We start from the raw sequence: 97,059 nt of genomic DNA, 5'->3' as shown, positions 1-97,059 counted from the left end.
ATGATCGGGCGCTTGGTCGCGGCGTCAATATAAGGTGCGGTCGCGATGGGTCCCTGCGCGGCAATCGCCGCTACATACCACGGTCGCCCGGTCGGATCGTAGCCGGGGGGAACCGGCGGCGTCTTGCTGGACTGGGTCATGGTCTTGTCGGGCTGGCCGACGTAGGCATCGTCGAAATGGCCGGCTTCCAGCGTCTGGTCGAGCACCGGATGCAGGTCGCCCTGGCCGAAGCGCGCCAGCGTCGCCGCCATCACCTGCTGGCGGGAATTGACCCACTCGGTGACAAAACTGACCTTGTTGCTGGCGGCCTGGTCGATCTCGCCATGCACGCTGGACAGCAGCGCGCTGCTCATCTTGCTGTAGACGACCACGCAAAAGAGGATGGACAGCAGCGTTATGATCAGAATGACAAACGCCACCATTTTGCTGCGTAGAGATTTCATCGGATTTCCCTCTTTATCTTGTGCGGAGCACCGCTCCCGGTTTCCCGATATCGCCGGCATGTGGCAAAGAGCGGGGGCGGGGGGGCTGTTGATTGAATTTGTTATTGATGTTGCAATCAATTTCCGCTGTTTTATTCATTCTGAATCAATCAAATGGCGAGCAATGGCAATGCAGAAATGGAAAAATGTTTTCAGCGTTATGTCATCGCCTGCATGACGCACGTGCTTGAGTAAACCCTCTGTACCTGTCAAGCCTGCCAGGGCAGTTTACGTCTTTTGCGTGTTGTATGGCATAGAATGCGATGCAAATCTTAGGACAAACACAGCGCATGAAATCCTTTCCATAAAATAACGTTAAAAAATTTTCATTCAACAGATTGCCAAATGAAAGATCAGTTATTTTTGATAAAAACCGTATTGGATTATTCCGTTGTCAGCGGAACGGTCAATATGAATGACATGTTTTTTCTGCGGACGGGAAGCAGGGCGGGGTGAGGCCCTGCTGATGGCGCGGAGCACGCAGTGGGATGTGATCAATGATCCGGCCGGCAGCACCCGCTATGTGGCCTGGGTGCTGGTCTTCGACGATGAACTGGTACGCGGGCTGACCGCAGCTGGTCGCAAAAGCCGTCTGTGTCGAGCCAGCCTATGGTCGGTTTCATGGTTCATGCCAGCGAGCTGGGGCAGGCGAGCCTGGAGTTTGCCTGCGGCCGTTGAGGCGTGACGGGTGGGGCCTTGCCCGGTGAGTGTGAACGGCTGTGGTTCTGCCGGAATGACGTTGCGGTTGCCTGTGCGTTTCCTATTTGACCTTTGTGAATTCGGTCACGACTTGCGCACTGGGCTCGTTCTTTGTCGGCACGTCGGGGACATTCAATGTGTCCTTGCAGAATGTCGGTGTGGTCAATGGTCTGCTGATCGTCAAGGGGATGTTCAGCCCGAATGCGGCGGCTTCACCCGTCAACAGCCTGGACGACATCATCGCCGGGACGCAATCGTCCACCCTCCCTCGCCTGACCGGTGTCAGTCTTGTTGCCGGGCAGCAATACCGCTATCTGGTGCTGCGCGAAGCTGATGCCGACACTGTCGCGTGCGCTGCAGGTGGCCAGCATCGGCAGCCTGACCGGTGCCATGGATCGGGTCGGAACCCGTCTGGAAGGTCTCCGGCTGGCGGACAACGCGGCAGGCGGTACGGCGCGCGGCATGGCCGCCGGGGATGAAACGGCACGCAATGGCGTCTGGGCCAGGACATACAGTCTGCGCGGAAGCCAGAACGAGCGGGACGGTTTCGCCGGCTACGACAGCAAGGGCTGGGGCATTATCGCCGGTGCCGACCACGAGTTCGCACCGGGGCTGGTCGGTGGCGTCGCGCTCAGCTATTCCGACACCTCCGTCGACTACAACGACCAGCTCAGCGGCAACAGCTGCCGGGTCAAGAGCACGCAGCTGTCCGTTTACGGCAGCGTTCCGCAACTGAAGCTGGAATGGAACAAGGTGTCGCAGGACGGCTATACGGAAAGCGGCGGCGGCCCGCTGGCACTGAGTGTGGACTCGAATTCGGCCGAGCGCATGCGCTCCATCCTGGGGGCCCAGCTCAATCACGACACGTCAATCGGCGGGGTCAGGGTCCAGCCGTACGTGAACCTGTTCTGGAATCACGACTTCAAGAATGCCGGTATCGATTCTGGCGCCAGCTTTGTCGGCGGCGGATCGGCATTACCAAGGGCAGCGGCTACACGGCACAGGTCGCCCATGCGACAGCCCGCTGGGCGTTCTGATCCCTGTCGGTGTGTGTGAACAGCCAGACAGAATGACCGGCCCCGGGGCCGGTCATTTTCATTTGCGCTCGCCACCATGAAAAGCGGAGCCATCCCCGGGGCGTTTTCCGCTACGGGTGCGCGGCGCCAAACCCCAGCATATCCAGCGCTGCCAGCAAGGCGTCATTTTCCGCCGGAGTGCCGATGGTGATGCGCAGTTTGTCCCGCAGGCGGTCCTCGTCGAAATAGCGGACGAAAATGCCCTGGGTCCGCAGGCCCTCGAACACGCCCCTGGCACCGCCCCGGCTGTCTTCCGGCACGCTGACCAGCAGGAAATTGGTCTGGCTCGGCGCGGACGGCAGCGCGCGTGCCGCCAGCGACTGCGCTATCCGTTGCCGTTCGCTGCGCACCCGCTGTGCCGAGGCCCGCGCCGCGTCGCCGGCTTCGAGTGCGGCGACGGCCAGGCGCTGGGCGATGGCGTCGACGTTGTAGCTGTCCTTGGTCTTGAACATCGGCTCCAGCAGCGAGGCGGCGCCCAGCCCGTAGGCAAAGCGCAGCCCGGCCAGTGAATAGCCCTTGCTCAGGGTCCGCAGCATCAGCAGGTTCTCGTGGCGGGACAGCAGCGGCAGGGTGCTGTGCGCCAGCGCCGGGTCGACGAAGTCGACATAGGCTTCATCGATCAGCAGGACGCCGTTGAACCCGCTGGCCAGCCGGTCGAGTTCCGGCACACTGATCAGCGTGCCGGACGGTGCATGCGGATTGCAGATCAGCAGCAGTGCCACCCCCGCTTCATTCATCTTCCTGCCCAGGTCCGGCGGCAGCGACCAGTCGTCCTGCAGCGGAAGGGCGAAAGTGGGGGAGTCGTGTATTTCCGCCAGCACGCCGTACAGGCCATAACTCGGCCGCACAATCCCGATCGGCTGCCCGGGCTCGACAAACGTACTGATCGCCAGCCGCAGCAGCTCGTCCCCGCCGTTGGTGGCGATGACATTCTGCGGCGACAGGCCATGCACGCTGGCCGCCAGCTCCCGGAAGGCGCGGGCGCTCGGGTGCGGGTAGCGGCGCAATTCATCCGGCTGGACCGATTGCAGCGCCTCGATCACCTGCCGGGCCGGGGGATACGGGTTTTCGTTGGTATTCAGCTTGGCGACGACCCGGCATTCCGGTTGATCTCCCGGGGTGTACCCGGCCGCCCGCCGCACATTCTGTCTTTCATGAGTCATGCGTCTACATCCACTGTCTGTTCAGTCTGGTCGCGAATCCCGGCTATTAATACGCCCCTGAATGTGAATTGCAACCGCCCCCGCTCGTTGCCGAACGGGGGCGGTTGCCCTGCGCCGGCTTACTGGTAGACCGGATGGCGGCGGCACAGCGCCGTGACCTGCTCCCGCACCTGGCGTGCCACCAGATCGCTGTTGCCGGTTTCCAGCGCATCCAGCACGTCGCACAGCCAGCCTGCCAGCTGCTCGCACTCTTCCACGCCGAAACCGCGGGTGGTGACGGCCGGCGTGCCGATGCGCAGGCCCGACGTGACGAACGGCGAGCGCGGATCATTGGGCACCGAGTTCTTGTTCGCCGTGATATAGGCGTTGCTCAGTGCCGCATCGGCGTCCTTGCCGGTGTACGGCTTGTCGGACAGGTCGATCAGCATCATGTGGTTGTCCGTGCCGCCGGACACAATCTTGTAGCCGCGCTTCTGCAGCAGGGCGGCCATGGCACGGGCATTGGTCACGACCTGCTTCTGGTAGGTCTTGAATTCGGGCGCCAGGGCTTCCTTGAACGCGATGGCCTTGGCGGCGATCAGGTGCATCAGCGGCCCGCCCTGGACCCCGGGGAAGACAGCCGAGTTGAGCTTCTTGTAGAAGTCCTCGTCCTGGCCCCGGGACAGGATCAGGCCGCCGCGCGGGCCGCGCAGGGTCTTGTGGGTGGTGCTGGTCACCACATGGGCATGCGGCAGCGGATTCGGGTATTCGCCGGCCGCGACCAGGCCGGCCACGTGGGCCATGTCCACCCAGAACAGGGCGCCGACCTTGTCGGCAATGGCGCGCATGCGCGCCCAGTCCTTGTAGCGTGAGTAGGCGGAGAAACCGCCGATCAGCATCTTCGGCCGGGTTTCCAGCGCGATGCGTTCCATCTCGTCGTAGTCGATCAGCCCGGTCGCCGGATCGAGGCCGTAGGGGACAATCCTGTAGTGACGGCCGGAGAAGTTGGACGGGTTGCCGTGGGTCAGGTGTCCGCCCTGGGCCAGGTTCATCCCCATCACGGTGTCGCCGGGGCTGACCAGCGCCAGGAACACGGCGGCATTGGCCTGGGCGCCGGCATGCGGCTGGACGTTGACATAATCGCAATCGAACAGTGCCCGGGCCCGCTCGATGGCCAGGCGCTCGGCCACATCGACATACTCGCAGCCGCTGTAATAGCGCTTGCCCGGATAACCCTCGGCATACTTGTTGGTCAGGACTGTGTTCTGGATGGACATCACCAGCGGGCTGGCATAGTTCTCGGACGCGATCAGTTCGACGTGGTTTTCCTGACGGCGTTCTTCGTTGCGCACGGCCTCGGCCAGTTCGGCGTCGAAATCGTCGAGGGTCACGGATTGCTGGTAATACATGTTGGCGGGGTCCTGTGGTCGGGATGAAGGAATGGGCTGAAGGGGAGCGGTCGGCGCGGGCAGGTCCATCTGCCGGCGGACATCGCGTATCAGGGTGCTGGCTGCCGCCAGCGTGTCTGTCACCGGTTTGCCCGGCAGGGCCTCGATCAGCCAGGAGCCGATCACGACGGCGTCTGCCGTGTGGGCGACTGCGCGCGCGGTCTGCGCATCGCGGATGCCGAAACCGACGCCGACCGGAAGCCGCACGTGGCGGCGGATGCGCGCCAGCGTGTCCTGAACCTGGGCCATGTCCAGCGTCCGGGTGCCGGTCACGCCATTGACGGACACGCAATAGACATAGCCGCTGGCACATTCGGCAATCTGCCGGATGCGTTGCTCGGTCGACGTCGGGGCAATCAGGAAGATCAGATCCATGCCGTGCCGGCGCAACTGGGTGGCCAGCGCGCCGGACACTTCCGGCGGGTAGTCGACCACCAGCACGCCATCCACGCCGGCCGCCGCCGCGGCCTCGGCAAAGGCGCCCGGACGGCGCAACTGGTCGTAGCGTTCGAGCGGATTGGCGTAGCCCATCAGCACCACTGGCGTGCTGTTGTCGGTGCTGCGGAACTGGCGGACGTGGTTGAGCACCTGCGGCAGGCCAATGCCGGCGAGCAGTGCCTGCTCACTGGACTGCTGGATGGTCGGACCGTCGGCGGACGGATCGGAAAACGGTACGCCCAGCTCGATAATGTCGGCGCCGGCGCTGACCAGCGCATGCATCAGGGTCGGGGTGATGCCGGCCTGCGGATAGCCTGCCGTCACATACGGGATCAGCGCCTGCCGACCCTGCTGCGCCAGACGGTGGAAGGTGTGCTCGATCCGGCTCATGCGACACCTCCCGCCCTGCTGCAGTCATGGGCCAGTACCGTGTCCATGTCCTTGTCGCCCCGGCCGGACAGATTGACCAGAATGGCCTGCTCGCGGGACATCTCCCTTGCCAGCTTGATGGCATGGGCAACGGCATGACTGGCTTCCAGCGCCGGAATGATGCCTTCGACGCGGCTGAGGCGATGGAAGGCGTCGACCGCTTCGGCATCGGTGACACCGACATACTCGGCACGGCCGATCTCGTGCAGCCACGCGTGTTCCGGTCCGACGCCCGGATAGTCCAGGCCGGCACTGATGCTGTGGGTCTCCAGCACCTGGCCGTTGTCGTCCTGCAGGATCAGGGTGCGGTTGCCATGCAGCACGCCGGCGCTGCCGCGCTGGATCGAGGCGGCGTGTTTGCCGCTGTCCAGCCCGAAACCGGCGGCTTCCACGCCGATCAGGCGCACTCCCTCGTGGCCGATATACGGGTGGAAGATGCCGATGGCGTTGCTGCCGCCGCCGACACAGGCGACTATCGCATCCGGATGCTGCTTCAGCATCTGCCGGCGCCGGAACAGGGCCGGCATCTGCTCCAGGCACTCCTTGCCGATCACGGTCTGGAAGTCGCGCACCATCATCGGATACGGATGCATGCCGGCCACGGTGCCGATCAGGTAGAACGTGTTGTCGACATGTGCAACCCAGTCGCGCATGGCCTCGTTCATGGCGTCCTTCAGCGTCCGGCTGCCGGATTCCACCGGCACCACGGTCGCACCCAGCAACTGCATGCGCTGGACATTCGGGTGCTGCCGCCGGATGTCTTCGCTGCCCATGTAGATCACGCACTCCAGCCCGTAGCGGGCGCAGATGGTGGCGGTGGCCACGCCGTGCTGACCGGCACCGGTCTCGGCAATGATGCGCCGCTTGCCCATGCGTCGCGCCAGCATGGCCTGGCCGATCACATTGTTGATCTTGTGGGCGCCGGTATGGTTGAGGTCTTCGCGCTTGAGGAAGATCTGCGCGCCTCCCGTCTCGTCACTGAGCCGTCTGGCGTGGTACACCGGCGATGGCCGGCCGACATAGTCCGCCAGCTCGTCGCGGAACTCGGCGACGAAGTCCGCATCGTCCCGGTAGCGCAGATAGGCCCGGTGCAGTTCGTTGACGGCGCCGGCCAGGGTCTCGCTGATGAAGCTGCCGCCGAAGCGGCCGAAGAAGCCGGCGGCATCCGGTTGGGCGCAGGGTGGCATGCGGGTCATGCTTGCAGCTCCTCATGGGTTTTCTGTCGGGCGGCGGGCGTTGCCAGCAGGCGCGCCACGCGCACCACGATCTCGTCGATCTGCGCTTCGTCGCAGATCAGGGCCGGGAGCAGGCGCAGGGTGGTGTCGCGGGTCACGGTAATCAGCAGGCGCTGTTCGTCCAGCGCGCGCCCGACCAGCTCTCCGCAGCGCCGGTTCAGTTCGATGCCGGCCATCAGCCCCAGGCCGCGAATCGAGACGACGTCGGGGTGATCACCCAGTGTCGCCTGCAGGCCGGCCAGCAGCCGGCGGCCCAGCACGGCGGCCCGCGCCGGCAACTGTTCGCGCTCCATGATGTCGAGCACGGTGCAGCCGACACGGCAGACCAGCGGATTGCCGCCGAAGGTGGAGGCGTGATGACCGGGCGAGAACAGACTGGCGGCCGCGCCGCGCGCCAGACAGGCGCCGATCGGCACGCCATTGCCCAGCCCCTTGGCCAGGGTGATGACGTCGGGCACGATGCCGGCATGCTGGAAGCCGAACCAGGCGCCGGTACGACCCATGCCGGTCTGCACCTCGTCCATCATCATCAGCCAGCCGCGCTCGTCGCACAGCTGGCGCAATGCGCGAAGGTAGGAAGCGGAGGCCGCATGCACGCCGCCTTCTCCCTGTACCGGCTCGATCAGTACCGCAACGATGTCGGCGGTCTGCGCCGCCAGTTCGCGGACGGCCTCGATATCGTCGTAGGGCACGCGCACAAAGCCCGGCACCAGCGGCTCGAAGCCGCGCTGCACCGCCGGGTTGCCGGTCGCGGCCAGCGTCGCCAGTGTGCGGCCATGAAAACTGTTCTCCATGACCAGCACCAGCGGTTGCACGACCTGTCTGGCGTTGGCATGGAGCCGGGCCAGCTTGAGCGCCGCCTCGTTGGCCTCGGCCCCCGAATTGCAGAAAAAGGCGCGTTCCATGCCCGACAGCGCGCACAGCCGCTGACCGAGCTGTTCCTGCCATTCGATGCGAAACAGATTGGAGGTATGCAGCAGCTTGCCGGCCTGGTCGGCGATGGCGGCGGCGATCTCGGGATGGGCGTGGCCGAGGTTGGTGACGGCGACACCGGCGATGGCATCCAGGTATTCCACGCCCTGCGCATCCCACAGCCGCGCACCATGGCCCCGGGTGAAGGAAACTGGCCGGCGCGAATACGTCTGCATGAGATACGAGGGTGAAGTGTTCATGGCTTTTCTTCCTGCTTGGTCGTGATGCAAAAGAATTCCGCCGGCGGCCGGCGGCTTACGCGCTGGCGGCAGTTTCCGCCGTGGGCCAGTAATACGAGTCGGGCAGGGCGCGGGCGCCGAAAATGGCCTGCCCGACCCGGACCACGGTCGCACCTTCCTCGATGGCGATCTCGAAGTCGCCGGACATGCCCATCGACAGCTCGTTCAGGCCGATGCCGGGCGGGGCGTCCTGGCGCAGGCGGTCGCGCAGCTCCCGCAGCAGCACAAAGCAGGCGCGGACCCGCGCCGCCTCGGCCGAGAACAGGGCCAGCGTCATCAGGCCGCGCACGCGCAGGGCCGGGAAGGCGGGCAGGGCGTGCAGGAAGGCCGCAACGTCCTCGGGCTGCAGGCCGTACTTGCTGGCCTCGCCGGAGGTATTGACCTGAACGAACACATCCAGCTCGCGGCCTTCGGCCTGCAGGCGCCGGTTCAGCTCCTCGGCCACCCGCAGGCTGTCGAGCGCCTGGAACTCGTCGGCAAAGCGGGCGACCTGCCTGGCCTTGTTGGTCTGCAGATGGCCAATGACCGACCAGTGCAGGTCCGGCAGATCGGCCGTGGCTTCCCACTTGCGATGGGCTTCCTGCACCTTGTTCTCGCCGAGCAGCCGGCAGCCCGCCGCATACGCGAGGCGCACATGCGCTTCGTCAAAGGTCTTGCTGACCGGCAGCAGGCGCACGCTGGCCGGTTCGCGACCGACCCGCAGGCAGGCGCTGGCGATGCGTTCGCGAACCACGGCCAGGTTGCGGCGGAAGTCGTCGACGGTATCGGCCTGCGGATAGCGGCCGTGCCGGTCGTGCCGGGTCTGGGTGCCGGATGGCGAGGCCGGAAGATCGGTGTGGCTGGATGTCGCGGGCATCAGTTGGCTCCCCCTTTGTTGATGGCGGGTTCGGCGGCAGGACGCACCGTGTCGGTGGCTGCGGCGCGGCGCGGCAGCGCGCCATTGAGCACGGCGTAGGCCACCAGCCCGATCAGCAGGCCCCAGAACGCGCCGCCGATGCCGAACAGCTTGATATTGGCCGCCGCCGCCAGGAAGGTGATCAGCGCGGCTTCGCGGGATTTCGCATCGGCCATGGCATTGGCGAGGCTGCCGCCGATGGTGCCCAGCAGGGCGAGCCCGGCCAGAGTGGTGATGAAGGTGGCCGGAAAGGCCATGAAGACGGCGGCGAGCGTGACGCCGAACACGCCGACCAGGATGTAGAAAATCCCTGCCGCCACCCCGGCGATCCAGCGCCTGGACGGGTCCTCGTGCGCTTCCTTGCCGGTGCAGATGGCGGCCGTGATCGCGGCGACGTTGAAGGCATGCGAGCCGAACGGCGCCATCAGCAGGGAACCGAGGCCGGTGACGGTCACGATCGGGTTGGCGCTGGTCTTGAAGCCGTCATTGCGCAGCACCAGCATGCCGGGCATGTACTGCCCGGTCAGGGTGATCAGGAACAGCGGCAGCGCGACACTCAGCAGCGAGTTCAGCGTGAACACCGGCAGGGTGAAGACCGGCGCGGCCAGTTTCAGTTCCAGCCCGGACAGGTCGACGCGCCCCTGCAGCAGCAGGAAGGCCAGCCCCAGCACCAGGATGCCGACCACGGCGTAGCGTGCGGTGAAGCGCTTGAGCACGACATAGGCAACGATCAGCAGGCCGGCCAGCAGCGGGTCGATGCTCATGCCGCCAAAGGCGCCGATGCCGAACTGCAGCAAAATGCCGGCCAGCAGGCCTGCGGCCACGCCCGGCGGAATCAGCCGGATGACGCGTTCGAAATAGCCCGACAGGCCGAGCAGCACAAAGGCCGCTGCCGAGACCAGATAGGCGCCGACCGCCTCGGCATACGGCGTCGTGGCCAGGGCGACGACCAGAAAGGCCGCGGCCGGCGTCGACCAGGCGGTGATGATCGGCTCGCGGGAGATCCAGCTGAGGAAGAGCCCGGTGACCCCCACACCGATCGACACCGACCACACCCAGGAGGCGGTCAGTTCCGGACTGAGGCCGGCCACTTTCGCGGCCTGGAACACCAGGATGAATGTGCCGCCATAGTTGACGATGACCGAGATCAGCCCGGCCACGACCGGGTGAGTGAGATCACTGAGGCGAAGGGATGAAGACGAAGCTGAAGAGGACATGATTTTCTGATCTCCGCTGCCTGACAATGTGCCCGGCATAGACTGGTGGTGAATTTATATCGCGTGACTGGACGGTGTGGCCCCTACACTTTGGACGGCTCGGGCAGACCACTTTGTGCAGCGCACCCCGGCAGTGCCTCAGCCATGGATGCGCTGGAAGTCGTGCATGAAGTCGGTCAGCGCCTCGACGGCGGGCAGACCGATCGCGTTGTAGATGCTGGCCCGGATCCCGCCGACCGACGCATGGCCCTTGAGCCCGTTGAGCCCGGCCCGGTCGGCCAGTTGCAGGAAGGTCTTTTCCAGGGCAGGGTCGGCCAGCACGAACGGCACGTTGTTGATGGAGCGGCTGGCCGCTTGCACCGGGTTGACGTAGAAGCCGTCGCTGCTGTCGATCGTGCGGTACAGCAGCTCGGCCTTGGCCTGATTGGCGCGGTGGATCTGCTCGATGCCGCCGGAGCGGCTGATCCACTTGAGGGTCAGCCCGGTCAGGTACCAGGAGAAGGTGGCCGGGGTGTTGAGCATCGAGTCCGCCCGTGCCTGATGGGCATAATTCAGCACGTCCGGCGTCACGTTCAGCGGCGCATCAAGCAGCGCTTCGTCCACGATGACGACGGTGACGCCCGCCGGCCCGATATTCTTCTGCGCGGCGGCGTAGATCAGCCCGTGCTTTGCCACATCGATCGGTTTGGACAGCAGGCTCGAGCACGCATCGCAGACCAGCGGGACGGCGGCATCCGGCGTGGTGGAGAACTGCACGCCATGCACCGTTTCGTTCTCGGTGTAGTGCAGATAGGCGGCATCCGGATTGAGCTGCCAGTCCGCGGCGTCGGGGATGTGGTCGAAGCCGGACGATTCGCTGCTGCCCGCGACGCGGACGTCGCAGTAGCGGCTGGCGGCCTGGATGGCCTTGCCGGACCAGAGCCCGGTGTGCAGATAGTCCGCCGTGCGCTTGCCGCGCAGCAGATTCATCGGCACCTGCGAGAACTGCAGCGAGGCGCCGCCCTGCAGGAACAGCACCCGGTAGTGGTCTGGTACCTTCAGGAGGGTGCGCAGATCCTGTTCGGCCTGGCGGGCAAGCTCGATGAATGTCCCCGAGCGATGGCTGATTTCCATCACCGACATGCCGGTGCCGGCGAAGTCGAAAAATTCCCGGTGCGCTTCCCGCAGCACTTCCATCGGCAGCGCGGACGGGCCCGCGCTGAAGTTGTGAGACCTTGCCATACGTTTTTCTGAGCCTGTTCGGATGAGTTCGCGATGCGTGGCATCGCCAGTCACAAAGGCAGTGACGACCCGCACAGTCTATGGATAAGATGGCCTGATTTAGTGGGCCATTTCCACCCTGTCAGGCAGACCACATGGCAAAGACATTCGAGCTTGAAACCCTGAAAATGCGGCTGAACGATGCCGAGTTCGAGCTGCTGAACCTGCACCAGCGCATCCAGCGCGCACTGCGTGCGCTGATCCTCGACGGCGCCCTGGGGCCGGGCGTGAAACTGCCGGCGACGCGGGCACTTGCCACTTCGCTCGGCGTGGCCCGCGATACGGTCGAGAACGCCTATGTGCAATTGCATCGCGACGGCTTCATCGCCCGGCAGAAGGGCTCGGGCAGCTATGTGTCCGAAACCGTCGGCACCGAACTGCGCGGCGCGGCGCGCAAGCGCATGAAGCTTCAGGACCACAAGCGCAGCACGATGGAACCGGGGGCGGGGCTGAGCCGGCGCGGGCGGATGATTCTCGACAGCGGCGGCACCATCGACCAGCAGGTGATCAAGGCGTTCGCCACCGGCCTGCCGGAAACCCGCACCTTTCCGACCGATGTCTGGGAACGGCTGCAGCGCCAGGCGCTGAAGGACTACCGCGCCCAGGTGCTGCTGCACGGCGATCCGCAGGGGGCGATGCCGCTGCGCAAGGCCATTGCCGCCTACCTGAACCTCGAACGCGGCGCCAAGGCTGCGCCGGAGCAGATTCTGGTGCTGAGCAGCACCCGGCAGGCCCTGTTCCTGTGTGCCCAGTTGCTGGTGGATGCCGGCCGGCCGATCCTGATGGAGAACCCGGGTTACTACGGTGCCAAGAAGGCGTTCGAGTCGACCGAGGCCAGGGTCGTGCCGATCGACGTCGACGCGCAGGGCATCCGCACCGATCTGTTGCGGGCCGATCGCAGCGGTGCCGACTGCGTCTACGTGACGCCATCCCACCAGTACCCGACCGGAGCGACCCTGTCGCTTGAACGGCGGCTGGAGCTGATCAGCTGGGCGGCGGAGAACGGCAAGTGGATCATCGAGGACGACTACGACAGCGAGTTCCACTACGACGGCCTGCCGACGGCCTGTGTCCAGGGTCTGGACAAGTACCAGCGCACGATCTACATCGGCACCTTCAGCAAGACGCTGTATCCGGGCCTGCGCATGGGCTATATGGTCATTCCGCCGGAGCTGGTCAGCGCCTTCGCCCGTGCGCGCAGCATCATGGACGGGCACACGCCGCAGATTCTGCAGCTGACCCTGGCGCGCTTCATGGAAGAAGGACACTACAACGCCCATGTGCGGGCGATGCGCAAGCTGTATGCCGGGCGCCGGGAAATCCTGCTTGAAGCCATCGACCGGCACCTGGCCGGCATTGTGACCGCGCTGCAGCCGGAGGGCGGCATGCAGGTCCTGTGCCTGCTGGAGGACGGCTGGTCGGAGGAAAAGACCATCCGCCAGGCGGCCAGCGCCGGCGTGCTGCTTCCGGGCCTCAGCCGGCTGTACGCCGGCGAGGAAAAGCGGCAGGGCTGGCTGCTCGGTTATGCGTCGCTGACCGCCTATGAAATCGAGGCGGCCATGCTGCGTCTGGCCAATGCGCTGAAGAAGTAGCCGGCGGGCTGCGTGCTCAGTAGGGCAGCGGGAAGCGCCGGGTCAGCTCCGCCACCCCTTCGCGGATCGAGCTTTCCGTGCGGCTGTCGATGGCGCCGGCACGCACGCCGCCGAGCAGGGCAAGGATCATGTCGCCGATTTCCCGGAACTCGTCCGGCCCCATGCCGCGCGAGGTGCAGGCCGCGCTGCCCACCCGGATGCCGGAGGTGACCGTCGGCCCGGTTTCGTCGTTGGGCACGGTATTCTTGTTCAGGGTCAGACCGACCTGTTCCAGCGCATGCTCCGCCACATTGCCGGCCAGCCCCCAGGGGCGCAGATCGATCACGCCGAGATGGCAGTCCGTACCGCCGGACACGATGGACAGGCCGCCTTCCGCCAGCCGGCCGCACAGGGCCTGCGCGTTCTCGACCACGGTCCGGGCGTAGGCGTGAAATGTCGGGTGCAGCGCCTCGCCCAGCGCTACGGCCTTGGCGGCAATGATGTGCATCAGCGGGCCGCTCTGCAGGCCGGGAAATACGGCCGAATTGATTTTCTTCATGATCTCGCCGTCATTGCCCAGGATCATGCCGCCACGCGGCCCGCGCAGTGTCTTGTGGGTCGTGGTGGTGGTGACATGGGCGAACGGGACCGGCGACGGGAAGACGCCGCCGGCGACCAGCCCGGCAACGTGCGCCATATCCGCCATGAACAGGGCGCCCACATCGTCGGCAATGGTGCGGAAGCGCGCAAAGTCGAGGGTGCGCGAGTAAGCCGATCCGCCGGCGATGATCAGCCGGGGCCGTTCACGCCGGGCAATCCGTTCGACCTCGTCCATGTCGACCCGGTGCGACACCGGGTCGACCCCGTAGCTGATGGCCTGGAACCACCGCCCCGAGATATTGGCCCTGGCGCCATGGGTCAGGTGCCCGCCGGCCTTCAGGTCGAGACCGAGAACCTTGTCGCCCGGCGCCAGAAAGGCAAGAAACACCGCCTGGTTGGCCTGGCTGCCCGAGTGCGGCTGCACATTCGCGTATTCGCAACCGAACAGGCGCGTGGCCCGCTCGATCGCCATGTTCTCGGCGGTGTCGGCATGCAGGCAGCCACCGTAGTAGCGGCGGCCCGGATAGCCTTCTGCATACTTGTTGGTCAGCACCGAGCCCAGGGTTTCAAGCACGGCGCGGCTGACGAAGTTCTCCGATGCGATCAGTTCGATCGAGTGCTGCTGCCGCTGCCGTTCGGCGTCGATGACGCCCCAGAGGTCCCGGTCGGCCTGTTGCAGGGTGAGGGAGCCCACGGCGGGCAGGGCAAGACCGTCTGTGTTCGCCATTCTCGGCATGTAGTTTCCTGTGTCGATTGAAGCAGACCGGCGAATCCGGGCGTCTTGCGGCCTGCCGGCCACGCGGATTGCTGTCTGTGCTGATAAGGACGATCGGGCTGTCCATGGGCTCAAATGCAGAACCCCATCCTAATCTGGCCGCGAACGGGCGGGATATACCGTGTTTCCGGACCCGTACAGACCACTTTTCTGTCGTTGCAGCGCAGCAGATTTCGGCAGGTGGTCTGGTCCTGTTGTTGAAAATGGACTGTTACGAAAGACCATATTGGGAATAGTATTTTTACGGGGATGATCCTGGCATACCCTCATTGCCGCGCCGACACTTGAATCCGTGCCTCTGCGCTGCAGGAAAATGGCCCGGCCGACCACCCCGCCTGTTCACTGCAACTTTCTCGTACTCGCTACTGTTTCCCCTGCCACCGTCGGTGCAGGGGCATCGGGCGATGTGCCATTCACTGTTGAAACGATTGTCGCCCGAATAACGGGCGAGCCTGAGTCGTGAGCGATCAGCCCCGTCATGGTGCTGCAATCGTGATGTACCGAAATAAAAGATTCATCCATTTACCCGCCGGTTATTCCCGGTTCGGGAAACGTTAAATAATAAAAATATAACGCAACTTTCATACTTGAAAAACGCAGCCAGTCTGCAAGCCGGAGATTGAAAATGAAACATTTGAATGCAGGTACCGATGATGCCGTCCACGTCATGCTGAACAAGCTGTCCACACTGTGGAAAAGCCGTGCAGCAGTCAATCGGGAACAGCCTGACTACTGGAGTCTGGCCTTTGATCCGGCCAAGAAGGATTTCAGTACGTCCCTGCTGCCGTTCCGCGACCATCAGGCCTGGCTGGAAGCGCCGGAAGAACTGCAGTCCAAATGCCTCTCGTACGCCTGGGGAATTTATAATCTGAAAACCATTTATATTGAGTGCAATGTGGTGGCCCCGGTGTGCGAAGACATTATCAAGACGCCGCCGCCGAGCGCCAATCGCGCGCTGCTGCAGGACGTGATGTCGGAAACCCTGCTGGACGAAGCCCTGCATACGCGCATGTCGATCATGGCCTGCAACTATATCTACGATATGCGCGGCCTTCCGCCGCTCGACTTCTCGGACTTCAATCTGGTTCGCTGGCGCGACGGTCTGTTGGCGGATTGCGGTGCCGAGTGGGAACGCCGCCTGACGCGTTTCGCCATTGCCTGCGCCAGTGAAACCCTGATTACCGACTACCTGAAGACCATGGCCGAGGATGACTCGATCCAGGCCGTCTGCCATGAAGTCACCCGGACCCACGCCATGGACGAATGGAGCCACTCCAGCGTATTCAGCTTTGTGGCGACCGACATCGTTCACGGCCTGAGCCGCAAGGAACGCGAATACCTGCGCGCGGTCATCGTCAAGACCGTGCAGATGTTCGCCAACAACGAACTCGGGGCCTGGTCCACCGTGTTCTCGATGCTCGACTTCCCGCACGCTCGCGACATTCTGCATGATGTCGGCGACACCAACGAGATCGGCGTCTACACCGAATCGGTCGAAAGCCTTCTTGACCGGATTGGCCTGGCCGGCAAGATCCATTCGAATCCCGTTTCCGCCTCGCGCCAGGAGGTCCGTGCATGAACACCGTGGTCCAGGCGCGTTGCGAACGCGCCGTCCCGGAGGTGGGAGGGGTCAAGGTCTTCACGCTGCGGGCACAGGATGCGCATGCCGGCTTTCTGAGTACGCTGCAGCCCGGCCGGCATGTCGCGATCCACTATCCGGACACCTCGGGCACCCTGCAGGAGCGGTTGTATTCGATCACCCGTCGGCAGGATGACGATTTGTTCGAGATCGCGGTCAAGCGTTCGGGCCGCAGCGGGGTCTCGGACCAGCTGCATTCGACCCTGCAGGAAGGGTCGATGGTGCCGCTGAACTATGTGGCCGGTGACATCTCGCTGGCGTCGATTGTCGACCTTGAGCATGTCGGCATGGTCGCGGGCGGCATCGGCATCACGCTGCCGATCGCGCTGCTCCGGGAACTGGCGACCCGGTCGCGCAGCGGGCTGCGCGTGCCGGAGGTGGTGCTGATGCTGTGCGTGCCCCGGGTGGTTGACATCCCGTTCCTGCACGAGCTGCTGGAGCTGGACCTGACCATGGCGTGGTTCTCCCTGCGCGTCTTCGTCACCCGCGAGTGCATTCAGGACAGCGGTCACTTCATGTCCGGTCGCCCGCCGGCGGATGCCCTGCATATCCTGAAGCAGCCGCAGGCGGTGGTGATCTGCGGCAGTCATGCCTTTGCCCAGACCTTCCGCGAGCGGACGGCCACGATCTTCCCCGCCGCCCGGCTGCTGATCGAGTCGTTCACCCCGCCGGACGCGCCGACGGCGGCAGAGATCCGGCAGGGCGAAGCGGCAGCGCCGCTGCGCCTGCGCCTTGCCGACAGTGATGCCGTCATCGAGACCACGCCGGGCAAGAGTCTGCTGGACATGCTGGAATCCAGCGGCGTGCCGGTCCGCAGTCAGTGCCGGGCCGGCATCTGCGGCAGTTGCCGGGTCCGGGTGTCCGCCGGCGATTGCCGGTTCGAGCCCGACTTCTGCCTCAGCGATGACGACAAGGAAGACGGCTATGCCCTTGCTTGTTGTACCTTTCCCCTGTCCGGCGAATTGACGGTCGATCTGAAATCCGCCGCCTAGTCCCCGCTTCCCGTTCTCTTATTCCAATGAGGATTTGTATGAAAACAGCGATTGCACTGCGCCACATTCACTTCGAGGACGTCGGCACGCTCGATGCCGTACTGCTCGAACAGGGTTACCAGGTGCAGTACCTCAATCCGGCACTGGACGCGCTGGACGGACCAGCGGTCCGGAATGCCGACCTGCTGATCGTGCTGGGCGGCCCCATCGGCGCCTACGACGAACAGATCTATCCTTTCCTCGAAGGCGAACTGGCCGTCGTGCGCCAGCGGCTGGCGGCCGGCAAGCCGATGCTGGGCATTTGCCTGGGCGCCCAGCTGATTGCACGCGCGCTGGGGGCCAAAGTCTATCCGCTCGGCGTCAAGGAAATCGGCTTCTCTCCGCTGACGCTGACGCCGGAAGGCCGCGAGTCGGTGCTGGCCACGCTGGGGGACACCCCGGTCCTGCACTGGCATGGCGACCAGTTCGACATTCCCGCCGGTGGTGTCCGGCTGGCCAGCACGGCAGTCGGAGCCAACCAGGCGTTCGCCATCGGCGCCAATGTGCTCGGGCTGCAGTGCCACCTCGAAGCCGACGTGCACAAGCTGGAAAGCTGGCTGGTTGGCCATGCCAGCGAGCTGGGGCAGGCCGGCATCGACCCGCGCACGCTGCGGGAAGACGCCGCCCGTCTGGGGGACCACCTGACGACGGCCGCACGCAGCGTGATGGCGGACTGGCTGCGCCAGCTGGACCACCAGACGCCGGCATGAGGGGAGACGCCACCCTGCCCGGGACGGCGCGGGAACCGCATCCGTATCTGCTGGATGTGGTTTCCGTGCAGTCCCAGGTCATCTACGGGCGGGTCGGCAACAATGTGGCCGTCCCCGTGCTGCAGGGCGGCGGCCTCAGTGTGGCCGCCGTGCCCACGGTACTGCTCAGCAACACCCCGCACTATTCCAGCGTCCATGGCGGCGCCGTGCCGGCCGAATGGCTGGAAGGCTATCTGTACGACCTCGGGCGACGCGGGGCGCTGCAACGCCTGCGCGCCGTTCTGGTCGGCTATCTCGGGCATCCCGATCATGCCGCCGTCCTCGCGCGCTGGATCAGCCGCCTGCAGCAGGAAATGCCCGGGCTGCTGGTGGTCGTGGACCCGGTCATCGGTGATGTCGACGTCGGCACCTATGTCGCCCCCGGTCTGGTCGACGCCTATTGCCGGTACCTGCTGCCGCTGGCGACCGGCCTGACGCCGAACGGCTACGAACTGGCGCAGCTGACCGGCATGCCGACCGGGCGCCAGGAAGAAGCGATGGCAGCCGCACGGCAACTGCTGGGCGCGCGCACCCGCTGGGTGGCCGTGACCAGCGCGGCGCCGGCGGCCTGGCCGGACGGGCAGATGGGGACGGCACTGGTCACGGCGACGGAGAGCGTGACCCTCCGCCACGCCCGGGTCGACTGCGCGTGCAAGGGCACCGGCGACCTGTTCGCCGCCAGCCTGACGGCCAGCCTGCTGGACGGTATTGCGCTGCCTGATGCCGTCTCGCTGGCCGGTTCGCGGGTGGTCGAGGTGCTCGAACAGACCCGCGCCGCGTGCTGCAACGAGCTGGTGCTGACACCGGGGCGCTGGCTGGCTGGCATCCATGACATCAGGGCAATGACACCCTGATACCGGAAAGTGGTCTGTTTATTCAGTTGCAATTGGACCGGTTTGTCAGTCCATTCGCACGGTATAAACAGAGCGGGAAACAGGACCACGGGAAATCGCGAATACGGGCATGCCTGCAACGGGCATGCCATTTTCTGCCGCTTTTCCAGCACTGTTTTCCGGAACCTGCCGCCGCTTATAAAAAACGGATCGTGCCTGCTTGCCGGATAACCGGGCAATGACCGATGAGGCGCGGGTTTCTTTCTTGAAGTCAGCCAAGGAGTCAAAAATGATTGTTGTGCTGTTTGAATTGCAGGCTGCCCCCGGGCAACAGCAGACGTATGTGGATCTGGTGAACAAATTGCAGCCGCTTCTGGCACCGATCGAGGGGTTTATTTCGGTTGAATGTTTTCAAAGCACGCTGAATCCCGAAAAGGTCATGTCGGTCACGACCTGGCGCGATGAGGAGGCGGTGAAGCAGTGGCGGAACGTGCCGGCGCACCTGTCCGCGCAGAAAGCCGGCCGTGACAAGATCTTCCTTGATTACCGGGTGCGCGTGACGTCCGTCATGCGCGACTATGGCCTGCATCAGCGCGAGCAGGCGCCGGAAGACAGCCTGATCGGTCGCCACTAGACCCGGGCAGCAGGGCGAGGCTTGAGTGTGCGGGCGGCGGTTTCCCCACGGCTCAAGCCTCTGTGCATGATGCGTCCAGACACCAGAAACTACATGAGCCCATGAATGGCGGGTTCACCTGACTGTGCATCAGACTGATGGTGATAGCGCAGCGCTTCGACGACAAGCGACAGGGCCGGCGACGATGGATGCCGGCTGGCAAAGTAAAGGTGAAGGCCCGGAAAGGTCGGACACCAGTCCTTGAGCACAGGCCGGAGGCGACCGCTCTGGACATGTGGACGAGCCAGCATTTCCGGCATATAGGCCAGGCCGGATCCGGCAAGTGCCGCTTCAATCACCGGGTAGATGCAATTGAATGTCCATGGGCCCTCAACCCGCACCTTCAGGTTCTGATTTCCCTTCCGGAGCGCCCAGGCGTACACATCGCCACGCATCGAGAAACGCATGTTGATGCAGTCGTGCGCAGTCAGGTCTGACGGCATTCGGGGCGGCGGGCACCGTTCCAGGTAGGAAGGCGCACCGACGATCGTCATGCGGATATCCGGTGAAATCCGGACGGCCGTCATGCCCCTGGCGATCTGGTCGCCAAAACGAACGCCTGCATCAAAGTGCTCTGCCACAATATCGATCAGACCCGGCTCGATCGCTACCTCGAGCTTGATGTCGGGACAGGTCTGCCTGAGGCGGGAGAGCCTGGGCCAGAGAATCGTGTTTGCCGCGAAGTCAGGGGCGCTGATGCGTACAGTCCCGGCGGGCTTGCCGCGAAGCGCCTCGAAGTCGGCCAGTTCACTGCTGATGGCCTCGAATCGGGGACCCACGCTTTCGATCAGGCGTTCTCCAGCTTCCGTCGGCGATACGCTGCGGGTTGTGCGGGTCAGCAAACGCAGTCCGAGCCGCGCCTCCAGCGCGCGGATGGTGTGGCTGAGTGCGGACTGGGAAACGCCCAGTCTGGCTGCCGCGCGGGTAAAGCTCCGTTCGCGCGCAACAGCGAGAAAGGCCTGGATGTCACGAAAATTTTCACCTGGCATGCAGGGGACTCCGCGGCTATGGCCTGTAACGCAGGGCGTCGACCAGCAGGGTCATCGCGCGCGAAGGCTGCCGCCGGTTCGGGTAATAGAGATGGAGCCCGGGCCACACCGGGCACCAGTCCTCCAGGACGGAGAGGAGTTGCCCCTCCGAGAGATGGGGACGAACCATGTCCTCCGGCAGGTAGGCCAGCCCGAAGCCTGCTCTGGCCGCTTCGAGAATGTCATAGGCGTTGTTGAAAATGACCGTCCCGTCCACCCGGGCATTCATTGCGCGCTTCCCCTTGATGAACTCCCATTCGTAGAGGCCGCCATGGGTGGACGTGCGCAGATTGATGCAGGTGTGCCCGGCGAGATCGCGGGGGGTATCGGGCCGCCGCCGCCCGGCAAAGTAGGACTTCGACCCCACCACCCTGTTGCGCACGTCAGGGCCGATTCGCACTGAAATCATGTCCTGTGCCAGTTCCTGGCCAAACCGCACGCCTGCATCGTAGCCGCGTGCGGCGATATCGACACTTTCATACTCATTGCTCAGCTCGACCCTGATTCCGGGGTAGGCCGGAAGGAAGCTGGCCAGCTTTGGCCAGAGGGTGCTCCTGATGGCGTAGTCGATGGCGGTGATCCGGATCGTCCCCATGGGGGCGTCACGCAGCTCGCCGAGTGACCGGATCCCGGCCTCGATGCCGTCAAACTCAGGGGCCAGGCGATCGAGCAGCCGCTGGCCGGCCTCGGTAGGCGACACACCGCGCGTGCTGCGGGTGAGAAGACGAACGCCCAGTTTTTCTTCCAGCGCCCGGACGGTGTAGCTCAAGGCTGGCTGTGTGACACGAAGCCGGGCCGCCGCACGCGTGAAACTGCGGGCGCGAGCCACGGTGATGAAGGCAAGCAGATCACTGAAACTGTCCCGCGACATTGATGAATCCTCGTTATGGGACTTCACCGATATTACCGCCTTCATCCGGATCCCGCCTGAAATCGCCCTTGTCCCGGGGGATGTGAAATTCATGAGCCTTGCTTATCTTGATATGCAGATTCTGCTGCCTACTCAATGTCTGGAACGGGATTTAAAGTGCGTTGTCAGCAAAAGACCGCCTGTGTGGCCGGCGGGAGCGCCCGCATGAGCCGCCGTGGCGCGCACGACACTTTTTATCCTCTGGGCAGTAAAGGAACAGAACAGATGAACGAACAGATTTCCTCCCGCCGGCGCGAGTTGCTGAAGGCAGGCGCAACGGTCGGCGCAGCCGTATGCACGGCGCCGCTGATGGCGGGAGCGGTTGCTGCACAGCCGGCGACAGCAACATTGTCGGGGTGCGACGCGATGGACCTGCCCGTTCTCTCCGGCGGCCGGATCCTCGGGTCGGGCGATTTCCGCATGGAGGTGTCTGCCCTCGGGTTCGGTGTCATGGGGATGAACTACAACCGGGGTCCCCATCCTGACCGCAAGGCGATGATCTCGCTGCTGCATCAGGCCGTGGATCGCGGCGTTACCCTGTTTGACACCGCCCAGGTTTATGGACCGCTGATCAACGAAGCGCTCGCCGGCGAGGCCCTGCACCTGTTCCGGAACCGGGTGAGCGTGACGACCAAGTTCGGGCATCGCATCGTCAATGGCAAGTATTTCGAAGGCCAGCTGGACAGCACGCCCGCGAACATCCGGCGTGTCGCGGAAGAATCGCTCAAGCGGCTGCGCCTGGAAACCATCGAGCTGTTCTACCAGCACCGGCTCGATCCGGCCGTGCCCATCGAGGACGTGGCGGGCACCGTCAGGGATCTGATCCGCGAAGGCAAGGTCAGGCGTTTCGGTCTTTGCGAGGTCAATTCGCAGACCATCCGGCGCGCCCACGCTGTGCAGCCGGTGACTGCCGTGCAGAGTGAATACCATCTGATGTGGCGCGAACAGGAGAAAGAAGTGTTCCCGGTCATTCAGGAACTGGGGATCGGTTTTGTGCCTTACAGCCCGCTGAACCGCGGTTTTCTGGGGGGCGGTATCACCGAGTACACGCGCTTTGACACCGGCAATGACAACCGGAACACGCTCCCGCGCTTCACGCCGGAAGCCATCCGGGCAAATCTGGCGGTCGTGGAAGTGCTGAGCGCGTTCGGCCGGACCAGAGGCGCGACATCCGCGCAGGTGGCGCTGGCATGGATGATGGCAAAAGCGCCCTGGATCGTCCCGATCCCGGGCACCACCAAACTGGCGCATCTGGACGAAAACCTGCGTGCGGCCAGGCTGATGCTGAATCCGGCTGAGGTGCTGGAACTGGAATCTGCCGTTTCCCGGATCCGGATCGTGGGAGGCCGCTATCCGGCTGTGCAGCAAATGCAGGTCCAGCACTGAGCGTCAGTACTGCTCCCCGGAATTTCTATCAGACACAGAAAATGACATCATGAAAATCTCCTTCGGGAATCAGGTGGCGCTGGTCACCGGCGCCGCGTCGGGCATTGGCCTGGCAACCGCAAGGGCCTTTGCCCGGGCGGGGGCATCCGTGGCGCTGGCGGATGTGAACGGCGACGGTGCATGTGCTGCTGCCGATGAACTGGTGGCGGCCGGATACGGGGCCGTCGGCATTCGCTGCAACGTGGCGGATCCGGGCGAAGTCGAAGCGATGGTCAGGACAACTGTCGCTACATTCGGCCGTCTGGATCTGGCATTCAACAATGCCGGCATCCAGAACGCCCTCGCCGAGACGGCCGATGCCACCTTCGAGGACTTCGACCGGGTGAACGCGGTCAATCTGCGCGGGGTGTGGGCCTGCATGAAGTTTGAACTGCAGCACATGCGGCAGCAGGGAAGCGGCGCCATCGTCAACTGCTCCTCCCTGGGGGGGCTGGTCGGGGGGGCCGAACGCAGCACCTATCACGCTGCCAAGCACGGCGTGCTCGGTCTGACCAAGAGCGCGGCTCTGGAATATGCCGCGCGGAACATCCGGATCAATGCCGTATGCCCCGGCCTGATCTGGACCCCGATGGCAGACCAGATGGTCGCTGCCGGACAGAAGGAGGCGCTCGATGCCATGCTTCCCGGCATTCCCATGCGGCGGCACGGCCGCGCCGACGAGGTTGCGGATGCCGTGCTGTGGCTGTGCAGCCCGGCTTCCAGTTATGTGACCGGGCAATCCCTCTCGGTGGATGGCGGACTCATCATGCGCTGAGCATGCTGCTGCACCGGCGGGCTTGCACCGCCGGTGCCTTCCCTGATGAGCTGTCAGCCTGTCAGGATGAATACTGCTGCTGCTCGACCTGCTGCGCCCTTTTCCAGCTGTCGAGTTCCCTCAGCCCGGACACATAGCGTTGCAGGTTCGGGTAGTTTTCCGGCTGCTCCAGGCGCAGGGCGAGCTCGGCCACGAACACCATCATGAAATCCGCGCCACTCAGGCGTTCGCCAAGCAGGTACGTCCTGCCCGCCAGCGACGATTCCAGATAACCCAGAACCTTGTCGCACTCCTGCTGGGCATAGCCGGGCAGGAAGGTCAGCGCGGCCGATTCCCGGCTGGTGAAAATCTTCAGCAGCAGCGGCAGCATGGCCGAGCTTTCGGCAAAGTGAATCCACTGCAGGTAGGCGGCATGGTCGGCCGAGGACCGGTCTGGCGCCAGATGCGGGGCAAACCGCTCGATCAGCACTTCGGTCATGGCGCCGGACTCGGCAATCAGCTGTCCGTCCAGTTCAATGACCGGGGACTTGCCCAGCGGGTGGATGGCCGCCAGTGCGGGCGGCGCAAAATGGGACTGCGGATCACGACGATAGGCGACCAGCTCGTAAGGCAGGCCGATTTCTTCCAGCAGCCAGAGTGTGCGAATGGAGCGGGAGTGGTTCAGGTGGTGCAGCTTGATCATGGTGACCGGGGCCTTGTGCGGGATGGAGTCCTGCCGGCCGGCTGGCCGGGCAGGGGGGCGATCGTCAGGCCAGTTGTTCGAGCATGGCCTTGGCCACGGCTTCGGAACTGGCCGGGTTCTGGCCGGTGATCAGGCGGGCATCGACCACGACATGCGGCTGCCAGTCCGCGCCCTTTTCATACTGTCCGCCCAGACGCGTGAATTCATCCTCGATCAGGAACGGCACCACCTCGCTCAGTTGCACCGCTGCTTCTTCACTGTTGGAAAAGCCGGTCACGCGCCGACCCTTGACCAGTGGCAGGCCATCGGACGTACGCACCCGGCGCAGCGCCCCCGGCGCGTGGCAGACCAGCCCCAGCGGCTTGCCGGCGCGCTCGAAGGCTTCGATCAGCGCGATCGAGGCCGGATCTTCGGCCAGATCCCACAGCGGGCCGTGGCCGCCGGGGTAGAACACGGCATCGAAGTCGTCGGCACGGACATCGGCCAGCTTGCCGGTATGGGCCAGCGCATGCCGGGCCTGGGCATCCTGGCGGAAGCGTTCGGTCGCCGGTGTCTGTGCGTCGGGCTCGTCACTCTTCGGGTCCAGCGGCGGCTGGCCGCCCAGGGGCGAAACCAGCGTCAGCTGCGCGCCGGCATCCCTGAACACGTAGTACGGGGCGGCAAATTCTTCCAGCCAGAAACCGGTTTTCTTGCCGGTGTCGCCGAGGCGGTCATGCGAGGTGAGGACGATCAGGATGTTCATGGCGGGGATTCCTTGTGCAGCAAAACGGTGCCGGCGGGGAGGCGGAACGCCTGCTGTGCCGGCCAGGTGACGGGCGAAGTATAGTCCGAATAGACCGGTCGTCTAGTAAATGTTTGCTGCTCGCAGTCCGGTGCCATGAAAAAACCCCGGCGCTGGCCGGGGACGAAGGTGGTGCGGAACTGCTCGGCGCTCGCTACACGGAGATTCAGACCCGGAATTGCGCCAGCGTGCTCATTTGCTGCTTGACCAGGGTATCCAGCCGTTCGGCGCTTTCTGCGGTATTCCTGGCCGCAGTGCTCGATTCTTCCGACATCTGCGCGGTCTGTTCGACCTGGGCGGCGATATTGTTGCTGGCCACGCCCTGTTCCTGGATTGCGGCGGAGATTTCGGTAATGCTGACGGCGGCCTTTTCCGCATTCGCACCGATTTCCTCGATGGCGCGGCTGGCGCCATCGGCGCGGGAGACGCCGGTTTCGACCAGATTGTCGGCCGACTCCATCTGGATGACGGTCTGTTTGGCCATGTTCAGCATTGACTCGATCATGGCGGCAATCTCCTGGGTCGATTTCGCCGTCCGTTCGGCCAGCTTGCGCACTTCATCGGCCACGACGGCAAAGCCGCGCCCCTGTTCACCGGCCCGGGCGGCCTCGATGGCCGCGTTCAGTGCCAGCAGATTGGTCTGGTCGGCAATGTCCCGGATGACATTGACCACCGTGCCCACTTCCGCGCTCCTGGACTCCAGTTGCTGGATATGCGCGACGGAGTGTTTGACCACCTGGGAAATCTCGTGAATGTCGCTGATCGTGCTGCGGATGATCTCCGAGCCCGACGTCACCAGGGCGCGGGCCTCGTGGGCACCCTGCCGGGTCTCGTGGGCCTGTTCGGCCACATGGTTGATGCTGACGGTCATCTGCTCCACGGTCGACGCCATGTTCGAGGCGGATTCACTCTGTGCCGCCGATGCCGCCGAGACCTGGCGGGCAGTATCACTCAGGGCCTGCGAGGCAACATCGACTTCCTGCGCCACGCTGTGCAGCGCCAGGAAACTGGCCTGCAGTTTCTCCAGCAGCTGATTGAGCGCTTCGCAGGCTTCGCCCACTTCATCCCGCTTTGTCACCGGCGTGCGCCCGGTGAAATCCAGGGTCTCGCTGACGGTTTTCAGTGCATTGCGGATTTGCGCCAGCCCATTGTTGATGGTGCGGAACAACTGGAGCGACAGGCAGCCGGTCAGCACGAATACGAGACCGATAAACAGCACGGACAGATTGCGCGTGCTTTCATAATGGGCCCGGCTGTCGGCCGCATCTTTTATGGTCAGCGTCTGATTGAGCTGATACTGGTCATCCAGCGCTTTTTCGGCGGCATGCGACAGTGGCACGGCCTGGCGTATCAGGGCAACCTCGTGTGCATGATCAAGGGAGTTCACCCGGGAAATCAGTGGCTGGATCGCGTCCCAGTAGCGTGCGCCGGTATCCCGGACATCATTCAGCTTTTTCTGGTCTTCATCATTGTAGATATTGTTGGCCTGATAATTGGCGATGGCAGTGTCAAAAGCCTTTTTGCCTTTGGCAATCTTGGCCCGGGCCGCACTGTGCTCGTCTTCCCCCTCCGCCAGCAGCAGGTCGCGCAGCCCGACCCGTACATTGGCCAGGCCATGCTGGGCGCTGGTGATATCGTTCAGGCTGGGGAAAATACTGCTCATCATGGCTTCATGCTGATCCTGTGCCCGGCCCTGTTGCCAGATGCCGTAGCCGCCGACCAGCAACAATGAAAGTAATGCGACACTCAATGTCAGAAAAAGCTTTTTTGATATTGTCATTTTCGATTTATTTGATATTTATTTGGAATTGCAATGGTCATTCTGGCTGCCGGAATTATTCCGGCGCCGATATATTACGCTTGTTGCTGCATGGCCGGATCCCGCCCGCTCCATTGCGGAGGGGCCGGAAAGTTTCCGGTTTTCGGTGTTTGCTATTTATTCAGCGTGGCGTTGGGGGCGTAAATCAACCGGAGAATGGGACCGATAAAGAAATGATTGCCTGATCCGGAATGGAAGGTGTCTGTCATATGGCATGGCGCCGATCCGACGAAGCATGTCGCCATTGGCACTGCCGCATGGCGTCAATCCTGTCGCTGCGGACAGTCGTGCTGGCGGCAGGCGCGGCAGGCCGGCGCGTCGCGGCGGGGGCCCGGGCGGCAGCGAAGCTGCCAGCACGCATCGATCATGACCCAGACCCCCAGCAGCACGGCCACCAGGCAGCCTGCGCCCAGCATCCTGAGACCGATCATGGCCTACGCCCCCAGTCCGCCAAAGCCCATGAAGGCCAGCGCCAGCATGCCGGCCAGCATCAGGCTGAGCGCCGCACCGCGGCTGACATCGGGCACATCGGCCAGACTCAGCCGCTCGCGCAGTCCGGCCATCAGCACCAGGGCCAGGGTGAAGCCGGCGCCGGCGCCGAAGGCGAAGACCAGTGCCTGCAGCAGCGAGTAATGGCGTGCGGTCTGGAACAGGGCCAGACCGAGGACCGCGCAGTTGGTCGTAATCAGCGGCAGGAAAATACCCAGACTCTCGAACAGCGCCGGGCTGAAGCGGCGGATCAGCATCTCCACCAGCTGGACGGCGGAGGCGATGACGGTAATGAAGGCGATCAGCCGCAGGCTTTCCAGTCCGAGCCAGGCCAGCGCCAGATTGATTGCCCACGCGCACAGGGCGCAGATCAGCATCACGAACAGGGTGGCCGCGCCCATGGACGAGGCGGTACGGAGTTTGCCGGAGACGCCGAGAAACGGGCAGATGCCCATGAACAGCGCCAGCACGAAGTTGTTGATGATGGCCGCGTTCAGAAAGATCGACCCCAGCGATTCAGTGGACATGGCATGCCTCCGTGGACGATTGCCGGGCCTGCCGGCGGGACTTGAGGCTGTTGAACAGCAACAGCCAGCCGCCAAGCACGAAGAAGCCGCCGGGCGGCAGCACCATGATGACCCATGGCGCGAACTGCTCGCCGAACAGCTGCACGCCGAACAGGCTGCCGCTGCCGAGGATTTCGCGCACCACGCCCATCGCCAGCAGGGCCAGGGTATAGCCGAGCCCCATGCCCAGCGCATTGACGACGGCCGGCCAGACCCGGTGCTTCGACGCATGCGCCTCTGCCCGCCCAAGAATCAGGCAGTTGACCACGATCAGCTGGATAAAGGCGCCCAGCGCGTTGTACAGCGCCAGACTGATGACCTGGATCGCGTAGTCGATCAGGGTGACGAAGGTGGCGATGATCACCACATAGGTGGCGATGCGCACCGGACGCGGAATGATCCGGCTCAGCGCGGACACCATCGCCGCCGACGCCACCAGGGCGAAGGTGGTCGACAGGCCCATGGCCAGCGCATTGATGGCCGAATTGGTGACGGCCAGCACCGAGCACATGCCGAGCAGCATCACGAACACCGGGTTGTTGCGCCACAGTCCTTCGCTGAAGGTGCCGGGGGGAAGGGATGGGGGGATGCTCATGGCCTGTCCTTCGCCAGGGTTGCAAGATGGGGGCGCAATGACGGCAGCAGGCTGCCGGCCCCCTGGTTCAGTGCCGTGCCGACCGCGCGCGAGGTGACGGTGGCGCCGCAGATGGCATCGATCTGCCAGGGCGCGGTCTTCTTGCCGTGGCCGACGGTGACAATCGGGTGGGCCAGGGCGCGGCCATCGGCGGACAGCCGGGCATCGAGCCCCGGGAAATTCGCCAGAAACCCCTTGTCGCTCAGGATCTTGTCGCCCAGCCCCGGCGTTTCCGCCATTCTGACCACCGCAAAACCGGTAATGGTTTCGCGTGCCGGGTCGTAGCCGTAGACGAGCTGCACCTGGCCGGCATAGCCGCGCGCGGCGGCCTCGGCGGCGATGCCGACCAGTTTCCCCTGCGCGTCATAGGCGGCCAGCAGCCGCTGGCCCTGGCGGTCGGGCGCGGTGTCGGCCAGCAACTGTCCGCCGGCCAGCACATAGGGCCGGATGGTGGCGGCACTGGCCGGCACCACCCGTCGCGCCAGGGTTTCGGTCGCCTGCCGCCGGTTGGCGGCCGCATACGGGCGGCTCAACTCGTCCGCCATCACGATCAGCATCCCGCACAGCAGGGCGATGCCGCCCAGTACCAGAATCATGCGCTGGCTGCTTTCCCGGTTTGCGGTACTCATGCGCGTCTCCCGAATTTTCCGTGGCCGTAGCGGCGTGGCCGGGTCAGGGCATCGATATGCGGTACCAGCGCATTGGCCAGCAAAATGGCATACATCACCCCTTCCGACGCGCCGCCCCAGAAGCGAAGGGTGACGGCCAGCATGCCGATCAGCAGGCCGTAAAGCCACAGGCCGTGCCGGCTGATCGGGGCCGTCACCATATCGGTGGCCATGAACCAGGCACCGAACATCAGCCCGCCCGAGGTCAGAACGAACAGCAGCCCATCCGGCAACCGGGGGAAGGGGCCGGCGAGGGCGGTGAGCAGGGCGGCGCCGCTCAGCACCGCCAGCGGAATGCGCCAGTTCAGCATGCCGCGGACGGCCAGATACAGACCGCAGACCACGATCAGCAGGGCCGACGTCTCGCCCAGCGAGCCGCTGGCGCCGGGCGAGAACAGAAAGTGCCCGTGGGCCGGCAACTCGCCGGCAAACTTCCATGACGCCAGCGGCGTGGCGCCGGAAAAACCGTCCAGCCGGGCCGTGGCCCAGGCCGCCACCGGTGGCGGCATCACGAACGGCGGCGTCAGTGTCGACGGGATCAGCCCGGTAAAGCGGTCGGTCGCGCCGGCGGGGGTCCAGGTGGTCATGGCGGCGGGAAAGCTGGCCTGGACAAAGGCGCGGCCGATCAGGGCCGGATTGAACACATTGCTGCCCAGGCCGCCAAACAGCAGCTTGCCCAGCGCAATGGCGACCATGCCGGCCACGGCACCCATCCACAGCGGCAGGGCCGGGGGCAGACTCATGGCCAGCGTCAGGCCGGTAATGACCGCGCTGAGGTCGCGCGGACGGGACGGATCGCGAATGATCAGGCGTTCGGTCAGCACGCAACTGGCAACCACCGCCAGCACCAGCAGCAGCGCGCTGAGGCCGAACTGCCAGATCGCCCACAGCGTGACCGGCAGCAGTGCATACACCACGTGGCGCATGATCTTCGGCGTGTCATGACCGGCGAGCCGGTGTGGCGAGGCACGCAGGGTCAGCCGGACCGGTTGCCGGTTCATGATGGCCTCCGCTGGCGGAGAACGGATTTGCTGATCCGGTTGTACTGCAGCAGCGGGATGCCGGACGGGCAGCCCTGCGTGCAGGCGCCGCACTCGATGCAGTCGAGCACGCCATGGCGTGCGCTCTGCTCGTATTCCTGCTTTGCCGCCAGCTGGCCAAGCAGGGACGGGTTCAGGCCCATCGGGCAGGCGTCGAGGCACTGGCCGCAACGGATGCAGGACCGGCGCTCGCGCACCGGCAGCGAGCCGGCCGGGAACACCAGAATGCCGGACAGGCCCTTGGTGACCGGGACGTCCAGCGAGGGGGCGCTGATGCCCATCATCGGCCCGCCGAGAATCACTTCCATGTCGCCCGGTGCCATACCGGCGTGCCGGAGTACGTCGCCGATGCGGGTGCCGAGCGGAATCAGGTAATTGCCCGCCTGTTGCACCCCGGGCCCGGATACGGTCACCACGCGCTCGATCAGTCCGGCACGCCGGGGCAGCAGTTCGCCCAGCATGGTCAGCGTGCCGACGTTATTGACCACCACGCCGATGTCCGCAGGCAATTTGCCGGACGGCACCTCACGCTGCAGCACGGAGCGGATCAGCATTTTTTCCGCGCCCTGCGGATAGCGGGTCGGCAGCACCCGGCACTGGATGCTGCGATCGGCCGGCAGTTGCGCGGCCATCGCGGCGAGGGCGGCGGGCTTGTCATCCTCCACGCCGATCAGTGCGCGATGCACACCCAGCGCATGCATGGCATAGCGGATGCCCGCCATCAGCGAGGTGGTGTGCTCGACCATGACCCGGTGGTCGGCGGTCAGAAACGGCTCGCACTCGCAACCGTTGACCAGCAGGGTGTCGAGTCTGGCCTCCCGGGGCGGACTCATCTTGACGTGCGTGGGGAACGCCGCGCCACCCAGTCCGACCAGGCCGGTGGCCTGCACTGCCGCTGCCAGTGCGTCCGGCGTCAGGGTCAGCGGATCGACCGCCGGCGGCAAGGGCAGGCGGCACTGCAGACTGGACGGGTCGGTGCGGATGGCAATGGCCGGTGTGCGGCGGCCATCGGCCATTGTCAGCAGCGGCAGGGCTTCGACCGTGCCGCTGACCGGCGCATGGTGCGGAATCGACACAAAGCCGTCGGCTTCGGCGATCAGCTCACCGCGCGCCACCGGCTGACCGATCCGCACGCAGGTGCGGGCCGGCTTGCCGATATGCTGGGCCAGCGGCACCGTCACCCGCTCGGGAAACGGCAGGCGGCGGATCGGCAGGCCCGCGGTGCGGGCCTTGCCATGGTCGTCGTGCCGGGGGGCGAACATCGCCTCGAACAGTGTCATGGTCTGTCCTTATGCGAAGTGACTGGCGCGTTCGCGCAGCGCAGGCAGGCCCGGCTCGTCCGGATTGGCCGGCGTACCCGGGTGGATGCAGGCTGCCGGACAGTGCTCGGCCGCCCGCACCAGCTCGGCATAGGTCGCCGCCGCCGGGTCGGCCACGGTTGCCCTGCCGTCCGGACCATAGGCAAACGCCTTGCCGTTCAGACGGGTGCAGTCGTCGCAGGCGGTGCAGTCGGCCGGATCGATCCATGCCGGCTCGAATGTCGTTGCCGCCGTTGCTGCCGGAGCGGCAGCCGGCTGCCCGCCGGGCGGTGGTGCGCTGCCGGCGAGTGCGAACAGCGTGTCCGACAGCTGGCGCGCCATGTCCTGGCGTGCACGGGCGACGGCATCCTGCACCTGGCTGCCTTGCGCCTGTCCCGACAGGGCGCGCAACTGGTGCCAGAAGCGCAGACGGTCGTCGGCCGAGCGCACAATGCTGTCGCTGACCGCCAGCCGTCCGATGCGGCCATCGCCCTGCAGTACCTCGATATACGGCACATGGCCGGCGCGTTCGGCCTCCGGCAAGGCGAGCAGCGCGGCGAACGGCAGCATCCGTCCGTTGTCATCGGCCGCTCCGATCTTGCGGAAGTGCTTGCCGAAGCGCGCTTCGGTACAGGCGAAGTCGGCAAAGGTAAAGGGCTTTTGCCGGCGCAGCGGCTGGCCGCTGTCGTCGTGGCCGACCAGTTCGGTCATCGGCCAATCGGCATCCGGCGCCGGATTGCCGCTCAGGTCCAGCCCGTCGCTGATCAGCGGCCCGGCATCCGGATCGAAGCGGAACAGCGGGTAGGCGCGCGATTCGACCGCCAGCCGCGACTGGCGATCCATGCCGTCGTCCGCCACGCCGTGCTCGGCCGGACAGACGGCATAGATGTTGAACAGGGCCGGTCGCTGGCTGTTCAGACCGTCGATAAAGCCGCCCAGCAGGTGCGGGAGATGGCTGACGGCCGACTGCAGCACGAAGCTCGTGCGGTGGGCCATGGCTATCAGGCCGATTTCCTTGCGGATTTCCTGCTTGCCGCGCCCGACCTTGCCATATGGCGACATGTCGGACACCTGGCCGACAAAGCCCGAGGTGCAGGCCTGGCCACCGGTATTCGAGTACACCTGCGTATCCAGCACCAGTATCTTGACCGGCGTGCCGGAGGCCAGCGCACGCGACAGGTTCTGGAAACCGATGTCATACATGGCGCCATCGCCGCCGATGGCCACCACTGGCGGGCAGAGCTGCCATTCGTCGTGGCTGAAGTCGCGCCAGTTGAAGCGCTGGTAGAAACCGGCCTTTTCCGTGGTAAGGGGGGCGCCGGACAGCACGTCCTCCACCCGGCGGATGGCCCGGAAACCTTCGGCCATGCGCGACATATGGCCCTCGAACAGGCCCATGGCCATCGACGGACTGTCCTGAAACAGATGCGAGGACCACGGGAACGGATACGGGTTGTACGGCCAGGACGAAGCCCACACCGAAGTACAGCCGGTCGAGTTGACTGCCCCCATGGCGGCCCGCCCGCTGCCGGACGGACCGGATTCGTAGCGCCAGACCAGATCGCGCAGCCGGGCCAGCAACTGTCCCATGTCCTTGAGCCAGGCGCGGTCGACCACGGTGTTCTCATGGCCACTGTCGAGCAGGTCGGCGAGGCGGGACAGGGTCAGGTCGCCGTCCGGAACGGCAAGGCTGGCATCGGCCAGTGCCTCGGCATCGGACAGGTCGATGCCCGCCACCAGCTGCTGGCGCATATGGGCTTCCAGCCGGACGATCAGGTCCTTCAGCCGTGTCAGCTGGCGTTCCACCCGCGGCTGCATCAGCGCGCTGACCGTCGAGGTGAACAGGTGGATGGCGGTCTTTTCTCCGCAACCGAGACAGGCACCGTCGCCACAGGCCATCGACCCGTAGTGGCGCTTGTCGAGCAGCAGGGTTTCCAGCGCGCCGATCCCGTTGTCGAGATCGCGGATGCGGGCGAATTCCGGCGGCGTATTGGGCAGGTCGCGCCACAGATCCCAGCGCTGCCGCAGCCCGGCAATGGCGGCCTCGTCCTGCGGGCGGGCGCTCAGCGCGCCGTCCTTGCACACGCTGATACAGGCCATGCAGCCCTTGCAGGTGGACGGATTGACCGTCAGTGCAAACAGCCCGCCACTGCCGGCGCACTGCTTTTCGCGCACGGTCCAGTACGGTGCGGTGAGGGCAAAATCGGTGTCCCCCAGTTCGCTGCGCAGCCGCCCCAGCTCCCGCTCCAGACTGTCGTGCGTCTCTCCGGGCTGCTGCTCGGCCAGTACCTGATAGATGGCGCTGTCGAGTGCGGTACCGACCTGGCCGCCGTGGCCCTGCGGGTGACAGCCGGCATGCAGCAGGGTGGCCAGCCTGTGGCTGACCCGGCGCAGATGCACGGTCGGCGTGCCGCCGGTTTCGATGCGGCGGATCAGCGTCGCCAGCAAGTCGGCCGGCCGGACCACCAGGCCCGGCAGGGCCGAATCGGGACACACGGCATAGCACTTGCCGCAGGCCGTGCACTTGTCCGGCTGCCAGTGCGGGTAGTCGAAGCGGATCTGTGTCATGTCGCGCATCAGCCCGGTGACCGGTGGCAGCAGCGACAGGGCCTGGAACGGGTCGGCCGGCCGGTCCGAGCCGCGGCCCGCCACGTAATGCACGCCGGTGCGCTGCCAGAAGCGGTGGATGTCACCCAGCGGCGACTGGCTGCGCGGCCGTGCCGCCAGGGCTGCCGGGGCGACGGGCAGCAGGGCGGGGGCGTCGGCTGCCTGCGGCGGCATGTGGCGGATCTCGCGGGTCTGGTCGAAGCCGCGCCGCACCACGCGCAGATTGTCGGTCACCACCTGCTCGCCCTTGGCGCCGAACTTGCGGCGCAACTGCGCCTCGATGGCGGTGAACAGGCGCGCCTCGTCAAGGCTGGCGCGCGCCATCAGCGGCGAGGCGGCAAAGAAGGCGCCCTGGAAGGCATTGCCCTGCATGCGCAGTTGCAGCTCCGGATGGCTGGCCTCGTCGCGGGCGATCGAGAAACCGTCGACAAAGAACAGGCGAATCCCGCGCTCGGTGATTTCCTGCTGACGGGCCGTCGGAATGCCGGCCCAGACCGTGTCCGGGTCCGGGCTGTCCGCCTGCAGAATGAACACGCCGCCGGGTTTCAGGCCATCCAGCGGATTGGAGTGGCTGAACACATTGGGGTCGGGCGACATCACCACGTCCACGTAGCGATACTCGCAGTTGAGGCGGATCGGCGTCGGGGCGGCGGCAAGGTAGTAGGTGGTCGGCTGGCCCTTCTTTTCCGAGCCGTACTTCGGATTGGCGCGGATTTCCCAGTCCAGCAGCTCGAACAGCGTCATGGCCAGGTTCTTGCCGGTGGTGATGGCGCCCCAGCCGCCGATGGAGTGGATGCGAACGGTCAGGGCGTCCGGCGGCATCAGGTCCGGATTGACCGAGCCCTTGACCGCCAGTTCGCGCACCTGCGGATAGGCAGCCAGCAGACTGTCGTTGCATTCCGCCTCGACCGGCGACAGCGGTTCGCTGATGAAGTCGATACCCAGATAGAAGAAACGGCGCTGGCTGCTGTCGGGCAGCATGTTTTCCACCGCGCCGATCAGGCATTCCGGCTGCAGGTCGCGTGAACCGAGGCCGTACACCCCCGAGTACAGATCGGGCGCCTCGGCCGCGGTCATGGCGGCATGGCCGGGGTAGGGCAGCGGCTTGCCGCGCGGGGTGCGGCCGTTTTCCAGACACTTGCCGAGAGTGGCGCGGACTTCGCGCATCAGCGGCAGATCTTCGGCCAGCGGCTGGTCGGTCCGTTCCAGCACCGCCACGCCCTTGCAGCCCTTGATGACCTCGCCCAGCAGATCACCGGCAAACGGCCGGTACAGGGTGATGCCGACCACACCGACCCTGAGCTGGCGTTCGCGGCGCAGCCAGTCGGCCACGGCCTGCGCCTCGACAATCATCGAACCCATGCCGACGATCAGATAGTCGGCGTCGTCGCAGCGGTAGCGTGACAGACGCTGGTAGTGGCGGCCGGTCAGCGCGCCGTATTCGTGCATGGCCTGATCGGCCAGCCCGGCGACGTGGGCATGGAAGTACGGACGCTGCGCCGCCATGGTCTGCATGAAGGCGTCCTGGTTCTGCACCCCGCCCGACATCAGCGGCAGGTCGACGTCCCACAGTGCCGGCACCCGGCGGCGGGTCGGGCCGAACAGCAGGCGCTGTGCCGGCGTCGGGCTGTCGATCAGGTCTTCCGGCGAACCGAGGTATTCGGCAATCAGTTCGCGCTCGGGCTTGCGGATCGGCTCCAGCAGGTGAGTGGTCAGAAAGCCGTCCTGGGCCACCACCGCCGGGGTCAGTGCCAGTTCGGCGGTGCGGCGGCCGATCAGGTTGAGGTCGGCGGCTTCCTGCGCGCTGTTGGCGAACAACTGGAAAAAACCGGTGTCATCGATGCAGTGAAAATCATCGTGGGCACAGTGCACATTGAGCGAGGCATGGGTGATGGCGCGGCAACCCATATTCAGCACATAGGGCAGGCGCTTGCCGGCGGCGGCGTACAGCGACTCGTGCATGAAGGCGATGCCCTGCGACGACGAGAAATTGGTCGCCCGCAGACCGGTCATCGACAGACCGGCGGTGACTGCCGCTGCCGCGTGTTCGGATTCCGGCTCGACAAAGATCAGCGGTCTGCCGGAGACATTGATATGGCCGTTCGCCGCCTGCTCGGCCCAGTACTCCCCCATCTGCGTCGATGGCGTGATCGGGTAGGCGCCGGCGGCGTCGGATGCCTCGCGCTCGCACAGGATCACCGCGGTATTGCCATCCACGGCCATGCGTTCGCCCGGATATCGGTAGCGGACTTCTTCTGCCGCCTTTTTTCCCTTGATGCCAAACATGATTAAGCCTCTGAGTCGTAGATCAGGAATTCGGAGTCACTGTGGTCGGGCTGTCGCGGCCGCATCGGGCCGGACGCGCTCACGGGGTATGGGCAGGGGAGACCGGCAGCGCTTCCCGGCGGCGGACTGGGCCGGCGGCAGGGCCACGCTCCGCCGTGGCCGGCGTGGACAGCCAGACAATGGCGCCGGTCGGGCAGCGGGCCGTGGCCTGGCGCGACGCCTGGCGCGCGTCGCCGGCAATGACTGCCAGCCCGTCCTCCAGCCGGATCAGTCCCGGCGCGGCGTCGGCCACGCAGCGGCCACAGGCGGTACAGGTGACGGCACAGGCATCACGGGCATCAGGGCCGGGCTGGCGGTTGCGACAGGCCACCCACAAGCGGTTTTCCAGCGGTTCCAGGGAGATCAGGGCGCGCGGGCAGGCATCGACGCAGTCGCCGCAGGCCGTGCAGCGGTCCGGGTCGATCACCGGCAGGCCGTGGGTATCGAGATGGATGGCATCGAAGCGGCAGCGCAGCGTGCAGTCGCCCAGTCCCAGACAGCCCCAGCTGCAGGCCTTGGCGCCGCCGGACACCATCTGGGCGGCGCGACAGCCCGGCAAGCCCTGGTAATGGGCGCGCTGGCGGGCCACATGCTGGCCGCCGGCACAGGCCAGCCGCGCCACCCGGCGCACCCGGGTGCCGACAGGGGTGCCGAGCAGGGCGGCGATGCGGGCCAGTGCATCGGCCGGGGCGGTATTGCACGCGGCGGGGGCAATCTGTCCGGCCAGCAGGGCGTGGGCGAACTGCTGGCAGCCCGGTACGCCGCAGCCCCCGCAGTTGGCCTGCGGCAACAGTTCGCAGATGGCTTCCAGCCGCGGATCTTCTTCCACCTGCAGCCAGCGGTATGCGAGCGCCAGCAGGGCGGCCAGCGTGCCGCACAACACCGCCATTGCCATTGCGGCGGTACTGATGTGGGAAAGGATTTCCATGGTCTCTGTCGTGTTTGATCCGGTGATCCGGGCCGGTATTGGCTCCGGTCCGGATATCAATGACTACGACACAAGACTGAGAGGCGAGGGGCTTGTCGGTCAAGCGGTTGCTTGGTTGAATCGCGGCAATATCCTGATATGGTCAGAATTATTAATATTCATGACGCAATTTCGATAAGTCATTCATTTTGCTGATTCATTTCTGAAGTCTGCGAAATGGATTTTCAATAAGTTATCGAATCGGCAAGTTCACAAAGCGACATGTCAGATATATCGGGTTAATCCCTTTGGTATTTTTCTGGACTCGGGAATCATTATGGCCGGAGAAAAAAGCAACCTGTTTTTTCGCCCTGTCCGGCCGATCGGGTATTTCGCCGCGAGTCCTGAAAAACGCATGCCGGGCAGAATCCGGTATGCTTGCCGCCGCACCCGAACTTCATTCCCGGTCCATGTACAAACTTGAACGCCACAAGGCCGAGGTGCGGGACGAGGTCAACCGCCTCGGCCTGTGCCCGCTGATGAACGACACGCGCTGGCGGCGGCTGCAGGCCGCCATCGACAGTCTGCCGTTTCCGCCGCCCTACCAGCGCAAGGACGTCCTGCGCGCCGAGCCGGACTCGCCGGACCTCGATGCCGATGTCAGCTACCAGGGCAATTACACGGACGAGTGCCTGGGGCCGTTTTTCGCCACGGAATGGATCCGCATCCGGCCGCGCTATCTCAAGCAGGTCGGGCGCCTGCTGCCGCCGGTCCTGGTCGATTGCGAGGCGGAGCTGCTGCAGGCGTTACGGGCGTACGGGCTGCGGCATGAACGGGACGGGGACACGATCGTGATCCACGGCTACAAGCCGACTGCCAGCGCTGGCTGACGGCCTGCCCGAACCTTATTTCAGCCACAGGCACATATCGTCCAGGTGCCTGAAGTGCCAGCGGTTCTCGTCTTCCGGTCCGATGATGCTGTCCTCGCAGCAGGGGGCGCCCAGATCGAGAAGGTGCATGGGGATCGGCTCGTTGTCGAGCAGCGAGAAGAACACCCGCACGGTGGGGCGCAGCAGCGAATCCTGTCCCGGCTCGGTGACCACGGCCAGTCGCTGGGACGCCAGCCGCACCAGCGAGCCGACCGGGTAGATGCCGACCGACTTGACGAAGGCATTGAACAGCACCTTGTCGAAGTGCCCGTCCCAGCTGGCCATCTGCCGCATGGCGCCGGCAGGATTCCAGGGTTCCTTGTACGCGCGTTGCGAAGTCACCGCGTCATAGACATCGCAGATCGCGCCCATGCGTGCCAGCAGCGGAATCTCGTTGCCGGCCAGACCATGCGGGTAGCCCTGACCATTCATTTTCTCGTGGTGGTAAAGCGCAATCTCCTGTACCTCGGGCGCGGCGCCGCCGGCACGCAACAGCTCGGCCCCGGCGGCCGGGTGGCCTTTCATGATCTCGAACTCGGCATCGGTCAGCTTGCCCGGCTTGTTCAGTACATCCAGCGGCATGGCTGCCTTGCCCAGGTCATGCATCAGACCGCCGATGCCGGCAAGGCGGGTGTGCTCTTCACTCAGTCTGAGTTGACGAGCCAGGGACAGCATCAGCGCACAGACAGCGACCGAGTGCAGGTAGGTGTAGTCGTCGTGGGTCTTGAGGCGGGCCACGCTCAGCAGCGCGATCGGGTGGCGCTCGATGGAACTGGCGATCTCGTCCACCAGCGGCAGGGTGGCATTCGGATCAATGGCCTTGCCGAGCCGGGCCTCATTGAACATCTCCACGATCTGTCCCTTGGCAGACAGGCAGATGTCCTTGGCGCGGGCCACTTCGGAAGCCATGGGGCTGGTGCTGTCACAGGTCTCGACCGGCGGGCTCATCCCGGTCAGCGCAGGGGCCTCCGGCGCGTCCGGCGGCGCCTCGCTGCGGCCTTCCGGCCGGGGGCATCCAGCCGTGGACTTGATCCATACCTCGCGAATACCCGCTTCCATGATGGCGCGGATGTCGGCCGGGTCGGTCAGCAGAAAACTGCCCCGCAGGAACGGGTGCTTCAGCCAGGAGCCGCCAAGCTTGTGAATGTACATGCCGGGGCGCAGGTCTTGGACGGGAATGCGTTTTGCCAACATGGTGTCTCTTTGGTGAAGAAGGGGGGGTTACTGCACGGATACCCGCTGACGACCCGCAGGCTGCACTGCCTGGTGCCGGCCATGCCCTGCGGAGTATTCAGCTCCTTGTCTTGCTGCCAATGATATTGGCATTCTAGAGGGCTGAAAAAATCATTTCAATCATGACTCCGGTGAAAATGCCTGCGAAGTGTTGTCGGTTTTACCGTAGTGCTGCATCAGGCGCAGCGCCTGTCTCGTCCCACACCTTAGTGATGCAGACACAGGGCGGACATAGGAAACCATGATGACAGCAGGGATGTCGCATTCCTGAAGTATCCCTTTCCCCGCGCCGGCAAGGCTTGACGCGGCGTAAAGGGCCATGGCGACAATCAGGTGGCCGGTTGACGAAGATCAACGTCGTGGCCGTTGCCGGGGCCGTGTTTCTCCTGCGGCATTCGACCAGGCGCCCGGACGGGCAGTGACATCGCCATTGAGAGCGTCAAAGGCGTGATGAATGGAAAAGAAGGCATCGCCAATTTCATTCACTGTACGTCCACAACCGGCACGGACCGGGCAGATGAATGCTGCTGCATGGTCCGGGGCCGTGGCACAGGTGATTTGAGCGGTGTACCGGGACCGGGAGCCTGGCCGGCCCCCGGTCCCGTACCGTCATGCGTGCCGGCCCGTGTTCCGGCTTACTGGTGGGCGTCGTGGCTCATGCCGCCGCCGTTCAGCGCCCGGGCCGGGGCGCTGACGGCGACCGATTCACGCTTGCCGTCAGCGGTCTCGAATACCAGCGTCAGCGGCACCTTGTCGCCTGGCCGGATCTGCTGTTTCAGCTCGATCAGCATGATGTGGTAACCGCCCGGGCGGAGTTCCACCGCCTTGCCGGCCGGCAGCACGACACTGGCGACCTGGCGCATCTTCATCACATTGTCCTGCATGGCCATCTCGTGGACTTCCACCGCCCGGGCCACCGGCGACGCCGCGCTGACCAGCTTGCTGTCGCGGTCGGCGGTCAGGCGCATGAAGGCACCGGTGGCCTGCTGCTGCGGCACGGTGGCGCGGACCCAGGCATCACTGATCGTGACCTGTGCCTGGGCGGCGGAGGCGATGATGGCGCCGGTACAGAAAACCAGTGCGGTTCTGATCGGGGAGAAGGTCATGGTGGGGCTCTTTTCCTGGCTGGGTGAAAGGGTCAGGCGAGGGCGAAGACCTGGCGCAGGTCATCGACGCATTCATCGACACTCTGGCTGTGCTGCAGCGCCAGCCGCAGCTTCCCGTGCCGGTCAAAGACAAAACTCAGCGCGGTGTGATCCATGGTGTACGACGATCCGGTCGGGACTTTCTGGTAGAACACATTGAAGTTGCGGGCCGTGGCAGCCGTCTGTTCCGGGGTGCCGTACAGGGCGACAAAACCGGGGTCGAAGGCAGCGACATACTTGTCCAGCACCTCTGGCGTATCGCGCTCCGGATCGACGGTAATGAAAATGACCTGCAGCTGTTCGCCATCCTTGCCGAGCGCCTTGCGGATCTGCGTGGCCCGGTACAGCGCGGTCGGACAGACATCCGGGCACTGGGTAAAGCCGAAGAACACCATGACCACCTTGCCGCGATAGTCGGTCAGCGTGCGGGTGCGTCCCTGCGGGTCGGTCAGTGCGAAATCGCGCCGGACATCCTGATCGCTGAAATCCATGCCGTGCAGGTTCTTGAAACGGCTGGCGGCAGGTTCTGCCTTTGGTCCGCAGCCGGCCAGCGCCAGCATGAGCCCCGCTGTCTGCAGGAGAAAAAGGCGTCGCGGGGTGTCGTAAGGCATCGGCATGGCATCGGGGTCGAGGTACGACCCGGCTGTAGGAAAAGGGCTGGCCGGCCAGCCGGGCGGGGCGCCGCGGACAAGGGCCATGACAGGCGAAAGCACTATAACCCTTACCCGGCTGACCGCTGCTGTGACAGATTGCCGCAGCAGCGACCACGCCGGGCCGATGCGGAAAAGGCGCGGACGGCTATTGCCGCAAACCGATGGCCAGGCGATTGAATGCGCTCATCAGCGCAATGGCAAAGCACAGGTCCGAGATCTCGACCTCGCTGAAATGGGCCTTCAGCGGTTCGAATGCCTGATCCGGCGCATGAGTGCGGGCCACGTCCACCAGTGACTCGGTCCAGGCCAGCGCCGCGCGTTCGCGTTCGCTGAAATGCGGACTCACCCGCCAGCCGGCCAGACTGTCCAGTCTGGCATCCGGCATGCCGCCTGCGCGCAGCAGCGCCGCGTGCATTTCCAGACAATAGGCGCAGCCATTGATCTGCGAAATCCGCAGATTGACCAGTTCGATCAGCGTCTTGCCGAGCGGGCTGTGCGCCAGGGCTTTCTTGACGGCACCGAGACCCTGATAGGCGTCCGGCGAGAGGGTCTGGTACGGCAGGCGAAGGGCAGTCATGCAGGGATTCCAGTAGCGGGGAAAAAGAAAAGCCGGGCTCCCGGATGGCAGTCATCAGGATTCCCCGGCGGTCTGTCGCTACTTTAGGCAACCAATGGCATAGTAAACAGGTGCAAGAATGAACAATTGGACTGGGCCATGGACATGGACTTCCGCCTCCCGGCGCTGCAAAAGCTGCAGGGCGAACCGATCTACCTGCAGCTGTACCGGCGCTTTCGCGACGCGATTGCCGAGGGCAAGCTGCGTCCGGGCGACCGGGTGCCGTCGGTGCGGAGTCTGGCCAGCGAGCTGAACCTGGCGCGCGGTACGGTGGAAACGGCTTACCAGATGCTGGGCAGCGAAGGCTATCTGCTGGCCCGGGGGCCTGCCGGCACCGTGGTGTCGCCCCGGCTGGCAGACCGCACTGGCCGTGGCGCACCCCCGGTCCGGCCGTGTTCCCCGTCGGCCCCGCGGACAACGGTGACCGAGCCGCCACCGTTTCAACTGGGCCTGCCCGCCCTGGACATGTTTCCGCGCAAGACCTGGGCACGACTGGCCGGACGTCATGCGCGCACCCTGGATGTCGCCGCCATGGCCTATCCCGACCCGTGTGGGCATGAAGCGTTGCGTCATGCGATCGCCTCCTATCTGGGCATCTCGCGCGGCATTGCCTGCACGCCTGAACAGGTCTTTGTCACGGCCGGCTATCGTTGCGCGCTGGATCTGGTCTGTCGTGCCGCGCTGCAGCCGGGCGATACCGGCTGGTTCGAGGACCCGGGATACCGCTTCGCCAGGCAGTTTCTGGAACAGGCCGGCATGCGCTTGTCGCCGGTGGCAGTGGACGACGACGGGCTGGATGTCGAGGCCGGGCTGCGGCAGGCCGGCGCGGCGCACTTTGCCCTGGTCACCCCCTCGCACCAGAGCCCGCTGGGCGTTGCCCTGTCCCTGCCGCGCAGACTGGCCCTGCTGGAATGGGCCACGGCTACCGGTGGCTGGATCATCGAGGATGATTACGACAGCGAATTCCGCTACCACGGCCGTCCGCTGCCAGCCCTGAAAAGCCTGGATCGCGCCGGACGCGTGCTCTACACCGGGACGTTCAGCAAGGTGCTGTTTCCCGGGCTGCGTCTCGCCTATCTGGTCGTTCCCGAGTCGCAGATCGCCAGATTCAGGGAGACGGCAAGCGTGCTGCATGGCCACGGCGCCATCCTGCATCAGGCCACCGTGGCCGATTTCATGGCGCAGGGACACTTTGCCCGCCACCTGAAGACCATGCGCAGCCTGTATGCCGAGCGTCGCGGCTATTTGCTCGATGCCCTGACGCAGGTGTTCGGCGATGCGCTGTACGTGCCGCCGCGCCGGGGCGGCATTCATCTGCTCGCCCATCCACGGGCCGGCTGCAGCGACCGGACGCTGGCCACGCTGGCGAATGCCGAAGGGCTGGCGGTGGAGGCCCTGTCCGCCTGGGGCCGGCTGGACACGTCTCCTGAAGGGCTGTTGCTGGGCTTCACCAATCTGGCGACGGCCGGGCAGGCACTGGGCCTGTGCCGGCGGCTGGAGAAAGCCTGGGGGCGCTTGCCGGGCCCGTCCGTGACTTGACGCCGGCAGGCCGCCGCCTGTCAGCTGCAGCCCGGTGTGCAACAGGATTTTTCATCAGCATCGTCTACAGTAAATGATATTTGCATTGCCGCGTGGCAGGTCGGGGCGCAGCTGAACAGACTTACTCAAGAGATGACTGGAAGAAGGCGGTTTCAATGAAATGTCCTGCGATACAGGCCAATGAAAAGGAACGGTTGATCGCACTGGGCGCCTACGGGCTGGAGGACGGGCAGCCATTGCCCAGCCTGGACCCGGTCGTTCATATCGCCGCGCGGATGTCCGGCATGCCGGTGGCAGCGGTCAACATGATCGGCACTGACCATGTGTTCTTTGCGGCCAGCACCGGTGTCGGTGAAGTCGACATGCGTCGCGACGTGTCGTTCTGTGCCCATGCCATCAATTATCCGGACGGGATGGTGATACCGGACACGATGCTGGACGAGCGCTTTCACGACAACCCGCTGGTGACCGGTGCCGCCGGCGTGCGCTTCTATGCCGGCGTGCCGCTGCTGTCGCCGGACGGTCTGGCGCTGGGGGCATTGTGCATCCTCGACCGCCAGCCACACCCCGAGTTCTCTGAGGAGGAATGGCAGCGTCTGCGCGAGCTGGCCAGGATGGCGTCCGACCGGCTGGAACTGCGCCGGATCGCGGTCAGCGCCGAGCGGACCCGGCCGAAGTTCGACGAATACGCCAGCGGCTCGCTGACGCCGGTCATCTGGTTCGACGAAGACGGCGGCATTGTGGCCTGGAATGATGCCGCTGCCGCCGTGTATGGCTACACGCAGGCCGAAGGTATCGGATGCGCGGTCGACAGCCTGCTGGCCGAGGACGAGCGCCCGGCGTTCCGGGCACTGATTGTGCAGGCGGTGGAAGCGGGATCGCTGGACCGGCTCGACGTGCCTGCCGAACTGAATGGCCTGTGCCGCAACGGTCAGGTGCTCCGGCTCGGTTTTTCGCTGTTCTGCTGGCGGGATGCTGGCCGGCTGATGTTCGAGGCCGTGCTGCGCGACCAGACGGCGCAGCGGCGCGAGCGGGACGAATTGCGCCAGCAGGCCTGTTTTGACGCCCTGACCGGGCTGGCCAACCGGAGCCGGTTCTATCGCTGCGTCGAAGCCGTGCTGACCCGTGCCGAACCGGCCGTGGTACTGATGATCGATCTGGACGGATTCAAGGACATCAACGACACGCTCGGCCATGCGCTGGGAGACAGCATCCTGCGGGAGGTGGCGGTCCGGTTGAGCCATATGGCCGGCCCGGCCGATACCGTCGCCCGCATCGGCGGGGACGAATTTGCCGTGCTGCTGACCGGTATCAGCGATCCGGATGCAGCATCGCAGGCGGCGGATACGGTGATCGGGATCATTGGCCGGACGATGGTCATTGACGGCCACGAGATCCGGGTCTCGGCCAGCTGTGGCGTGGCCCTGGCCCCGCTGCATGCGATGGAAGCGCTGGAACTGGTCGGCAATGCCGACCTGGCGCTGTTCAAGGCGAAGAGCATCGACCGCGGCCGGCGCTCGCTGTTCGAGCCTGCTCTGCGGATGGAGGCGGTGGCGCGCCGGCGCCATGGGCTGGAGCTGCACCGCGCGGTCGACAATGGCGAATTCCTGCTGTTCTACCAGCCGCAGGTCAGCCTGATCGACGGGGCCATTACCGGTGCCGAAGCCCTGATCCGCTGGCTGCATCCCGAGCGCGGGCTGCTGACGCCGGCGGCCTTCCTGCCCTCGCTCGAAAGCGGGCCGCTGGCCGCCACGGTCGGCGCCTGGGTGCTCGACGCGGCCTGCGCGCAGGCCGCGTTCTGGCGCCGGCACGGCGCGCCGTCCCTGCGGATGGGGGTCAATCTGTTCGGCGCCCAGTTCCGCGTCGGCGGGCTGGCTGCCGATGTCATCGGCGCGCTTGAGCGGCATGGACTGCCGCCGGATGCGCTGGAACTGGAGGTGACCGAAAATATCGCACTGGCCCACGACGATGTTGCGCTGGCGACGCTCGAGCGGCTGCGCGCGCAGGGCGTCGGCATTGCCTTCGACGACTTCGGCACCGGCTATGCCTCGCTGAGCCTGCTGAAAACCTATCCGCTGACCCGGATCAAGATCGACCGCAGCTTTGTCCAGGGCATGCTGGAATCGCGACGCGATGCGTCCGTGGTTCGCGCCATCCTCGACATGGCCCGCAGTTTCGAGCTGCAGACCATTGCCGAGGGGATCGAAACCGATGCCCAGCGCCAGCGGCTGCGGCTGGAGCGGTGCGACGAGGGGCAGGGCTATCTGTTCGGCAAGCCGCTGCCGGCCGCACAGTTCGAGCTGTTGCTGGGCATCGGCCGCGGCGCGAAGGTCGCCGCCTAGGCCGCCGACCGGATTTTGGGCTTTTAATAAGAATGATTGTTATTTACTATGCGGGGTGTGCCGTTTCAGGAACCGGATTTCCGCCATGACCAAACCGCTTGCTTCACCGGCATCGACCGGCCGCTTCACCGCTGCGGGGGTGACACCATGACCGTCTCCACCCAGGATTTCGAACGTCTGGTCGATGAACACCGGGTGCTGATCCGCCAGTACGCCCAGGTGCAGGCCCGCAGCCACCAGTACATGAGGACGCAGGAGGCAGAGATCGAACGCCTGCAGGCCGAAGCCGTGCAGTTGCGTGCGGCGCTGATTGCACGGGATACGGCACTGGCCTGGGCGGCGGAAGACCAGGCCCGGATGGCGGCGGCCCTGCCGGGGCTGCCGAGGCGCTTTGCACTGGCCCGGCGGGTGGAGTCGCTGCTGGACCGGATGCAGACCCTGCTGCGCGAGCGGACGGCGTGGCAGTGGCGCGGGGCAGGGGGGCGGCTGACCGCGGGGCAGGAAAAGGCGGTGCTCTGCATCGGCCAGGACCCGATGACCGCCAGCGCCACGCGCGAACTGGTCGAGCAGGTGGGCGGGCGTTTCCTGCACCATGATGGCGGCGATGAAGTCGATGCGTCGATGCTCGAGGCCAGCCTGATTGCGGCCGACCTGGTGATCTGCCAGACCGGTTGCGTCAGCCATGGCGCCTACTGGCGGGTCCAGGACCACTGCAAGCGTACCGGCAAGCGCTGCGTGCTGGTCGACCGCCCCGATGCGCTCGACGTGGTACGGGTATACCGGTCGGCAACCACGCGCTAGCGGCCCGGGCTCCCGGGCCGGACGGCGTCCCCGCAGCCTGCCGGCACGGGACCAGGCGGAGAAAATCAGCGCTTGTCCGATAGTTGATAGTTAATGTCCTGCTTCCGGTAATCCGTGCCGGCCGCCATGACTACACTCGTTCCTCTGTTGCCAACACGGCATGCATCGCCCACGGCGATCGCTGGTGATAAAGAGGAAAAGGGTGGAAATGACGCTGGAAGCCATAATTGACCCGCGCGGTCAGGTCGGAATAAACACAATCGGATTGTCGCCCCGTCCGGACATGGCCGCGTTGAAAGCCGGCCCCATCCTTTTCTACGACAATACCAAACTGGATTTCTGCCATTACGCGGAAATCTTTACCGCAATCAAAAGAAACTTCCGCGAGCGCGGCATCTGTCATTTTTCCGACTTCCGGCAATCCGTGCGCGGCAGCATGTCTTCCGATCTGCGGGAACGGGCCCGCCATCTGGCGCGGGACGGCTATGTTGCCGCCGTGGTCGCGCTGGCCGACATGGGCACTTCGCCGATGACCACGGTGCTGGCCATCGAACTGGAAAAGGCGGGCATTCCGACCCTGCTGATTTCCGCACCGCCGGGAGATGGCCTGGCCAGACATGTGGCTTATTTCCGTGCCGGCCATCTGTGCATCTGCAATCTCGACATTTATCAGGCCAGCACGGTCGACGAGATTACCCGGCAGGTCGAAGAGAATATCGGCTACATGATCGATGCCCTGACCCTGCCCGGCCATGAAATCGACCAGTGCGCGGCAATTGACTCACTTCTGGATACACAGCCGCAGTGGGACCTGAATGATGCGCTGAAACTGGTGGAAGGGCTGGAGAAAAATGGCGACGCGGCGCCAGGGCGCTATCTGGAAGTCCTGATGAACCAGTGTGAGGCGCTGTCCATCGGCGATGGGCTGCCGTTCATTCCGCCGACGGAAGCGCGAGTGGCCAGAATGGCCACCTTCTGCCCGTATCCGCCGACAGAGGTCCTGATTCCGGAAGCCGGGCCATCCGGCAAGGACATCACGGTCCGGGACGTCATGGTCAATGCGGTCATGGCCGGGTGCGAACCCGAATACCTGCCGGTGGTCATTGCCACCTTTCAGGCCATGCGCAACCCGGCATTCAATTTCCAGCAGTCGATTACCACTTCCTACAATGGTGGCAATCTGGTGCTGGTCAGCGGTCCGATCGCCCGCGAACTGCGCATCCACTCCGGCCAGGGCTGCCTCGGCCCGGGATTCCGGGCCAATGCGACCATTGGCCGGGCGGTCAACCTGACCCTGCTCAATGTCTGCCGCGCCTATCCCGGCAAGGCGGATCTGGGCTGTCTGGGCTCGCCGGTCGAGTTCACGTACTGCTTTGCCGAAAGCGTGGAACACAGTCCGTGGCCCGGCATCAATGCCGAGCATTTCGATGAGCAGACGTCCACCGTCTATCTGCTGAAAGCCGAACCACCGACTGATGTCGTGGACTTTCTCAGCAGGACGGCCGCTGGCCTGCTGGAAACCCTGATCGACAGCGCGACCCACCTCGGGCGGATGAACGCCTATATCCCCGGCCGCATCCTGATTGTCCTGACCCCCGATCACGCGCAGATGCTGACCCGGGACGGCTGGGACAAGCCGCGACTGCGCCAGTACCTGTTCGAGCGGATCCACAACCCGCGCGCCAGCGTCGAGGGCCGGGGACTGGTGCCGGTGCGGCCGGCGTCGTTCGGGGCCCTGGACCCGGTACCGGCCACCCGCAGCCCCGGCGATATCGACCTTGTCGTTGCCGGCGGACGCGGCGGGCATTCGGCCATCATCGCCAGCTGGGGCCTGTACAGCGATGCCGTGGTGCAGCCGGTCCGGTTGCCGGACGGTCGCAATGCCAGAAGCATTCTCGATTTTCAATAAGAAACGCTATCCGCTTCCCCGACCCGGGGAAGCGCCCGCCGCTTGCGGCAAGGAGAGTCGTCATGTTTGCCATCAAAGAAATCGTGGCCAGGGAAGTACTCGATTCCAGAGCCGATCTGACCCTGGAAGTGGACGTGCTGCTGGAAAATGGTGTCATGGGCCGCGCGATGATTCCCACAGGCTGCTCGGTGGGAAAACATGAAGCCGTCGAGCTGCGCGATCATCAGTCGACCCGGTTCAATGGCAAGGGCCTGTTGAAGGCCATCGACATGATCCGCACCGAGATCCGGCCGGCGCTGCTGGGCAGGAGCCCGCTGGACCAGACCGGGATCGACCGGCTGCTGATCCGCCTGGACGGCACCGACAACAAAAGCCGCCTTGGCGCCAACTCGATTCTTGGTGTGTCGATGGCGGTGGCCAAGGCGGCGGCCAGCCATCTGGGGCTGTCGCTGTGCGCCTATCTCGGCGGCAAGACCGGCCATGAGATTCCGCTGCCTATCCTGACCATGCTGTGCGGCGGCAAGCACGGCGGCGGCAATGTCGACTTCCAGGATTTTCAGGTGATTCCGCTGCGGGCACGAAGCCTGCACGATGCGCTGGCCATCGGGAAAAATATCTATAACGCGCTGAAAAGCCTGATGAAAAGCCAGGGCATGCCGGTCGGCGTCTCCGGCACCGGCGGCTTCATGCCGACGCTGCCGTCGAACGAGAGTGCGCTGCAGATGCTGACCGATGCCATCATGCTGGCCGGCTACCGGCCGGGGGTCGATGTCGGACTGAGCATGGATGTTGCGGCGGAAATGTTCTACGAAGGCAAGCGCTATCACCTGAAGTCGGAAGGGCGGACCCTGACCGCCGACGAGTTTATCGGCCTGCTGGAACAGATGGTCGACCGCTATCCGATCGTGCTGATCGAAGACCCGCTTGGCGAAGACGACTTCGACGGCTGGACCGAGATTACCCGGCGGCTCGGTGACCGTATCGAACTGGTGGGCGATGACCTGTTCACGTCCAGTATCCGGCGCTTCGGTCTGGGCATCGACCGCCGGATGGCGAACTCGATCCTGGTCAAGCCGAACCAGATCGGTACCCTGACCGAGACGCTGGACATCATTGCCGCCGCCCGGGCCGCCGGCTATGGCGTGGTGATCTCGCGGCGCTCCGGTGAGACCGAGGACACCTCGATCGCCGACATCGCCGTTGCCACCAACTGCGGCAAGGTCAAGTTCGGCTCGTTCGCCAGGAGCGAAGGACTGTCCAAGTACAACCAGTTGCTGCGGCTGGAAGAAGCACTGGGACCGGCGGCGCTGTTCCGCGGCGCCCAGACGCTGAAAGCAGACCTTGGCCGCCCGGTGGGGGCATGCCTGCAATGAACCGGCTGCCCAGGCCCTTTGTCGACGGCATGCTGGCGGCCATGCCGCTGGTGCCGGGTTTCATTCCGTTCGGCATTCTGACCGGCATCAGTGCCATCCAGGCCGGCATGCCGCCGCTGACGGCGCAGCTGTCGTCCCTGTTGCTGATGTCCGGGGCCTCGCAGATTGCCGCCGCCTCGCTGATGGTCGCACACAGCCCGCCGGTCATGATCGTGCTGACGCACTGGATCATCAATCTGCGCTATCTGATCTACAGCGCCGGCCTGTCCACGCACAAGCTGGCCTTCACCCCTGCCACCCGGGTGCTGGCCGCCCACCTGCTGATCGACCAGACCTATGCGCTTTCGCATCTGCATTACGAGACGAACCGGCTGTCCGCCCGCGAACGCACGCAATACTATTTCGGCACGGCGTTCCCGCTGTGGCTCAGCTGGCAGCTGTTTACCGCCGTCGGCATCGTATTCGGCCAGGTCGTGCCCGAGCGCTGGGAGCTGGATTTCGCCATCACCCTGTGCTTCGTCTCGCTGCTGGTGCCGGTGCTGAAAAACCGCCCGATGCTGCTGGCCGGCCTGGTGTCGGGAGCCATCGCGGTGCCGCTGTACGGGCTGCCCTACAATCTGGGGCTGTTTGTCTCGTCCCTGTGCGGGGTCATGGCGGGGATTGCGGCCGAATACTGGCGGGCGCGGGGCAAGTGCCACAAGGTGGCATCATGAGCCAGTCCATGATCTGGGCCATCCTGCTGGCTGCCACGGTGGGCACTTTCCTGTTCCGCTATTCGTTTCTGTGGCTGTCCGACCGCTATCCGATGCCGGAACGGATGCGCCAGCTGCTGAAATACATCCCGGCCTCGGTAATTGCGGCGCTGACCCTGCCGGCGATCCTGACCCCGGCCATCCATGACGGCAACTGGCATGCGCCGCGTTTTCTGGCCGGAGTGATCGCCATGCTGGTCATGTGGCGGACACGCAGCGCGCTGCTGACGCTGGTGCTGGGCATGATCGCGTTGTGGCTGGGCCGCTGGCTGGCGCTGTAGCCGGGAATCAGCAGCGCAGCTCCTGTATGTAGCTGCCCGGCGTGGTGCCGGTGTACTGCTTGAAAAAGGCGACGAAGGCACTGTCGCTGTTGAATTCCAGCGTGCTGGAGATGGTCGACAGCGAAACCCGATTGCTCATCAGCTCCAGCGAGCGCATCAGCCGCCACTGCTGGCGCCAGGAACGGTAGTTCATGCCGGTCTCGCGCGAGAAAATCCGGCAGATGGTTCTTTCCGAAGCGCCGATGCGGGATGACAGTTTTTGCAATTGCGGGGGAAGGGCCTGCTGTTTCAGGATGTCGAGCAGAGGTTTCATCCGTGAATCCTGTGGCAGCGGCAACAGCATCGGCTGTCTGGGCGCCGCACAGATTTCGTCAATGAATACCTGCAGCAGATTGTATTGGCGATCCTGGAACCAGTTGGTTTCAAAATCGGAAAAGGCAATGCGCTCTACCAGCTCTTTCAGTAATGGCGATAACGACATGACTTCTATTTTGGCGGGCAGTTGCGGAAATTCATTCATGTCCAGATAAATGGAACGGAATTCGACATTATGATGCTGAACGGTCTTGTGCAGGGTGTGCGCCGGAATCCAGACTGCGCGATACGGTGGAATGATGCATACCTGATTGCAAAGCTCGATGTGAGTGCAACCCTGTCGGGTAAAGGTCAATTGACCCTTGCTGTGTGAATGCAGACCTGCACGCGGAGTATGTGCGACAGGGGAGTCATAGCATGTGGCAATGCCCAGTACCGGGGAATCGAATTTGTCGGGGTCAAAAAACTGGTTCAGGGCTTCGGCATTGGAGAAAATATCAGGAGGGATCACCGCCATTGAAAAGGGTCCTTTCTTCAGCTGCCATTATGGTGAACGCGATAAGGCCGGGCACACTGAGGGTGCCGCTGGACGCCGTCGGGCGAAAAACGGACAGGACCAAGCATAGCCCGTGATTCCCGTTCCATCCATAACGATTTTCTAAACATCTGGCGCATGACGTTGGCCTGTCCTGCGCCGGAGAGGGGCAGGGCGGCATCCGCCGCTCTGCGAAGTCATGCAGACGCTAGTCGTCGATGTGAATGTCGTGCCCGCGAATGCGGAGGCGCTGTCCGGTTCTCAGCCGGCTGACGATATCGATGCCGAAACGGTCGAATACCGGGATGTCGATGGTGATGGCGCTTTCATACAGCACCGGATCGATCCGGTTGCACAGAATGGCAACCGGCGCCGTGCCGCGCTTTTGCGCATCGAACAGAATGAACGGCCCCATGGTGCCGCCCCTGCCTTCGGGACAGACCAGCACGCGGCCAGCCATGCAGTGTCCGTGCAGTGGATGACCCTCGGCGACGAGCGCGCCTGTTTCCGGGTCGAAATCACCGATGAATGAAAAGGGGAAGTCGACCACGAACACCTCCGCCTCGACATCGCCGGCATTCAGTTGCCTGCCTTGTATCTGCATGCTGTGCTTTCAGTTGGGCTCGGTAATGGCATCCACGCAGGCATCCATGTCGGCGATGCGGACCCTGACCCGGCCCTTGGTCAGCCTGGAAATGTAGTGCGCCGCCTTGAACGACTGGGTCAGGATCAGGTCGACCGATTCGGGAATCGGCGCGTCCGGGATGGCCGACATGCAGGCACTGGCAAAAGTGCCGCCCGCCTGCTCGATCGACTGGACATAGCCCATTTCCTCGGCAAGCCGGTATTGCTGGTGGGCGAAGCCGACCCACAGCCGCTTCCCCGGACTGACATGCCGCTGCGCCAGCAGGCCGGCCAGATGGCGGACTTCGTTGATCGACAGGTGCGGGCAGCCGAACAGCGCCATGCCGGCGCCGCGGACATCGGCCGCTGTGGCGCCGACGGCTGTCCGTGCGTCGTCCGCGGTGGCGCAGGGGGCCGGGCCGCTTGCCGGTTCGCCGCAGGGCCGGCTGACCGGGATGGCCGTTGCCAGCGCGGCCGACAGGTCGACTGCCTGGTAACGGGCCAGGGCATGGCGAAGGGTATCCGGGTCGATGTCGACATGCTGTTCGGGCGCCTTGCCGCCCAGTGCCTGTTCGAGGGTATCGGCCTCCGGCGTGACGCCGACGATATGGCAGACGCCGACCGCGCCGGTGACCGAGAGCGGCACCATCAGGTATTTCAGCCGGTCAAGATTGAAGTCCCGGCTGAAGCCTTCGATGACCACATTGCGGTCCTGGGCCTGCTCTCCCAGAAAATAGCCGATGGCACCCAGCTCGATCTGCGACAGCCGGTCGACGTCGATATCGTGCAGCCGGACCTGGACTTTGGCATACCGTTCTTCATCCAGGAACAGACCACGAAAAGGGGCGCGACCGGTAATGGCTGCCGCCAGGCTGATCACGGCGCCGTCGCGATTGCAGCGTGCGCCAAGCACCGAATTGGCGATGACCTGGCCACCGGAACCGATCCAGGAAATGAAATCGCCCTTGCGCGGCAGGTTGCCGACCATGGCCGGAAAACAGGTATAGGTTTGAAAAAAGCCTTTTTCCTGGAATATCTTTTTTCGGCGATTCAGCAGGTCCAGGTTTCTGGATGCATAGTCGGCGGCAATGCCCATTTCCGCCCAGCTTTCCGGGCTGAAGGCAGACATGTGCGGGTGCAGCGAGGTAAAGACCGCCGGGTGGCGGATACCTTCCGTCATTTGTTCCAGCAGTTCGATGGGAATAGTGGGAATCACATGCGCGCTGGCAATCCTGACCATTTTTTCCGCGCCGAAGGCGGTGCCGAACTTGACCAGCATTTCCATCGATTTCTGCACGCCAGGTCCGAACTTCCCCTCGACCATGGCGGTTTCTTCTTGATCCAGAATCATTTTCTGATACCCGTTGTTATTCTGTGCTGCCGGCGGGCTGCATCGTGCCGCAGTCGGGCGCGGCCGCTGCGGAATTCGTGCAGGAATTGGAAAATATTCAGGATAGCGATGGCCTGTGCCAGCCATTACCGGAATCAGGACATTAACTGTCAAGTTTCAGACAGATTGCGCGGCAGCGCCGCGCTGTCTAGCGCCGGTGTCGCCGGCTGCGCCACCATGCCGTCAGCAGGGAGAGCGCAACGAGCAGCACCAGCGCGGCAACTTCATAGCGCTGGATGTCGGCAAACAGCCACTGCAGCGAGCGTCCGAACAGAAAGCCGACCCCGGCAACCAGCGGGGCCCAGATCGCTGCGCCGATCAGGTTGAACAGGACAAAGCGCCAGGCGGGCACCTCGCTCATGCCGATCGCGACCGGGCCGACCAGGCGCAGCCCGTACAGGAAGCGCACGGCCACGATGACACCGCCGTGGTAGCGCAGCAGCAGCCGGTTTACCTGTTCCACGCGCGGGCGCCAGCCGGGGAAGCGGCGGAACAGGGATCCGCCGTAATGGCGTCCGGCGAAAAAACAGGCCTGATCGCCGAGCGTGCCGCCACAGATCGCAGTGACAACCACCAGCGGCCATGACAGATAGCCCTGATGCGCGGCAAAGCCGGCCAGGATCAGGACGGTTTCGCCTTCGAGCAGGGTGCCGGCAAACACGGCCAGGTAACCATACTGGGCAATGAGTCCGGCGAGCATCATGCATGATTCCTTGCAGGGGGCGGTGACATGGCCGGGAAGGCCCCGGACAACTGCCTGCCATGCTGCCACCGCCCGGACTCGGGTGCACGTGCCACCTCACATGCCGGAGGCCGGACACGGCTGTCCCAGCCGACAGGCGGTCATGTCTTTGTTTTAACCGGGACCGCAGCAGCACATGACAACTGCCAGAATGACAGCATCAGCCCAGGAAGGAGACGTACCATGGAACCGTTCAGGGAAGGGGACCACGTCATGCACCCGGCATCCGGGGCGGAGCTGGTCTTTCTGCGCGAGCTTGATGAACTGGACGAGTTCATCACGCCGGTATTGTGTGCGACGCAGGATATCTACGGTGCGCGGGTGGTGGTCGAAAGGACGGACCTGGAGGCGTGCAACAACCGGGTCCGGGCCTCGTTCCATCCCTAGCCAGGTGCCGCCCGTCAGCGCGGGACGCGATACACCCGGCCGCTTGCCACGTCATGCAGGACAGGGATCAGCCGGGCGAGTCGGATTCGATGCCGGTGAACAGCACGGTATGGATTTCGCCGTTTGCCAGTGCGATCAGACCGGCCTCGGCGGGTTGCCGCGGCAGACCGGCTGCCTGGGTCAGGCCGCATGCCAGCAGCGGGATCAGGGCAGGAAACAGGTGCTTGCGCATCGGACATCCGGTCAGGGCAGGGGGTGGCCAGTGTAACAGCCGGACACTCCCCGCCGCTGGCGGGCTCAGACCTTGAAGCGGGCGATGGTTTCCAGCATCAGGGTTGCCTGCTCGTTCAGCCGGGTGGCCGTCGTGGCATTGTTCAGCGAGCCGGAATGGCTTTCCTCGGCCATTTGCGCCACGCGCTCGATCTGCTGGGCAATGCTGGTGCTGGCCATCGACTGCTCACGCATCGAGTGCGAGATCTCCGCGATGCGCTCGACGGTGTCGCCAGTGCGCGCCAGGATGCTCTGGATCGCGCCGGTGGCCTGATTGGCCGATTCGACACCGTGCTCGACCTGGGTGACCACGCCATGCATCGAGGCCACGGTCAGATTGGCGTCGTCCTGCATCGACTGGACGGTCACGGTAATTTCCTGGGTCGACTGCGCTGTGCGTTCGGCCAGCTTGCGGACTTCATCCGCCACCACGGCAAAACCGCGACCCTGCTCGCCGGCACGGGCGGCCTCGATCGCCGCATTCAGCGCCAGCAGATTGGTCTGGTCGGCAATGTCCTTGATCACGCCGACCACGGTGCCGATCGACGCCGTCTTGTCCTTCAACTGCTCGATCTGGAGCGCCGCCTGGCGAACGCTGTCCGAGGTACTGCGGATCATGTCGATGGTGTCGTTGATCACCTCGGCACCGACCTTGGCTTCGCTGCCGGCCTCGCGGCCGCTCTGGTCGGCCTGTGCCGAGCGGTCGGCCACATGGCTGACGCTGACCGTCATCTGTTCGACCGCCGCCGACATGCTCGAGGTCGATTCGCTGACCTGTTCCACCGCCTCGGTCATCTGCTCCGAGGCACTGGCGACCTCACCGGCGTAGCCGCCCACTGTCTGGCCGATCTGCTTCAGTTCGACGAAGCCGGTCTGCAGCATCTGCAGAAGCTGGTTCAGGCGCTGGGCGATATGGGTGATCTCGTCGCGGCCATGTTCCTGTACCCGCTGCGTCAGGTCGCGATGGGTCGTGATCAGGCTGATCTTCGCGTCCAGCTCGTTCAGCGAGCGGCTGATGCTGCGCGTGAGCAGCAGGCTGGAGCCGACCATCAGCACCAGCAGGGCGGAACCGAGCGACATCAGGATCCAGGTTGCGCTGGTCGCTGCGTGAATGGCCTGCGCACCGCTTTCCTCGCTGACCTGCCGGTTCAGATTGACCATCTGCTGCAGATCACGGTAGGCGGCATCCGATACCGGAATGGTGGTGCTGCGCAGGTACTCCATGGCGGCGGCATTGCCCTGCGGCGTGTTCTGGTTGGACAGCTGCATGAAACCGGGAATCAGTGCATACCACTTGTCGATCGAGCTGCTCAGCGCATCGATCGATGCCTGATCCTGCGGATTGCTGAGCAGCCGGCTCTTGTAGCTGTCGAGCGCCTGACGCAACACGCCGCGCAGTTTTTCCAGCTCGGTGGCGGCGGCCTGTTTGCTGGCGGCATCGGTCGAGCCGGCATGCAGCGTGATCTGCCGGCGGGCTTCGATAAACTGCGCCTTGATTTCCTCGACCGCAATAATGGATGGCAGGGCATCATGAGTAATCCCGTCGACCTGGCTCTCCAGCTGGCCCATCAGCACTTTCAGCGTCAGCAGCATCGCTGCCAGGCCGAGCAGACTGAAAAAAACCATTCCGTACAATTTTGTCGATATTTTCATGATTCCTGATCCTGTAGATTGAAGCGGTGGGCCGGCCGGCAGAGGGCGGATTCAGCCGCTATTGTGGGTTTCCATTCGTGCAATGGCGTAATCGAGGATGGCTCTTGCGCCAGCCGATAATGTTTTGTGATTTGAATAGGCCGCATACAACCCGTCTCCCCGGGCCAGGTATTGCGGCAGAATGCGGATAACTTTCCGGATGGCCAGGTTGACGCAATGCTCGCTGATCAGGGCAATACCAAATCCCTGCTCCGCCGCACTGATCAGCCCGGACGTGGAATTGGTGGAAAACCGGGTATTGATCTGTACCGGCAGGCAAATTTCTCCATTGGGCAACAGAATATTGATCGAGGTATCATCGCTGCGATGAATGCATTGATGATTTTTCAGATCGTCCGGCCGATGTGGCGTGCCATGCACGCTCAGGTAGTCGCTGCTGGCATAGAAGCCGAGCGGCATGCTGCATAATTTGCGGATGACATAATTCGTCCGCCGGGGTCTGCCAACCATCAACAGCAGATTGATATTTTCCTGGTCGAGGTCGGGCTCATGGTCTGAAACCAGGACTTCCAGTTCCAGTTCTGGATAGGACTTCAGCAGTTCAAAGAAAAAATTGTTGGTGGGGCACTCGAAAAACCCCGTCGGGACCTGTATCCGCACTTTACCACCGACTCCATGGCTGGCTGACTGTATGGATTCAATTGCAGCACTGAGGCTGTCTATATTCGTGCTGCTCCATTTGTACAGCCGCTCTCCATCCGGCGTGCAGAACAGAGAACGGGTTGAGCGCAGAAACAGCGAGGTGCCCAATCTGTTTTCCAGTCCGCTCAATCGCCGGCTCAGCGTGTTTGCCGGCATGCCGAGTTGCTTGCTGGCCCTGGAGAAATTTCCAGCGCGAACGATCTGAACAAAAAGCGCTATATCGTTGAGCATTAAATTTACACAGCGGATGTTCATATAAGTTGATATGGGCTTGTTATACATAACAAGCCCATTGCCATATTAAATATGGATTTTACACGATGTTATCATGATCAATTGTCAATTGATAACTGACAACGATGGATATCAGTTTTCCATTAATGAGCGTAATCGAGAGCTTTCCGGCCGCCCGGTTTCTGGTCGGCCACCCGGCCGGAATGGTGTGTCCAGGGGAACCGCCGGGCACGGCGCAGCCGGCACCAGTCCGGTGCCGGGGCGGTGTTCTGCCATCCCGGACAGGGGCGGCGGAGAGGGGGGCCGACCGCGGCATGCCGGGACGGCCGCCGCGCCTTACAGCCAGTTTTCCACGCCGCCATGCCGCGAACATGTGCCGCGACGATGCTGGCTGAAACTGTACGAGCCGTCGCGGCAGCGGGCCGATGCCCCTTCGGGGGCCTTGCCATTGCGGGTATGGGCGGGGGAATGCACCCGTTTGCCGTCACTGTTGGTATAGCTGCCGTGTTCGATCAGCTGCGATTGGAATGCGTGTCCGGGTACGGGGATTGCTTGGCGAGGGCCGGCTGGAAGGCCAGGGCGGCCAGCAGGGCGAGCAGGGCAAGTCGCATGATAAAACCATTGTCATGAAATGTGCTTATCGTGCCCCTGCTTGCCGCCACAGGTAAAGAATCTTGATCAAAAAGCGCTAAAAATTCGCCTGCAGCGGACTCATTCAATTATCGTAGGCGCAGGCCGACAGCAGCAAATTGCTGCTCAAAGGCAGGGGGCACTGCGCCCCGGGTCATTCGCGATCAGGAGACAAATCATGCGTATCGGTTTTCGCAAGAGCATTCTGCTGGCCAGCATCCTGTCGGCCGCGCTGCTGATGGGGGCGGTGCTGGGAACGGCGGTTTGGGTTGCGCGCAATGCCAGCCTGGAGCAGGGACAGGCGCTGGCGCTCGGCACGGCGCAGACCTATGCGGTCCAGTTGCAGAATGAAATCAGCGCCTCGTTCTCCGTGGCCACGACGCTGTCCCGCAGCCTTGCCAGCCTGAAGGACAGCGGCAGCAACAACCGCAAGACCGCCGATGCGATCACGGTGGCCGCGCTCGGCGGCACGCCGGCGCTGCTCGGTCTGTCCTCCTACTGGGAGCCGAATGCCTTTGATGGCCGCGACGCCGACTATGCCGGGGTCCTCCCGCAGGGAGCCGATGGCCGCTATCTGACCTGGTGGAACCGGGGCAGTGGCCAGATCAAGCCGGAAGCCTATGCGTTCCAGGGCGGGGAAGCGGAAAATCCGTGGTACTTCGTGCCAAAGAAAACGCTGAAGCCGTTTGTGACCGAGCCGTACCAGGACAAGCTCGACGGCAAGCCGGTCACGCTGGTGTCACTGATGAGCCCGATTCTGCATGACGGCCACTTTCTCGGTGTCGTCGGCGCCGACTATCCGCTGACCACGCTGCAGCAGATCCTGGGCAAGGAAAAACCGTTCGGCGTTGGCGAGCTGGCACTGATTTCCCCCAGCGGCGTGTATGCGAGTCACCCCGATGCCGGCAAGCTGGCTGCCAGGGCCGACGATGTCGATGCCGCCGGACTGGCCGCCGTGGCCGAAGGTCGCAGCCATCTGGAGATCCGCGATGGCAAGGTCCGGGTGCTGTATCCGGTGCGCTTTGGCGATGCCCGGCAGATCTGGGCCCTGTCGCTGTCCTTCCCGGCCAGCGTGCTGACCGCCAGCGCCGACCGCACCATGCTGATGGGCTCGCTGCTCGGCCTGGGCGGGCTGGTGCTGCTGGCGCTGTTGCTGACCCTGGTCCTGAACCGGGCCATGCGACCGCTGACCCGGCTGGAGCGGACCATGAACGAGCTGTCGGGCGGTGGAGGCGATCTGACCCGCGCGCTGCCGGTGCCGCTGCTGGACGAGATCGGTCGCATCGCCGCGGCGTTCAACCAGTTTGTCGGCAGCCTCGGCGGACTGATCCACGGGGTGAAGACGCAAAGCGCATCGGTCGCCGAGCGGGCCCACAAGGTGACGGAAGCCAGCGAGACCATTTCCGGCCGCTCGAAGCAGCAGATGGAAGCCGCCAGCGCGGTGGCGTCGGCAGTGGAACAGATCAGCGTCAGCATCGCCCAGGTTTCGGATCGGGTGAAAGAGGCATCGGGGCTGTCCACCGAGGCGCGCGAACTGGCCTCGCAGGTGAACGAGGCGGCACAGACCAGCGCGGGTGAAGTCAACGATATCCTGATCACCTTTACCGGGCTGCATCAGCGCATGGCGCAACTGGACGCGTCGTCGCAGGAGATCTCCGGCATTGTCGATGTCATCAGCAGCATTGCCGCGCAAACCAACTTGCTGGCACTGAACGCGGCGATCGAAGCCGCCCGTGCCGGCGAGCAGGGGCGCGGCTTTGCCGTGGTCGCCGACGAGGTGCGGCAGCTTGCCACCCGTTCCGCACAGGCCACCGACGAAATCGGCCGTGTCATCCGGCTGGTGCGCGAGCAGATCGACAGCACCATTGCCGGCATGGAAGCGGCCGGCGGGCAGGTCGAAAGCGGCGTCGTCCATGTCCGCCAGGCGGCGGACGGTGCCGCCGAAATCGAGCGTCACATCATGAAGCTGTCGGATCAGCTGGTCGAAGTCGGCCATGCCAGTACCGAGCAGTCGCATGCCAGCCACGATATCGCGGTCAATATCGAGAATATCAGCAGCATGGCCGAGGAAAACCATCAGGCGGTCGCGGAGACGGATGCCGAGATCAATTCGCTGAGCCGGATGGCACGTGGCATGCACGACGAGATGGGCGCATTCCGCACCCGGGGCGATTGAAGCCGGTTCCGGGCGCCACGCCGGTTTGGTGCTGGCGTCCGGACATCAATATCACGGCGCGTGACATATAAATCACGCGCCATCATGCATGTAGAACACTATCTGACCGTGGATGGCCGCAACCCCTTCAACGAGTGGCTGAATGATCAGGCTGCCCATGCCTGATGTCTGCCAGCAATAACGACGAAAACTTCAAACGCAAGGCCCATGCCTGCCAGGTCACAAACCCGTCGAAAGACGGGTTTGTGACCTGGCAGGCAAAACCGGTCCGTCTATACGCGGAAGCGGTTGAGGCTGCCGTCCAGCGCGCCGGACAGGTCCTGCAGCTCGTGTGCAAGCCGGCTCGACTGCTGGGCGGACATATTGGTGCTCTCGTTCATCTGGGCGATATGCTCGACGTTGCGTGCCGCATCATGACAAGCCTGGCTCTGCTCCTTGATGGCGCTGGCCATCTCGGCGATCTTGTCCACCGACCGCTGCGACAGGTCACGGATCACCTGCAGCGAGGCCGCCACGCTGCGCGTGCTGTCCACGCCGGTCACGATGCGGGCATTGGCCTGCTGCATGCTCTGGTGGGCCTCACGGGTATCGGTCTGCACCCCCTTGATGCGCGAGGAGATTTCGGTCGTCGCCTGGCCCGTTCGTTCTGCCAGCTTGCGGACCTCGTCGGCGACCACGGCAAAGCCGCGACCCATTTCGCCGGCCCGGGCGGCCTCGATCGCCGCGTTCAGTGCCAGCAGGTTGGTCTGGTCGGCGATATCGCTGATGACCTTGACGATCTCGCCAATCTCGCCGGAGCGCAGGTTCAGCTGGTCGATCAGCCGGGTCGTCTCGGCAATACTCTGCGCGATCTGCTGGATCTCGTCGGCAGCCTGTACCGCCATCTGGCTGCTCTGGCCGGCTTCCCGCGTGGCGTCGCGCGCCTGCGCTTCGACTCCCTGCGCATTGTCCGCCACCACATTGATGCTGACCGTCATCTGCTCGAAGGCCGCGGCACTGGACGCGGCGGCTTCCGACTGCTGATGCGAGGCCTGGGCGACCTGGCCGCTGACGGCGTTCAACTGGTCGGCGGCGCTGACCAGCTTGCCGGAATAGCCGTGCGATTCGCGGATCAGTCCGCGCACCGTGCTGACCAGCGTGCCCAGCGACGCACCCATGCTGCCGAGTTCGTTCCTGCCGTAGTCGGGAAGATCGAGCGTCAGGTCACGGGTCGAGGCCAGGGTATGGCTGATTTCCTGCATGCTGTGCAGCGGTTTCTGGATCGAGCGGATGATCAGCAGCGAGATCAGCACGCCTGCCAGCAGGCTGAGGCCGAGAATGCTCAGGACGGCGGTCTTGGCCGAGCTGGAGGTTTCGTCGATCTGCCCGTGCAGGCTGTCCACCGCCGTCTGTGCCGACTGGGCCAGCGCATCCAGCGTGCTTTCCATCCGGTGCACATTGTCCTTGTATTTGCCCAGTGCGGTATTGGCATCGGCCGTCGAGGTGAGGTGGCCGGCTTCCACGCTGGCTGACACGCTGTTGAATCCATTGCCGTAACCGGTCAGCAGCTCGCCCTGTTCGGTCATGCGCTGCTGCAGCGCCGCAAGCGCATCCGGCTGCCGTGCCAGCAGTTTTTGCAGGTCGGCAATATTGGTCTGGGTCTCGGCAAAGGTTTTCTTCCATTTGCCCAGATAGCCGGCCCGTGCCTCCGGCGCGCCGATATTGATAAAGTAGTCTTTCTCGAAGCGACGCAGGTTGCCGATTTCTACCTGAAGCTTGCTGACACCCTGGAAAAATGCCAATTCATGATTGGTGACTTCGGCGACACGGGTGTTGATGCGGTCCAGCCCTTGCAGTGACACCACGCCCGCGCCTGCGAGCGCCAGCAACAGCAGGGCGAACCCCAGAATGATGCGGGTTGCGACTGATAAATTTTTCATGCGATTTTCCATGCCATGGGCGGATAGATTCCAGAGCGGCTGGTGTCGTTATAAATGCAGGATTGCCCGTTTGAGTCTGGCGTTATCCGTCCTGCCCGCTCTTCCCCGCAATTTTAATCACAGTGACCTGCCGCCGCTGGCATTCAATTGTTACCAAATACATGGCACCTGCCATTTAATAAATTGTTCGTCATGATGGTGACAATAAAATGAATGGCATATGAATAAAGAAATGGGCAGGGGGTATGTGAGAATAATGATTCTCGTATTTTCAGTCTGTTTTAACTATTGAGTGGTTATTTTATGGAAACATACGACCGGACTGGATGCGGCTGGCCCGGAAACAGAATGAAGGAAAACGGATGCGCGTCCTGCTGGTGGAAGACGACCGGATGATCGGCGAAAGCGTCGAGGAAGGGTTGCGCGGTGAGGGCTATGCCGTGGACTGGGCCCGGGATGGCATCAGCGCCGACATCGCCCTGCGTACCACCCGCTATGACCTGGTGCTGCTCGACCTGGGCTTGCCCGGCCGGCAGGGGCTGGGCGTGCTGGCCGATCACCGCCGCGCGGGCGGGGATACGCCGGTGCTGATCGTGACTGCGCGCGATGCCACGGCCGACCGGGTGCAGGGACTGGACGCCGGTGCCGATGACTACCTGGTCAAACCCTATGATCTCGATGAACTGTTTGCCCGCATTCGTGCGCTGCTGCGGCGGCGATCCGGGCGCAGCAGTCCGGAAATCCGCCTGCGCGGGCTGACGCTGAATCCGGCCACGCACGAGGCCAGCCTCGACGGTGCGCCGCTCAGCCTGTCGCGGCGCGAATTCTCGCTGCTGCTGGCCCTGCTCGATCCGCCGGGTACGGTGCAATCCCGCGCCAGACTGGAAGAGAAAATGTACGGCTGGGGTGAGGAAGTCGAAAGCAACACCATCGAAGTCTATATCCATGCACTGCGCAAAAAGCTCGGCAGCGATTTCATCAGGAATGTGCGCGGCGTCGGCTACAAGGTGCCGGGTGACGCATGAGGTCGATACGGCGGCAACTGCTGGTCTGGCTGCTGGGCGGGGTGCTGGTGTCGACGCTGATAGCCGGTGCGATGATGTTCATCAAGGTGCGCGAGGAAACCGGCGAGCTGTTTGACGACCAGCTGCGCCTGATCGCCACCTCGCTGCCGACCCGCATTGTGGTTCAGCACCAGGCGGAGGAAGAGGACGACGAGCTCAACGACGATATCTCGGTGCAGATCTGGGATCTCGACGGCAAGCTGGTCTATTCGGCCAATGCCGGACCGGGCCTGCCGAAGCCGGCGTTTCGCAAGGAAGGGCACCATTCGGTGTCCTCGGCCAGCGGCCGCTGGCAGGTCTTTACCGAGATCCGGCGCGGGCACCTGATTCAGGTCGCACGGGCCAGCCGCGACCGCGACCGGCTGGCGATGAAACTGGCACTGCGTTCGCTGCTGCCGTTCATGGTGCTGATTCCGCTGCTGGGCCTGTTCATCCTGCTGGTGGTGTCGCGCGGGCTGCGGCCGCTGGCCCAGCTGGCCCGGGCCGTCGGACGGCAATCCCCGTCGGCGCTCAAACCATTGCCCCTGGCACACGTGCCGCCCGAGATCCGCCCGGTGGTGCTGGCGCTGAACGACCTGCTGGCGCGACTGGAGCAGGCGATGAGCGCACAGCGCAGCTTCGTGGCCGATGCCGCACATGAGCTGCGCACACCGCTGACGGCACTGAAACTGCAGCTGCAACTGGCCGAGCGGGCCGGTGACGACGTCCAGCGTGCCGAGGCGTTCGCCCGGCTCGGCCAGCGTCTGGACCGGGCTTCGCACCTGGTGCGCCAGTTGCTGACACTGGCGCGGCATGAACCGCAGATGGGGTTGCCGCAACGGGCACCGGTCGATCTGGTCGCACTGGCCGGACAGGTCATTGCCGACTATGACGATCTGGCTCGCGAACAGGGCATCGACCTCGGCCTGAATGCGGGCGACGACATCGGGCTGGAACCGGGCAACGGCGACAGCCTTGCCATCCTGCTGGACAACCTGGTCCGCAACGCGCTGGCGCACACGCCGGCCGGCGGGCGCGTTGATGTGGTACTGGCGCGTGATGGCGGCCATGCCGAACTGCGGGTCATCGACACCGGGCCCGGCATTCCGCCAGCGGTGCGGCAGCGGGTGTTCGATCGTTTTTATCGCTGTGGCGATCGCGGCAACACCGGCAGCGGGCTGGGGCTGGCCATCGTCAAGAGCATTGCCGATGCGCACGGTGCCCGGGTGACGCTGGCCGACAATCCGGGCGCGGCCAGCGGGCTGATGGTCAGCGTGCGCTTCGGTGCCGGGACCGGCGGCTAGCGCGGCGGGATTCGCACGCTGTCATCGTCGAAATCGCCGCGTTCTGCCTGACGGTGACAGGCGACACAGTTGGCGGCGCTGCCGACGCCCTTGCGCCGGAACACATCGGGACGGATCTCGTCATGCTTGTGGCGGAACCAGACCGTGCTGGTGATCCGCAGCGGCGGGCTGGCCGGATTTTCCGCATACTTGCGCCGGTATTTCGGATTGGTATTTTCCGCCGACCACAGCACCAGAAAGGCGGTGATCTCATCGCGGGTAGCCGCGTCGAGGCTGGCGTTCTCGCCGAAATGACGGTCCAGTCCGCCCATCATCCGCCGCCAGGACGCCGCCGGCAGCATGCCCGGCGGGTAGGCCATGTGGCAGCTCGCACATTCGGCCCGGTAACTGGCATTCGGCGGCACCTGACGGTAGCGGTGCCTGCCCTCGCGGTCATGGTTGTCGGCCAGTGCCGGCAGGGTCAGCAGGGTCAGCAGGCAGGTCAGCAGCAGTGGGGATCTCATGGTGGTTTTCCTTATTTGACGCTGATCAGCCAGGCGATGAAGTCAGCCTTTTCCGCCGCCGTACATTCGCGGGCATGGACATCGTCACAATTGCGCCGGAACCATTTTTCCACTTTCTTCGCATCGGTCAGGCGTTCGGGGTTGGCCACCGGCGCCAGTGGCCGGATGGGCCGGAATGCCCGCGTTTCGCCGGGCTGGCGCGGATCGCGACCATGGCAGGTGGCGCAACTGACCTGCTTGCCGTCGCGCGGAACCTGGCGCAGGAAGAACGCCTGCCCGCGCTCCGCCGAGGCGGCAAAGGCCGGGTCCGGGCGTCTGGCCTCGGTCTGGTAATGCTGCAGCAGGGCGGAGGGCGTCGCGGCCACGGCCGGAACGACGACAAACAGGGACAGGGCCAGCAGGATCGGTGTGGACAGGCGGGTCATCATGGCGGGCCCTCTCACGATTCGGCCGACGGGGTGGACGGGGAGGCTGCCGGACGTGAGGCCGTGCGCCGGCGACCGGGGCCGAACAGCGTCGTCAGCGCCAGCGGCCGGCGCCAGCCGAACAGCAGGACGACATGCAGACCGGCCAGTGCGAGCGTGGCATTGGCGAGAAACTCGTGCAGTTCCTCAAGGCTGCCGGAAGCAATCAGACCGGCGTCCCGCTCATCGCCGTCCGCGTCATCGCCATCACTGGCGTGGGCGGCCGGAACGGCCTGCGCCGCCGCAAGGCCGATGGCCCGGGCGTTGTCGATCATCAGCACGCCGCTGACCGAAGTCCCGATGATGCCGAGCACCAGGGCCAGCACCAGGACCCGGCTGGCGGTGGTGGCATTGCGGGCGCGCAGGGTGGCGCGGCGCGGGATCAGCGGCGAGAAGCCGGCGGCGCCGGAAAGGCTGACAAGCAGACGGACGACCAGCAGCGCGATCAGCGCATAGCCGGTCCAGACGTGCAGCAGTTCTCCGTCGTCGCCGGTCAGGTAGGCGACCAGGAAGACAATGACCAGAGACCAGTGCAGCAGACGGAAGCGGGTGAAGGGAAGCATGGCGGCAAACTCCTGATTGAGATGCCGCCACCATACGAAACCGAAAATTAAACCGGTGTTAGAAGCCCGCGCCTAGCGTTCGGTGTGCTGGTCGATACTCGTGTCGCGCACCATCAGGACCGGAACCGGGCTGGTACAGGCGATCTTGTCGGCATCGCTGCCGAGCACGGCGCGCGAGACGCCACGACGACCGTGGCTGCCGATGACGATCATGTCGGCCGGCCAGGCACGCGCCTCTTCGACAATGGTCGCCGCCACCGTGTGATGGACGTGGTTGTACAGGTAGGCTTCGACCTTGAGCCCGCGCGCGGTGACTTTCTGCTTGGCGTCGTCGAGCAACTGCTTGCCTTCCTCGATCAGCTGGGCGACGAAGTCGTTGATGGTCTCGGTCATGCCGTCCAGTCCCACTACCGTCACGTGCGGATCGACGATATGCACGATGCGGATGGTGGCATCGAGACGGGCGGCGAGATCCATGGCGGCGTCAAGGCCGCGCTCGGCAGTGGAACTGCCGTCGATGGGAACGAGGATGCGGGTGTACATGAGGCTCTCCTGGCTGTGTCACCAATCCGTGGTGCCGACAAAGGCTGTTCGCCCGATCGCGGAACATGCTGACAAGCGAACGCTCACTTCCAGCATAGAGGGCGATCCGGCGCGACGGATTGATGCGGATCAGCTCAGGGCGTGTCCGATCCTGCTAGTCGTTTGCCCGCTTCAGATCGCGGCGATATTCGAGCTCGGCGCGGGCATGCGCCTCATTGATCTGCTTCTGCGTCTTGATGTGCGTGGCAGGAGAGACCCGCCGGGTATTGATGTCGCACTGACGGCGAGACCATTCGGTGGGGGAGATCCATTGACTTTTCATGCGCACTCCTCTCAGGAGAACCATTGAGCCGCCGGCGCCGACGGGCCGGCTTCCGTGCGGCACGCTTCAGTGTACGCATATCCACTGGTGCGTGTGGCGGGAAATGTCCCTGCCGCACAGGATGCCGCCCGAACGGGGCTGACATATGGTTACCTGGATGAATATTTTGTGACACAGGCATGGAATGGACAACACAATATGGTAAATTACCTTGACGTAATTGCGTGATGCCGCCGATCCGGCCGCAAGCCGCCATGGCGTGTTGTGACCGGAGCGGGGGCGCCATTGCCTGCGAACCGGTGTGTTTTCTTTTTTTCCGAGATTGCCACCTTGAAGATATCCACCCGTTTGTACACGCTGTCCGGCCTGGGCATGCTTGGCCTGATCGTCATGGCGCTGGCCGCGTTTTTCCTGTTTTTCACCATTCAGTCCGAAGTCGACAACAATGACCGTGTCATTCTTCCGTCGGCCGAGGCCATCAACCGGATCGGCGAGGACTTTGCCGGCAGTCGCCGCGACGTGCTGCTGCACATCCTGGCCGAGCCGGGCGGCAAGCAGAAATACAAAACCGAATTCGAACAGGCCAAACAGAAAATCCTGGCCGGGGTACAGCACTACCGCAGCGAGCTGGCCTCGGATGACCAGGATCGCGCCAATATCGACGCGGTCAGTGATGCCCTGACCCAGTACTATGCGCAGGTGCCGGAAGTGCTGGCCCTGTCCGAACAGGGCAATTTCGAACTGGCGCGCCGCTACTCGATCGAGAAAGTGACGCCGCTGTCGGTTCGCACTGCCGCCACCCTGCAGCATGCCAGTGACTACAACAAGCAACTGCTCGGCAGCTCGATTTCCCGCCTGCACGACACCATCGCCGCCGGCAAGGGGGCGCTGCTGGCCGTGGCACTGGCTGTCGGCGGGCTGCTGCTGGCCGGCGGACTGTGGACGACACGCCAGATCAACCGGCCGATATCGGCGCTGCGCGACGGCCTGACGGCGCTGTCGACCGACCTGGACTTCACCCGCCGCTTCCAGCGCACGCAGCGCGATGAAATCGGTGATGCCTATCATTCGCTGAACGGACTGCTGGATACCCTGCAGACCAGCTTCCGCCAGTTGCACGCGCTCGGGCTGAACGTCAGTACCGCCGCGCAGTCGGTGTCGACCGCCTCGCAGCAGATGACCCAGGCGTCGCAACAGGTCAGCGAGTCGTCATCGAGCATGTCGGCGGCGGTCGAGCAGGTCACGGTCAGCATCGCGCAGGTCGCCGACCGGGCGGTCAGCGCCAATGACAGCAGCCGCAAGGCAGGCGACGAAGCGAACGCCGGCGGCAATGAAATCGGCGACACCATTGCCACCTTTGCCGAAACCGCGACCACCATCCAGCAGGCGGCAAGCAAGATCGAGCAGTTGAAAGACCATACGGTCAGCATCGGCGAAGTGATCAACGTGATCCAGGACATTGCCGACCAGACCAACCTGCTGGCACTGAATGCGGCCATCGAAGCGGCGCGCGCCGGCGAACAGGGCCGCGGCTTTGCCGTGGTGGCGGACGAGGTGCGCAAGCTGGCCGAGCGGACCTCGCTGTCGACCCAGGAAATCACCCGCACCGTGCAGACCATCCAGCACGAGGCCGGCGACACGGTCGATACCATGCAGTCGGTGGTGTCCCAGGTCAGCCAGGGCATGGACAAGGCCGGGCAGGCTACCGATGCGATCAAGCGCATCATCGGCAGCACCGAAAACACCGTGCTGCAGGTCGGGGAAATCACCAGCTCGATGCGCGAGCAGTCGCAGGCCAGCAACAATATTGCCCAGCAGATCGAACGCATCGCACAGATGACCGAAGAGAGTCATGCCGGGGCCTCGTCCACCGCAGAGTCGGCGTATCAGCTGCAGGAGCAGGCGAGGGAAATGCAGAAGACGCTGGAAGCGTTCCGCGTCTGAACTACCGGCCGAGCGTCAGCCGGTTGCGGCCGGCATTCTTCGACTGGTACATCGCATGGTCGGCCCGCCGGACCCAGTCGTAATCGTCGTCCAGGTGCGCCGCATAGGGCACCAGGCCGGCGCTGACCGTGCAGCCCCAGAGCGTATTGTCGACCGTCTGCAGTGCGCGGACGCGCTCGACAATGCGCCGGGTCAGTGCCAGTGCGCCGGCCTCGTCGACCCGGTTGATGATGATGACGAACTCCTCGCCGCCATAGCGGGCGATGATGTCTTCCTGGCGCAGATGGTTTTCCAGCAGGCGGGAGAAGTTCCGCAGCACGGTGTCGCCGACCTGGTGACCATGCGTGTCATTGATGTGCTTGAAGAAGTCGAGATCCAGCAGCAACAGGCTCGCGCCATGCCCGCCCCGCCGGCAATCGTCGAGCACCTGCTTGAGCAGCGACTCGAAATGGCGGCGGTTGTACAGGCCGGTCAGTCCGTCACGCTGGCTGATGGCCTCGAATTCGCGTGACTGCCGCGCGAGTTTTTTCGCAATGTCGTAAGTGCTCTTGCCCAGTACCAGTGTGTACAGGAACAGCAGCGGCAGGCAGGACAGCGCTTCCGCTATGCTGGTCTGCGGCGCCAGCCTGACGCCTAGCAGGGCGGCACCGGCCAGCATGCCGGCCAGCGCACTGACCAGCCCGTACAGGAACAGGCGGACACCACCCGAGGCGATATTGTTCATGCACATCATGGCGATGATGACCGTGGACGGCATGATGTTGCCGCGCATGGCCACCACCCAGAATCCGGCCAGGCCGATGTCGATCAGCAGGTTCCGGTATTCGGCCGCAAACGGGGAGCGGGAGCGCAACGCCCACTGGCAGGCGAGGTGTGGCCACGCATACCCGTTGAGCAGCAGCAGGACCCACAGTGCCGGTGACGCATCCAGCCCGGCCATGGTCGTGGCCACGCAGAGAAAGCCGACACCAAGGCCGAGAGTGCGCAGGCGATGGATCCGCCTGACAAAGCGGATGCCTTTTCCCGGTGAAAAACCGGCTTCTCTCGGGGGGCTGCCGGGGTGTCCTGTTGACGCTGGCATGAATGGTTCGTGGTGCCTGTTCTTTGACGCAGGCAGGAACATAGCATGTCCGGACACGCCATTTCGCGCATCTTTTGATTTGTCATATGCCGAAAACATTCCGGCATGGCTGCCGTCCTGTCCGGGGCGTGATGTTGCATTCAGAAATTGGAGTGATAACTATAGGAATATTCTGACTTTATGAAGAATTTGCTGAGCCGATAGTCTGGCAATTCTCCAGACGGAATGCCATGACATGTACTATCACCACCAGCGCACGTTTCTGAACCGCGGCGACCTCATCAGGGTCGCCTGCTCGCAGGCGCGCAAAATCTGGCTGCTGGATGACGTCGATTACGCGGATCTGGAAGCCGGCCTGGTACGGAGGATGAACGGCGGGCGCCATCCGCTGCGCGTGGTCCAGTTCACCGTGGCCGCCAGAGGCTACTGGAACCTGCTGATCGAGGCGGGGGAGCCCCGCTTTCCGGTCAGCTATTCGCTGGAACTGTTCGGGCGCGATGGCCGGCGGCAGGCAATGAAAAACCCGCCTGGCGGCGGGTTCTCGGCCCATTTCGACCCTAGCGGGCGGCATCTGCCTTTTGCAGGATGTCGTACAGCTGGTCCTTGAGCCTGAGTTTTTCCTTCTTCAGCGATTCCAGGGCCTCACGGCTACCCGGTTCGATCTTCGCCTCGATATTCTTGATCTGCTGGTCCATTTCGTTGTGCTTGTCGAACAGCTTTTCAAAATGACCATTTTCGCTTTTGAGCCGGGAAATCAGTTCTCTGTACTCTGGAAACATGGGTTCTCCTTTATTTGCCGACGGGGACTTTTATCTGTTTGTCCCAGTCTGGTCAGTCGCATGGACAAGCGTCAATGCAATCTACCGGGCCCGTTGATGCAGGTCAATCGACTTCCCGGCCGTCGGCACGCCTCACTTCATCAGCGTCGCCATCTGGGTGAACAGCCAGTACAGGCTGCCCGACAGCACGATGGCGGCCGGCATGGTCAGCACCCAGGCCAGCATCAGGTTGCGGATGGTGCACATCTGCAGACCGGACTTGTTGGCGGCCATGGTGCCGGCGATGCCGGACGACAGCACATGGGTGGTCGACACCGGCAGGCCGTACATGTCGGCCGCGCCGATGGTCATCATGGCGACCAGCTCGGCCGACGCGCCTTGCGCATAGGTCAGGTGCGACTTTCCGATCTTCTCGCCGACGGTGACCACGATCCGCTTCCAGCCGACCATGGTGCCAAGCCCCAGCGCGATGGCGACCGCCACCTTCACCCACGACGGAATGAAGCGGATGCTGTTGTCGATCTGTTTCTTGATGGCGGCCAGCCGCTCGCTGGTCACCGCGTCGAAATGCACGGTCTTGTCCTTCTGCAGCAGACGGATCGCTTCCGAGGTCAGGTACATGTCGTTGCGCAGTGCCGAACTGGCCTCGGTCGGCACCGATGCCAGCGAGCCGTAGGCCTTGACCTGCTGGCCGATGCTGCCGATCACGGCGGCCAGGGCCGGGCCCAGCTCGGCGTGCGACTGCTTGGACTCGACGAAATCGGCCAGCACCTTGCGGGCATCGGGCGTCGCCGGCGGGGTGACCGACAGCGACTGCTGGGTGTTGCGGGCCAGCACCACGAACTGCTCGACCTGGCCTGCCGGAATGCTGCGGTTCAGCGCATAGGCCATCGGCAGCGTGCCGACCAGAATCAGCATGATCAGGCCCATGCCCTTCTGGCCGTCATTGGAACCGTGCGCGAACGACACGCCGGTACAGGTCAGGATCAGCAGGCTGCGAATCCACAGCGGCGGCGGTGTCTTGCCCTTCGGTTCTTCATACAGCGCCTTGTTCCTGACCCACTTGCGCAGCACCAGCAACAGCAGCGCGGCACAGCCGAAGCCGACCAGCGGCGACAGCAGCAGCGAGTAGCCGACCTTGGTGGCCTGGGCCCAGTCGATGCCGTTGGCGCCATCGCGGCCGTGCATCAGCGCATTGGCGATGCCGACGCCGATGATCGAACCGATCAGCGTGTGCGACGACGAGGCCGGCAGGCCGAACCACCAGGTGCCGAGATTCCACAGGATGGCGGCAATCAGCAGCGCGAACACCATGGCGAAGCCCGAACTGGAGCCGACCTGCAGGATCAGTTCGACCGGCAGCAGGGAAATGATGCCGTAGGCCACCGCCCCGCTGGACAGCAGCACGCCGAGGAAATTGAAGAAACCTGACCAGACCACCGCGACATTCGGCGAGAGCGAATGGGTATAGATCACCGTGGCGACGGCATTGGCCGTGTCATGGAAGCCGTTGACGAATTCGAAACCCAGTGCGATCAGCAGCGCCAGGCCGAGCGCCAGATAGGGTAACCATGAAGTGACTTTCACCCCGGTCTCGTTCATGTCGGCCACCACGTTGTAACCGGTGAACAGCAGACCGCCGACCAGCAGGCCGATAAAGACGAAAGTGGAAAGCAGACCAGGTTTCTGGTCATGCACGGGCATCGAAGACAGCGAAGGGGCGGGCGCGGCAGGCGCGGCGGAGGAGGGCATCGGAGGCGTGTTAGGGGAGTAACCCGTTATAATCCTCCACTAATATTGCACTTTTGTTGCAGTGAGTTTACAGCGCAAAATTCATTCTGCTTGACAGATCGCAAACCGGTGTCTGAAAAGGGAATTTTCCGGCGGGTGCCGTTCCCCGCAGCCGAGCCGGCTGCGGGGAAATCGCGCGTCAGACGCTGGCGCGCAGGATCTTGTTCAGCATGCCGCGGATGGTGCGGGTCTCGAACGGCTTGTCGCAGATGGCCGAAACACCGGCATCCATGACGGCGGCCAGCCGGCCATTGTCGTGTTCGCTGGATACCATCATCACCGGCACCGAGCTCTGCATGCTGTGCTGGCGGATGAAGTCCACCAGTTGCAGCCCGTCGACTTCGGGCATGTTGTAGTCGGTGATGACCAGGTCGAACAGCGTCTGTTCCAGCAGCGGGATGGCTGCACTGCCGTCGGTGGCTTCCACGATGCGCTGGAAACCGAGCCGTTCGAGCACGGTGCGGATATGGCGGCGCGCGGTCAGGCTGTCATCGACGACCAGCACGGCCAGGTCGGCCAGGTCGATATCGTTGTCACCGCTGTCATCATCCTCGGCATTGATGAAGTCGATGGTGTTGTCGAGCGCCTTGCGCAACTGGGCTACATCGAACGGCTTGGGCAGGATCGCCATGCAGCCGGCCTGGCGGATCGGATCGAGGTAGCGCGCCTTGGTTTCGCTGGAGACCAGGATGAACGGCAGGTGAGTGGCGTCGGTTTCACTCTCGCGCAGCTGGTACACCAGCTCGGTGCCGGTGGCATCGGGCAGGTAGAGCGCGCTGATCAGTACATCCGGCGCCGGTGCCTCGGCCACGCGCTTCAGCGCACTGGCCGCGTCGCCGACCGTTTCGACTTGCGTGATGCCCAGCTCGGCCAGCAGTTGGACAATGATGTGGCTTTGCAGATTGGATGGTTCTACCAGGCACACACGCAAATGTTGCAGCTCCAGCATGGATTCCTCCTGACGGGGTGATAAATGGCGTGACACTAGCCGTTATGACGTTGGCACGCCAGCCGTCAACGCAAACAAAGCGCACTTTATATCGGTGTGGCCACGGGAAAAAGAAGCGCGTCCGGATGACGACAGTTGTGGCCGCGGATTCAAGTTTACCGGAAGCTGACCGATCTGATCTGTACAGGGACTTCTTTTGGAGAGCAGGCATGAGCACCCCCAGCATCAATTCGGCAACGACCCCTTCCTGGTCGGCGAACACCCCGGGGGCGAGCACGGCTGCAACGCCCGAAGGCACGACCGCCAGCGCACCGGTCACCGCCGCCGGCGCGGCCCATGCCGTGCGCCAGCAAACCAACATGCAGATCCTGCAGTCGTCGGTCGACCTGTCGGTCAAATCCGGCGACCGCTCGCAGGAACTGGTGTTCCGCACCGCCATCGAAGCGCTGAACGAGGTGCTGGCGCCAACAGCCGGGCCGAATGCCATCCAGAACGCGATGAGCCAGGACAATTCGGCCGAAGCCACCGCCAGCCGCATCCTGAAACTGTCGACCGGTTTCTTCGGCGCCTATGCCGCGCAGCATCCAGGCGAAGATCCGGACCAGGTCGCCAGCCAGTTCGTCGACCTGATCCGCGGTGGCTTCGAGCGCGGCTTCAAGGAAGCCAGCAAGATCCTCGACGGGCTGGGCGTGCTGGGGGGCGATATCGCCAGCGGCATCAACAAGACCTATGAGCTGGTCCACAAGGGACTGGACGATTTCCTCGCCGCGAACACCCGTGCCGGCAAGGACACGGCGGCGGCGCCGACCAGCGCAAACTGACCCGACATGGCAGTAACCTTGATGACCCGCGCTTGCGCGGGTCTTTTTCGTCGCACATCCGTCAAACAGATTGTCCCTTGTCAATGTCATGCGCGGTGATACCATCGTCGGCCTTGCAAATCGGGAAACTGCATCATGCTGTCAGGCCAGGGCGTACTGTTATCAGTCACGGCATCGCTGATCTTCGCCGTCCTCGGCTGGTATTCCACGCTGCTGGTGCCGCTGCACGGGCTGGAAATTGTTGCCTGGCGCATTGTCTGGACCGTGCCGGGCATGCTGGTGGTGCTCGGCCTGCTGCGCCATCAGCGCAAGTTTGCCACCACGCTGGGCCGGCTCCGGCACGAGCCGCTGCTGTGGCTGGTGCTGCCGGTCAACGGCTTCCTGCTTGGCGTGCAGCAGTGGCTGTTCATGTGGGCACCGCTGGAAGGGCGGCTGCTGGAAGTCACTCTCGGCTATTTCCTGCTGCCGCTGGTGATGGTGATGGTCGGTTTTCTGTTTTACCGCGAGCGGCCTGGGCGGCTGCAGTGGGTGGCGGTGACGCTGGCCTGCCTCGGCGTGCTGCACGAGCTGGTCGTGACCCAGGCGTTTTCCTGGGTGACGCTGGTCACTGCGCTGGGCTATCCGCCGTACCTGATGCTGCGCCGCGCGGTGCATCTTGATCCGGTCAGCGGTTTTCTGCTGGAAACGCTGGTCATCCTGCCGTTCGCTGCGCTGGCGATCTACCTGACGCCAGCCGCGACCGGAGCGCTGTCGGCCCGTCCCGTCCTGTGGCTGCTGCTGCCGTTCCTCGGCGTGATGACGGCGGCGGCGTTTGCCGCCTACCTTGGCGCCAGCAAACTGCTGCCGATCAGCATGCTCGGCATTCTCGGCTACGTGGAACCGGTCCTGCTGTTCGTGATTTCGCTGCTGTTCCTTGGCGAACCGTTTACCGCCGCCGGACTCGGCACTTACGGGCCGATCTGGCTGGCGGTTCTGCTGACCTGCGGCCACAGTGCGATCGTGCTGCGCCGCCAGCAACGGACGGCGCGGCAAGCGGCGGCCTGAGGCCGGCTCAGGCGCTGCGCACCATCAGCACCGGGACCGGGCTGTTGCGCAGTACCATCTCGGCATCGCTGCCCATCAGCAAGCGGGTCAGACCGCGGCGGCCATGGGTGCCCATGACGATCATGTCGGCCGGCCAGCGTCGCGCCTGCTCGACAATCAGGTCGGCGACGGTCGGTGCCGTACATTCGAACAGCTCGGTTTCGACCTTGATGCCGGCTGCCGTGGCCAGCGCCAGCGCCTGCTCGAGAATGGTCTTGCCGGCCTCGCGCAGCGCGGCGGTGTGACTGGCGGCATTGCCGCCACCAAGGTCGTTCATCGCGATATAGGCGACCATCGGGTCGATAATGTGCACGAGCTTCAGCGTGGCATTCAGGCTCTGGGCGAGGTTGATGGCTTCGCGCAGGCCATGACTGGCTTCCGGACTGCCATCGACGGGCACGAGAATGTGTTGGTACATGGTCGGGCTTTCTGCTGGGTGGCAAAGGGGGGCGCACGGACCGGAGCGGTTCGCGCGGATAACGAACGATTGTACGCCGGCCACCCCGGGCCGGGTACGCATGAACAGGAAAGAAAAGAACGATGGCATCCCCGTCCCTGCTGAACCAGCAACAGATCCAGGCCCTGGCCGTGGACGTCCAGCGCTACCTGCGCGATTCCCTGGAAGTGGAACTCGGCCAGTTCGACGTTCAGTTCCTGCTTGATTTCATCATCGACAAGGCCGGGCGCGAAATCTACAACCAGGCACTGAATGATGCGCAGACGGCGCTGGCCGGCCGGCTGGAATCGCTGCAGGCGGCGATCTGGGACCTGGAGAAATAAGCCCGGGCTAGAGATCCACGGTCATCGTCAGCCGGGCGCTGCGCGGTGCACCGACCGACAGATAGGTCTTGCTGCTGCCGGCGCCGCCTGCCCAGTAGCGCTTGTCGCCGGCATTGTCGACGTTCAGCTGCCAGGCGGTGCGCTGGCCGAACAGTCGCCGCTGGTAGCGCGCGCCCAGCCCGAACAGCGTGTAGCCGCCGACCCAGGCCTGGTTGGCGTGATTGACCGGGCGCCTGCCGGTGTAATAGGCCCCGCCATTGACCGACAGACCGGGCAGGGCAGAAACCGTGTAGCGGGCGAACAGGCTGGCGGTCCAGGCCGGGGTGTTCGCCGGCACATTGCCGTCCGGGTGTCCGGTGTGCCGCAACCGGGCCTGCAGCCACTGCGCCGATGCCTGCAGCGACCAGTCGCGCGCCAGCGCGCCCTGCAGCGAGGCTTCCAGCCCGCGATAGTGCTCGCGCCCCTCTTGAACGAATACCCGGCGCGTGTCCAGATAGGCGGCAGGCCGCTCGATGGCGAACAGCGCACTGGAAAACTGCAGCGCCTTTTCGCCGCCGGCCCGCCAGCCGAGTTCGGTCTGCTTGCTGATGCCGGGGGGCATCAGCTGGTAGCGGTTGACCGCCTCGGGGGGCGTACGTGCGCCCTGTTCGAGACCGCTGGCGTGTGATGCGTACAGCGTCATGTCCGGGGTCGGCCTGAACAGGGCGGCAAACAGCGGCGTGCTCAGGCTGGCAGTGTAGCGACTGTCGGCGCGGTGGCTGCGGTAGTCGGTATGGCGCAGGCCAGCAACCAGTTGCCAGCGTGGCGACAGGGTCAGCCGGTCCATTGCATACAGTCCGCGATCGCTGGTGTGGATGGCCGGGTTGCGCCGGATTCCCCGGGCCGGGAGCCATGGCAGTTCACTCGGGTGGTACAGGTTCTGGCGGGTCTGGAAGCTGTCCGCGTCGAAAGCGGCCTGGGTCAGGCGGCTTTGCGCGTAACCGGCGATCAGCTCGTGCCTGAGCGGGCCGGTCTGCAACTGGCCGACCAGTTGCGTGCGCAGCAGGCGGCTGTGCCACTCTCCGCGCTGGCGCTGGCCGCTCAGTCTGCCGTCGCCACTGTGGATGTCGTAGCCGTCAAGCTGGGTGGCGGCGCGCCGGCGCGAGGCTTCGGTGCCGCCGGTTTCCAGGGTCAGCATCCAGTTGTCGCTGAGGCTGTAGTCGGCGCGCAGCAACAGGTTGTCCGCCTGGCCGTCGAATACGGCCCAGCGCGGTGCCAGGCGCTGCTTCGGGTCGGGCAGGGCCGGCAGGGCGATGCGGCCGTTGCGGGCTTTCGGCACGATCAGACTGGTCTGTTCGGTGATCTTCTTGCGGTAGTGTTCGATGTCGGCCTTCAGGTTCAGGCGCTCGCTGGCCTTCCAGTCCAGTGCCAGGCTGGCCAGCTCGCGCCGCCCGTCGACGCCGTTGATGGCGGAACGCAGCGTGCCGCCGACCGCATTGATGCGCACCCCGTACTGCTGCCGTTCGCCGAAGCGGCGGCCCAGATCGGCCGACAGCAGTGTGCCGCCGTTGTCGTCCAGCGTCAGCCCGGCACGGCTGACCGGCGTGAAGCCGGCGCGCTTGCTCACCAGGTTGACGATGCCGGCCGGGGTGGTGAAGCCGTAGTACAGCGCCGACACGCCCTTCAGGACCTCGACCCGCTCCTTGTTTTCCAGCGGGGTGCCGACCAGGTTGATCAGCGGCAGCGAACCATTCAGCCGATAGTTGCTGCGGTTTTCCAGCGTGATGCCGCGAATGGCAAGGTGATCGAAGGTATCGCCGGCCAGCTGCTGGCGGGTGACACCGGCGGTATTGCGCAGCGCGTCATGAATGCCGGTGGCGGCCTGCGCGTCGAGGACCTCGCGCGTGACCACGTTGACGGTGGCCGGTACCTCCAGGATGGAGGCGCCGCGGAAGGTACCGACTTCGACCGTGTCGGCGAGAAAGCCGCGCTGGCGTTCGTCGCTGACGGTGACGTGTTCCAGCGTAGCGGCCGGGTCGTCGGCCATGGCGGTGGCCGGGAAGGCCAGGCTCAGCGCCAGCAGCAGCGGTGACAGCGGGACCGGGTGGGGCCGGGCAAGTACGTTCATGCTTTCCCTGCAGATCTCATTTCGGAATGAGAATCATTCCATTTTTTCTGCGGGAAATCGTTAGGAATACGGAGAAAATGGATTAGGAAAAAGATGAAACCGGACTTCCAGTGTGCCATGACAGCTCGGGTACAATTGCCGGTTTACATTGCCCCGAAAGGAATCATGTCATGCCGTCGTTCGATATCGTGTCGGAAGTGAACCTGGTCGAGGTCAAGAATGCGCTGGACCAGACCAACAAGGAAGTCGGCACCCGCTACGATTTCAAGGGCTCGGACGCCCGGGTGGAACTGGCCGACAAGGTGCTGACCGTGTATGCGGACAGCGATTTCCAGCTCGACCAGGTCAAGGACATTCTGATCACCAAGCTGGCCAAGCGCGACGTCGATGTCCGCTGTCTTGATTACGGCAAGCTGGACAAGGTCAGTGGCAACAAGGTCAAGCAGACCGTGACCGTCAAGGTCGGGGTGGAGACCGAGCTGGCCAAGCGGCTGGTCAAGCTGATCAAGGATGCCAAGCTGAAGGTGCAGGCGTCGATCCAGGGCGATACCGTGCGTGTGTCCGGCGCCAAGCGCGATCTGCTGCAGGAAACCATTGCCCTGGTGCGCAAGGAAGTGACCGACGTGCCGCTGCAGTTCAACAACTTCCGCGACTGAGTCCGGGCAGCGGTAATCAGCGGTCGGGGTCGGCCGGCACGAACACCGGAATGTCGGGCCGGGTCGGATGTGCCAGCACGTGCACCGGCTGGTCGAACACATCGGCAATCCGTGCCGCCGTCAGCGCCAGGGCCGGTGTGTCGTCTGCGACCAGCCGGCCGCGGGCGAACAGGGCGATGCGGTCGGCGTGGCGCGCAGCCAGGTTCAGATCGTGCAGCACGGCGATCACCCCGATGCCATCCTGGTGAGCCAGCGTGCGGCAGGCCCGCAGCAGTGTTTCCTGATGGGCGAGGTCGAGCGCTGCCGCCGGTTCGTCCAGCAGCAGATAGCGTTCTCCCTTGCCGGCCAGCACCTGAACGAAGACCCGGGCCAGTTGCACCCGTGCCTGTTCGCCGCCGGACAGGGCGTCATAGTCGCGGTCGATCAGCGACAGGCTGTCGCTGAGTGCCAGTGCGCGCTGCAGGGCAGGCAGGGCAGGGTTCCAGTCCTGATCATGCGGAAACAGGCCGACGGCAATCACGTCGCGCGCACGCAGTCCCGGCGCAGACTCCAGCCGCTGCGGCAGCAGTGCGCGCTGGCGCGCCAGCTGCCGGGGAGATTGCCGACGCAGCGGCTGGCCGCCGAGCGTGACCTGCCCGCTGCCGGGGAGGGTTTCGCCAGCCAGCAGTGCCAGCAGCGTCGACTTGCCGGCGCCATTCGCACCGAGCACGGCAATCAGCTCGCCGGGGGCGACGGTCAGTGACACCTGTGCCAGCCGTTGCTGTGCGCCGTGTGCGAGGCCAAGCTGCTCGGCCGCCAGGCTCATGCCGACCGCCGGCCGCGCAGCAGCCACAGGAAGAATGGCGCACCGGCCAGACTGGTGATGGCGCCGACCGGCAATTCGTTCGGCGGCATCACCTGGCGCGCGACCAGATCGGCCAGGGCCAGGGCGAATGCGCCGCCCAACGCCGTCAGCGGGATCAGTGTGCGGTAGTGACCGCCGGACAGGCGGCGGAGAATGTGCGGAACGATCAGCCCGACAAAGCTGATGGTGCCGACTGCCGCCACGGTGATGCCGACGGCGGCGGCGGTCAGAATGGTCAGCTTGCGGCGTTCGCGGGCGGCGTCGAAACCGGTGTGGAAAGCGACCCGCTCGCCCAGCAGCAGGGTGTTCAGCAGCGGCCAGCAGCGCCAGATCCAGAGTGTGATCAGGGCGGCAATGGCCAGCAGGCTCAGCGCCATCGGCCAGTCGGCCAGCGTAAAGCTGCCGAGCAGCCAGAAGGTAATGCCGCGCAGCGTGCGATCGTCGGCAAAGGTGATGATCAGTGTCAGCGCGGCGCCGGCAAAGCTGTTGACGGCGACGCCGGCCAGCAGCAGGTCGGCGGTGCCGGCGCGCAGCCCGGCAATACGCTGGGCAACGGTCGAGGCCAGCAGGGCACCGGCAAAGCTGACCAGCGCCACGATCCAGCCGCCGGCACCGAGCGACAGCGCAAAGGCCGCGCCGAGCGCGGCTCCGGACGACACGCCGATCAGTCCCGGCTCGGCCAGCGGATTGCGGAACTGGGCCTGCATGGCAGCGCCGGCAACCGCCAGCACGCAGCCGGCGGCCATGGCCGTCAGCAGGCGCGGGGCACGCAACCGGGTAATGAGTTCGATGGCGAAGGGGTCACCGGCCAGCACGTCGCGCCAGCCGCTGCCGACCCCGAGCAGCAGCGTCACGATGGCGACGCCACCGGTCAGGAGCAGCAGCAGGGCGGCAAGACGGGCCGGGCGGAGCAGCATGGACGGGGTCGGTCTGCCGGTCAGCGCAGGCCGAGCACGTCCTGCATGTCGTACAGGCCGCGCGGCTGCCCGGCCAGCCAGCGGGCGGCGCGAACGGCGCCGTTGGCAAAGGTCAGGCGGCTGGAGGCCTTGTGGGTGATCTCGACCCGTTCGCCGAGGGCGGCGAACAGCACGGTGTGGTCGCCGACCACGTCGCCGCCACGCACGGTGGCAAAGCCGATGGTGTTCGGGTCGCGTTCACCGGTCACGCCTTCGCGGCCGTAGACCGCGCAGGTCTTCAGGTCGCGGCCCAGTGCATTGGCCACTACCTCGCCCATGCGCAGCGCGGTGCCGGACGGGGCATCGACCTTGTAGCGATGGTGCGCTTCAAGGATTTCGACATCGAACCCCTCGTTGAGCACGCGGGCGGCGATGTCGAGCAGCTTGAAGCTCAGGTTCACGCCGACCGAGAAGTTCGGCGCGCAGACGATGCCGATCTCGGTGCCGGCCTCGGCAATCGCCGCGCGGGCCGCGTCATCGAAACCGGTGGTGCCGATGATGTGGTTCACGCCATGGCGACGGCAGGCGGCGAGGAACGCCAGCGAGCCTTCCGGGCGGGTGAAGTCGATCAGCGCATCGGCGCCGGCCAGCGCCGCGTCGACATCGCTGCCGATTGCCACGCCGGTCTGCTGGCCGATGGCCAGACCGGCGTCCTGGCCGATCAGCGGATTGCCGTCGCGTTCCAGCGCGGCGTGCAGGCGCACGCCGGGCGTGGCCAGCACGGCTTCGATCAGCGAACGACCCATGCGGCCGCCGCAACCGGCGATAACCAGCTTGATGTCGCTCATTTTGCCGTGTCCTGCGCGCTGTCGGCGGCCGGCGCCGTGGCCGGTGCTGCACCATCGGCGGCGGCCGGGATTGCGACTGCATCGATGACCTGCGGACGGCGCGGCGGGAAGCCGTCGCCTTCCCAGCGGGCGAGCAGGTCGTTCTCGAAGATGACGCTGAAGCGTTTGGCATCTTCAAGCTTGCCGGCACGGCGCAGCTGGAACTGATAGTCCCAGCGATTGGCGTGGAACATGTCGGCCAGCATCGGCGTGCCGAGGACGAAGCGGACCTGCGAACGGGTCATGCCGACCCGAAGCTTGTCGATTTCATCTTGCGTTACAACATTCCCTTGCTGAATATCAATGGTGTGCGGCTGCAGGAAGCCGGGAAGACTCTGCAGACTGCAAGCAGAGAGGAGCAGAACGGAAGCGAGAGGCGCGAGCTTAGTCTTGAACATGTCCGGGGCTGAGTTGGGCAAGGCGCGAAAAGGCTATATCATAGCTGAAAAGCGAAGAGGTACCACGTCTACACAATGAATCAGGCAGAATCATGAATCAGGCAGAACAACTGAAGAGCATCGGCCTGAAGGCCACCGGACCGCGACTCAAGATCCTCAATCTGTTCGAGTCCAGTACCCAGGGGCATTTGTCCGCCGAGGATGTTTACCGCAAATTGCTGGCCGAGCATATCGATGTCGGGCTGGCGACGGTCTACCGCGTGCTCACCCAGTTCGAGCAGGCGGGCATCCTGATGCGTCACCATTTCGAATCCGGCCGTGCCGTTTACGAGCTGAACCACGGTCATCACCACGATCATCTGGTCTGTCTCGACTGTGGCCGCGTGGTCGAATTCTTTGAACCGGAACTGGAAACCCTGCAGGACCGCATCGCCGAACGCCATGGCTTCGCCATCGAGGACCATGCGCTGTACCTGTACGCGAAGTGCCAGAAAGTTAACTGCGAACACCGCAATCTCGAAACCGAACCATGATCGCATGGCTGCGGCCCGGCGACCCGTTTCCTCCGCTCGATACCGCCATGGCGGACCCGAACGGATTGCTGGCCGCCGGGCTGGAGCTGCATCCGGCCCGTTTGCTCGACGCCTACCGCCAGGGCATCTTCCCGTGGTTTTCCGACGGCGAGCCGGTGCTGTGGTGGAGTCCGGCACCGCGCATGGTGCTGTTCACCGATGAGCTGCGGGTGACGCGCTCGCTGGCAAAGACACTGGCCCATCGTCGCTATTCGATTACCGTCGACACCGATTTCCCCCGCGTGATGCGCGAGTGCGCCGCGCCCACGCCGGCCCGCCCCAGCTCCTGGATCACCGACGACATCATTACTGCCTATACCGAATTGCACCGCATGGGCCATGCGCACTCGGTCGAGACCCGCATCGATGGCGAACTGGTTGGCGGTCTGTACGGGATCATGCTCGGACGCATGTTCTTCGGCGAATCGATGTTTTCGCGCGCCAGCGACGGGTCCAAGCTGGCCCTTGTCCATCTGGTTCGCCGTCTGGCAGCGGCCGGCGTGCCGATGATCGACTGCCAGATGAAGACCGCACACCTGGCGAGCCTGGGCGGGCGGGAAATTTCCCGCGACGCGTTCGTGGCCCGATTGAAACCGGCAGTCGACGCGCCCGCGCCGGCCGGACTGTGGAACTGGCGGCACGACAATGAGCCATCGCGATAACGACAGGATCTTCACCGTCCATTTTTATGCGACGGCACCCTATCCGTGCAGCTACCTGGACGATCGTCAGGCGCGGTCGCAGGTCGCCATCCCGTCCGAGGCGATCGATACCCGGGTGTACAGCCAGCTGGTCAAGATCGGCTTTCGCCGCAGCGGGCTGTTTACCTACCGGCCGTATTGCGACCACTGTGCGGCCTGCGTGTCGGTGCGCATCCCGGTCAGCGAGTTCGCGTCGGACCGCAGCCAGCGCCGCGCCGCCCGCCGGCACGGTGGCCTGAGTGCGCGGCTGCTGCCGCTGGGCTACGACGAGGAACACTACCAGCTGTATCAGCGCTACCAGAGCAGCCGGCATGCCGGCGGCAGCATGGCCGGGGACGACCGCAGCCAGTACACCGAATTCATTCTGAAAAGCGGCGTCGACAGCTGGCTGGCCGAATTTCGCGACAATGGCGTGCTGAAGATGGTCAGCCTGATCGACCGGCTGGACGACGGCCTGTCAGCGGTCTACACCTTCTTCGACCCGGATGACGAGAAGGCCAGCTACGGTGTCTACAACGTGCTGTGGCAGATCGGCCTGTCGGTCCGGCTGCAGCTGCCGTACCTGTACCTGGGCTACTGGGTCCGCGAGTGCCGCAAGATGGCGTACAAGACCCGCTACCAGCCGCTGGAGCGTCTGGTGGACGGGCAGTGGCGCCGCGTGGCGGCCGATGCCGGGCCGGACTGAGCCGGCGCCGGTCACCACGGCAGGGGGCGTTACAGCGGGACGACGCGGTCGGCACCGCCGCCGGACAGCACGCGCACGCGCATGCCGCTGCTGATCGGCGTATCGGCCTGCTGGACGATCGAGATCGTGCGGCCGGTATCCAGCTGCACGGTAATCTCGTAGGCGGCCTGGCCCCCCATGTTCTTCTGCGCGGCATTGGTGGCCGCGCCGCCGAGCAGTGCCCCGACAATGGCGCCGGCGGCCGCGCCGGTACCCTTGCCGACATTGCTGCCGGCCAGCCCGCCAAGGGCTGCACCACCCAGCGTGTACAGCGGATTGTTGTCGCCCTGGATACGGGCATTCTGCACCGAGACCACGGTGCCAAGCTCGACGGTCTGCACGCGCTGCGCCTGGCTGGTGGTATACAGCGACGCCGAGTTGCTGGCGCAGCCGGCCAGGGTCAGGGCGGCCACGGTCGCGACCAGTGCGGGTTTGACAAAGGTATTGAGCATCTTTGGACCTCGTGTGGACTTCATTCGCTAGTGTTTGATTTGAACATTAGCCAATCATTAAATAGCTGACCGGCTGTCGCCAGCCGGCGCCCGGGGGTCAGACCAGCCGGGAGTGGTTGCCGGATGGCTGCGATGCCGGCGCGGCGGGAGGGGCGTCCGACGGTGTGGCGGCTGGCTGGGGCGCTCCGGCATCCGCTGCCGGCGTTTCGCCGGTCGTCGCTGGTGCGCCGGCGTCGCTCGCTGCCACCTCCACGTCGCCGGTTTGCCCGGCATTGAAATCGGGGATGTCCATGCTTTCCATGCGCGGTGCCGCCTCTTCCGCTTCGGGTTCGGCCGCCTGCGACACCACGCGCTGGAACACGCGCCGGGTCGGATTCTGGTCGAAGTAATAGCGGCAGGCGTCGGCCGTATCGCCGACCAGACTCTGGCCCTTGTAGATCAGGCCGCTGTACAGCTGAAGCAGCGAGGCGCCGGCCTGGAGCTTCTCCCAGCCCTGGTCGCCACGCAGGATGCCGCCGACGCCGATGATCGGCAGCCGGCTGGCCAGGGCGGTCGCCAGTTCGGTGATGACCTCGGTGGACTTGCCGACCAGCGGCGCGCCGGACAGCCCGCCGGTCTCGGCGGCTCCGGGCAGGTGCAGTACGCCATTGCGCGACACGGTGGTATTGGTGGCGATGACGGCATCCATGCGGTGGAAGGCCAGCATGTCGGCAATCTCGCGGATGGCGATGGTGTCCAGATCCGGTGCGATCTTGATCGCCAGCGGCACATAGCGGCCGTGCTGGTCCGCCAGTTCGAGCTGGCGCATGTGCAGCGCGTTCAGCAACTGGTTCAACTGCTCGCCGCCCTGCAGGTCGCGCAGGTTCCTGGTGTTCGGCGATGAAATGTTGACCGCGACATAGCTGGCGTGCGGATAGACCTTGTTCAGGCAGATCAGGTAGTCGTCGATGGCACGGTCGTTCGGCGTGCTGGCATTCTTGCCGATATTGATGCCGAGAATGCCGCGGTAGCGGACGCGGCGCACGTTCTCGACCAGATTGTCGACGCCGAGGTTGTTGAAACCCATGCGGTTGATGATGGCTTCGGCTTCGGTCAGCCGGAACATGCGCGGGCGCGGGTTGCCCGGCTGCGGCAGCGGCGTGACCGTGCCGACCTCGATAAAGCCGAAGCCCATGCCGGCCAGTGCATCGATGTATTCGCCGTTCTTGTCCAGGCCCGCGGCCAGGCCGACCGGATTCGGGAACTTCATGCCCATGACGTCGACCGGGCAGTCCGCGACCGGCCGGTTCAGGAAGCCGTCGAGACCCCAGTTGTTCAGCGTGCGCAGGCTGTTCAGCGCCAGATGGTGGGCTTTTTCGGCATCGAGCCGGAACAGCAGTGGGCGGACGAGCTGGTACATGGGCTTACCTGAATGGAGGTGAAAGTGGCACAAAGTATACTGCAGGCCTTGCGCCCGCGGCGCACGGCCGGGGGCTCAGGCCAGCCGGCAGGCGTCGTCGAACGTCAGTCGGGGCGAGCGGGCATGCAGCTTGCCGGCCTCGCCGAAGCCGAGATTGACCAGAAAATTCGACTTCCAGCGGCCGTCGGGAAAGAACTCGGCATCCAGCGCCGCATTGTCGAAACCGGACATCGGACCGCAATCCAGCCCGAGCGCCCGCGCGGCCAGGATCAGGTAGCCGCCCTGCAGCGTGCCATTGCGGAATGCCGTGACATCGGTCAGCGGCTGGTTGCCGGCAAACCAGCTGCGGGCGTCGGCGTGCGGATACAGCCGCGGCAGCAGCTCGGTGAACTGGCTGTCATGGGCGACGATGGCCGTGACCGGCGCGGCCATGGTCTTGTCGACATTGCCGGCGGCCAGGCACGGTTTCAGCCGCGCCTTGCCTTCAGCGGACCGGACGAATACGAAGCGGGCCGGCGAGCAGTTGGCACTGGTCGGCGCATGGCGCAGCATCTCGTACAGCGAGCGCAGTACCGCGTCCGGCACCGGGCGGGGCTGCCAGTGGCTGTGCGTGCGGGCATCGACAAACAGTTGCTTCAGCGCGGTATCGGAAATCGGCGTCATGGCGGGCGGCCTTTCTGGCGGTGCGTGCGGTTACAGGGGATACGGATGCAGCCCGGTCAGCCGGGCCGACAACTGTTCCAGCGCGTCGCGGTCGATGTCGTCAAAGTGACCGATGTCGATCGCATCGACATCCAGCACCCCGGCGACCTGGCCGTCACGGTCGAAAACGGGTACCACGATCTCGGACCGGCTCAGGCTGGAGCAGGCGATATGGCCGGGAAAGGCGTCGACGTCGTCGACCACCAGAGTGCACTTGTCCCGCCACGCCGTGCCGCAGACGCCGCGGCCGAATGGAATGCGGGTGCAGGCAACCGGTCCCTGGAACGGCCCGAGCACCAGTTGCTGTCCGTCGACGCGGTAGAAGCCGACCCAGTGCCAGCCAAAAGCCTGGTGCAGGGCAGCGGCCAGATTGGCCTGGCGCGCGACGGCATCGCTTTCCTCTGCCAGGGCTTCCAGTTGCGGGAGCAGCTCGGCATAGCGGCCGCGCTTGTCGGTGGCAGTCAATATCAGGGTCTCGGTCATGATCCGGTGTCGGGATGTTGATCGGCTGATGATGACGCCGTCACCGCATTTCCGCCAGATGCAAATAAAAAACGCCCACGACGGGGCGGGCGGTGCTGACGGGGCGCGGAGGGAATGACGCGCCCCAGGGCGAAACCATCAATCCCAGTGACGGTCGTGCTTGTGTTTGTGCTTGTAGTGGCCGCGATGGTAGCCCCGGTCCGAACGGCGGTAATCGACCCGGCGTTCTTCCGGTGCGGTCACGGCCGCACCCAGGCCGCCACCGGCGGCACCACCGATGATGGCACCATTGCGGCCGCCCAGGTGCTGGCCGACGGCAGCGCCCAGGCCGCCGCCCAGTGCACCGCCAAGGGCGGCGTCCCATTCCGCGCCGCCGGCCATGGCCGGTGCCGCGATGCCGCCGGCAAGGAGAAGGGTCAGCAGAAAACGTGTGGCCGTTCGGGTCATGGTGGGTGCCTCTCTGGATGGGTATTCAATGTTGTGGATCCATTATCGGAGACAGGTGTTGCCACGCTGTTGGCATCCGTGAACCAGATGTAAATGACTGTTCAAGCAGCACAGGTACCACTCAGCCGTGGCGGGCGGTGAGGCCGTACATCAGCGGCAGCGTCGGCAGGTGGGCTGGCGGCGCCATACGCCGGCCTTCGAGCTCGCGCATGTCATCGAAGCCGCGCCAGCCATTCGAATACGGATACTCGTTCAGTCGTTCGATGCGCAGCCCGGCCGCGATCAGCGCGCTGACTACCTCGGCGATGCCCCAGCTGAATTCATGGCTCGGGTGCGGATTGTTGAACTGCACGATACCCGGCTGATAGTCGACCGGTGCCAGTCCCTTGCCCGAGTCGGCGACATAATCACCGACGCCATCCTCCTCGGTAACCGGTCCGGCATGGAAATAGTCGTAATGAGGTGTCCAGTGCGGGTCGAACACCATCGCGTACGGGTGAAATTCGACCAGGGTGAAGTGACCGCCGGGTTTGAGCACGCCGGCAATGCCGCGCGCCCAGGTCCCGAGATCGGACAGCCAGCACAGCGCACCATAGGACGCGAACACCCGGTCGAAGCGGCGGCCGTCATGGATCGCGGCATCGAACCAGTCGAACAGGTCGGCGCGCTCGAAGCGGGCCGGGATGCCGCTGTCGCGTGCCAACTGGCTGGCGAAGTCGATCGCCTCGTCGGCAATATCGACACCGGTCACGCGGGCGCCGAGCCGGGCGAGGCTGAGACTGTCCTGTCCGGCATTGCATTGCAGGTGCAGCAGCTCCAGTCCGGCGATATCGCCGAGCAGTTCACATTCTTCGGGGAACAGCGTCGAGCCGCCAGCGCGGAAGAAGGCGGCCTGGTCGCCCTTGTGGCTGTTGTGGGCCACTGTGGCGGCGTTCCACGACAGCCGGTTCGCCTCGTGCAGGTCTTTGTGCATCAGGGTGCTCCGGGATTTGCCCCGAAGGGGCCGGGGCCGCATGCTACCTCGTCATCACGGCTGACGACAGTGGCGGGCCTCCCGGCCGATCCGCTCTCTGCATGGCATCGTATCCCTCTATCGATCTGCGCCAGTTGAAGGCCTTGCCACCTGCTGAATGTGACTGCGGCCGGACGTGGGTAGCGTCCGGCCGCAGAAAATCATGAATCAGTCGTGACGCCAGCCGTCGCCGCGACCCCGGTCCCAACCGCGGTCATGCCGGTCCCAGCCGCGGTCATGACGGTCCCATCCCCGGTCGCGCCGGTCCCAGCGGTCATGGTCGTAGCGCCAGTCTCCGCGTGGCGGCCCAGGGCGATAGACCGGCCGGTTCCAGCCGTTATGCCAGCCGTTGTCGTAACGTGGCGGCGGGCGGCGATAGTCATCATCGCGATAGCCGATATAGCGGACATCTTCACGCGGGGTGGCCACCGCCGCGCCGAGCGCGCCACCGAGCGCACCGCCGATAATGGCCCCGTCGCTGCCGCCGGCCTGGCCACCGATGGCCGCGCCAAGACCACCGCCGAGTGCGCCGCCCAGTGCGCTGTTGAATTGCCCGTCGGCGAACGCCGGGGCGGTCGCGCCCATCAGCAGGGCGACGACGGAAAGCGATCGTAAGATCCGTGACATGATGCTGGCCTCTTGCAGCAGGGGGTGACACGGTCATTATTGATGCCAGCTATTGCTGATCTATTGTGCCGGGATACCCAGTTGTAATTGTCTGTATCGGGCAATGAAAAACGGACACGCGAGGTGTCCGTTTCCGGCTTGCGGGACTGTGCGAATCAGCCCTGCACGCGCTTGTCGCGCTCAATCAGCGCATAGGCCGAGTGATTGTGGATCGACTCGAAATTCTCGCTTTCCACTACATAGGCATCGATGCGCGGATCACTGTGGACCGCGGCGGCGACATCGCGCACCAGATCCTCGACGAACTTCGGGTTGTCGTAAGCGCGCTCGGTCACGTACTTCTCGTCCGGGCGCTTCAGCAGGCCGTACAGTTCGCACGACGCCTGGCTTTCGGCGATCGCGACCAGCTCCTCGATCCACACATGGGCATTGGTGGTGGCGGTGATGGTGATGTGCGAACGCTGGTTGTGTGCGCCGCGCTCGGAAATCTTTTTCGAACACGGGCACAGACTGGTGACCGGTACCAGTGCCTTCATGGTGAACGAATACTTGCCGCCGCGCAGTTCGCCGACATAGGTGATGTCGTAATCGAGCAGACTCTTTACCCCGGAAACCGGCGCGGTCTTGTCGATGAAGTACGGGAAACTCATTTCCAGATAACCGGATTCGGCTTCGAGCCGTTCGCACATGTCGCGCACGATGGACTCGAAATTCTCCACCGAGATCTCGCGCTCATGCATATTGAGGATCTCGACGAAACGTGACATGTGCGTGCCCTTGAAATTGTGCGGCAGATGCACGTACATGTTGAACACGCCAATGGTGTGCTGGACCCCGCCCGCCCGGTCGGCGACGCGAACCGGATGGCGGATCGACTTGATGCCGACCTTGTTGATGGCGATATTGCGGGTATCGGGCGTGCTTTGCACGTCGGGAATGGCGGCAGAGGTCATCGGAAAATTCTGAATCCTGATGCAGATCAAGTTCGGAATTATATCGGCCGCCAATACCCGAGTAAAGAAGTCGGACATCGCGCGTCACGGCCGTCCAGGCCGTGACGCCGGGAAGCGCTTACAGGGCGAACCGGGCGCGAATCGACCGTTCAATGCCGGCAGCATCGAGCCCGCATTCGGCCAGCAGCAGCGCCGGATCGCCATGCTCGACGAAATGGTCGGGCAGGCCGAGCTGCAGTACCGGCCGGTCGATGCCGGCTTCGGCCAGCGCTTCGAGCACGGCGCTGCCGGCGCCACCCATGATCTCGTTCTCCTCGATGGTGACCAGCCAGTCGTGGCTGTCCGCCAGCGAACGCAGCAGTTCGCGGTCAAGCGGCTTGACGAAGCGCATGTCGGCCACGGTGGCATCCAGTGCTTCGGCCGCGGCCAGCGCCGGCTGCACCATGCTGCCGAAGGCACAGATCGCGATCCGCTTGCCCTGACGCCGTACCACGCCACGGCCGAGCGGCAGCGGGTGCATGTCGGTCTCGATGGCAGCGTTGGGGCCGCTGCCGCGCGGATAGCGCACGGCACTGGGGCCATCGTGCAGGAAGGCGGTATACAGCATCTGCCGGCATTCGTTCTCGTCCGACGGTGCCAGCACGATCAGGTTCGGGATGCAGCGCAGATAGGACAGGTCGAACGCACCGGCGTGGGTCGGGCCGTCGGCGCCGACCAGGCCGGCACGGTCGATGGCGAACATGACCGGCAGGTTCTGGATTGCCACATCGTGAATCAGCTGATCATAGGCGCGCTGCAGGAAGGTCGAATAGATGGCGACCACCGGCTTGCGCCCTTCACAGGCCAGTCCGGCGGCAAAAGTCACCGCGTGCTGTTCGGCAATGCCGACGTCGAAGTAGCGTGTCGGGTGCTCCTTTTCGAAGCGGACCATGCCCGAGCCTTCGCGCATCGCCGGCGTGATGCCGACCAGCCGCTCGTCGAGCGTGGCCATGTCGCACAGCCAGTCGCCGAACACCTGGGTATAGGTCGGCTTGCCGCCGCCGGTCTTGCCGGCCGGCAGCCCGTCCTGCGGGCTGAACCTGGAAACGCCGTGGTAGGCGATCGGATCGTTCTCGGCCAGCTTGTAGCCGTGGCCCTTGCGGGTGACCACATGCAGGAACTGCGGTCCCTTGAGCTTTTTCACGTTCGACAGCGTGTCGATCAGCGTCGGCAGGTCGTGACCGTCGATCGGCCCCAGATAGTTGAAACCGAATTCCTCGAACAGCGTGCCCGGCGTAATCAGGCTTTTCAGCTGCTCTTCCGCCTTGTGCGCCAGCTTCTGCAGCGGCGGGGCGATGCCGAGCACCTTGTTCGAGCCTTCCTTCATCGTCGCGTAGAAGCGGCCGCTCATCAGCTTGGTCAGATAATGGTTCAGCGCGCCGACATTCGGCGAAATCGACATGTCGTTGTCGTTGAGGATCACCAGCAGGTCGGTATCCATCGCCCCGGCATTGTTCAGTGCCTCGAACGCCTGACCGGCCGTCATTGCACCATCGCCGATCACGGCAACCACGCGCCGGCCGGAACCGGTCAGTTTGGCCGCGGCGGCCATGCCGAGCGCCGCACCGATCGAGGTCGAGGAATGGCCGACGCCAAAAGTGTCGTATTCGGATTCTTCGCGCTTGGGGAAACCGGCCAGACCGCCTTTCTGGCGCATGGTGCCCATGCGCTCACGGCGACCGGTCAGGATCTTGTGCGGATAGGTTTGATGGCCGACATCCCAGACCAGACGGTCTTCCGGCGTGTTGTACAGGTAGTGCAGGGCGATGGTCAGTTCGATCGAGCCCAGATTGGACGCGAAATGCCCCCCGGTCCGGCTGACCGATTCGACCAGGAAGTCGCGAAGTTCTTCGGCAAGCTGGGGCAGCTGCTTGCGATCGAGCCGTCTGAGATCGGCCGGGGTCTGAATGGTGTCGAGCAGCGCAGTCATGTTGCTATCGGTATGAAGGCCGACGGCAAGGCCGCCGGCTCGGGTTGGCAGACGAGTCAGAACGAACGCACGACAATATAGTCGGCCAGTTCGCCCAGGCGCCGCGCGCGATCGCCGAACGGGGCGAGGGCGGCGAGGGCGTCGGCGTGCAGCGCACGCGCATAGGCTTTCGCTTCGCCCAGTCCCATCAGGCTGACATAGGTCGGTTTGTCATGGGCGGCATCCTTGCCGGCGGTCTTGCCGAGTGTCGCCGCATCGCCCTCGCAGTCGAGAACGTCATCGATGACCTGGAAGGCGAGACCGATGCGCTTGGCGTAGGCGTCCAGTGCATCGAGCATGGCGCGGTCGGCCTGTCCGGCATGGGCGCCGAGCAGCACGGCGGCCCGGATCAGCGCGCCGGTCTTCAGGCAGTGCATGTACTCGAGTTCGGTCTGCTCCAGCGGCTGGCCGACCGATGCCAGGTCAATGGCCTGGCCGCCGCACATGCCGGCCGCGCCGCTGGCGCGGGCGAGGCATTGCAGCATCTGCAACTGGCGGCCGGCCGGGACATCGTCCAGCGGGGCCGACAGCGCATCGAAAGCCAGCGTCTGCAGCGCGTCGCCGGCCAGCAGCGCTGTGGCTTCGCCATGAGCGACATGACAGGTCGGCTTGCCGCGACGCAGCACATCGTCATCCATGCACGGCAGGTCGTCGTGCACGAGGGAATAGGCGTGGACCAGTTCGACCGCGCAGGCGGCCGCATCGAGGGCCGGCCATGGCGCCTTTGCCAGCTCGCCGGCGGCGAATACCAGCAGCGGACGCACACGCTTGCCACCGCCGAGCACGGCGTAACGCATCGCGGCCGACAGATCGCGGGCGCTATGGTCGAGACCGGGCAGACGGGCGTCCAGCGCCGTTTCCGTGCGCTGCTGCATGGCCTGCATCCAGCCAGCCAGTCCGGTATCAGTCATTGCCGGGCTCCAGCGGGCGCAGCACGCCGTTCTCCAGCACTTTCAGTTGCTGCTCGGCGTCGGTCAGCCGGCTCTGGCAGAACGACAGCAGCTCGCTGCCCTGCTTGTATGCGGACAGCGCGCCGTCCAGCGGCAGCTCACCGCTTTCCAGTTCGCGGATCAGCCCTTCGAGCTGGGCGACGGCTTCTTCGAAACTGGCGGGGGATTTGGCAGTCTTGACCATGATGTCTGCTGTGAACAAAACGACGGAATTGTAACGAGAAACGCCAGGCTGCGGCCAGATAAGCCGCCAATGAATATCGATGGCGCAAAAAAACCGCCGCCGTCCGGTGGTTCCGGTCGGTCGGCGGCAGGCAGCGCCGGTTCAGAACCGGTACTGGTACTGGAGGCCGAACAGGTCGCCGGCCAGCGAGTATTCGCCATCCAGCGTCGACCCGCCCACCTTGTGCCGGCTGGCGCGGTCGCCGACGCTGAACAGGTGCGCATAGGCAAAATCCAGCGTCGAATGGGCATCGAGTCGCCAGCTGGCGCCGAGCGAGGTCCACAGCCGGTCCGAGTCGGGAATGATCGGTGTACGGTCCTCGGCGCGCTTGATCGGCGTGGTCTCGTAGGCGAGACCGCCGCGGAAGGTCCACTGGTCATCATGGCGATAGTCCGTGCCGAGCGAGAAATACCACGAGTCACCCCAGTTCTGCGGCAGGCTGATCGGCAGACCGTTGCTGTCGGGGTGGATGTCGATCGACTGCAGCCGCGACCAGTTGCTCCAGCGGACACTGCCGGTGACCGACCAGCGATCGTCAAGGCGCTGGAGACCGGTCAGTTCGACCGACTCCGGCACCGTCACGTCGGCGTGGACGCCGTAACCGAGCTTGCCGACATGGGCATCGCCGGTTTCATGGTGATCGATTTTCGAGCGGTACGACAGGCCGATGCGGGTATTCGCGCCCGGCGTCAGCATCACGCCGGCATTGTAGCCATAGTCCCAGCCATCGGCGTCGACCTGGGTATCGACCACATTCATCGCCCGGGCGCTGAACTTGGCCCGCGCATACTGGGCCGATACGCCGGCGCCGACGCTGAGCCAGTCATTGACCCGATAGGCGAGCGACGGATTGATGTCGATGGTGACAATGGAGCTCTTGTAACCGTGATCGGCACCGGCCCAGCGACTGCCATAGTCGGTCTTCAGTCCGTACGGGGCGGTGATGGCCAGACCGAGGCGCAGGCGATCGGTCGGCGAGGCAACCAGATAGGCATTGGGAATGCCGGCCCAGCCGCTGCCGTTGCCATGGACCGGGCGGCCGTTCTCGGTGCCGTCAAAACTCGGGCGCACATTGACGGCGACCACACCGGCCTGAACCGACGTGCCGCTGTTCAGCGTCATGCCGGCGGGGTTGTAGAACGCGGCCGACAGGTCGTCGCCGACGATGCCGGCACCGGCGTAGGCGCGTCCCAGCGCCGTGACGCTCTGCTCCGACAGCTGGAAACCGGCAGCGGAGGCGCCGCCAGCCGCCAGGGCCAGCGCCAGTGCGGACAGGGCGGAAGGGAAGGACGGCTTGTTGATGCTCAAACGCAAAATGAAACTCCACGGGATGAAATGAAAAACGACCTGCCATGGCAGGTCGTTTCAGCATTGTGGAGTTTACACTCTAGACCGGTAGTGGCATTTCACTGAAACGACACTTTCGCCGGTGAAATAACCGGAATGCGACATTTTTTACTGGTTCTTGCGCGTGGACAGCAGCGACAGCACGATGGACGTGGTAATCACCGCAAACACCACCGTCAGCGAAATGACGGTCGGAATCTTGTACACGTGCAGCAGCAGCATCTTCGTGCCGATAAAGGTCAGCACCACCGCCAGCCCGTACTTCAGCAGGTGGAAGCGGTCGGCCACATCCGCCAGCAGGAAATACATCGCCCGCAGGCCGAGGATGGCGAAGATGTTCGACGTCATGACGATGAACGGGTCCAGCGTCACCGCGAAGATGGCCGGGATGCTGTCGACAGCGAACACCACGTCGGACACTTCGATCATGGTCAGCACCAGGAACATTGGCGTTGCCCACAGGATGCCGCCCTTGCGGACAAAGAAGTGCTCGCCATGGAAGTCCTTGGTCATGCGCAGATGGCCGCGCAGCCATTTGACCAGCCGGTTGTTGCCGAGATCATCCCCGGCTTCCTTCTCCGGCATCATCATCTTGATCCCGGTGAAGATCAGGAAGGCGCCGAACAGGTACAGCACCCACTCGAAGCGGGCGACCAGCGCTGCCCCGACCACGATCATGATCGCGCGCATGACCACCGCGCCCAGCACGCCGTACAGCAGGACGCGGCGCTGGTATTCGACCGGTACCTTGAAATAGCCGAAGATCAGCAGGAACACGAAGATATTGTCGACGGCCAGCGATTTCTCGATCAGGTAGCCGGTCAGGAATTCCAGCGCCTTCTGGTCGGCCAGGGCCGAGCGGGCCATCTCGTCCAGCCCGCTGCTGACATCCGACTTGATGTGCCACCACAGCCACAGATTGAACAGCATGGCGATGGAAACCCAGACGGCAGTCCAGCCGAGCGCTTCCTTCACGCCAACTTTGTGATCACCTTTTTTGTTCAGGGCGATGATGTCGATGGCGATCATCGCGATGACGGCGCTGAAGAAGCCGACGTACATCAGGGGGGTGCCAATGGAATGCAGGCCCAAAATGGTCTCCGTGGAAAATCGGGAAGAAATGGAATACTAAGCTGTGCGTTTTAACGTTTGGCGATTAAAAAGGGCTTATCACCATGGAAACCAGATCGATCCTGATCACCGGTTGTTCGAGCGGCATCGGGCTGGCGACGGCCACCCTGCTGCACCGGCAGGGCTGGCGGGTCTTTGCTGCCGCCCGGCGCCAGCAGGACGTGGACACCCTGCTGGCATCGTTTCCGGATGCACTGTGGCTGGATGTCGATGACAGTGATTCAATCCATGCCGCGGTCACTCATATAGAGAAGGAAACCGGCGGCCGGCTGGATGCGCTGTTCAACAATGCCGGCTTCGGCCAGCCGGGGGCGGTGGAAGACGTGCCGCGCGCGGCACTGCGTGCCCAGTTCGAAACCAATCTGTTCGGCGCCTGGGAACTGACGGCCGCCGTGCTGCCCCTGATGCGGCGGCAGGGGCGGGGGCGGATCCTGTTCAACTCGTCGGTGCTCGGCTTTGCCGCCATGCGCTGGCGGGGGGCGTACAACGCCAGCAAGTTCGCCATGGAGGGCCTGGCCGATACGCTGAGGCTGGAACTCGACGGCAGCGGTATCGGGGTCAGCCTGATCGAACCCGGGCCGATTGTCAGCCGCTTCCGCCCCAATGCCCTGGTGCGCCTGCATGCAAACATCGACATGGAGCACAGTGCACATGCCGCGCGTTACCGGCAGGAGCTGGCCCGCCTCGGCAAGCCGGACGCCAGCAGCCGGATGACGCTGCCGGCCGAGGCGGTGGCGGCCGTCGTGGCGCGTTCGCTGGAGTCCCGACGGCCCAGGGCGCGCTACCGGGTCACGTTTCCGACCCATCTGTTCTGGTTCTTGTGGCATCTGCTGCCGCAGCGATGGCTTGATCGCGTGCTGATCGCTGCCGCATAGTGCATTTTAAAACAGTCAGATAGCGAATTCGTGCCAGAAAATTCGCTGCGGTCGCTTGACGGAGTCGGGGAGTGAACGTATAGTTCGCTTCCTCGCTGCACGACGCAGCGCCGGCCGAAGCAGCAAGTCGCTGATTCAGTTCGGAAAAACGCTCTTTAACAAAACAGACAACCGATAAGTGTAGGCGC

The 97,059-nt window shown here is 64.4% G+C and carries 96 protein-coding genes and 1 pseudogene; 32 read left to right on the top strand and 65 right to left on the bottom strand.

Features of this window, described 5'->3' with window-relative positions; genetic code table 11:
* A partial coding sequence (locus tag ACYVG8_RS04525) for a PDC sensor domain-containing protein (RefSeq protein ID WP_460745071.1) occupies nucleotides 1–422 on the bottom strand: 422 nt, incomplete at its 3' end.
* On the opposite strand from ACYVG8_RS04525, the gene ACYVG8_RS04520 reads away from it, so the two are divergent.
* Both ACYVG8_RS04520 and ACYVG8_RS04515 read left to right on the top strand, forming a co-directional pair.
* Complete coding sequence (locus ACYVG8_RS04520; protein ID WP_156952501.1) at nucleotides 406–660, top strand: hypothetical protein; 255 nt, start codon at nucleotides 406–408, stop codon at nucleotides 658–660. The two genes, ACYVG8_RS04525 and ACYVG8_RS04520, sit on opposite strands and share 17 nt — an antisense overlap.
* Nucleotides 661–1,514: 854 nt before the next feature.
* Nucleotides 1,515–2,237 (top strand): autotransporter outer membrane beta-barrel domain-containing protein, encoded by a 723-nt coding sequence (locus tag ACYVG8_RS04515; RefSeq protein WP_028499004.1) that lies wholly within the window; start codon nucleotides 1,515–1,517, stop codon nucleotides 2,235–2,237.
* 91 nt (nucleotides 2,238–2,328) lie between these two features.
* On the opposite strand, the gene hisC is transcribed toward ACYVG8_RS04515, so the two are convergent.
* The 8 genes and pseudogenes from hisC to serC all read right to left on the bottom strand — a co-directional run bounded on the left by hisC (nucleotide 2,329) and on the right by serC (nucleotide 11,493).
* On the bottom strand, nucleotides 2,329–3,420 hold the full coding sequence (gene hisC, locus ACYVG8_RS04510) for a histidinol-phosphate transaminase (RefSeq protein WP_460745069.1): 1,092 nt from the start codon (nucleotides 3,418–3,420) through the stop codon (nucleotides 2,329–2,331).
* Nucleotides 3,421–3,539: 119 nt separating this feature from the next.
* Nucleotides 3,540–4,808 carry a serine hydroxymethyltransferase gene (gene glyA / locus ACYVG8_RS04505; RefSeq protein WP_028499006.1) on the bottom strand — a complete coding sequence of 423 codons (1,269 nt, stop codon included), beginning with the start codon at nucleotides 4,806–4,808 and terminating at the stop codon, nucleotides 3,540–3,542.
* Nucleotides 4,809–4,949: 141 nt separating this feature from the next.
* Nucleotides 4,950–5,675 (bottom strand): annotated as a pseudogene (gene trpA / locus ACYVG8_RS04500) (tryptophan synthase subunit alpha); the annotation flags it as partial.
* On the bottom strand, nucleotides 5,672–6,901 hold the full coding sequence (gene trpB, locus ACYVG8_RS04495; protein WP_107890388.1) for a tryptophan synthase subunit beta: 1,230 nt from the start codon (nucleotides 6,899–6,901) through the stop codon (nucleotides 5,672–5,674). The gene trpB and the pseudogene trpA, both read right to left, overlap by 4 nt.
* 5 nt (nucleotides 6,902–6,906) lie before the next feature.
* Nucleotides 6,907–8,121: an aspartate aminotransferase family protein gene (locus ACYVG8_RS04490; RefSeq protein ID WP_107890046.1), complete on the bottom strand. Its 1,215-nt coding sequence runs from the start codon at nucleotides 8,119–8,121 to the stop codon at nucleotides 6,907–6,909.
* A gap of 55 nt (nucleotides 8,122–8,176) precedes the next feature.
* A complete protein-coding gene (locus tag ACYVG8_RS04485) occupies nucleotides 8,177–9,016 on the bottom strand; it encodes a YggS family pyridoxal phosphate-dependent enzyme (protein WP_460745068.1) in 840 nt (279 codons plus the stop codon).
* Nucleotides 9,016–10,272, bottom strand: coding sequence for a benzoate/H(+) symporter BenE family transporter (locus ACYVG8_RS04480; protein WP_028499009.1), 1,257 nt, complete (start codon nucleotides 10,270–10,272; stop codon nucleotides 9,016–9,018). The genes ACYVG8_RS04485 and ACYVG8_RS04480 overlap by 1 nt, the downstream gene beginning before the upstream one ends.
* Before the next feature lie 138 nt (nucleotides 10,273–10,410).
* Complete coding sequence (gene serC, locus ACYVG8_RS04475; protein WP_028499010.1) at nucleotides 10,411–11,493, bottom strand: 3-phosphoserine/phosphohydroxythreonine transaminase; 1,083 nt, start codon at nucleotides 11,491–11,493, stop codon at nucleotides 10,411–10,413.
* A gap of 134 nt (nucleotides 11,494–11,627) precedes the next feature.
* Here serC and pdxR (ACYVG8_RS04470) point away from each other — a divergent pair, with 134 nt between their 5' ends.
* Nucleotides 11,628–13,124, top strand: coding sequence for a MocR-like pyridoxine biosynthesis transcription factor PdxR (gene pdxR / locus ACYVG8_RS04470; RefSeq protein ID WP_028499011.1), 1,497 nt, complete (start codon nucleotides 11,628–11,630; stop codon nucleotides 13,122–13,124).
* A gap of 16 nt (nucleotides 13,125–13,140) precedes the next feature.
* Here pdxR (ACYVG8_RS04470) and ACYVG8_RS04465 read toward each other — a convergent pair whose 3' ends face one another.
* On the bottom strand, nucleotides 13,141–14,430 hold the full coding sequence (locus ACYVG8_RS04465) for a serine hydroxymethyltransferase (protein WP_460745067.1): 1,290 nt from the start codon (nucleotides 14,428–14,430) through the stop codon (nucleotides 13,141–13,143).
* Nucleotides 14,431–15,103: 673 nt separating this feature from the next.
* On the opposite strand from ACYVG8_RS04465, the gene ACYVG8_RS04460 reads away from it, so the two are divergent.
* From ACYVG8_RS04460 to ACYVG8_RS04440, 5 genes are all read left to right on the top strand, one after another.
* The gene (locus tag ACYVG8_RS04460) at nucleotides 15,104–16,057 is read left to right on the top strand and encodes an AurF N-oxygenase family protein (protein WP_107890042.1); all 954 of its coding nucleotides are present in this window, start codon (nucleotides 15,104–15,106) and stop codon (nucleotides 16,055–16,057) included.
* Entirely contained in the window at nucleotides 16,054–17,109 is a 1,056-nt protein-coding gene (locus tag ACYVG8_RS04455; protein ID WP_028499014.1) for a 2Fe-2S iron-sulfur cluster-binding protein, read from the top strand. The genes ACYVG8_RS04460 and ACYVG8_RS04455 overlap by 4 nt, the downstream gene beginning before the upstream one ends.
* A gap of 38 nt (nucleotides 17,110–17,147) precedes the next feature.
* Nucleotides 17,148–17,858, top strand: a complete 711-nt coding sequence (locus ACYVG8_RS04450; RefSeq protein WP_107890040.1) for a glutamine amidotransferase — start codon at nucleotides 17,148–17,150, stop codon at nucleotides 17,856–17,858.
* The gene (gene pdxK, locus ACYVG8_RS04445; RefSeq protein WP_051528794.1) at nucleotides 17,855–18,751 is read left to right on the top strand and encodes a pyridoxine/pyridoxal/pyridoxamine kinase; all 897 of its coding nucleotides are present in this window, start codon (nucleotides 17,855–17,857) and stop codon (nucleotides 18,749–18,751) included. The genes ACYVG8_RS04450 and pdxK overlap by 4 nt, the downstream gene beginning before the upstream one ends.
* 217 nt (nucleotides 18,752–18,968) lie before the next feature.
* Nucleotides 18,969–19,364, top strand: coding sequence for an antibiotic biosynthesis monooxygenase family protein (locus ACYVG8_RS04440; RefSeq protein ID WP_199489843.1), 396 nt, complete (start codon nucleotides 18,969–18,971; stop codon nucleotides 19,362–19,364).
* A gap of 89 nt (nucleotides 19,365–19,453) precedes the next feature.
* On the opposite strand, the gene ACYVG8_RS04435 is transcribed toward ACYVG8_RS04440, so the two are convergent.
* Together ACYVG8_RS04435 and ACYVG8_RS04430 are read right to left on the bottom strand one after the other, a co-directional pair.
* Entirely contained in the window at nucleotides 19,454–20,392 is a 939-nt protein-coding gene (locus ACYVG8_RS04435; protein ID WP_460745066.1) for a LysR family transcriptional regulator, read from the bottom strand.
* Between the two features lie 16 nt (nucleotides 20,393–20,408).
* Entirely contained in the window at nucleotides 20,409–21,395 is a 987-nt protein-coding gene (locus ACYVG8_RS04430) for a LysR family transcriptional regulator (protein WP_331637997.1), read from the bottom strand.
* 171 nt (nucleotides 21,396–21,566) lie between these two features.
* On the opposite strand from ACYVG8_RS04430, the gene ACYVG8_RS04425 reads away from it, so the two are divergent.
* Both ACYVG8_RS04425 and ACYVG8_RS04420 read left to right on the top strand, forming a co-directional pair.
* A complete protein-coding gene (locus ACYVG8_RS04425) occupies nucleotides 21,567–22,727 on the top strand; it encodes an aldo/keto reductase (protein ID WP_460745065.1) in 1,161 nt (386 codons plus the stop codon).
* Between the two features lie 73 nt (nucleotides 22,728–22,800).
* Entirely contained in the window at nucleotides 22,801–23,541 is a 741-nt protein-coding gene (locus ACYVG8_RS04420; protein WP_331637995.1) for an SDR family NAD(P)-dependent oxidoreductase, read from the top strand.
* 61 nt (nucleotides 23,542–23,602) lie between these two features.
* Here ACYVG8_RS04420 and ACYVG8_RS04415 read toward each other — a convergent pair whose 3' ends face one another.
* From ACYVG8_RS04415 to ACYVG8_RS04365, 11 genes are all read right to left on the bottom strand, one after another.
* The gene (locus tag ACYVG8_RS04415) at nucleotides 23,603–24,223 is read right to left on the bottom strand and encodes a glutathione S-transferase family protein (RefSeq protein ID WP_107890038.1); all 621 of its coding nucleotides are present in this window, start codon (nucleotides 24,221–24,223) and stop codon (nucleotides 23,603–23,605) included.
* A gap of 64 nt (nucleotides 24,224–24,287) precedes the next feature.
* The gene (locus tag ACYVG8_RS04410; RefSeq protein ID WP_107890037.1) at nucleotides 24,288–24,965 is read right to left on the bottom strand and encodes a type 1 glutamine amidotransferase domain-containing protein; all 678 of its coding nucleotides are present in this window, start codon (nucleotides 24,963–24,965) and stop codon (nucleotides 24,288–24,290) included.
* Nucleotides 24,966–25,170: 205 nt separating this feature from the next.
* On the bottom strand, nucleotides 25,171–26,784 hold the full coding sequence (locus ACYVG8_RS04405; RefSeq protein ID WP_460745064.1) for a methyl-accepting chemotaxis protein: 1,614 nt from the start codon (nucleotides 26,782–26,784) through the stop codon (nucleotides 25,171–25,173).
* A 302-nt stretch (nucleotides 26,785–27,086) separates the two neighbouring features.
* On the bottom strand, nucleotides 27,087–27,254 hold the full coding sequence (locus ACYVG8_RS04400) for a hypothetical protein (protein WP_460745063.1): 168 nt from the start codon (nucleotides 27,252–27,254) through the stop codon (nucleotides 27,087–27,089).
* Nucleotides 27,255–27,257: 3 nt separating this feature from the next.
* On the bottom strand, nucleotides 27,258–27,839 hold the full coding sequence (locus tag ACYVG8_RS04395; RefSeq protein WP_028499020.1) for an electron transport complex protein RnfA: 582 nt from the start codon (nucleotides 27,837–27,839) through the stop codon (nucleotides 27,258–27,260).
* Nucleotides 27,829–28,473, bottom strand: a complete 645-nt coding sequence (rsxE, locus tag ACYVG8_RS04390) for an electron transport complex subunit RsxE (protein ID WP_315384943.1) — start codon at nucleotides 28,471–28,473, stop codon at nucleotides 27,829–27,831. The genes ACYVG8_RS04395 and rsxE overlap by 11 nt, the downstream gene beginning before the upstream one ends.
* On the bottom strand, nucleotides 28,470–29,141 hold the full coding sequence (locus tag ACYVG8_RS04385) for an FMN-binding protein (RefSeq protein WP_199905495.1): 672 nt from the start codon (nucleotides 29,139–29,141) through the stop codon (nucleotides 28,470–28,472). The genes rsxE and ACYVG8_RS04385 overlap by 4 nt, the downstream gene beginning before the upstream one ends.
* Nucleotides 29,138–30,181, bottom strand: a complete 1,044-nt coding sequence (locus tag ACYVG8_RS04380; RefSeq protein ID WP_315384940.1) for an RnfABCDGE type electron transport complex subunit D — start codon at nucleotides 30,179–30,181, stop codon at nucleotides 29,138–29,140. The genes ACYVG8_RS04385 and ACYVG8_RS04380 overlap by 4 nt, the downstream gene beginning before the upstream one ends.
* Nucleotides 30,178–31,500, bottom strand: coding sequence for an electron transport complex subunit RsxC (gene rsxC / locus ACYVG8_RS04375; protein WP_460745062.1), 1,323 nt, complete (start codon nucleotides 31,498–31,500; stop codon nucleotides 30,178–30,180). The genes ACYVG8_RS04380 and rsxC overlap by 4 nt, the downstream gene beginning before the upstream one ends.
* A gap of 9 nt (nucleotides 31,501–31,509) precedes the next feature.
* Nucleotides 31,510–36,411 (bottom strand): 2-oxoacid:acceptor oxidoreductase family protein, encoded by a 4,902-nt coding sequence (locus ACYVG8_RS04370; RefSeq protein ID WP_460745061.1) that lies wholly within the window; start codon nucleotides 36,409–36,411, stop codon nucleotides 31,510–31,512.
* Nucleotides 36,412–36,490: 79 nt separating this feature from the next.
* The gene (locus ACYVG8_RS04365) at nucleotides 36,491–37,378 is read right to left on the bottom strand and encodes a (Fe-S)-binding protein (protein WP_112692789.1); all 888 of its coding nucleotides are present in this window, start codon (nucleotides 37,376–37,378) and stop codon (nucleotides 36,491–36,493) included.
* Nucleotides 37,379–37,827: 449 nt separating this feature from the next.
* On the opposite strand from ACYVG8_RS04365, the gene ACYVG8_RS04360 reads away from it, so the two are divergent.
* Nucleotides 37,828–38,247 (top strand): DUF6678 family protein, encoded by a 420-nt coding sequence (locus ACYVG8_RS04360; RefSeq protein ID WP_146745111.1) that lies wholly within the window; start codon nucleotides 37,828–37,830, stop codon nucleotides 38,245–38,247.
* Nucleotides 38,248–38,262: 15 nt separating this feature from the next.
* On the opposite strand, the gene ACYVG8_RS04355 is transcribed toward ACYVG8_RS04360, so the two are convergent.
* The 4 genes from ACYVG8_RS04355 to ACYVG8_RS04340 form a co-directional block, all read right to left on the bottom strand.
* A complete protein-coding gene (locus tag ACYVG8_RS04355; protein WP_084299989.1) occupies nucleotides 38,263–39,480 on the bottom strand; it encodes an HD-GYP domain-containing protein in 1,218 nt (405 codons plus the stop codon).
* Between the two features lie 674 nt (nucleotides 39,481–40,154).
* Entirely contained in the window at nucleotides 40,155–40,625 is a 471-nt protein-coding gene (locus ACYVG8_RS04350; RefSeq protein WP_112692791.1) for a copper chaperone PCu(A)C, read from the bottom strand.
* Nucleotides 40,626–40,657: 32 nt separating this feature from the next.
* The gene (locus ACYVG8_RS04345) at nucleotides 40,658–41,224 is read right to left on the bottom strand and encodes an SCO family protein (RefSeq protein ID WP_460745060.1); all 567 of its coding nucleotides are present in this window, start codon (nucleotides 41,222–41,224) and stop codon (nucleotides 40,658–40,660) included.
* Nucleotides 41,225–41,462: 238 nt separating this feature from the next.
* Nucleotides 41,463–41,894 (bottom strand): carboxymuconolactone decarboxylase family protein, encoded by a 432-nt coding sequence (locus tag ACYVG8_RS04340; RefSeq protein ID WP_028499031.1) that lies wholly within the window; start codon nucleotides 41,892–41,894, stop codon nucleotides 41,463–41,465.
* 144 nt (nucleotides 41,895–42,038) lie between these two features.
* Here ACYVG8_RS04340 and pdxR (ACYVG8_RS04335) point away from each other — a divergent pair, with 144 nt between their 5' ends.
* The 3 genes from pdxR (ACYVG8_RS04335) to ACYVG8_RS04325 all read left to right on the top strand — a co-directional run bounded on the left by pdxR (ACYVG8_RS04335) (nucleotide 42,039) and on the right by ACYVG8_RS04325 (nucleotide 46,615).
* Nucleotides 42,039–43,472 carry a MocR-like pyridoxine biosynthesis transcription factor PdxR gene (pdxR, locus tag ACYVG8_RS04335; RefSeq protein ID WP_460745059.1) on the top strand — a complete coding sequence of 478 codons (1,434 nt, stop codon included), beginning with the start codon at nucleotides 42,039–42,041 and terminating at the stop codon, nucleotides 43,470–43,472.
* Nucleotides 43,473–43,627: 155 nt separating this feature from the next.
* Nucleotides 43,628–45,814 (top strand): putative bifunctional diguanylate cyclase/phosphodiesterase, encoded by a 2,187-nt coding sequence (locus ACYVG8_RS04330; protein WP_028499032.1) that lies wholly within the window; start codon nucleotides 43,628–43,630, stop codon nucleotides 45,812–45,814.
* A 147-nt stretch (nucleotides 45,815–45,961) separates the two neighbouring features.
* A complete protein-coding gene (locus tag ACYVG8_RS04325; RefSeq protein ID WP_107890385.1) occupies nucleotides 45,962–46,615 on the top strand; it encodes a DUF2325 domain-containing protein in 654 nt (217 codons plus the stop codon).
* 130 nt (nucleotides 46,616–46,745) lie between these two features.
* Here ACYVG8_RS04325 and ACYVG8_RS04320 read toward each other — a convergent pair whose 3' ends face one another.
* On the bottom strand, nucleotides 46,746–47,018 hold the full coding sequence (locus ACYVG8_RS04320; RefSeq protein ID WP_156952503.1) for a hypothetical protein: 273 nt from the start codon (nucleotides 47,016–47,018) through the stop codon (nucleotides 46,746–46,748).
* Between the two features lie 33 nt (nucleotides 47,019–47,051).
* Here ACYVG8_RS04320 and ACYVG8_RS04315 point away from each other — a divergent pair, with 33 nt between their 5' ends.
* The 4 genes from ACYVG8_RS04315 (at nucleotide 47,052) to ACYVG8_RS04300 (ending at nucleotide 50,930) form a co-directional block, all read left to right on the top strand.
* Complete coding sequence (locus ACYVG8_RS04315; protein WP_460745058.1) at nucleotides 47,052–48,524, top strand: hypothetical protein; 1,473 nt, start codon at nucleotides 47,052–47,054, stop codon at nucleotides 48,522–48,524.
* A 62-nt stretch (nucleotides 48,525–48,586) separates the two neighbouring features.
* A complete protein-coding gene (gene eno, locus ACYVG8_RS04310; RefSeq protein WP_460745057.1) occupies nucleotides 48,587–49,897 on the top strand; it encodes a phosphopyruvate hydratase in 1,311 nt (436 codons plus the stop codon).
* Nucleotides 49,885–50,610: an AzlC family ABC transporter permease gene (locus ACYVG8_RS04305; RefSeq protein ID WP_036385777.1), complete on the top strand. Its 726-nt coding sequence runs from the start codon at nucleotides 49,885–49,887 to the stop codon at nucleotides 50,608–50,610. The genes eno and ACYVG8_RS04305 overlap by 13 nt, the downstream gene beginning before the upstream one ends.
* Nucleotides 50,607–50,930: an AzlD domain-containing protein gene (locus ACYVG8_RS04300; protein ID WP_028499036.1), complete on the top strand. Its 324-nt coding sequence runs from the start codon at nucleotides 50,607–50,609 to the stop codon at nucleotides 50,928–50,930. Before ACYVG8_RS04305 ends, ACYVG8_RS04300 begins: the two co-directional genes overlap by 4 nt.
* A gap of 7 nt (nucleotides 50,931–50,937) precedes the next feature.
* On the opposite strand, the gene ACYVG8_RS04295 is transcribed toward ACYVG8_RS04300, so the two are convergent.
* From ACYVG8_RS04295 to ACYVG8_RS04280, 4 genes are all read right to left on the bottom strand, one after another.
* Complete coding sequence (locus ACYVG8_RS04295; protein ID WP_036385778.1) at nucleotides 50,938–51,762, bottom strand: AraC family transcriptional regulator; 825 nt, start codon at nucleotides 51,760–51,762, stop codon at nucleotides 50,938–50,940.
* 226 nt (nucleotides 51,763–51,988) lie between these two features.
* Nucleotides 51,989–52,384, bottom strand: coding sequence for an aconitase X swivel domain-containing protein (locus tag ACYVG8_RS04290; RefSeq protein WP_028499038.1), 396 nt, complete (start codon nucleotides 52,382–52,384; stop codon nucleotides 51,989–51,991).
* Between the two features lie 9 nt (nucleotides 52,385–52,393).
* Entirely contained in the window at nucleotides 52,394–53,755 is a 1,362-nt protein-coding gene (locus tag ACYVG8_RS04285; RefSeq protein ID WP_460745056.1) for an aconitase X, read from the bottom strand.
* 187 nt (nucleotides 53,756–53,942) lie between these two features.
* On the bottom strand, nucleotides 53,943–54,497 hold the full coding sequence (locus ACYVG8_RS04280) for a DedA family protein (RefSeq protein WP_281661022.1): 555 nt from the start codon (nucleotides 54,495–54,497) through the stop codon (nucleotides 53,943–53,945).
* 222 nt (nucleotides 54,498–54,719) lie between these two features.
* Between ACYVG8_RS04280 and ACYVG8_RS04275 the strand changes: the two genes are divergently transcribed.
* A complete protein-coding gene (locus ACYVG8_RS04275) occupies nucleotides 54,720–54,923 on the top strand; it encodes a hypothetical protein (RefSeq protein WP_028499041.1) in 204 nt (67 codons plus the stop codon).
* A gap of 67 nt (nucleotides 54,924–54,990) precedes the next feature.
* Here ACYVG8_RS04275 and ACYVG8_RS04270 read toward each other — a convergent pair whose 3' ends face one another.
* The 4 genes from ACYVG8_RS04270 to ACYVG8_RS04255 form a co-directional block, all read right to left on the bottom strand.
* A complete protein-coding gene (locus ACYVG8_RS04270; protein WP_156952505.1) occupies nucleotides 54,991–55,155 on the bottom strand; it encodes a hypothetical protein in 165 nt (54 codons plus the stop codon).
* Nucleotides 55,156–55,220: 65 nt separating this feature from the next.
* The gene (locus ACYVG8_RS04265; protein ID WP_084299995.1) at nucleotides 55,221–56,846 is read right to left on the bottom strand and encodes a methyl-accepting chemotaxis protein; all 1,626 of its coding nucleotides are present in this window, start codon (nucleotides 56,844–56,846) and stop codon (nucleotides 55,221–55,223) included.
* 51 nt (nucleotides 56,847–56,897) lie between these two features.
* Nucleotides 56,898–57,803, bottom strand: a complete 906-nt coding sequence (locus ACYVG8_RS04260) for a LysR family transcriptional regulator (RefSeq protein ID WP_158537473.1) — start codon at nucleotides 57,801–57,803, stop codon at nucleotides 56,898–56,900.
* A gap of 315 nt (nucleotides 57,804–58,118) precedes the next feature.
* Nucleotides 58,119–58,295, bottom strand: a complete 177-nt coding sequence (locus tag ACYVG8_RS04255; RefSeq protein WP_460745070.1) for a DUF3761 domain-containing protein — start codon at nucleotides 58,293–58,295, stop codon at nucleotides 58,119–58,121.
* Nucleotides 58,296–58,590: 295 nt separating this feature from the next.
* On the opposite strand from ACYVG8_RS04255, the gene ACYVG8_RS04250 reads away from it, so the two are divergent.
* Nucleotides 58,591–60,588 (top strand): methyl-accepting chemotaxis protein, encoded by a 1,998-nt coding sequence (locus tag ACYVG8_RS04250; protein WP_028499044.1) that lies wholly within the window; start codon nucleotides 58,591–58,593, stop codon nucleotides 60,586–60,588.
* A gap of 272 nt (nucleotides 60,589–60,860) precedes the next feature.
* On the opposite strand, the gene ACYVG8_RS04245 is transcribed toward ACYVG8_RS04250, so the two are convergent.
* Nucleotides 60,861–62,507 carry a methyl-accepting chemotaxis protein gene (locus ACYVG8_RS04245; protein ID WP_460745055.1) on the bottom strand — a complete coding sequence of 549 codons (1,647 nt, stop codon included), beginning with the start codon at nucleotides 62,505–62,507 and terminating at the stop codon, nucleotides 60,861–60,863.
* A gap of 362 nt (nucleotides 62,508–62,869) precedes the next feature.
* Here ACYVG8_RS04245 and ACYVG8_RS04240 point away from each other — a divergent pair, with 362 nt between their 5' ends.
* Entirely contained in the window at nucleotides 62,870–63,532 is a 663-nt protein-coding gene (locus ACYVG8_RS04240) for a response regulator (RefSeq protein ID WP_460745054.1), read from the top strand.
* Nucleotides 63,529–64,854: an ATP-binding protein gene (locus ACYVG8_RS04235; protein ID WP_107890025.1), complete on the top strand. Its 1,326-nt coding sequence runs from the start codon at nucleotides 63,529–63,531 to the stop codon at nucleotides 64,852–64,854. Before ACYVG8_RS04240 ends, ACYVG8_RS04235 begins: the two co-directional genes overlap by 4 nt.
* Here ACYVG8_RS04235 and ACYVG8_RS04230 read toward each other — a convergent pair.
* The 5 genes from ACYVG8_RS04230 to ACYVG8_RS04210 form a co-directional block, all read right to left on the bottom strand.
* Complete coding sequence (locus ACYVG8_RS04230; protein WP_036385781.1) at nucleotides 64,851–65,357, bottom strand: diheme cytochrome c; 507 nt, start codon at nucleotides 65,355–65,357, stop codon at nucleotides 64,851–64,853. The genes ACYVG8_RS04235 and ACYVG8_RS04230 overlap by 4 nt on opposite strands.
* An 11-nt stretch (nucleotides 65,358–65,368) precedes the next feature.
* Nucleotides 65,369–65,785: a DUF1924 domain-containing protein gene (locus ACYVG8_RS04225; RefSeq protein WP_460745053.1), complete on the bottom strand. Its 417-nt coding sequence runs from the start codon at nucleotides 65,783–65,785 to the stop codon at nucleotides 65,369–65,371.
* Nucleotides 65,786–65,796: 11 nt separating this feature from the next.
* Entirely contained in the window at nucleotides 65,797–66,384 is a 588-nt protein-coding gene (locus ACYVG8_RS04220) for a cytochrome b/b6 domain-containing protein (RefSeq protein WP_107890023.1), read from the bottom strand.
* A 72-nt stretch (nucleotides 66,385–66,456) separates the two neighbouring features.
* Entirely contained in the window at nucleotides 66,457–66,927 is a 471-nt protein-coding gene (locus ACYVG8_RS04215) for a universal stress protein (protein WP_036385783.1), read from the bottom strand.
* A gap of 154 nt (nucleotides 66,928–67,081) precedes the next feature.
* The gene (locus ACYVG8_RS04210; RefSeq protein ID WP_156952507.1) at nucleotides 67,082–67,249 is read right to left on the bottom strand and encodes a hypothetical protein; all 168 of its coding nucleotides are present in this window, start codon (nucleotides 67,247–67,249) and stop codon (nucleotides 67,082–67,084) included.
* A gap of 330 nt (nucleotides 67,250–67,579) precedes the next feature.
* Here ACYVG8_RS04210 and ACYVG8_RS04205 point away from each other — a divergent pair, with 330 nt between their 5' ends.
* Nucleotides 67,580–69,193, top strand: coding sequence for a methyl-accepting chemotaxis protein (locus ACYVG8_RS04205; RefSeq protein WP_146745114.1), 1,614 nt, complete (start codon nucleotides 67,580–67,582; stop codon nucleotides 69,191–69,193).
* A gap of 1 nt (nucleotide 69,194) precedes the next feature.
* Here ACYVG8_RS04205 and ACYVG8_RS04200 read toward each other — a convergent pair whose 3' ends face one another.
* Nucleotides 69,195–70,274: a diguanylate cyclase gene (locus ACYVG8_RS04200; protein WP_199905493.1), complete on the bottom strand. Its 1,080-nt coding sequence runs from the start codon at nucleotides 70,272–70,274 to the stop codon at nucleotides 69,195–69,197.
* 235 nt (nucleotides 70,275–70,509) lie between these two features.
* Here ACYVG8_RS04200 and ACYVG8_RS04195 point away from each other — a divergent pair, with 235 nt between their 5' ends.
* Complete coding sequence (locus ACYVG8_RS04195) at nucleotides 70,510–70,881, top strand: DUF1883 domain-containing protein (RefSeq protein WP_107890020.1); 372 nt, start codon at nucleotides 70,510–70,512, stop codon at nucleotides 70,879–70,881.
* On the opposite strand, the gene ACYVG8_RS04190 is transcribed toward ACYVG8_RS04195, so the two are convergent.
* The 3 genes from ACYVG8_RS04190 to ACYVG8_RS04180 form a co-directional block, all read right to left on the bottom strand.
* On the bottom strand, nucleotides 70,832–71,053 hold the full coding sequence (locus ACYVG8_RS04190) for a YdcH family protein (RefSeq protein WP_028499054.1): 222 nt from the start codon (nucleotides 71,051–71,053) through the stop codon (nucleotides 70,832–70,834). The two genes, ACYVG8_RS04195 and ACYVG8_RS04190, sit on opposite strands and share 50 nt — an antisense overlap.
* A 132-nt stretch (nucleotides 71,054–71,185) precedes the next feature.
* Nucleotides 71,186–72,757 (bottom strand): inorganic phosphate transporter, encoded by a 1,572-nt coding sequence (locus ACYVG8_RS04185; protein ID WP_460745052.1) that lies wholly within the window; start codon nucleotides 72,755–72,757, stop codon nucleotides 71,186–71,188.
* Between the two features lie 226 nt (nucleotides 72,758–72,983).
* Nucleotides 72,984–73,793 (bottom strand): response regulator, encoded by an 810-nt coding sequence (locus tag ACYVG8_RS04180; RefSeq protein ID WP_028499056.1) that lies wholly within the window; start codon nucleotides 73,791–73,793, stop codon nucleotides 72,984–72,986.
* 209 nt (nucleotides 73,794–74,002) lie between these two features.
* On the opposite strand from ACYVG8_RS04180, the gene ACYVG8_RS04175 reads away from it, so the two are divergent.
* Both ACYVG8_RS04175 and rarD read left to right on the top strand, forming a co-directional pair.
* On the top strand, nucleotides 74,003–74,614 hold the full coding sequence (locus tag ACYVG8_RS04175) for a DUF5610 domain-containing protein (protein ID WP_028499057.1): 612 nt from the start codon (nucleotides 74,003–74,005) through the stop codon (nucleotides 74,612–74,614).
* Nucleotides 74,615–74,749: 135 nt separating this feature from the next.
* Entirely contained in the window at nucleotides 74,750–75,658 is a 909-nt protein-coding gene (rarD, locus tag ACYVG8_RS04170) for an EamA family transporter RarD (RefSeq protein WP_028499058.1), read from the top strand.
* 7 nt (nucleotides 75,659–75,665) lie between these two features.
* Here rarD and ACYVG8_RS04165 read toward each other — a convergent pair whose 3' ends face one another.
* The gene (locus tag ACYVG8_RS04165) at nucleotides 75,666–76,115 is read right to left on the bottom strand and encodes a universal stress protein (protein ID WP_028499059.1); all 450 of its coding nucleotides are present in this window, start codon (nucleotides 76,113–76,115) and stop codon (nucleotides 75,666–75,668) included.
* A gap of 122 nt (nucleotides 76,116–76,237) precedes the next feature.
* On the opposite strand from ACYVG8_RS04165, the gene ACYVG8_RS04160 reads away from it, so the two are divergent.
* Nucleotides 76,238–76,477, top strand: coding sequence for a DUF2164 domain-containing protein (locus ACYVG8_RS04160; protein ID WP_028499060.1), 240 nt, complete (start codon nucleotides 76,238–76,240; stop codon nucleotides 76,475–76,477).
* Between the two features lie 7 nt (nucleotides 76,478–76,484).
* Here the strand turns inward: ACYVG8_RS04160 and ACYVG8_RS04155 are convergent, their stop codons facing one another.
* Nucleotides 76,485–78,584, bottom strand: a complete 2,100-nt coding sequence (locus tag ACYVG8_RS04155) for a TonB-dependent siderophore receptor (protein ID WP_028499061.1) — start codon at nucleotides 78,582–78,584, stop codon at nucleotides 76,485–76,487.
* Nucleotides 78,585–78,754: 170 nt separating this feature from the next.
* Between ACYVG8_RS04155 and ACYVG8_RS04150 the strand changes: the two genes are divergently transcribed.
* Entirely contained in the window at nucleotides 78,755–79,240 is a 486-nt protein-coding gene (locus ACYVG8_RS04150) for a YajQ family cyclic di-GMP-binding protein (protein WP_028499062.1), read from the top strand.
* Nucleotides 79,241–79,256: 16 nt separating this feature from the next.
* Here ACYVG8_RS04150 and ACYVG8_RS04145 read toward each other — a convergent pair whose 3' ends face one another.
* Genes ACYVG8_RS04145 through ACYVG8_RS04130 form a run of 4 tightly spaced genes read right to left on the bottom strand, consistent with a single transcriptional unit; the run spans nucleotide 79,257 to nucleotide 82,265 of the window.
* A complete protein-coding gene (locus ACYVG8_RS04145; RefSeq protein WP_107890381.1) occupies nucleotides 79,257–80,045 on the bottom strand; it encodes a heme ABC transporter ATP-binding protein in 789 nt (262 codons plus the stop codon).
* The gene (locus ACYVG8_RS04140; RefSeq protein ID WP_460745051.1) at nucleotides 80,042–81,001 is read right to left on the bottom strand and encodes a FecCD family ABC transporter permease; all 960 of its coding nucleotides are present in this window, start codon (nucleotides 80,999–81,001) and stop codon (nucleotides 80,042–80,044) included. Before ACYVG8_RS04140 ends, ACYVG8_RS04145 begins: the two co-directional genes overlap by 4 nt.
* Before the next feature lie 20 nt (nucleotides 81,002–81,021).
* Nucleotides 81,022–81,828 (bottom strand): 4-hydroxy-tetrahydrodipicolinate reductase, encoded by an 807-nt coding sequence (gene dapB / locus ACYVG8_RS04135; protein WP_036385785.1) that lies wholly within the window; start codon nucleotides 81,826–81,828, stop codon nucleotides 81,022–81,024.
* Nucleotides 81,825–82,265: an outer membrane protein assembly factor BamE gene (locus ACYVG8_RS04130; protein WP_084300001.1), complete on the bottom strand. Its 441-nt coding sequence runs from the start codon at nucleotides 82,263–82,265 to the stop codon at nucleotides 81,825–81,827. The genes dapB and ACYVG8_RS04130 overlap by 4 nt, the downstream gene beginning before the upstream one ends.
* Before the next feature lie 92 nt (nucleotides 82,266–82,357).
* Between ACYVG8_RS04130 and fur the strand changes: the two genes are divergently transcribed.
* From fur to ACYVG8_RS04115, 3 genes are read left to right on the top strand one after another with little or no spacing between them, the layout of a single operon-like run.
* Nucleotides 82,358–82,798: a ferric iron uptake transcriptional regulator gene (fur, locus tag ACYVG8_RS04125; protein WP_199489846.1), complete on the top strand. Its 441-nt coding sequence runs from the start codon at nucleotides 82,358–82,360 to the stop codon at nucleotides 82,796–82,798.
* Nucleotides 82,795–83,499, top strand: a complete 705-nt coding sequence (gene aat, locus ACYVG8_RS04120) for a leucyl/phenylalanyl-tRNA--protein transferase (RefSeq protein WP_028499067.1) — start codon at nucleotides 82,795–82,797, stop codon at nucleotides 83,497–83,499. The genes fur and aat overlap by 4 nt, the downstream gene beginning before the upstream one ends.
* Nucleotides 83,483–84,223, top strand: a complete 741-nt coding sequence (locus ACYVG8_RS04115) for an arginyltransferase (RefSeq protein WP_028499068.1) — start codon at nucleotides 83,483–83,485, stop codon at nucleotides 84,221–84,223. Before aat ends, ACYVG8_RS04115 begins: the two co-directional genes overlap by 17 nt.
* Nucleotides 84,224–84,252: 29 nt before the next feature.
* On the opposite strand, the gene ACYVG8_RS04110 is transcribed toward ACYVG8_RS04115, so the two are convergent.
* The 13 genes from ACYVG8_RS04110 to ACYVG8_RS04050 all read right to left on the bottom strand — a co-directional run bounded on the left by ACYVG8_RS04110 (nucleotide 84,253) and on the right by ACYVG8_RS04050 (nucleotide 95,927).
* Nucleotides 84,253–84,714 carry an outer membrane lipoprotein gene (locus ACYVG8_RS04110; RefSeq protein WP_028499069.1) on the bottom strand — a complete coding sequence of 154 codons (462 nt, stop codon included), beginning with the start codon at nucleotides 84,712–84,714 and terminating at the stop codon, nucleotides 84,253–84,255.
* Nucleotides 84,715–84,811: 97 nt separating this feature from the next.
* Nucleotides 84,812–86,113, bottom strand: a complete 1,302-nt coding sequence (locus ACYVG8_RS04105) for a quinone-dependent dihydroorotate dehydrogenase (protein ID WP_107890015.1) — start codon at nucleotides 86,111–86,113, stop codon at nucleotides 84,812–84,814.
* A 75-nt stretch (nucleotides 86,114–86,188) separates the two neighbouring features.
* The gene (locus tag ACYVG8_RS04100) at nucleotides 86,189–86,776 is read right to left on the bottom strand and encodes a malonic semialdehyde reductase (protein WP_107890014.1); all 588 of its coding nucleotides are present in this window, start codon (nucleotides 86,774–86,776) and stop codon (nucleotides 86,189–86,191) included.
* A gap of 30 nt (nucleotides 86,777–86,806) precedes the next feature.
* Nucleotides 86,807–87,298: a GAF domain-containing protein gene (locus ACYVG8_RS04095; RefSeq protein WP_107890013.1), complete on the bottom strand. Its 492-nt coding sequence runs from the start codon at nucleotides 87,296–87,298 to the stop codon at nucleotides 86,807–86,809.
* 138 nt (nucleotides 87,299–87,436) lie between these two features.
* Nucleotides 87,437–87,745, bottom strand: coding sequence for a hypothetical protein (locus ACYVG8_RS04090; protein ID WP_036385788.1), 309 nt, complete (start codon nucleotides 87,743–87,745; stop codon nucleotides 87,437–87,439).
* 121 nt (nucleotides 87,746–87,866) lie between these two features.
* Nucleotides 87,867–88,718 (bottom strand): class I SAM-dependent methyltransferase, encoded by an 852-nt coding sequence (locus ACYVG8_RS04085; protein ID WP_107890012.1) that lies wholly within the window; start codon nucleotides 88,716–88,718, stop codon nucleotides 87,867–87,869.
* 207 nt (nucleotides 88,719–88,925) lie between these two features.
* A complete protein-coding gene (locus tag ACYVG8_RS04080) occupies nucleotides 88,926–89,384 on the bottom strand; it encodes a hypothetical protein (RefSeq protein WP_199489847.1) in 459 nt (152 codons plus the stop codon).
* A 155-nt stretch (nucleotides 89,385–89,539) separates the two neighbouring features.
* Nucleotides 89,540–90,337 carry a GTP cyclohydrolase FolE2 gene (gene folE2, locus ACYVG8_RS04075; RefSeq protein ID WP_107890011.1) on the bottom strand — a complete coding sequence of 266 codons (798 nt, stop codon included), beginning with the start codon at nucleotides 90,335–90,337 and terminating at the stop codon, nucleotides 89,540–89,542.
* 118 nt (nucleotides 90,338–90,455) lie between these two features.
* Nucleotides 90,456–92,306: a 1-deoxy-D-xylulose-5-phosphate synthase gene (gene dxs, locus ACYVG8_RS04070; protein ID WP_460745050.1), complete on the bottom strand. Its 1,851-nt coding sequence runs from the start codon at nucleotides 92,304–92,306 to the stop codon at nucleotides 90,456–90,458.
* A 56-nt stretch (nucleotides 92,307–92,362) separates the two neighbouring features.
* Nucleotides 92,363–93,256 (bottom strand): polyprenyl synthetase family protein, encoded by an 894-nt coding sequence (locus ACYVG8_RS04065; protein WP_107890009.1) that lies wholly within the window; start codon nucleotides 93,254–93,256, stop codon nucleotides 92,363–92,365.
* Nucleotides 93,249–93,479: an exodeoxyribonuclease VII small subunit gene (locus ACYVG8_RS04060; protein ID WP_028499076.1), complete on the bottom strand. Its 231-nt coding sequence runs from the start codon at nucleotides 93,477–93,479 to the stop codon at nucleotides 93,249–93,251. The genes ACYVG8_RS04065 and ACYVG8_RS04060 overlap by 8 nt, the downstream gene beginning before the upstream one ends.
* Nucleotides 93,480–93,620: 141 nt before the next feature.
* Nucleotides 93,621–94,832: an OmpP1/FadL family transporter gene (locus ACYVG8_RS04055; RefSeq protein ID WP_159076085.1), complete on the bottom strand. Its 1,212-nt coding sequence runs from the start codon at nucleotides 94,830–94,832 to the stop codon at nucleotides 93,621–93,623.
* A 141-nt stretch (nucleotides 94,833–94,973) separates the two neighbouring features.
* On the bottom strand, nucleotides 94,974–95,927 hold the full coding sequence (locus ACYVG8_RS04050; protein ID WP_036385831.1) for a TerC family protein: 954 nt from the start codon (nucleotides 95,925–95,927) through the stop codon (nucleotides 94,974–94,976).
* A 113-nt stretch (nucleotides 95,928–96,040) separates the two neighbouring features.
* On the opposite strand from ACYVG8_RS04050, the gene ACYVG8_RS04045 reads away from it, so the two are divergent.
* A complete protein-coding gene (locus ACYVG8_RS04045) occupies nucleotides 96,041–96,871 on the top strand; it encodes an SDR family NAD(P)-dependent oxidoreductase (RefSeq protein WP_107890008.1) in 831 nt (276 codons plus the stop codon).
* The last annotated feature ends 188 nt before the right edge of the window (nucleotides 96,872–97,059 follow it).

Source organism: Microvirgula curvata (assembly GCF_054781615.1).
Note: the sequence above shows the minus strand (reverse complement) of the source record. Positions and strands in the feature narration are given on the sequence as shown.

Coding starts and splice junctions, on each gene's coding strand:
- ACYVG8_RS04520 (WP_156952501.1), top strand. CDS start 406: ATGACAAACGCCACCATTTTGCTGCGTAGAGATTTCATCGGATTTCCC.
- ACYVG8_RS04515 (WP_028499004.1), top strand. CDS start 1,515: ATGCCGACACTGTCGCGTGCGCTGCAGGTGGCCAGCATCGGCAGCCTG.
- hisC (WP_460745069.1), bottom strand. CDS start 3,420: ATGACTCATGAAAGACAGAATGTGCGGCGGGCGGCCGGGTACACCCCG.
- glyA (WP_028499006.1), bottom strand. CDS start 4,808: ATGTATTACCAGCAATCCGTGACCCTCGACGATTTCGACGCCGAACTG.
- trpB (WP_107890388.1), bottom strand. CDS start 6,901: ATGCCACCCTGCGCCCAACCGGATGCCGCCGGCTTCTTCGGCCGCTTC.
- ACYVG8_RS04490 (WP_107890046.1), bottom strand. CDS start 8,121: ATGAACACTTCACCCTCGTATCTCATGCAGACGTATTCGCGCCGGCCA.
- ACYVG8_RS04485 (WP_460745068.1), bottom strand. CDS start 9,016: ATGCCCGCGACATCCAGCCACACCGATCTTCCGGCCTCGCCATCCGGC.
- ACYVG8_RS04480 (WP_028499009.1), bottom strand. CDS start 10,272: ATGTCCTCTTCAGCTTCGTCTTCATCCCTTCGCCTCAGTGATCTCACT.
- serC (WP_028499010.1), bottom strand. CDS start 11,493: ATGGCAAGGTCTCACAACTTCAGCGCGGGCCCGTCCGCGCTGCCGATG.
- pdxR (WP_028499011.1), top strand. CDS start 11,628: ATGGCAAAGACATTCGAGCTTGAAACCCTGAAAATGCGGCTGAACGAT.
- ACYVG8_RS04465 (WP_460745067.1), bottom strand. CDS start 14,430: ATGGCGAACACAGACGGTCTTGCCCTGCCCGCCGTGGGCTCCCTCACC.
- ACYVG8_RS04460 (WP_107890042.1), top strand. CDS start 15,104: ATGAAACATTTGAATGCAGGTACCGATGATGCCGTCCACGTCATGCTG.
- ACYVG8_RS04455 (WP_028499014.1), top strand. CDS start 16,054: ATGAACACCGTGGTCCAGGCGCGTTGCGAACGCGCCGTCCCGGAGGTG.
- ACYVG8_RS04450 (WP_107890040.1), top strand. CDS start 17,148: ATGAAAACAGCGATTGCACTGCGCCACATTCACTTCGAGGACGTCGGC.
- pdxK (WP_051528794.1), top strand. CDS start 17,855: ATGAGGGGAGACGCCACCCTGCCCGGGACGGCGCGGGAACCGCATCCG.
- ACYVG8_RS04440 (WP_199489843.1), top strand. CDS start 18,969: ATGACCGATGAGGCGCGGGTTTCTTTCTTGAAGTCAGCCAAGGAGTCA.
- ACYVG8_RS04435 (WP_460745066.1), bottom strand. CDS start 20,392: ATGCCAGGTGAAAATTTTCGTGACATCCAGGCCTTTCTCGCTGTTGCG.
- ACYVG8_RS04430 (WP_331637997.1), bottom strand. CDS start 21,395: ATGAATTTCACATCCCCCGGGACAAGGGCGATTTCAGGCGGGATCCGG.
- ACYVG8_RS04425 (WP_460745065.1), top strand. CDS start 21,567: ATGAACGAACAGATTTCCTCCCGCCGGCGCGAGTTGCTGAAGGCAGGC.
- ACYVG8_RS04415 (WP_107890038.1), bottom strand. CDS start 24,223: ATGATCAAGCTGCACCACCTGAACCACTCCCGCTCCATTCGCACACTC.
- ACYVG8_RS04410 (WP_107890037.1), bottom strand. CDS start 24,965: ATGAACATCCTGATCGTCCTCACCTCGCATGACCGCCTCGGCGACACC.
- ACYVG8_RS04405 (WP_460745064.1), bottom strand. CDS start 26,784: ATGACAATATCAAAAAAGCTTTTTCTGACATTGAGTGTCGCATTACTT.
- ACYVG8_RS04400 (WP_460745063.1), bottom strand. CDS start 27,254: ATGATCGGTCTCAGGATGCTGGGCGCAGGCTGCCTGGTGGCCGTGCTG.
- ACYVG8_RS04395 (WP_028499020.1), bottom strand. CDS start 27,839: ATGTCCACTGAATCGCTGGGGTCGATCTTTCTGAACGCGGCCATCATC.
- rsxE (WP_315384943.1), bottom strand. CDS start 28,473: ATGAGCATCCCCCCATCCCTTCCCCCCGGCACCTTCAGCGAAGGACTG.
- ACYVG8_RS04385 (WP_199905495.1), bottom strand. CDS start 29,141: ATGAGTACCGCAAACCGGGAAAGCAGCCAGCGCATGATTCTGGTACTG.
- ACYVG8_RS04380 (WP_315384940.1), bottom strand. CDS start 30,181: ATGAACCGGCAACCGGTCCGGCTGACCCTGCGTGCCTCGCCACACCGG.
- rsxC (WP_460745062.1), bottom strand. CDS start 31,500: ATGACACTGTTCGAGGCGATGTTCGCCCCCCGGCACGACGACCATGGC.
- ACYVG8_RS04370 (WP_460745061.1), bottom strand. CDS start 36,411: ATGTTTGGCATCAAGGGAAAAAAGGCGGCAGAAGAAGTCCGCTACCGA.
- ACYVG8_RS04365 (WP_112692789.1), bottom strand. CDS start 37,378: ATGGAAATCCTTTCCCACATCAGTACCGCCGCAATGGCAATGGCGGTG.
- ACYVG8_RS04360 (WP_146745111.1), top strand. CDS start 37,828: ATGTACAAACTTGAACGCCACAAGGCCGAGGTGCGGGACGAGGTCAAC.
- ACYVG8_RS04355 (WP_084299989.1), bottom strand. CDS start 39,480: ATGTTGGCAAAACGCATTCCCGTCCAAGACCTGCGCCCCGGCATGTAC.
- ACYVG8_RS04350 (WP_112692791.1), bottom strand. CDS start 40,625: ATGACCTTCTCCCCGATCAGAACCGCACTGGTTTTCTGTACCGGCGCC.
- ACYVG8_RS04345 (WP_460745060.1), bottom strand. CDS start 41,224: ATGCTGGCGCTGGCCGGCTGCGGACCAAAGGCAGAACCTGCCGCCAGC.
- ACYVG8_RS04340 (WP_028499031.1), bottom strand. CDS start 41,894: ATGACTGCCCTTCGCCTGCCGTACCAGACCCTCTCGCCGGACGCCTAT.
- pdxR (WP_460745059.1), top strand. CDS start 42,039: ATGGACTTCCGCCTCCCGGCGCTGCAAAAGCTGCAGGGCGAACCGATC.
- ACYVG8_RS04330 (WP_028499032.1), top strand. CDS start 43,628: ATGAAATGTCCTGCGATACAGGCCAATGAAAAGGAACGGTTGATCGCA.
- ACYVG8_RS04325 (WP_107890385.1), top strand. CDS start 45,962: ATGACCGTCTCCACCCAGGATTTCGAACGTCTGGTCGATGAACACCGG.
- ACYVG8_RS04320 (WP_156952503.1), bottom strand. CDS start 47,018: ATGACAGATGCCGCGCTCGCGGAAGTTTCTTTTGATTGCGGTAAAGAT.
- ACYVG8_RS04315 (WP_460745058.1), top strand. CDS start 47,052: ATGTCTTCCGATCTGCGGGAACGGGCCCGCCATCTGGCGCGGGACGGC.
- eno (WP_460745057.1), top strand. CDS start 48,587: ATGTTTGCCATCAAAGAAATCGTGGCCAGGGAAGTACTCGATTCCAGA.
- ACYVG8_RS04305 (WP_036385777.1), top strand. CDS start 49,885: ATGCCTGCAATGAACCGGCTGCCCAGGCCCTTTGTCGACGGCATGCTG.
- ACYVG8_RS04300 (WP_028499036.1), top strand. CDS start 50,607: ATGAGCCAGTCCATGATCTGGGCCATCCTGCTGGCTGCCACGGTGGGC.
- ACYVG8_RS04295 (WP_036385778.1), bottom strand. CDS start 51,762: ATGGCGGTGATCCCTCCTGATATTTTCTCCAATGCCGAAGCCCTGAAC.
- ACYVG8_RS04290 (WP_028499038.1), bottom strand. CDS start 52,384: ATGCAGATACAAGGCAGGCAACTGAATGCCGGCGATGTCGAGGCGGAG.
- ACYVG8_RS04285 (WP_460745056.1), bottom strand. CDS start 53,755: ATGATTCTGGATCAAGAAGAAACCGCCATGGTCGAGGGGAAGTTCGGA.
- ACYVG8_RS04280 (WP_281661022.1), bottom strand. CDS start 54,497: ATGATGCTCGCCGGACTCATTGCCCAGTATGGTTACCTGGCCGTGTTT.
- ACYVG8_RS04275 (WP_028499041.1), top strand. CDS start 54,720: ATGGAACCGTTCAGGGAAGGGGACCACGTCATGCACCCGGCATCCGGG.
- ACYVG8_RS04270 (WP_156952505.1), bottom strand. CDS start 55,155: ATGCGCAAGCACCTGTTTCCTGCCCTGATCCCGCTGCTGGCATGCGGC.
- ACYVG8_RS04265 (WP_084299995.1), bottom strand. CDS start 56,846: ATGAAAATATCGACAAAATTGTACGGAATGGTTTTTTTCAGTCTGCTC.
- ACYVG8_RS04260 (WP_158537473.1), bottom strand. CDS start 57,803: ATGAACATCCGCTGTGTAAATTTAATGCTCAACGATATAGCGCTTTTT.
- ACYVG8_RS04250 (WP_028499044.1), top strand. CDS start 58,591: ATGCGTATCGGTTTTCGCAAGAGCATTCTGCTGGCCAGCATCCTGTCG.
- ACYVG8_RS04245 (WP_460745055.1), bottom strand. CDS start 62,507: ATGAAAAATTTATCAGTCGCAACCCGCATCATTCTGGGGTTCGCCCTG.
- ACYVG8_RS04240 (WP_460745054.1), top strand. CDS start 62,870: ATGCGCGTCCTGCTGGTGGAAGACGACCGGATGATCGGCGAAAGCGTC.
- ACYVG8_RS04235 (WP_107890025.1), top strand. CDS start 63,529: ATGAGGTCGATACGGCGGCAACTGCTGGTCTGGCTGCTGGGCGGGGTG.
- ACYVG8_RS04230 (WP_036385781.1), bottom strand. CDS start 65,357: ATGAGATCCCCACTGCTGCTGACCTGCCTGCTGACCCTGCTGACCCTG.
- ACYVG8_RS04225 (WP_460745053.1), bottom strand. CDS start 65,785: ATGATGACCCGCCTGTCCACACCGATCCTGCTGGCCCTGTCCCTGTTT.
- ACYVG8_RS04220 (WP_107890023.1), bottom strand. CDS start 66,384: ATGCTTCCCTTCACCCGCTTCCGTCTGCTGCACTGGTCTCTGGTCATT.
- ACYVG8_RS04215 (WP_036385783.1), bottom strand. CDS start 66,927: ATGTACACCCGCATCCTCGTTCCCATCGACGGCAGTTCCACTGCCGAG.
- ACYVG8_RS04210 (WP_156952507.1), bottom strand. CDS start 67,249: ATGAAAAGTCAATGGATCTCCCCCACCGAATGGTCTCGCCGTCAGTGC.
- ACYVG8_RS04200 (WP_199905493.1), bottom strand. CDS start 70,274: ATGCCAGCGTCAACAGGACACCCCGGCAGCCCCCCGAGAGAAGCCGGT.
- ACYVG8_RS04195 (WP_107890020.1), top strand. CDS start 70,510: ATGTACTATCACCACCAGCGCACGTTTCTGAACCGCGGCGACCTCATC.
- ACYVG8_RS04190 (WP_028499054.1), bottom strand. CDS start 71,053: ATGTTTCCAGAGTACAGAGAACTGATTTCCCGGCTCAAAAGCGAAAAT.
- ACYVG8_RS04185 (WP_460745052.1), bottom strand. CDS start 72,757: ATGCCCGTGCATGACCAGAAACCTGGTCTGCTTTCCACTTTCGTCTTT.
- ACYVG8_RS04180 (WP_028499056.1), bottom strand. CDS start 73,793: ATGCTGGAGCTGCAACATTTGCGTGTGTGCCTGGTAGAACCATCCAAT.
- ACYVG8_RS04175 (WP_028499057.1), top strand. CDS start 74,003: ATGAGCACCCCCAGCATCAATTCGGCAACGACCCCTTCCTGGTCGGCG.
- rarD (WP_028499058.1), top strand. CDS start 74,750: ATGCTGTCAGGCCAGGGCGTACTGTTATCAGTCACGGCATCGCTGATC.
- ACYVG8_RS04165 (WP_028499059.1), bottom strand. CDS start 76,115: ATGTACCAACACATTCTCGTGCCCGTCGATGGCAGTCCGGAAGCCAGT.
- ACYVG8_RS04160 (WP_028499060.1), top strand. CDS start 76,238: ATGGCATCCCCGTCCCTGCTGAACCAGCAACAGATCCAGGCCCTGGCC.
- ACYVG8_RS04155 (WP_028499061.1), bottom strand. CDS start 78,584: ATGAACGTACTTGCCCGGCCCCACCCGGTCCCGCTGTCACCGCTGCTG.
- ACYVG8_RS04150 (WP_028499062.1), top strand. CDS start 78,755: ATGCCGTCGTTCGATATCGTGTCGGAAGTGAACCTGGTCGAGGTCAAG.
- ACYVG8_RS04145 (WP_107890381.1), bottom strand. CDS start 80,045: ATGAGCCTGGCGGCCGAGCAGCTTGGCCTCGCACACGGCGCACAGCAA.
- ACYVG8_RS04140 (WP_460745051.1), bottom strand. CDS start 81,001: ATGCTGCTCCGCCCGGCCCGTCTTGCCGCCCTGCTGCTGCTCCTGACC.
- dapB (WP_036385785.1), bottom strand. CDS start 81,828: ATGAGCGACATCAAGCTGGTTATCGCCGGTTGCGGCGGCCGCATGGGT.
- ACYVG8_RS04130 (WP_084300001.1), bottom strand. CDS start 82,265: ATGTTCAAGACTAAGCTCGCGCCTCTCGCTTCCGTTCTGCTCCTCTCT.
- fur (WP_199489846.1), top strand. CDS start 82,358: ATGAATCAGGCAGAACAACTGAAGAGCATCGGCCTGAAGGCCACCGGA.
- aat (WP_028499067.1), top strand. CDS start 82,795: ATGATCGCATGGCTGCGGCCCGGCGACCCGTTTCCTCCGCTCGATACC.
- ACYVG8_RS04115 (WP_028499068.1), top strand. CDS start 83,483: ATGAGCCATCGCGATAACGACAGGATCTTCACCGTCCATTTTTATGCG.
- ACYVG8_RS04110 (WP_028499069.1), bottom strand. CDS start 84,714: ATGCTCAATACCTTTGTCAAACCCGCACTGGTCGCGACCGTGGCCGCC.
- ACYVG8_RS04105 (WP_107890015.1), bottom strand. CDS start 86,113: ATGTACCAGCTCGTCCGCCCACTGCTGTTCCGGCTCGATGCCGAAAAA.
- ACYVG8_RS04100 (WP_107890014.1), bottom strand. CDS start 86,776: ATGACGCCGATTTCCGATACCGCGCTGAAGCAACTGTTTGTCGATGCC.
- ACYVG8_RS04095 (WP_107890013.1), bottom strand. CDS start 87,298: ATGACCGAGACCCTGATATTGACTGCCACCGACAAGCGCGGCCGCTAT.
- ACYVG8_RS04090 (WP_036385788.1), bottom strand. CDS start 87,745: ATGACCCGAACGGCCACACGTTTTCTGCTGACCCTTCTCCTTGCCGGC.
- ACYVG8_RS04085 (WP_107890012.1), bottom strand. CDS start 88,718: ATGCACAAAGACCTGCACGAGGCGAACCGGCTGTCGTGGAACGCCGCC.
- ACYVG8_RS04080 (WP_199489847.1), bottom strand. CDS start 89,384: ATGTCACGGATCTTACGATCGCTTTCCGTCGTCGCCCTGCTGATGGGC.
- folE2 (WP_107890011.1), bottom strand. CDS start 90,337: ATGACCTCTGCCGCCATTCCCGACGTGCAAAGCACGCCCGATACCCGC.
- dxs (WP_460745050.1), bottom strand. CDS start 92,306: ATGACTGCGCTGCTCGACACCATTCAGACCCCGGCCGATCTCAGACGG.
- ACYVG8_RS04065 (WP_107890009.1), bottom strand. CDS start 93,256: ATGACTGATACCGGACTGGCTGGCTGGATGCAGGCCATGCAGCAGCGC.
- ACYVG8_RS04060 (WP_028499076.1), bottom strand. CDS start 93,479: ATGGTCAAGACTGCCAAATCCCCCGCCAGTTTCGAAGAAGCCGTCGCC.
- ACYVG8_RS04050 (WP_036385831.1), bottom strand. CDS start 95,927: ATGTACGTCGGCTTCTTCAGCGCCGTCATCGCGATGATCGCCATCGAC.
- ACYVG8_RS04045 (WP_107890008.1), top strand. CDS start 96,041: ATGGAAACCAGATCGATCCTGATCACCGGTTGTTCGAGCGGCATCGGG.